We start from the raw sequence: 115,343 nt of genomic DNA, 5'->3' as shown, positions 1-115,343 counted from the left end.
GGTTGGCGGGCATCATGCGTAGTCTGCACCGCTATGCCTCGGATGCGGCGGTGATTTCGATTTTTCTCCACATGTTTCGGGAGTTTTTTCGGGATCATCACCGGGGGGTGCGGTGGTTTTCGTGGATCACCGGGGTGCCGACTCTGTGGCTGGTGGTGATTCTGGGGATTACGGGTTATTGGTTGGTGTGGGATCAGTTGGCCCAGTATGTAGCCCTGGCCACGGCGGAAATGGTGGACTGGATCCCCATGATTCCCAGTGCCATGGTGTTCAATTTCCTGGACAATCAGATCACCGACCGCTTTTTCACCCTGATGGCGTTTTTGCATCTGTTGGGATTGCCGGTCGCCTTGGTGTTTTTGTTGTGGACCCATGTGAGCCGTATCAGTCAGATCGATTTCAATCCCCCCCGGCCTCTGGCCACCGGAGCCTTCTTGACCTTGCTGGTTTTGTCGCTGCTCAAGCCGGCGGTCAGCCATGCCCCGGTGCAAGCGGGCCATTCGCCGATGGTGCTGAATCTGGACTGGTTTTATCTCAATATCTACCCTTTGATGGATGGGATGGGGCCGGGTTGGGCGTGGGGGATCTCCACCGGGGTCACGGCGCTGCTGCTGATGTTGCCCTGGTTGCCCTCCAAAAAAGAACAACCCGCCGCCGAGGTCAATCTCGAACACTGCAACGGTTGTGGTCAGTGCGCCCAGGATTGCCCCTATGGATCCATCTCCATGCGGCGGCGCACCGATGGCAAGAAGTCCGAATTCGAGCCTACGGTCAATCCCACCCTGTGTACGGCCTGCGGCATTTGCAGCGGTTCTTGTGTCTCGTCCAGTCCGTTCCGCATGGCCAATGCCACCTTGAAAACCGGCATCGAAATGCCCTGGTTCACGGTGGACGCCCTGCGTCAGGAGGTCAAAAGCAAACTGGGAGCGTTGTCCGGCGCGGGTCGGGTGATGGTGTTCGGGTGTGAGCATGGCATGGATGTGACCACTTTGAAGGATCCCGGGGTGGCGGTGGTCTCCTTGCCCTGTAGCGGCATGCTGCCCCCCTCGATGCTGGATTATGTGCTAAAAAATGGTGCGGAAGGGGTTTTGGTCACCGGTTGCCGGGATGGGGATTGTTACCATCGTTTCGGCAACACCTGGACCGAGCAACGGCTCTCCGGGGCGCGTGAACCCCAACTGTTGAAACGGGTCGATCGCACACGGGTGGTGGAGTTCCGGGTTTCCGACTCCTCCGGCGAGCGGAAGGCGTTGCAACAACGCCTGGAAGCGTTCCGTCGTTCGTTATCCCCTTCAGCGTGAAGACAAGGAGTGTCCAGATGCCCAGATCATTCCAGGAGTTCGGGATTCAACTCGCCGCGTATACCTTGTTTTTTGTGGTGATCTTTTTTCTTTCCAGCGCGCCGGCTTATCATTATCTCAAGCCGGATCAGGCGGAGGTGAAACTGGCCTTCAAGCACACCTCCCAGCGCGAGCAGGAGTGTCACAAGCGTACCGATGAAGAGTTGCTGAAACTGCCGCCCAACATGCGCAAGCCCCAGGATTGTCCCCGCAAACGGGCGTCGATCTACATCGAATTGTTGCTCGACGATCATTTCCTGGCTACCCGCACCTTCATTCCGCCGGGTTTGAGTAAGGATATGGCCACCCATATCTATGCCAAGTTTTCTCTGCCCGCCGGTCGACACAAACTCACGGTGCGCATGCGGGATCGGGTCCGTGCCGAGGGATTCGATTATGTCGAAGAGGTGATGCGGGATTGGATCCCGGGTCAGGGGATCCTGATCGGCTTCGATGAGAGCAAGGACAACTTTGTCATCAATTAGCGGGTTTGGAAGGTTGGGTTGGTGTCGCGTCCTGACCGCTCGCCGCGGGGGGTTCCTGCGGGGGGTTGGTCACGGCGCGCATCACCGAAAACGTGAACATGCTCAAGCTGAAAATGATCACAAAAAAGATCACGGACCGATAAGGCAGTCTCGCCCCCCGTCTCTCCTCGATGCGATTCAGAATCCGCTCCGACAGCAGATAGAGCGCTCCGCCGATGATCGTGAAATAGACCAGTTCCATTTTTCTGAACTCCTCCTGAATTTGTTTGGTAGCGCTTCTTGAATTTTGACGAGGATACCGCACCTGGTGGACGCGGATCAACCGTCATGCGCGCAAGACAACTGGAACATACAAGAGAATTGATCCAAATCAAGGCGCTTTCAAAATACCATATGGATATTGACGCAAGTCAATTGAATCGGGGAAATGCTGTTCATTGTTTGATTTGGGTCAAGGTGAACCGTGTTTGGATCCGTCATGATCCGATCCACAGGCTGTATTGACTGTTCACTGTTTTCTCTCAAAGATAGGAGTTGGCCCCATGCGAAAAGAAAGAGTTCTGAAACAGGCCTCCATAATGGCGGGTGTTCTATTGATGGCGGTGGGTATGCTGGGTACGGTCCAGGCCGCAGACGCCAAACCCGAACTGCCGCCGCTGAGCGATCAAGAGTTGGAGACTGCCAAGCAGATCTATTTTGAACGCTGCGCCGGCTGTCACGGTGTGTTGCGCAAGGGTGCCACCGGCAAGGCCCTGACTCCGGATCTGACCACCAATCTGGGCACGGATTATCTGGTGCAGTTCATCACCCACGGTTCTCCCGCGGGCATGCCGGCCTGGGGCGACAGCGGTGAACTCAAGCCCGAGCAGATCGACCTGATGGCCCGCTATCTCCAGCATCCCGCCCCGGTTCCTCCGGAATTCGGCATGAAGGACATGGAAGCCACCTGGAAAGAACTGGTTCCGGTCAAGAATCGTCCCACCAAGAAGATGAACAACATCAATCTGGAAAACCTCTTCTCCGTCACCTTGCGGGATACCGGACAGGTGGCCCTGATCGACGGCGACACCAAGAAGATCGTCTCCGTGATCAAGACCGGTTACGCGGTGCATATCTCCCGCATGTCCAACTCGGGTCGTTATCTGTATGTGATCGGTCGGGACGCCAGACTCAACCTGATCGACCTGTGGATGGAAAAACCGGATAACGTGGCGGTGATCAAGGTGGGCCTGGAAGCCCGTTCCGTGGAGACCTCCAAGTTCAAAGGCTGGGAAGACAAAATCGCCATCGCCGGTTCGTATTGGCCGCCCCAGTATGTGATCATGGAAGGCGATACCCTCAAGCCCCTGAAGATCGTCTCCACCCGTGGCAACGAAGTGGGCACCAACGAGTACCATCCCGAACCCCGTGTCGCGGCCATCGTCGCTTCCCACGAGCACCCGGATTTCATCATCAATGTCAAAGAGACCGGCAAGGTGTTGCTGGTGGATTATTCCGACCTGGCCAATCTGAAGTCGGTTTCCATCGACGCCGCTCCCTTCCTGCATGACGGCGGCTGGGATGCCAGCAAACGTTATTTCATGACCGCCGCCAACAAGTCCAACAAGGTCGCAGTGATCGATTCCAAGGAGCGCAAACTGGTCAAATTGGTGGAAGTGGGTGCCACGCCCCATCCGGGTCGCGGCGCCAACTTTGTCGATCCCAAGTTTGGTCCGGTCTGGGCCACCAGCCATTTGGGTGACGAATCCATCTCCCTGATCGGTACCGATCCCACCGGCCATCCCAAGGAAGCCTGGAATGTGGTGCGTACCCTTAAAGGTCAAGGTGGCGGATCTTTGTTCATCAAGACCCATCCCAAGTCCGGAAATCTTTGGGTTGATACGCCGCTGAATCCGGATACCAAAGCGTCTCAATCCATCGCTGTGTATGATATAAAGAATCTTGACAAAGGTTTTGAGACTCTGCCCATCTCCGAGTGGGCGGATTTGGGTCCGGGTGTCAAGCGGGTGGTGCAGCCGGAGTACAATAAAAATGGTGACGAGGTGTGGTTCTCGGTCTGGAACAGCAAGACCGAAAAATCCGCCCTGGTGGTGGTGGACGACAAAACCCGCAAGCTCAAAACGGTCATCAAGGATCCCGTTCTCGTGACCCCGACCGGCAAGTTCAACGTCTACAACACCATGCACGACGTGTATTGACCTGACCTGTCGCATTTCTTGTGGCAGTGGATCCAAGCGCCGGTGCCCTCCCGATTTTGGGGGGGCACCTCATTTTCTTAGTCATCACGCCGCACTCTTTAAAGAGACGGAAAAACGAGGGAATTGACATTCAATAACGCTCAATCGTTGAAACAAAGGAATGGAGTGACGGTTTGATGCCTGCTCAAGGTTCCACCTTTCAGATTGTTTTTATTTATTTTTCAGCCATTTTATTGCTGCTGTCCGGTGCCGGAGCGGTCTGTGCGGAAGTGACGCCGGAACGGCAACGTCAACTGGTCCATCTGTTGCGCCACGATTGTGGCTCCTGCCACGGCATGACCCTGAAAGGGGGACTGGGACCGCCCCTGCTGCCTGAAAACCTGATCGACAAATCCCCGGATGTGTTGGAAAATATGATCTATTTTGGATTGCCGGAACGGGCCATGCCCCCCTGGGAGGGGTTGTTGACCCGTGCGGAGATCCGTTGGCTGGTGGAGCGATTGCAGAAAGGAGATATCCCATGAAATCCGTGGCATGGTGGCGGAGTCCGTCCCGTTCGGGTCATCCGTGGTTGCTGGTGGCCTGTCTGTCCTGGCCGCTGCTGCAAGGGTGCGCCGCTCCCCGTGGCGTGGGGGACATGGGGGTGGTGATCGAACGGGCCACGGGCAGCGTCGAGGTGGTGGAAACCACGGGCAAGACGGTTTTGTCCCGGGTGGAGGGGTTGGGGGATCTCTCCCACGCTTCGGTGGTCTACTCCCGGGATGGACGTTTTGCCTTTGTCTTTGGCCGCGACGGGGGATTGAGCAAGGTGGATCTGCTCACCGGTCAACTGGCCGGGCGGGTGATGCAGGCCGGAAACAGCATCGGCGGCGCCATCTCCCAGGATGGACGTCTGGTGGCGGTGGCCAACTATCAACCCGGTGGGGTGCGGGTGTTCGATACCGAAACCCTGGTCCAGGTGGCGGATATCCCGGCTGTGGACGCCCAGGGTCGCACCTCCAAGGTGGTGGGGCTGGAAGACTCCACCGAGCAACGATTTGTCTTCAGCCTGTTCGATTCCGACGAAATCTGGATCGCGGACTTGAACGATCCGGCCAAGCCGAAAATCACCAAATTCACCGGCATCGGCAGCAAGCCCTACGACGCCTTGATCTCTCCGGATGGGCGTCACTACATCGCCGGACTGTTCGGGGATGACGGTTTCGCCTTGCTGGATCTGTGGCATCCGGAAGCCGGGGTCAAACGCATTCTCAAAGACTACGGCCACGGGGAAAAACGCACGGCTGTCTATAAAATGCCCCATCTGGAAGGGTGGGGCATGACCGAGGATCTGGTGTTTCTGCCGGCCATGGGGCGGCACGAGGTGTTGATCGTGGATCGGGCCGAGTGGCGCGAGGTGGGGCGTGTGCCGGTGGCGGGTCAGCCGGTATTCGTGATGGCCAAGCCCGACGGGCGACAGATCTGGGTCAATTTCGCTCATCCGGAGAATGGCAAGGTGCAGGTGATCGATGTGCCTACCCGTCAGGTGGTCCGGACGTTGACCCCGGGACCGGGGGTCATGCACATGGAGTTCACCCCCCGGGGCGAGCATATTTGGTTGTCGGTACGGGACTCGGATCGGGTGGATGTGTTCCATACCCATTCGTTCGAACGCATCGCCACTTTGCCCGCCACCAAGCCCAGCGGGATTTTCTTCACCTCCCGGGCCCACAAGATCGGACTGTGACCACAGCCATGGAACACGACCCGACCTCCCTGGATCACCGGTTGCTCGATGAGTTTCAGCGGGATTTTCCGCTGGAAGAGCGGCCCTATCTCGCCATGGCCAAACGCCTCGGCATTTCCGAAGAGGAGGTGCTGGAACGGTTGCGCCGCTTGCAAGAGTCGGGATCCATCAGTCGGGTGGGGGTGGTGTTGCGCGCCCGTCGGGTGGGGGTCAGTACCCTGGCGGCCATGCGTGTCCCGCCGGAACGGCTGGAAGAGGTGGCGGAGGTGGTGAACGGTTTCCAGGAGGTCAACCACAACTACGAACGGGAACACGCCTTTAATCTATGGTTTGTCCTCACGGCGCGGGATGCGGCCCATCTGGCCGGGGTGATCGACGCGATCGGCACGCGCACCGGCCTTGCGGTGTGCGCCATGCCCATGGAAGAGGAATTTCACATCGATCTGGGCTTTCGGATGCACGGGTGAACCATGTTGAACGAATCGGAACAACAACTGATCGCCGCTTTTCAAAACGGGTTTCCCCTGGTACCCCGTCCGTTTCAGACCATGGGGGAGACCATCGGCCTGGAGGAGTCGCAGGTGATCGACGGCCTGCGGGACTTGCAGAATCAGGGCATCATCAAGCGGGTGGGGGTGGTGGTGCATCATCACGAGTTGGGGTTTGCCGCCAACGCCATGGTGGTGTGGGATGTGCCCGATGCGGTGGTGTGCGAGATCGGCGCCCGGATTCGGGCCTGTGATCTGGTATCGTTGTGTTATCTGCGGCGGCGCTGTCTGCCGGAGTGGCCGTACAACCTGTATTGCATGATTCACGGACGGGAGCGGGAAGAAACCCTGCAACGGGCCGAACAACTCACCGCAAGCTGTGGCCTCACCCCCTATGCCCGGGAGGTGTTGTTCAGTCGGCGTCGATTCAAGCAATGCGGTGCCCGTTATTTCCAGGTTGCCTCTTGACGAAGAAGGGTCGAAAACGGTGATGGAACCCCAGGCGTTGCGGATCATCAATGGATTGCAGACCGGTTTTCCTTTGGTTGATCGTCCTTTTGCCCAGGCCGGGGCGCGTCTTGGCCTGAAGGAGGGGGCGTTGATCCAGGGGATCGACGCCTTGCTGGGCGCCGGGTATTTGACCCGGTTTGGACCGTTTTTCAACGCCGAGCGCATGGGGGGCGGATTGACCCTGGCGGCCATGCGGGTGCCGACGGAAGAGTACGACCGGGTGACCGAACTGGTGAACGCCCAACCCGAAGTGGCCCATAATTATGCCCGCGAGCATGCGTTGAACATGTGGTTCGTGGTGGCCACGGAACAAAAAGAGCAGGTGGGAACCGTGCTGGCGCGAATTTCCACCCTGACCGGGCTGGAGGTGTTTGATCTGCCCAAGATTGAGGAGTACCGTTTGGGATTTCAAGTGCGGCTCGGAGAGGATGGTTCCATCGATACTCGGCCCATTCATGACCGGAAGATCGATCCGGTTTGGGCGGAGACCTCCCCGGACAGCCTGGACCGGGCGGTGATCGCCGCCACCCAGGAAGGTTTGCCCCTGGTGCCCGAGCCCTATTCGGCGGTGGCGGAGAGCCTGGGGGTGGAGGTCGGGGTGTTGCTGGAACGGATGGAACGCATGCTGCGTCAGGGTTGGATCCGTCGGATCGGGGTGGCCACCCATCATTATCGTCTGGGACTCAAAGGCAACGGCATGTCGGTTTGGAACGTGCCGGATGAACGGGTCTCGTTGCTGGGGCGTCGCCTGGCGGTGCTGGATTGTGTCACCCACTGTTATCGTCGGCCCCGTCATCTGCCCGCGTGGCCCTATAATCTGTTCGTCATGGTGCATGGCGCGGATCGGGGGGCGGTGGAAGGCAAGATCCGGTTGTTGCAGGAGGTGTTGGGGGAGGACGATCACGGCCATCTGGTGTTGCACAGCACCCGAATTCTCAAGAAAACCGGTTTGCGCCTCAAAAACCAGGAGTGATGACGGATGTTCCGCTTGACCCATTTCATGCGTCGCCTGTTGGCCCCGACAGCGGGGGAGCGTCCGAAGATGCGGGTCGAAAACGGACCCGTGGTGGTCTGGAACGTGATCCGGCGCTGCAATCTCTCCTGCGCCCATTGTTATTCCGCCTCGTCGGATCGGGCGTTTCGCGGCGAGTTGACCCTGGAGAGCTGTTGCCGGGTTCTGGAGGATTTGAAACGCTCTGGGGTATCGGCCTTGATCCTGTCGGGCGGGGAACCGCTGTTGCGTCCGGACCTGTTCGAGATTGCCGCTCATGCCCGTGAGCTGGGGTTTTATCTGGGATTGTCCAGCAACGGCACGTTGATGGATCGGGCCATGGCCGGGCGCATCGCGGCGGCGGGGTTTGATTATGTCGGGGTGAGCCTGGATGGTCTGGAAGCAAACCACGACCGCATGCGGGGCCTGTCCGGGGCGTTTGTGCGTTCCGTGGCCGGGATCGGCCATTGCCGGGAACAGGGGGTCAAGGTGGGGATCCGTTTTACCCCCACCCGCGACAATGTGGGGGATCTGCCGGAGCTGTTCAAGCTGATGAGTCGGGAGGGCACGGACCGGTTTTATCTCTCTCATTGGAACCATGCGGGTCGGGGCAAGGTCAACCGGGAGGAGAATGCCGATCTGCTGGCCACCCGTCGTTTGGTGGAGTGGCTGTTCGAGGTGAGTCGGGCGGATGTGGAGCAGGGAAGTTCCCGGGAGATCGTCACCGGCAACAACGATGCCGACGGGGTGTTTTTTCTGTTCTGGGTACGGCGTCACTGGCCCCATCTGGCGGAGCAGGCCGAAGCGATGTTGACCCGCTGGGGTGGCAACGCCTCCGGGGTGGGCATTGCCAACATCGATGAGTTGGGAGAGGTCCATCCGGATATTTTCTGGCGTCATCATCGCCTGGGCAATGTGGGGCAGCGTTCTTTCGGGGAGATCTGGGGCAACCGGGAGGATCCGGTTTTGGCGGGATTGCGCTCCAGACCCAGACCCCTCAAGGGACGATGCGGGCGGTGTGATCATCTGGCCATCTGCGGAGGCAATACCCGTGTCCGGGCCTATCAGGCCACCGGGGATCATTGGGAAGAGGATCCGGGCTGTTATCTGACCGACGCGGAGATCCGGTCGCCGGAGAGTCAGGCATGACGCATTCAACAGTGTTTGTCCACGGGGAGGATCCATGAAACGCGCCGGTTTGTTTTTGACTTTGTTGCTGCTGCTCTCCGCCTCATCTGACGCCGCCGATCCTTCCCCCGTTCCCGCCCCTGAACTGTATCGTCATTTTTGTGCCCAGTGCCACCATCCCGACCGCCTTGGCGCCATGGGACCGGCCCTGTTGCCGGAAAATCTCGAACGCTTTCCCAAAAAAGAGGCCGCCGAGGTGATCGCCAAAGGTCGCCCCGCCACCCAGATGCCCGGCTTTGGCGAAAAAATCTCCCCGGAGGAGATTCAATCCCTGGTGGATTTCGTCTACTCCCCCCATGCCAACCTGCCCGTGTGGGACGCGGCGGCCATCCGGGAGAGTCGCGTCATCCATCATGCCAATGAGACCCTGCCAGCCAAGCCGGTCCACCATGCCGATATCATGAATCTGTTCATGGTGGTGGAGCTGGGGGATCATCACGTCACCGTGCTGGACGGCGACCGCCTGGAACCGATTCACCGTTTTCCCTCCCGTTTCGCCTTGCATGGGGGGATCAAGTACTCCCCGGATGGCCGTTTCGCCTACATGGCCTCCCGGGATGGCTGGATCAGCCGTTTTGACCTGTTTTCTTTGCAAATGACCGCCGAAATCCGGGTCGGGGTCAATACCCGCAATGTCGCCATCTCCGGAGACGGGCGTTTCGTCATGGCGGCCAATACCCTGCCTCGGAATCTGGTGATCCTCGACGCCGCCGATTTGTCTTTCGTCAAAGAGATTCCTGTGGTCAACGACAAGGGAGTCAGTGCCCGTCCCAGCGCGGTCTATACCGCGGCTCCCCGTGATTCGTTCATCGTCGCCCTCAAGGATCTGCCGGAGGTGTGGGAGATTCCGTACAACGACAAAGCCAAAGCCCTTCCGATCTATACCGCGACGGTACACGATTTCCAGCCCTCATCCGGAGAGGCGTTGCCGGTGGCCAAGGGACCGTTTCCGGTGCGGCGTATTCAGTTGGAGGCGAATCTCGACGACTTTTTCTTTGATCAGGAGTATCATCACCTGATCGGGGCCTCACGAACCGGAGCCTCCGGACAGGTGGTCAATCTGAATGTCGGACGAAAAATCGCCGAAATCGACATCGCGGGCATGCCCCATCTGGCATCCGGGATCATCTGGCCCTATAAAGAGACCCAGGTGATGGCCACGCCCAACATCAAAGAGGGCGAGGTCACGGTGGTGGACCTGAAAACCTGGAAAACCATCAAAAGGATTCCCACCCTGGGACCGGGATTTTTCATGCGCAGTCACGAAAACTCCCCCTATGCCTGGGTGGATGTCTTTACCGGTCCCAACAAGGATGCGGTGCATGTGATCGACAAGGAGACTCTGGAAATCGTCAAAACCTTGCGTCCCGCGCCCGGCAAGACTTCGGCCCATGTCGAGTTCACCAGGGATGGTCGTTATGCGTTGTTGAGCATCTGGGAGATGGATGGTGCCCTGGTGGTCTACGATGCCAAGAGCCTGGAGGAGGTCAAACGCCTCCCCATGAAGAAACCCTCGGGAAAATATAATGTCTCCAATAAAATCAATCGTTCGTCCGGAACCAGCCACTGACCTTCCTCTGGATCTGACCAGCCCCTATCCCCAGCCGGGCATGGTGTTGCTGGTGGGAGCGGGGCCGGGAGATCCGGATTTGTTGACCATCGCCGCCTTGAAAGCCCTCCGCAACGCCGATGTGGTGGTACACGACGCTTTGGTCTCTCCGGAAATTCTCGACTTGATCCCGGAATCCTGTGAACGGGTCCACGCCGGCAAACGCGGGGGCAGTCCCTCGTCCAGCCAGAAGGATATCAGCGAAACCCTGGTGCGCCTCGCCAAGGCCGGGCGTCGGGTGGTACGGCTGAAGGGGGGGGATCCGTTTGTGTTCGGGCGCGGCGGCGAAGAGGCGGAACGTCTGGTGGCGGAAGGCATTCCCTTCCGGGTGGTTCCGGGTTTGACCTCCGGCATCGCCGGTCCGGCCTATGCGGGCATTCCCATCACCCATCGGGATGTGAACGCCAATGTGGCGTTTCTCACCGGTCACGAGTCGGCGGAAAACCCGTCGTTTGTGGAAGGTTCCCCCTCGTCCCGCATCCATTGGGAGTCGGTGGCCCAGGCTTTTCCGGTGCTGGTGCTGTACATGGCGATTCAGAATCTGCCCGTGGTGGTGGGCCGCCTGATCGCCGCCGGTCGCTCACCGGAAACCCCGGTGGCCGTGGTCCGCTGGGCCACCACCCCCGCGCAACAGACCCTGGTTTCCACTTTGGGCCGCCTGGAGGCGGATGTGGCCGCGTTGGACCTGCAACCCCCGGCGGTGGTGGTGATCGGCGATGTGGTGCGTTATCGGGAAAGCCTGCAATGGTTCCCGGACGAAACGTTGCTGGTCCCGGACTCCGCGCGCTGATTGTTGCGCTCAAGAAGGTGGGGTTTGGGGGCCGGCTTTGTTGGTCTTGCGGACTCTCCGGGGTGTCGTCGGCTTCACGGCAGCGGCATCCCGGCAAAACAAAGGCAACTCCCGCGGATCCCCCGCCCCATCGGTGCGACCCTCCACAAAACTGCGATAGCGTTCGATCAATGCGGGCCGGGGGGTTGTTCTCAGGTGCCGGCGGGGCATCATGCTGAAATATCCTGATGGCTTTTGGGTGTGGCCATGTCTTATGCAAAGAGTGCTTTTCTTGAAAGGAGCGATTGGGCATGACGAACCGTTATTTTTATCTGTTCCTGCTGCTGTCTTGTCTGCCCGGTGTGGCGTCTGGTGCGAGTGATGAGTTGTTGGCCCGTTTGAAGAATGACAAGAAATGTCCCAAATGCGATCTGCAATACACCGACTGGCAAGGGGCCGATCTGGCCGGGGCGGAGGTGAGTGGCGCCTTTTTTTACAAGTGCAAAATGAATGGGGTGAAACTTTCCGGGGGGAAACTGGTGTGGTCCAATCTGGAATTGGCCGAGTTGGCCGAGGCGGATTTGAGCAAGGCGGATTTGACCGGGGCCGATATGCGTCAGACCGATCTGTCCCACGCCAATTTGAGCCAAGCCTATCTCTACGGGGCCAATCTGGCCGGCAGCAAAGCCGTGGGGGCGGACTTTTCCCAGGCGTTTCTCAAGGGGGTCAATCTGACTGCGGCGGATTTGCGTGACAGCAATCTCAAGGGAGCCAACCTGGAGCGGGCGGTCTTGACCCATGCCTTGCTGGGTGGCGCCATCTGGACCGATGGCCGTACCTGTGCCGCCGGGTCCAAGGGAAGCTGTCAATGAGGTTCTGGATGGTGTTTTGTATGGTGATGGTCAACGGGTTGCCGTTCTCCGCTTTGGCCGGGGAAGGTTCGGCCCAGGTGGTGGAGGGGCTACTCAAGAGTGGGCGTTGTGTGCGATGTGATCTGACCGGGGCGGATTTGCATGGCGCCTCCTTGAAATCCGCCATGTTGCAGGGCAGCACCCTGGACAACGCCAATCTGCGTGGAGCCGACCTGAGCGCGGCGCGACTTTTCAAGGCCCGCATGCGCAAAGCCGATGCCACGGGCGCCCATTTGCAACAAGCCCAGGTGCGTGCGGGGGATTTATCGGGTATTCTGTTGAAAGGCGCGGATCTGCGGGGGGCAGATTTGGTCCAGGTCAACCTGGAAGGGGCGGACCTGCGGGGGGCGGATTTGCGCAAGGCCACCCTGGAGGGGGCGTTTCTGAAAAATGCCCAACTGGCGGGGGCGGACCTGCGGGATACGGTCTTGTTCGGGGCCAGCCTGGAGGGGGTCGATTGGAGTCAGGCCCAATTATCCGGCGCCTACTGGTACTCCGGCAGACGATGCCGGGAGGGGTCCGTGGGACGCTGTGATCAGGGGCAATAGGGTCAAGAATGGCATTTTCTCGGGAGATGAAGGGATGACTCGTCAGGATCAGCGGCATGTTGGTCTGTGGCTTTTTGTCTGTTGCGCATTGGTATACGCCATGCTGGCGCTGGGGGGCATCACCCGGCTGACCGGTTCCGGCCTTTCCATGGTGGAGTGGCAACCGTTGATCGGTGTGCTGCCCCCCTCGGACCAGACCGCTTGGCAGGAGTTGTTCGCCAAATACCAGAGCACCCCGGAGTTCCGCCATGTCAATTACGATATGGATCTGGAAGGGTTCAAGGGAATTTTCTGGCTGGAATATTTTCATCGTCTGCTGGGTCGCCTGACCGGCGTGGTCTTTTTTGTGCCCTTCGCGTGGTTTTTGTGGCGACGCAAGGTGGACCGACCGGTGACGATCCGGCTGGGAATGATCTTTTTGTTGGGTGGCATGCAGGGGGTGATGGGCTGGCTGATGGTCAAGAGCGGCTTGATTTCCGATCCCCATGTCAGCCCCTACCGGTTGACCGCCCATCTGGCGTTGGCATTTCTGGTCTACGGCTGGATGTTGTGGACCGCCATGGAACTGTTCATCGGCGCGGAAGGTCGTCCCCGGGGAACGCCTCCCGATGTTCTCAAGCGTTTTTCTCTGGGCATTGTCACCCTGGTCTCCGTAACCGTGGTGAGTGGTGGTTTCGTGGCGGGAGCCAAGGCCGGATACGGCTATAACACCTTCCCCCTCATGCACGGCCAGTGGATTCCGGACGCCTATTGGGAGATGCAACCGGCGTGGCACAATTTCTTTGAAAACGTGGCCACTATCCAGTGGAATCATCGTCTGTTGGCCACCATCAGCTTTTTTTCGGTTGTCGCCTACTGGTTTTTGGGGCAGCGCATGACTCCCCCCTCCCGGATACGGGTCGGATTGCATCTTTTGTTGCTGGCTGTAAGCATTCAGGTATTGTTGGGGATTGCGACCTTGTTGTTGCATGTCCCCATCAATCTGGCCTGGGCCCATCAGGTGTGGTCCATGGCCCTGTTCACGGTGGCCATGTTCATCCATTTTCACATGCAAACAGGCGTATCGAGGGCGGCATGGAACTGATCCCGGTCTTACCCCATCTGCAAGCGGCGTTGAATCTCGCCTCCGCGTTGTTGCTGTTTTCCGGTTTGCAGGCGGTCCGTCGCCGTGATCTGGAAACCCATCGGAAAAGAATGGCCACCGCCGTGGCGGTTTCGGCGGTTTTTCTGGTGTCGTACCTGATCTATCATGGAGCGGTGGGCAACGTGAAATTCGCTGGATCGGGCTGGATCCGTCCGGTTTATTTCACCATCCTGATTGCCCATGTGGCCCTGGCGGCGGTCTCCTTGCCGATGATTTTCTTTACCCTGCGGCGGGCACCCTGGCAACTGTTGGATACCACCTGCGAACCCCATCGGCGGATCGCCCGCAAAACTTTTCCGGTCTGGATGTTTGTCTCCATCTCCGGTCTGGTGGTCTACGCCTTGGCGTTTCATCTCTATCCGCCCACGCCGTAACGCTTTCTTTGGGGCAGGAGGAGGATTGTTCCCCGCCTCCTGCCCCGCCTGCCACTCTTCTTTAATTCTAAAGGCTGAGACTTTCCGAGCTTATGCGGCGAAGTTCTGGGCCACGAATTCCCAGTTGACCAGATTCCAGAACGCCTCGACATACTTGGGACGGGCGTTGCGGAAATCCACATAATAGGCGTGTTCCCACACATCGCAGGTCAGCAGAGCGGTTTTGCCTTCGGTCATGGGGGTGCCGGCGTTGCTGGTGCTCACCAGATCCAGGGAGCCGTCTCCATTCTTGACCAGCCAAGCCCATCCGGAACCGAAGGTGCCGATCGCCGTGGCGGTGAACTTCTCCTTGAAAGCCTCGAAGGAGCCAAATTTGGCGTTGATGGCATCGGCCAGGGCGCCGGTCGGAGCGCCACCGCCGTTCGGCGAGAGGCAATTCCAGTAAAAGGTGTGGTTCCAGACCTGGGCGGCGTTGTTGAACAGTCCGCCGGATGACCCCTTGATGATCTCTTCCAGGGATTTGCTTTGATTATCCGTGCCTTCGATCAGCTTGTTCAAGTTGGTCACATAGGTTTGGTGATGCTTGCCATGGTGGAAATCCAGAGTCTCGGCGGAGATGTGGGGTTCCAGGGCGTTTTGGGCATAGGGCAAGGGGGGCAGTTGAAAACTCATGGTCACAATCCTTCTGTGTTGATGGGAATGAAGGGGGTATGGCTCAACCCGGTATCAGGGGTATTGATAATTATACCGCAAGATTCATGCGGATGCTATAGGGTAGAAAGTGACTGCGATGAATATTTTTGATCATAATTGCCGTTTATCATGATAATAAATTCCTGCTGAAATGTTGCTGCTTGTTGTTTTTAATCGATTAATGGATGCTTGTGCATGGGAACAAAAACAAACCACTGAAATCCATACAGGAGTGCCCCATGCTGAATCCAGACGATTTGCAAAGCCGCAAATTTGCCAGCGCGATGACCGGTCAGGATTTGCTGACCAGTCGTTCCAGCAGTATCACGGATGGAACCACCCAATACATCTATTTGGGTATGGCTTATCCCGGCAGTGAAGAAAGCGATCCGGTGTGGATGGTCAAACGGATCGCGGTTGATGCGAATGGTGACACGGCGACCCTGTTTGCCGGTGGGCAGGCGCAATTCAATCAGGCGTGGACCGATCGCGCCGCGTTGTCCTACGCGTAAGGGGAGCGGGGATGTATCAATACACGTTGAATCCCATTACCGGACAACTCAATCTGGTCAAGGATGCCCTGGATTTGGGGAACGCCTTTCAGGGGGTCCATGATGCCGGGACGACTTATACCGTCGGTCAGGTGGTATCGGAACAAGGAAGGTTGTTTGTATCTCTTCAGGCCGGCAGTGGTCATGATCCGTTGACCAGTCCGGATCACTGGGATGAGTTGGAGCTTCAGGGTCCACCCGGCATTCCAGGTCCGCAAGGCCCCCAGGGCGATACCGGCGCAACGGGACCGCAGGGAGCCGTCGGTCCGAACGGGGCGCAAGGGGAAAGGGGGATTCAAGGAGCGCCGGGATCCCAAGGACCTCAGGGTCCCCAGGGACTCCCCGGGGATCCCGGTCCGCAAGGGGTGCAGGGTGAACCGGGGATGCAGGGTGTTCCCGGCCCTCAGGGTCCCCAAGGCCCTGCCGGTCCGCAAGGGGTGCAGGGAGTGACCGGTGATACCGGTCCACAGGGACCTCAAGGTCAACAGGGCATTCAAGGCGTTCAGGGTTCACAGGGGCCTCAAGGCGCCACCGGTCCCCAGGGCGCTACCGGTCCCCAAGGGCCACAGGGGGCCACCAATCTGGACGCCCTGACCGATGCGATGGTCTCTTCCACCAGTGTTTATCTGGGTTCGTCCCCGGGAGCCCTGCTTGGCACGCCCACCAAAAACATCAGCATTGGCGTAGGATCGTTTCCGGTGCTGAGGGCGGGGTATAATAACGTCTCCCTGATTCACACCTCCTTGAGCGCTGTGCAGGACGGATACAACAATATCGCCATCGGTGACAACGCCGCCAAAACCATCACGACCGGATCCGCCGTGATCGCCATTGGTCCGGATGCGGCCAGATTTACCCCTGGCGACGCCATCGGCACGGTTGTGGTGGGTGGTCTCGCCGGAGACTATGCCGCCAGCCGCTGTGTGGTGATCGGGTATATCGCCGCCAATGGGGGGGCCATTGGAGCCGGGAGCGTTTTTGTTGGATCCCAGGCCGGATATGTCACCACCCACAACAGTTACAGCATCGGGATTGGATACAACGCGCTGCGAGGCGCGTCGGTCGGATCGGAGAATATCTCCATCGGTTCGGGGGCCAACTACGGAGGATTGACCGGGAGCCACAACATTGCCATCGGCACGGCTGCCGGTCAAACGATGACCGGCGCCAGTTATGACATCATGATCGGTTATGGGGCCAACCCCTCCAGCGCCAGTGCCGGCAATGAACTGAATATCGGCAATACCCTGTATGCCACCGGACTGCTTGGCACCACCTTGCGCAAGATAGGTGTGGGGGTTCAGGCACCCGCCGCCCAACTGGATGTGGATACCGGCGGGGACGTACTCGGAATCCGTGTGGACCGGGCTACGGCCACGGCCACGGACCATCTGGTCCGTTTTGTCTCCAACGTGGGGGGTACCAATACCACGGTCGCCTATATCGAGGCGGATGGGAGTTATGTGGAGGTTTCCGACCGACGATTGAAGACCAATATTGCCGATGCCACCCCGAAACTTGATGCGTTGCTGCAGGTCCGTGTCGTCAATTTCAACTGGACATCCGATCCCGAGGGCAAGAAATCCCTGGGGGTGATCGCTCAGGAGGTTCAGGAGATCTTTCCATCGATCGTGCGGGCCGCTCCGGCCCACTGTGTGATGGTCAAGGATCCGGAGTGGACTCCGGATGCGGCGTTGTGGTCGGCCCGGATGATCGCAAGCGAAGGTGTCGAGCGTCTGGAAACCGAACAGGAAATTTTGGATCGGGTGGAAGCCAGTCGCCCATTGCGTCAGGTCCAGGAGGGGGAAGAACGGTTGGCGGTCAGTTATGAGGCGTTTGTGCCCATGTTGATCAAAGGATTGCAAGAGATGCACGCCAGACACGCAGCCTTGCTGGCCCGGGTGGCGGCCCTGGAAAGCATGGGTTGAGAGGCTTTTGTCCAGGGGAGGAGGTCCGCTCCTCTTCCCCTGGCGTGGTGATCCGGGTGGCAGGGCGCCTGTCCGGTCGATACGCTGGGGTGGTGGATTTCGTCCGGGTGGATAATGTTTTCAATACCGGTCAAATTTTGTTAAGAATGAATCCCTCGGGGGTTGGAACATCGGGATCGAATCATCGGCAAAGAGCGGGGTGTGTCGTCGGGGCATGAAAAACGTTTGGAATGGTTTCAAGATGGCGTTCGCCTTGATCCTGGGTTGGCCGTTTATTGTCGTGCTGTTGCCGATGTGGCTGCTTTACAGTTGGAATGAACGGCGTCTGGGCCATCCGCTTCCCCACGCGCCCTGGTCGGGGGTGCGTCATGCCTTCGGAAGTCGTTCTCCTGGCGAGGTGGAATCGGTCAACCCGTTGTCCCGCATGGAATCGATGCTGGCAACGCGGGATGAAACGTTTCAACCCGCAGCGTCTGTCGGCCATTCCGGGCCGGTTTTTGCTTCGGATGTCAAATCCTCTGCCGACGCCATCCCGTGGCCCGTCACAACCGACCCGATCCCCGGTGGTGTGGCCTTGGTCACCGGCGGGGGAAAGCGATTGGGAGCGGCCTTGTGTCGGGATCTGGCCCGGATCGGTTTCAAGGTCGGGGTGGTGTATCATCGGGATCCGGACGCGGCGCGACAGATCGTGGAGGAGATCCTGGGGCAAGGTGGTGTGGCCCGATCGTTTCCTCTGAACCTGAATGATCCGGGAAGCGTGGATGTTTTGCTGGATGAGGCGAGTCAGGCCATGGGCGGGGTTCCGGGTCTGCTGGTAAACAACGCCGGTCGGTTTCATCCCACCCGGATCGATGGGGGCTCGTGGGAGGAGATGGATGAACTGTTCCGGGTGAATCTTCAGGGTCCGCTGTGGCTGGCGCTGCGTGCGGGAGCGCGCATGGCCGCTCACGGGGGAGGGCAGATTGTCAATATCTGCGATATCTGGGGGGAGCGTCCTTTGGCCGGGCATGCGGCCTATGGCGCTTCCAAGGCGGGCATGATCATGGCCACTCAGGTCTTGGCCCGTGATCTGGCCCCGCGGGTACGGGTGAACGCCATCGCGCCAGGGGCGATTCTGCCTCCGGAAGCACTTTCCGGCCCCGAGGCCGAAGCCTATCAAAGGCTGCTGACCAGGACCCCTTTGGCCGCTCAGGCCGGACCCGAAGCGGTCACGGGGGCCTTGCGTTATCTGTTGACCGCTCCTTATGTCACCGGGGAGATTCTGCGGGTGGATGGTGGGCGGCGGTTGGTGTGAGCGTCGTGGAGGCGGAGAAACGTGGAGCGTGTGGTATCGAAGGGGTTCCTGTTTTTTGGACAGGAACCCCTTTTTGATGGATCAGGGGTGGAAGGCCAGCAAAGAGTCTTGAATGCGGGCATAGAGTTCCCGGGTCCAGGGGATGTCCGCCAACGGTCTGATCTCCTTGTCGCGGCGCAGATCGTAAGGAGAGACGATCACCTGCACATTGTCCAATCCGGCCCAGGCCGTCAGCACGAACAACTCCTCGATGGCCTGATCACCCAGAGCGATGCAACCGATGGAGTAGTTATCGCCGTGAATGAAGATATCGCCTCCCAGACGATTCCGACGTTCCGGTTCCGCCATGGCGCGGTCGAATTCGTTCGGGTAATCCAGCTTCATGGAGAGATGGTAGGAGCTGTTGGGATTGAGGAAAGTGATGCGATACAGGCCTTCCGGAATCTGTCGATCCCCCTGGCGGCGTTTGGGTCCGAGTTCGCCGCTGAAGGCGGTAAAGGGATAGCTTTTGATGAGTTTCATCGGGCCATCCGCATCCCCACCCCACAGTTCCAGGCGGCGTTCCTGTTTGAAGCCGAGCAGGGCCAGTCGCGCCGAGGGGTAGGGGACTCCGGCCAGCTTGAAGTCGCGCATCAGACGGTTGCGCACCAGTTTGTCGTAGTACTGAACAACCTGTTTGACTTCGCCGGGACTTTTCGCCAGGGAGTGTTCCCGGTTCCGGACGGTCACGGTCTCGGACTCGTCATCCAGGGGCAGACTGGTGCGGTTGAGTACCTGCATATCGATCAAATGGGGGTTGGATGGTTTGGCAAACGGGTCCGTGATGCACCCCTGGATGCCCAGAGTGAGCGTCAGCAGGGTCAACAGCGGTGCTGTGCGGGTTCTGGACGCCTGATTGATGCGCATGTTCATCGTACTCCATTCATGAAGGCCAGGATACACCGTCAAGCGAGGCGTTCGTGGCAAGGTGAATGGAGCCGTTAAAGCAAGAATAATGCCGTATGGTAATAATGATCCGAATCAGTGAGCCAGTGGTTTCCAACCCGTATGGTCGAAGTGGCGGCCATACAAATCCAGGGCGTGGACGATCATCGCGGCACCGGAGGCCTGACCCCTGTGGGCTTCCATGGCCTCGGCGCCCTGGATCACCTCGGTGAGCACCTTGTGCAACTGGGTATCGGCTTCGGGAGCGAGTTTGCAGTTTTTGGTGATGAAATGGACGTGTTGATGCATTTTTTTGGCGAGAACGCCGTATTGGCGGGTGGAGAGGGAGCCGGAGCGGATACGGGGCAGCGCTTCTCTGATGTCGCGTTGGATGGATTCCATGGCTTTGCGCAATGGGGCGTCGGTGGGCCAGGGTTTTCCGTTGTTCAGGGTGAGTCCGGATTCACTGCGGGGGGTGCCATTGGCTTCATGGTGTTCGACTGCTGACCAGCCCAGTCGTGGGCCCGAGGCCAGAAGCGACAGGACCAGGAGGAGGCGCGGGAGCAGTGGGAATCGAGACATGATGGCGACTTGACCTCGTTGATTCAGGGGCCTCGGCCTTGCAGACCGATCCGATGGCCCGGATTGGGAATAACCTGAAGATTCACGCTGCAAAGTGTGCAACCGTTGATCATGAATTGTAATGGCATGCCTGGCCGATTTTTGTCAAGGGATTTGCCGAATGGCCCGGGGATGGTTATCATGGAACCGGGTCAATATTTTCCTACCAAAAACCAGGAGACAACGGTATGAAGACATGGAAAAACGGGCTGATGGCGGGTTTGTTCGGGATGCTGGTCGCGGGAGCGGGTATGGCCTGGGCGGGTTCACCCGAGCCTGACATCACCGGTGAAGGAACGTTGAACAGCATCGATCCGGGAAAACGAATCGTAAATATCCAGCATGGCCCCATTGCGGTCCTGAAGTGGCCTGCCATGACCATGGATTTTGCCGTGGCCCCCGGTGTGGATCTCAAGACCCTGAAGTCCGGCAAAAAGGTGCGTTTCATTTTGAAGAAGGATGTCCAGGCCGGCTATCAGATCACCGGGATCACCCCGACTCCTTAGCGCGCAGCCTTCGGACCTTCCGCCCGGACCGCGCATGGGATCCATGGAGCCGGGTGGAAGTCTCGTTCACGGGCCGTGAATGGAGAGGGGAGCGGTTTATTTTTTTGATTGTTCCATCGACTCAAAAATGGGGAGCGGAAAATGACGCACAGGAAATCTTGGAGTCTGGCCATGGCTGTGGGGGTTGTGCTGGGTGGCATGGTGGGGGCGGATTCCGGTCAGGCCGCGGAACAGGTCTCATCGATTGCCAGGGGCGGAAGGCTTTATGACAAATGGTTCGAGGTGACGGATTCCGCCGAACCGGCGACAACTCATCCCTCCTATCCCCCAGGCGGGGGGTATGCAGACAAGGCCAAGGATACCTGGCGATGCAAGGAGTGTCATGGATGGGATTATCTGGGTAAACAGGGAGCCTATGCCAAAGGCAAACACGCAACCGGCATTGTGGGAATGGGCCGATTCAAACAGGGGGAGGCCGCCAAGGTTGTCACCATGCTCAAGGATGACAAACACCGTTATGGCGACAAGCTGGCGGAACAGGATCTGAATGATCTGGCCCTTTTTGTCACCCAGGGACAGGTGGACATGGATCGCTGGATCGACAGCAATACCAAAGAGATTAAAGGGGACCGTCAGCGGGGTGAAGCGGTGTTCAATACCATTTGCGCCCATTGCCACGGCAAGGATGGTCGCAGCATGCAGAAAATGCCACCGGTGGGCAAAGTGGCCGCGGATAATCCTTGGGAGACCCTGCACAAAATACTCAACGGAGAACCGGGTTCCAAGATGCCGGCCTTGCGGGCGTTGGATGCGCAGATTGCCGTGGATGTTTTGAGTTACGCCGTCACGCTTCCGCAAGAAAAATCGGGGCAGTGATACAGCAGGGGATGGCTCTGGATGGTGGGGTAAGCCTGGGAGCGGGGCGACAAGAGCCAAGAGGGGTTCCGGGATTTCATCGGCATCAGGGTCGCCAGTGGTGTGGCCGGCCATGGGTGCCGGTGGAATCCGGGCCAGTCCGATCCCGTGTGCGCGGTGGTTTTTTGATCCTGGATCGTTTTAAAATTCCGAAGCGCTTTTTGGTCTCCAGACCCGGGCCATCTCCTGGGCGCGGGCGATTTCATCCGGTTTCATGATATTGGCCAACTGGTCCCGCTCTCTGAGGGCGTTTTCGTCGCCCTGGGCGGCGGCCAGATTGAGCCACATGTGGGCCTGAACGCTCTCCTGACCCACCCCCTGACCATTGCGAAAGAGCATGCCCAGATTGTATTGGGCCTGGGCGAATCCCTGGTCCGCCGCCTCCCGGAACCAGTGTTCCGCCTGCCTGTAGTCCTGAAGCACCCCCTGGCCTTTTTTGTAGAGCAGTCCCAGATTGTTTTTGGCCACCGGACTGCCGGCTTCCGCCGCCTTGAGATACCAGCGCATCGCCTCTTCCACCGATCGCGGCACCCCTTGCCCCAGTTCGTACATCAGACCCAGATTGCTTTGGGCCTCGGCGTCCCCCTGATCGGCAGCCTTGCGGTACCAGTAGGCCGCCTCCTGGAAATCCTGGGGCACCCCCTGGCCTTTTTTGTAGAGTACCGCCAGGGCGTGTTGTGATTTGACCAGTCCCTGTTGCGCCGCCTTGCGCAGCCACGGCTCGGCCCGACGCAGCTCCTGGGGGCTGCCATCGGCTTGCTGATACATCAGGCCCAGATTCTGCTGGGCGATGAGGTTGCCCTGGTCCGCGGCCTTGCGAAACCATTTTTCCGCCTCGGACAGATTGCGGGTCACCCCCTGGCCTTCGTAATACATCAATCCCAGATTGTTTTGCGCTTCCGCATCCCCGTGTTCGGCGGCTTGCAGGTATTGCTGACGCAACGTTGCGTAGGAATCCGGCTCGGCGACGGCCAAAGCCGGGGAGAGCAGGGCCAGCGCCAGGGTGAGCATGCAGGGTCGCAACGGAATGAAGGGTGTGTTCATGGGGGAGGCGTTGGAATCTCAAGGGTCATGCGGTCGGCGGCGAGTTCCAGAGGGCCGGAATAGTGCCTGCGGCACTGGTCGAAAAACTGGGAGTCCGGTCCATCGATGGGATAAAAATGGGTCAGGAGCAAACGCCGCACCCGGGCCTGAGCCGCCATTTGACCACACAGTCCGGCGGACAGATGCCCTTCCACTTTGGCTTCGTCCAGGGTGGAACACTCCAGGATGGCCAGATCCGCGTCGGCGAGGAAGTCCACCAGTCCCGGATCATGATCCGTATCCCCGGAAAAGACCACGCTTCCTCCCTGATGCTCGAAACGATAGGCGCGGCTGGCGAAACGGCTGGAGTGGGGGGTGGCATGGGTGCGGATTGTCAGGCCATCCAACTCCCAGACGCCCAGAGCTTCCCGCACCTCAAACCGGAACGTGGTGGGAGGAGCGGCCACCGGGGCGATGATCTGGTCGAAAAAGGCGGGAAATCCCGGGGGACCGTACAGGGTGAAAGGCCGGGTGCGGTCTATGCCCGGCAGGCGCAAGGCGTGGACCAGCGGGGTCAGGTCGCCGATGTGATCGGCATGTACATGGGTGATGAAGGCCCCGTCTAGATCCTGAAAGCTCAAGCCTACCCGTTCCAGTTGCAACAAGGTGCCGCTGCCGCAGTCGATGAGATAGCGCCGTTGCGCTACTTCCAGGCAATAGCCCGGAGAGTGCCTCCGAAGCGAGGGAACACCGGTGCCACTGCCCAGAATGGTGATTTTCATGGCGAGGCGTCAGTCCCTCAACAGATGTGACCATATGGGGTATGGATCATGGCCCGCACCACGGCGCACCATCCTTTGCCGATGTTGGTGGGGTTGTAGCCCCCTCCCCCCAGGGCGAGGAAACGGCCATGACCGAAATCCTCGGCCAGCCGGATCAGACGGGTGGTCACCTGTCCGTGGAGCATCGGCGAAAGACGCAGTTGCGCCAGGGGATCCCCGGCGATGGAGTCGGCCCCGCATTGGAGAATCACGAACTCCGGTCTGCTCTCTTCCAGAAAACGGACTCCCTGGGACCAACGTTGCATGAAATGGACATCTCCGGCTCCGGGGGGCATGGGGATGTTGAGTTTGGTATTTTCTGCCTCTCCGGTGCCGGTTTCGGTCGCATCCCCGGTGCCGGGGTAGAGATAACGTCCATCCTGATGAAAATCGAGAAAGCGTAATTCCGGATCCGACTCGAACGCATAAAAAACGCCGTCCCCGTGGTGGGCGTCGATGTCCACATAGGCGATGCGCCGGATGCCGAACTCCTGCCGCAAGGAGTGGATCACCACGCCGATGTCGTTGAAGACACAAAAACCTCCCGCCCTTTCGGGACGGGCGTGATGGAGTCCGGCAATGGGAACAAAGGCCCGTCCGCAGGCTCCGGCCATGATCTGACGCATGGCGTCGAGGGCCGAGCCGACCACATGGGAGGCGGCCTCGTATACCCCATGAAAAGCCGGAGTGTCGCCGTAATCCAGATATCCGGTTCCGGTCACGGACTGTTCCTGCACCTGTCGGACATATTCCGGGGTGTGGAAGCGGGTGAGTTCTTCCACCGTGGCCTGACTGGGCATGGCTTGTTCCACCTGTTCGGAGAGTCCCTGGAGCTGGGCTTCGTCCCAGAAGGCCTGCATCCGGTAGGGGCCGAAGGGGTGTTCGTCCGGAAAACCGTAACGGGCGATCTCGGGACCGAGGGTGACGCGGACGATCTGCCGGGGGGCGATGTCGGACATGACGGACAATCCTCAGATGGAGGGGTGAGAAAGGGTCCTTATCGGGTGATCACGACCTTTTGGTACAATCCGCCGAAAAAGGTCTCCTTGTGCAGTTTGGCCGGTTGGAAACCTTCGGGCAGCCAGGCGGAAATCTCTTTTTTCCAGGTATCCATGGCGAATGGCTCCAGGGTCGCGAGTACCGGAATCATTAGATAGCGCAAGGGATTGGTCCACGACGGGCGATGGTAATCGACAAAGATCAACCGACCTCCGGGACGAAGCACCCGCAACGCTTCGGCGATGGTCTGTTCCCGCACGCCCGCGGGCTGTTCATGAAGCAGGAAAAAGACCAATACCTGATCGAAAGCGCCATCCTGGAAGGTCAGACGGGTGGAGTCTTGGTGATGGAGACACACATTGTCCCGTCGGCCCAGTTTGCGTTGCAGATTGTTCAACTGCACCGGGGCCACGTCCACCACATGGAGGTTGGCGCCGGGAGCGAGCCGGTCGGCGATCTTCGGGGTGAGGTTGCCGTAAACGCAGGCCACCTGAAGGGTCTGGCCGGTGATGGGCATGCCCATTTCCGCCAGAGCCGCATCCCGCAGTCGGGCAAAGTTACCCCACAAAATGGCATTGACCAGCCATTGGCGTTCAAAGAAACGCACGCCGAAAGGATGAATATAGGCCCACCAGTAGGTCTGCTGAAGATAGTCCGGGAGTGCCAGATCAGGGGAGATCCTCAGCGGTGTGGATTGGCATTGGGTGGGGGTCTCCCTCAGGGGGATGGGGGCGCATGATGCCGCCATGGCCGAGGATTTTTTCATGGGTGTTCCGTTTGGTTAATGGATGGCTGTGAAGAGGCCTGTGCGCAGTGAGTTATACAGGAGTCGAAAGTTTTGTCAATGAAATGCTCCAGAAGCGTTATTTTGTGCGCTGCAACTAACAAAAACCAATAAAAACCGGGGTGGATATTGTCGCACTGCACCATTACGCTTTCGCAACCGGTTTTCTCTGGCAACCGAAGGGTGCGTTGCCGGAGAAAACCGGTTCCAGATGGATACCGTGGATCGTATCTCTTGTGCCAGGTTCGGTCATACAGTCGATTGACCCGGGTTTCAGATGTCCAATATCTGGGACTGGGGGTTGTACATGGGGTGTTTTTCGATGGGAACCGGGATGTGACTGTTCAAACGGGTGTCGGTAAAGATCGGAATGATGATCTTGTTGATGAAGTTCTGGTCATAAGCGGCCACGCAGGTTTCGGCCCCCTTGTTGAAAAGCGGAGTGCGCAACACCCGTTTGTGAATCTCCTCAAGCGTCATCTCCCAGACGTTTCCATAAGAAATCGGCATGAAGAAACAGGGAATGACATCCCCGTAGGCGGTGATGCCCAGATAAGCCCGTCCGGCGGGACAACCGTAACCGAAATAATTATTGGTCAAATGGGTGCTGATGGTGGTATTGCCCTCCACCAGTTTGTCCAGCTTCTCCTGGAATTCGGCATTCAGGGTGTGATCCAAATAGTTTTCAAAGGCCGCTCCGGTGGGAACCACCGGGTTGAACGAAATGTTGACCTTCAATTCATTGGCCAGATCGATGAATTTTTTGATCTCTCCGGAATCGAAATGTTTCTGGTTGACCACCACCTTCAATCCCATGCTGATGCCCATGGCCTTGCCGCGTCGGATGCCGCTCAGGGCTTTTTCCAGATAGCCATCGACATGCGTGATCGTGTCGTTGATTTGGCTGTCGGTGGAAGAGATGGAAACCATGATCTTGCTGACATGGCTGTTTTTTAATTTCCGGAGATTTTCGTCGGTCAACAGTTGTCCATTGGTATTGACCCGTCCCATCATGCCATTTTGATAGGTGTAGTCCAAATAGTGGAACAGGTTGGGATCCAGGAGCGGTTCACCCCCCAAAAAACTGACCGCCGGAATATCCATGGCCGCCGCTTCCCGAATCAACCCTTCGATGCGGGCGCGACTCAACAACTGTTTGCGTGGCCTTCTATCATAGAATTCGTTGGAACAGAAATCACATTTGGCGTTGCAGGCATGGGTGCTCATAATTTCGATGTATTGAATTTTGTGCTGATGTCGCACGCGCACATCAAAAAATCCTTTAAGAATTCTGAAGATCAAGGTGGGTTTGCTGTTGCGCAATCCGGAAAGCAGAAAATTGTTGGCGGTACTCCACATCATTGAGAAACTGCTGCGTTTTTTGGTCATGAATATCTTCCTTGAGGAAGTGAAGATTGTAATGTCGCCTGGATGGTCCCGGTGTGAATCCATTTTATCGGAAATATCATGTCTTTTCCGAACCAGAAGTCAACCCGGAATCGTCCCGGTCACGGGATGGGGGTGGTTTTGGGTCGCAGGCGGTACAGGGCGAAACGGTAATCTTTTTCCAGGTATTCGGCGATCAATTCCGTTTGGAATTGCTGGTGGGCTTGGTCGCAAAAGCTGTTCTGGAGCTTGTCCGGCACGTTGCACCAGAAATTGTGGTGCAGAAAGATCCCCCCCCGGTAGCGGGGAAACAGCACCCGGTTGACGTAATCGGGATCGGATTGGGCCAAGGAGAGCTGGGCCGCGTGATGTCCCCACAATTGAAACAGATTGGGATTGTGGGTCAGGACCAGGGAGTCGGGGGGCAGTCGGGTGGCCATGAGGCGGGCGTCGTGGAGGTCGGCGCGGGCGGCCCAGGCTTCGTCGGTGGTGGCCCGCACCAGGGGTAAAAAAGGCCAATGGGCGCACCACAGCAGTGCGACCACCAGAGCGGTGGCGATGGTGGGATTTGGGGTCGCGTGCCGGAGTACTCCCTTCCAGAGGGTTTCCGCCCCCAAACCCGCCAGGATGGACAGGGGCATGGCCGACAGCAGCGCGTAGCGGATGTCGGCTCCATAGTGGTAGCTGCCGGCGTAGAAAAATAGAAACACACCCCAAAAAAGCAGAAACCACAGCCCGATCATCCCCTGTTCCCGGAGTCGGGGGCCGGGCCGGAGGAGTCCGACTGCGGCCAGCAGGGTGAACAGCAGGGGAAAAGCCTGATTGTTCAGATAGTGCCAGCCGTTGACGGCGAGGTTGTCCGGGAGATACTCCAGGCTGAAAGGCTGACCGGAACTGCCCCAGGGGTGGTTGTGGAACAGGGCCATGTGCAGCCACAGGGGCAGGGTCAGAAACAAGAAAAGCACCAGATGGGCCAACAGTCGTCTGGGGTGTGTCAGGGCCGCGGGAAGGGCAATGAGTGCCACCAGGGGTATGAGCAGCAGGGATTCGGGGCGGAAATGCAGAGCAAAGGCGGTCAGGCCGGTGAGCAGGGTCAAGGCCGGAGTGGTCCGGGTGCGGCGAAAGTGAAACGCCGCCAGCATCGCCAGGGCCACAGTCAGGGCGGCGGCGGGTTCGGCGGCGGTGGTGTTGAACCAGTGGAGATTTTGTGGATTCAAGATCACCACCCAGGCGGCGAACACTCCGGCCTGCCATCCCCCCCCCACGGGAAACACAAGCAGCAAAGCGACCACCGCCGCGCAACCGAGCAGCAGATTGTTGAGATGAAAGGCCGCCTGTTCCGAGGTGCCGAAGAGTCGGAATATCAAACTGGTCAGGAAGGGATAACCATTGGGCTGTTTGTTGTACTCCCCCCGATCGCACACCATCCGGCCATGGGACTCCCCCCCGGAGTGGCAGGTCTGGGCGCGGTTGAGATGGGCGAGATTCTGTCCGATGCTCAGATAGATGGTTTCGTCGTAGAAGATGCGATGGGTTTGCGGGGCGAGCAGGGCGGTGAAGAGGGTGCCGCCGATCAGCAGCGCCGGCAGAATCCAGAGGCGGCGACCCGGCATCAGACGGCGCAGCAGCCCCAGGATGGTTTCGGATTCCAGGATACCGGTCAACAGGATCAAGGTGGCGTTCACCCCCAGAAAATCACCGCTCCAACGGGTCAGCCACTCCCGCCATTCGGACGGGGTCAGGGCGCGGGCGTCAAACACCAGGGCCACCAGACCCGCCACGCCCAAGGCCAGCAACAGATCAACCATCCGGAGTCGTCGCATCGGGATCACGGGCGCACCATACACAAAATATTTTACAGAAGGTTGCAGGGCATAATGGTCGAGTCTGGAACAATCTTGACCGGTCCGTGGATTCAATCCGCATGCCATTCGCATGCCGTGATTGAACCGTGAGCTTCCAGCATACGGATCTTCCGGGATTCAAATCAACCCGGGAGAGCGCGCGGAGGGCACAAAGAGGCATACCCGTGGCGCGGCTATCGAACTGGGGGTATTTTTAAGTTTCCTGAAGATCCGATCCGTGATCTTCGCCATGGGGCGCTTTGCTACCCATCCCGTTTGGGCGTATGATGGACAATCGACCCTTTCGGCTCCTCTCTTGAATGCTCATGTCTGCCACGGTTCCAGATTCCCCTTCGGATGATTCCGCCGCACCACCTGTTCCGCCTCCGTCCCGGAGGTGGGGAGTCGGGGGTGTGGTGCGGCGTCTGTGGCAGGGATGTGTGTTTGTATTGCTGATGGTGGTGGTGATCCTGGTCGGGGCGGGGGTGGTGGTGACTGTGTATCCGCCGGATCTGGCCCCCCATGTGGGAGAATTGACCCGTTTTCTGTCGGAGCGAACCGGTCTCAATGTGCGACTGGCGGGCATCGAACTGGAAACCGGTCTCTCCCTGGCGGTGGTGGGCACCGGAGTGGAAATCGGTGATCCGGAGTCGGAAAAGCCTCTGCTGACCGCTACCCGCGTCTTGTTGCGGGTGTCGCCGCTGTTGCTGGCGCGAGGCGGATTGCCCATGTCCATCACGTTGGATCAGGCCCGGGCCACGGTGCGTCGGGATGCGGCGGGGGGTATGTATCTCGGGGGGCGGCGCATCGATGGCTCCGCTGCTGCCGGGGTTTCCGGGCCGGGAGGGGTGGTACTGCTCAACGCCCTCACCGTAAGCCGGGGGGAATTGACCTGGGAGGACGAGCAGATCACCGACCACGGCCAGCCCACCCGGATTGTCGTGACCGGAATCCAGGCCAGTGGTTTTCTGGAACATTCGGGTGCGGCCCGTTTCACCGCCGAGGCGGTGTTGCCGACGGCTGGCCCCCAGACCCGCATCACCCTCGCGGGAGCGCGGGACGCCAAACAGCAATGGTCCATGAAGACGCATGTGGAACAAGGACTGGTCGCGCCGTTTCTGCCTTATTTGGCCCACGCCCAACCCCTCGACGGGCTGACCACGCCGGTGGATTGGTCCGCGGAGCTGACCGGAAGCGGTCTGGAGAAGCTTCAGGGGCAATGGAAGCTCCAATTGGGGGCGGGTCAACTGGGATGGCCCGCGTTGTTCCGCTGGCCGTTGCCCATCTCCCGTCTGGGAGCCGAAGGACGGCTGGAGCGTAGCGCCAAAGGCTGGGATTTGGATGTGCGGCAGTTCGAGCTGCACTCCTCCCATGGACAGGCCCAGGGCAAGGTGTTGATCACCGGCATGGCCGGTCCCGGATCCCCTTTCATGGATCTGACCGCCACCGCCTCCGGCACCCCCTCGGACAAGGCCAAATTCTACTATCCCACCCGCATCATGTTTCCCCCTTTGGTGCAGTGGCTGGACAATGGCCTGAAGGATGGTCACGTCAAGCAGGCCTCGGTCCACATCCGGGGCCATTTTGCCGACATGCCAGCGGGTCCCGCCGGTCCGGCGGAGGATGTTTTCCACATCGAAGGGGATGTGGTCGGGTTGTCGCTGCACTATTTTCCCCCGTTGCTGCCGCTCACCAACGTGACCACCCATGTGGTGTTCGACCGCTATTCCATGACCGCCCAGGTCTCCGAGGGCACTTATGGCGCCACCCGCCAGGTGAAGGGAACCGCCCGGATCGCCGACATGGTGCATCATCCGGTGGTGGAGATCAGCGCGGAGTCCCCCCAGGTGGACATGCCTTCGGTCTGGAAGGAGATCGTCAGCCATCCCCGTTTGCGTTGGGACCAGGCGATCGGCATGGCCGGGGCCGAGGTGCGAGGACAGGGAATCGCCAGTCTGAAGATCAATCTGCCCTTGAAGGAACTGGCCACCTTGACCTATTCCGGACGCCTGGAAATGAAACAGGCCGGCTTCCACCCGGATTTCCTGGAGTATCCGCTGGAGGAAATCGGGGGGGTGTTGAATCTGGATCAGGACAAGCTGGATATCCAGGTGAACCGGGGCCGGTTGGGCTCATGGCCGGTGGTGGGGGAGGTGACGGCGCGTCAGTACCGTACCCCGGGCAAGGCGTTATTTCAGGCCAGGATGGATACCCGGGTGGAACCGGCCCAGTTGGCCGAATGGGCCGCGCCTCTGTTGGGGGAGGAGGGGTGGATCCAGGGTCAGACTCCGGTGCGACTGGAGTTTTCCCGTCAGCCGGGAGAAGAGGGATTCGGGGTCAAGGGCCGAGGGGAATTGCAGGCGGTGGCCGCCCGGGGGCGCATGGGTTGGAACAAACCTTCGGAGGAGGCCGGGCAGATGGTCGGCTCGGGCAGGCTGGCTCCGGATGGTCGGCTGTCGATGACTGAGCTGCTGGTGGAGGCGGGCAATCTGCGCGCGGCGGGTCAGGGGGATTGGAATCTGGTCCGGAATCAGGGCAGTATCACCCTGAAAACCCTCAAGCTGGATCGCAGCACGGGAAAAATGGTCATCTCCCGGGGTAAGGCCAAGGGTGTGGGGGCCTGGACCATCGACGCCGACTGGAAACGATTGGATCTGGGGGGCTTGTGGCGCACGGTTCCGGCGGGTCCGGCCCGGGTGGCGGACTCCGGGGAGGTGGCCACCTCCACCCCGGAACGCAGTTGGCCCAGGGTGGGTTTGCGGCTGCGGGCCGATCGGCTGATGCTGGCCCAGGGGGAGCAGGCGGAAGAACTCGACACCAACCTGGAAATGGAACTGCGCTCCGTGAGCATCGACGCCTTGCGCATGAAACAAGGATCCAGCGCAATCCAGGCCAATGGATCGTTTTTGTGGTCGCGGCGCATCGGATCCGGGGGCTACGGGGGACGGTTGCGGGTGACCAGTCAGGATTTCGGACGCCTGTTGCGTTCCCTGGATCTGCACGAGGGGTTGGAGGCGGGATCCGGAGAGATGGATGTCTCTTTGGATGGCTTTCAGGCGCCGGATCAACGTTGGATCGACACCTTGTCGGGTACGGCCCGTTTTGATTTCCGGGAAGGAAAAATCCGGAGATTGGGATTTCTGTCCACGCTGTTGGGGTTGTTTTCGTTGAAGGATCTGCCGGATCTGGTGGTGGGGACGCGACCGGATCTGGATGTCACCGGATTGCATTACAAGGCGTTTCAGGGGGCGTTCGCCATTCACGACAGCGTTTGGACCATCGATCGCATGAAACTGCTCAGTCCGTCGATGAATCTGGTGGTGACCGGCAAGGTGGATTTTCCCCAGGATCGGGTGGATCTGCTGGTGGGAATGCGTCCCTTGCAGGCGCTGGACGATCTGGTGAACGGTGTGCCCCTGCTGGGGAAATGGGTCACCGGCGACCGCCGCAGCGTGGTGGAGACCCTGTTCGATGTGACCGGTTCCACCCATGCGCCGCAGGCGACCCTGCGACCGGTTTCGAGTCTGGCTCCGGGTCTGTTGCGGGATTTGTTGCATGTGCCCCTCGACTGGTTGCGTCGCACCTCGGAAAAGAGTGAATCCGGAGACAAAGAGGATCCAATCAACAAAAATCCATGATCATTTATTAAAATTGCGCCTGTTTTGTCCGTTTTTCCGTTGAATGGGGGCTTGGAGACGGATTCGGGATTGCGTAAGCGAGTTGTTTTGGATATTTTTTGATATTTGGCGACCAAATCGCGAGCCGTCGGAATCAAGGTCAAAAGCGCATGTTTGACGAAGCCAGCCAGCAAGCCCTCATGCAGGAGTTTTTCTCCGAGAACCGGGAAGCATTGGACCGGATCGAGCGCGGATTGTTGCAACTGGAGAGCACCCCGAACAACCGGGAGCTGCTCAATTCCATTTTTCGGGACATGCACACGGTCAAGGGCAACTGCCGCATGATGGGATTCGAGCGGCTGGAGGAGTTGACCCATGCCGCCGAATCCCTGTTGGACTTGATGCGGGATGACAAACTGGTGATCGATATCCTGATCGGCAACCAGTTGTTGAGTGTGCTGGACACGGTGCGGCGCACGTTGCAGACCATCGAGCAGACCGGATCCGAAGGGGAGGTGGATTTTTCCCCGTTGATTTTTCAGTTGGGTCGGATTCAGGGGCAGAGCGGCGCGGACAAGACTTCGGCAAACGCCGGGAATGGTGAATCCCATGCCGATCCGGGGGCGGAGCGGTCTTCCCTCAAAAGCGACGGAGAGAGCGGAGCGGGGCGGATCGACTCGATCCGTCTTTCCATTGAGCGTCTGGATGCCTTGATGAATCAGGTCGGAGAGTTGGGGGCGGTTTTCAATCAACTGAAATATGCCATCAGCCGCAATCCGTCCCAGATGGATCAATCCCTGGAAAGTCTGGGACAACAGATTCAACAGTTGCAAGGCGAGGTGTTGCAGTACCGTCTGCAACCCATCGGACGCATTCTGGATACCTACCATCGTCTGGTGCGGGATCTGGCGGTGGAGACCCAAAAAAAGGTGGTGCTGGATCTGGTGGGCGAAGAGACCGAGGTGGATCGGAATGTGCTGATTTCCATCAAGGAGGTGCTGGGACACCTGATTCGCAACGCCGTGGACCACGGCCTGGAGTCTCCGGAAGAACGGATTGCCCGGGGCAAGTCGCCGGTGGGTCGGGTCCGTTTGACCGCCGAGCAGAAGCAGGGTCAGATTTATCTGGAAATCGCCGACGATGGACGCGGCATCGATGTGGACCGGGTACGGGCCAAGGCCATCGACCGGGGGTTGATCACCCCGGAGCAGGCCGGGGAGATGCGGGAAGCCGATGTGATGAAACTCATCATGGCGCCGGGTTTTTCCACGGTCGAGCAGGTCAGCAAGATCTCCGGGCGGGGAACCGGCATGGATGTGGTGCAGGCCGCCATCGACAAGCTGGGAGGCTCGGTGACCATATCCAGTCGATTCGGCGGCGGTTCGAGTTTCCGGTTGCGCATTCCCCAGACCATGGCCATCGTTCCGGTGCTGCTGGTCACGGCCTGCGGCGAAACCTATGCCATCCCCCAAGTGAGCATTGTCGAGCTGGTCTCTTATCACGGCCCGGAAGTGGCCCGGAACGTTGAAGGCAAAATGCAATCCCCCATGGTGCGGGTGCGGGATCGGCTGTTTCCCCTGGTGGCATTGCGGCAGGTGGTCACCGCGCCGGAAGAGGCGGCTGCCGTGACCCGCAGCGTGGAGCGGATTCAGGCCGAATCCGCCCTGCATGTGGTGGTGGTGCAGTCCGAAGAGCGGGCTTTCGCCCTGGATGTGGATGGCATCAAGGAGCCGGCCAGTCTGGTGATCAAGCCGGTCAACCGCATTTTCGCCGATATTCCTATTTTGGCCGGAACCGCCGTGATGCCGGATGGTTCGGTGTCGTTTCTTTTGAACGTGCCGGAATTGATCAGGTTGTAGAGGTCATTCATCATTTTTTTGTGGAGCAAGGATTCATGGATAAAAAGACGGTCTTGATCGTAGACGACAGCAGTCTGGCACGGATGATGGTTCGTAAAATTTTTGCCACCAAATTTACGGAGTGGAATCTCATCGAAGCCAAGGATGGGGAGGAGGCGCTGAATCTGTCCGATACACCGTTGCATCTGGCCTTGCTTGACTTCAACATGCCCGGCATGAACGGCATTGAGCTGGCGGAAAAATTGATGGTGAAACATCCCAGGATGGCGGTCTATCTGGTGACGGCCAACATTCAGGACCGGATGCATCAGCGGGCGGAGAGCATGGGCATCGGATTCATCAAAAAGCCCATCGCCGATGGCAAAATCGCGGATATTCTGCAACAGATCGCCTGAATGGTCGATCCCGGAGGGGAAGAAGAGCGCAGTGTCATGTGAGGATGGTCATGATGGATCCCGGCCGAGGAGCGACGCGATGTTCTGCCTGAGTGAGATGGAAGAGGACGCCCTGAAGGAATTTTTCAACATGGGTCTGGGGATGGCTGCGGCTTCGTTGAGCCAGATGGTGAACAACGAGGTATTGCTCTCCCTGCCACAACTCAAGGTGGTTCCCTACGAAGAGGCCACCAAAATGCTGGTGGCCAACGAAGAGGAAAAACTGGTCGCCATCCGACAGAATTTCACCGGAGAACTGACCGGCACAGCCTTGTTGATTTTTCCGGGGGCCGAGAGTCTGGAACTGGTCCGGACCCTGCTCAACGAGCAGATGCCCCTGGAAGTGCTGATGGAGTTGGAACAAGAGACCCTTCAGGATGTGGGCAATGTGGTGCTGAACGCCTTTCTGGAGAGTTTCACCCAGATGATGTCGATTCAATTCGAGTTCGAGGCCGCCGAATTCCTGAAGGGAAGCAGCAATTTTCTGTTGGACATCTCTTCCCATCTGGCCGCGCAGAAACAGGCCCTCACCTCCAATCTTTCCGGGGACAGCGAGCGGGCCTTCGTGCTGATGATGGATTTCAAGACCCATGACGAAGAGGATACCCAACACACCCTGGGGGGATTTGTCGTGCTGTTGTTTTCCCAGTACTCGATGGAGATCCTGAAACGGGAGTTGAAGGTCATTCTCGCCACGCTATGAGACCGGCACACGCGGCATGAGCCAATTGGATATCAAACTGCTTGCCCGGGCGTTGGACGTGAACGCCGTGGGCACGATTCTGCTTGATCCGGAGCAGAGAATCGTCTTCTGGAACGACTGGATGGAGAAGGGTTCCCGTTTGTGTGCCGACGGAGTGATGAACCGTTCCTTGCTGGAGGTGTTCCCGGAACTCAAAAATTCACGGATTTCCCGGGCGGTGGAAAGCGCGTTGCATTCCGGTCTGCCCACCATGTTGTCCCATCGTCTCACCCCCACGCCGTTTCCCTTGTACACCGCCTCGGAAAAAAGCGATGGCAATCCCCGCATGAGTCAGATGGTGCTGATCAAGGCGATCCGGGATGCGGCGGAAACCCGTTATTGTCTGATTCAGATCCAGGATATCACCAACACCGTTTCCCGCGAATTGATGTTGCGCACCCAGGCCCAGGAGTTGCAGTCGGCCAAAGAGAGCGCCCAGGAGGCCAACAAGGCGAAAAGCGATTTCCTGGCCAACATGAGCCATGAAATCCGTACCCCGATGAACGCCATCATCGGCCTGTCCCACCTCGCCTTGAAAACCGATCTGACCCTCAAGCAGCGGGACTACATCTCCAAGATGCACGCCTCGGCCCAGTCCTTGTTGGGGATCATCAACGACATTCTCGATTTCTCCAAGATCGAGGCGGGCAAGCTCACCATGGAGATGATCCCCTTCTATCTGGAGGACGTGCTCAACAATGTGGCCAATCTGGTCTCGCTGAAGGCCGATGAACTGGGACTGGAGGTCAATTTCCACGTCGAGTCCGGGGTGCCGTTGAATCTGATCGGCGACGCCCTGCGGCTGGGTCAGATCCTGATCAACCTCACCAACAACGCGGTCAAGTTCACCAAAAAAGGCAACATCATCGTATCGGTTCATCTGGTGGAGGGGGGGGAGGTCCAGGAGCATCAGGTGGCGTTGTTGTTCAAGGTGCAAGACAGTGGCATCGGTCTCACCGAAGAGCAACGGGGACGACTGTTCACCGCCTTCACCCAGGCCGACTCCTCCACCACCCGCAAGTTCGGCGGTACGGGGCTGGGATTGACCATCTGCAAGCGGCTGGTGGAGATGATGCACGGTCGCATCTGGGTGGACAGCGCACCCGGAGTGGGCAGCACGTTTCAATTCACCGCCGTTTTCGGCAAAAAAGGTCGGGAACGGCGTCGTTTCCGTCTGCCCTCCCGGGAACTGGTGGGCCTGAGGGTGCTGGTGGCCGATGACAATCCGGTTTCCCGGGAAATTTTGCAAAAATCTTTCGAGTCCTTTTCATTCCGGGTCACCTGCGTGGCCTCGGGGGAGGAGGCAGTCATGGAAATGGAACAGGCCCTCACCCGTGGCAAGCCCTACAAGATGGTCTATCTCGATTGGCAGATGGGGGAAATGGATGGCATCCGTACCGCCAAAGAGATCGGCAGGCGTTTTCCCCACGCCAACATTCCCAAGATCGTCATGGTCACCGCCTATTCCCGGGAGGATGTGGTGCTGGCTGCGGAGGGGGCCGGGATCGATGCCTTTCTCACCAAGCCGATCAATCTTTCCGTGCTGTTCGAGACCGTGCTTTCGGTGTTGAATCCGGCGGCGTCCGGCGAGGAAGGCGTGTCGAGAGAGCCGTCGGTGGCGCGGGGGAGGGAAGGGATCCACTTCGACTGGCGGGGATTGCGGGCGTTGCTGGTCGAAGACAACGAGATCAATCAACAAGTCGCCTGCGAGCTGCTTGAAGAGGAAGGGGTCGTGGTCTCCATCGCGGACAATGGCCAGGAGGCGGTGGACGCGGTGCAACACGAAAGCTTCGATCTGGTGCTGATGGATGTGCAGATGCCGATCATGGATGGGTACGCGGCCTCCCGGGCCATTCGGGCCGATGGACGTTTTCGAGCCCTGCCCATCATCGCCATGACCGCCAACGCCATGGCCGGAGATCGGGAAAAATGCATGGCCGCCGGCATGAACGATCATATCAGCAAACCCATTCATCCCCCCACCATGTTTGCCACCATTGCCCGGCATGTGGCGCCACGGGCACCGCTGCTGGCGGCCGCGCCATCCCCGCCGGCGGCCACTCCCCCGAAACCGGTGGTCGAAGTCACCCCTCCTCTGGAAGAGGCCTGGGCCTTGCCGGAACAGGTGGATGGCATCAATGTGGCGGCCGGGTTGAGGAATCTCAACGGCAATCGGAAGCTGTATTGCAAAATTCTGGGGGATGTGCAGGGTCGTTTCGGGGATGTGGTCCCGAAACTGGAAAACGCATTGCAGCTTCAGACCTATCCGGAAGCGTTACGATTGATTCACACCTTCAAAGGGGTGTCGGGCACGCTGGGCGCCCACACCCTGCAACGGCTCTCCGGAGAGATCGAACGGGCATTGATGGAAGAGGCTCTGGATCGTCTGCCCGGGTTGTTGCCCCCCTGGCGTTTGGAGGTGGAACGGGTCATGGCCTCTTTGACGCGGCTGTTGCCCCCCGTCGCGTCGGAACCTTCGCCGGTGGTGGTCCGGACCAGCAGCGAGGCCCTGGACATGGATCGTTTGCGGGAGATCCTGGGTCAGCTCTCCGGTTTGATCGACGAAGGGGATTCGGACGCCCTGGAGTTGGCCCATCAGGCCAGGGGGTTGCTCGAAGGCTCGGAGTTCATCGGAAGCATGGAGCGGATGATCGGGCAGATTGATGATTATGAATTTGAAATGGCACGGGAAACATTGAAAGAGCTGATTCAGGCTCTCGACCTTTAGAATCTGGGAACCTTAAATAGATGATGGATGCAGGCATGCGCGCGGTCATGAGTGAAGATCAAGCCAAAATCTTGATCGTCGATGACGAGACCACCAATATCGATGTGCTCGTGGGACTGTTGGAGCATGCCTGCAAGACCGTGGTGGCCAAAAACGGGGAACAGGCGATCAAACGGGCCAAGGTCATCCCCCGACCCGATTTGATCCTGCTGGACATCGTGATGCCGGATATCGATGGTTTCGAGGTGTGTCGTCGCCTGAAGGCCGACCCGGAGACCTCCGGCATTCCGATCATTTTCATCACCGGCAAGGAGTCGGAAGAGGATGAAACCCAAGGTCTGGCGGTGGGGGCGGTGGATTTCATCCGTAAGCCGTTCCGACCGGCGGTTGCCCTGGCCCGCATTCAGACCCAGCTTGCCTTGCAGCGTCAGCGGTTGCATCTGATCGAACTCAACGAGATCAAGAATCGTTTTCTGGGCATGGCGGCCCATGATCTGCGCAATCCGCTCAACTCCATCAGCGGGTTGAGCGAGATCCTGTTGACCATGGAACTGGATGAGACCGAGGAACGCAGCTTCATTCAGACCATTCACGATGTGTCGGGTCAGATGCTGAAACTGATCCATGACCTGCTGGATGTCACCACCCTCGAAAGTGGCCATTTCGTGCTGGACAAACAACGGTGCGATCTGTCGGGTCTGGTGGCCGAGCGCGTCGAAATCCTGAAGTTCGCCGCACGTCAAAAGGGGGTGACGATCCGGACCGAACTGACAGAAACCCCCGGAACCCCTCTGGATCCGGATCGTCTGGCCCAGGTGATCGACAACCTGCTCAGCAACGCCATCAAGTTCACCCCGTCGGACTCCGAGGTGCAGGTGCGGGTCGGCACCGGCAACAATCAGGTATACTTTCAGGTGGTGGATCAGGGGCCGGGCATTCCCGACACGGAGCGTCATCGCCTCTTCGAGGCCTTCCAGAAATTGAGTACCCGGCCAACGGCCCGGGAAAAAAGTACCGGGCTGGGACTTTCCATTGTCAAAAGGATTGTCGATGCCCATCATGGAGAAATCGTGGTCGCCAACAATGTGGATCGCGGCGCGATCTTTACCTGTTTTTTCCCCGGAGACTGGCAGGAGACCCCGGGAGTCAAACTGTTCACGTCGCCCCTCATCAGAAAGCCTCTGCGGCTGCTGTTGATCGACGATGATTATGCGTTGCGGCTTATGTATGGCAAGGCTTTTGCCGAAGAAGGATTCGAGTGGGTGGGTGAGGCGGAAAACGGACGGGAAGGGGTGGAACTGTATCAATCCCTGAAACCCGATCTGGTGATCTGCGACATCACCATGCCGGTGATGGATGGCATGGAAACCTTGCAAGCCATTTTTGCCAAGGATCCCAATGCCTGCGTGATCATGTTGACCTCGTGCCTGGATCAGGAAAAATGGACACTTTGTCTGGCCAAGGGCGCCAGATACACCCTGCGCAAGGATACCCCGTTTCCCGAGATCCGCCGCAAAGTGCTGGAAATCTGGAAGGAATATCAGAGCAGATTCGCAAAAAACGGCAGTTAGGCCACGAGAGTTTGGACCATGCAAGACAGACAAGTCAGGATTCTGATCGTTGACGACGAAAAGTCCAATCTGGACGTGATGACCGGATTGTTGCGGGATCAGTACAAAATCGTGGTGGCCAAGAATGGAGAACAGGCGCTGCAACGGGCCGGCAGCGATCCCCAGCCCGACTTGATCCTGCTGGATGTGATGATGCCGGGAATGGATGGTTTCGAGGTGTGTCGTCGCCTTAAGGAAAATCCCGTCACCCGTCATATTCCTGTAGTTTTCGTCACCGCCCTCGATCAGATCGGCGACGAGGCGGCGGGATTTTCCATGGGCGCGGTGGATTATGTTTTCAAGCCCATCAATCCGGCGATTCTGCGGGTGCGCTTGCGGACCCATCTGGCTTTGGCGGATCAAAGTCGTCTGTTGGAGCAGCAGGTCCAGGAACGGACCCTGGAACTGGAAAAGGCCCAGGAGGCCCTGCGGGCCAGCATGGGCAATCTGCTGACCATCCAGGTGGGGCCGGGGGTCTTCTGGTTGCAAATCCCGGAAGCCGGACTCTACATCCTGTGCGGATGTCCCAGCGAAGTGGTCAAGCTGTTGATGCTCAAGGGGTTGAACGCGCCGGCCATCAAAAACGGGGTCAACTTTGAAACCGGGCCGAATGTCATTCTGCTCTCTGATCTGTTGGTGCAAAACGGCGGCTTTGCCAACATGGCGGAGTTCCCGGTACTCCAGATGCTGTATCGTCAGGGGATGATCATTCCCGGCCATCCCAACAATACCGGCATCAAACCCATGCTCATCGGCGCGGAGGATCAGGTCAAGGCGCAACTGGCCTATATCCATCGGGGCAATTACGGGTTGTCCCGGGAGGAGTTGATCCAGGCGGGTCTGGATGACGAGACCGCCGACATGATGATGCGCATCAAATTGCAGTTCGCCTTTGGCAAGATCCGTGAGCCTTCGGAGTTTCTCGATACCCTGATGGTCAGCGACAAGCCCCAGGAAATCCGCAACGGGGTGGGAATCCAACGGGTCGGCTGCAACCGTTTTCGTTTCACGTTCCGGCATCAAAGCGCGGAAATCGATTTGAACCTTTCCAAGGATGCGGTCTACAAATCCCCGTATCCCCTGGGATATCATCGGGTTCATCGCCACTATTTCGCGGTGTTGCACACCGGCGAAGGGGATGGATGGGACTCGGAACGTCCCAGCATGAGCAGTGTGTTGATGTTTCAGGGGCGGTTTTATCTCATCGACGCCATTCCCGGGGTGCTGAATGTTTTGAGCGCCTTGGGTATCGACATCAGCGAGGTGGAAGGGATCTTCCACACCCATGCCCACGACGATCACTTCGCCGGCCTGCCCGCCCTGATCCAGACCGACCGCCGCTTGAAATACTACGCCACCCCCATGGTGCGCTCCTCGGTGGCCAAGAAGTTCGCGGCCCTCATGTCCTTCGAGGAGGATAAATTTCATCAATTCTTCGAGATTCACGACCTGGAGTTCGATGTCTGGAATCAGGTGGGTGGGTTGGAGGTGCGACCCATCTACTCCCCCCATCCGGTGGAAACCTCGCTGCTGGTTTTTCGCGCCTTGGCCGATGACGGGTATCGCACCTATGCCCATTGGACCGACCTGACCTCCTTTGCGGTCTTGGACCGGATGGCGGTTCCGGGGCCTTTTGCGGTCTCTCCCGAGCAGATCCAGACCATCAAGAACAACTACCATTTCAAAGCCGATCTGAAAAAACTCGACATCGGTGGCGGCATGATTCATGGCATGGCGCAGGATTTCCGCGGCGACCCCTCCAAACGGTTGCTTTTGGCCCATCTGTCCCGGGATCTGACCACCGAAGAGATGGAAATCGGTTCGGAGGCCATGTTCGGATCGTTGGATATCCTGATCCCCGGCGAACAGGATTACCGGCGGCAACGGAGCTTTTATTATCTGCGGGAGCTGTTCCCGGAAATCTCCGACGACGACATCCGCATGTTGATCAATGGTCCCATCGTGCAATACAACGCCGGCTCTTTCATTCGCTGGGAGGGGGACCGGAACGAATATGTGGAAATGACCGTCTCCGGGGATGTGGTTTATCTGGATTCGGATTTCGGGATTCGCTATCACTTGGGATTCGGGGCGTTCATGGGGTTGCAGTTGATCTTTCCGGAAACCTTGAAGGATGAAGGAAGTTACCGCGCCCTCTCCCACAGTGCGGCGTTGCGTTTTCCGGTCCGGCAGTTCCAGATTTTTCTGGAAAACAGCGGCCTGTATGGCAAACTGATGAAAGTCTTGGAAAAAGTCAGATTTTTGCGCCACACTTGGCTTTTCGGGGAACAGACTTCGTTTGTTTTTCTGGCCCGCATCGCCCAATCCCTGGTCACCCTCCCCATGAAGGAAGGAGAAGAGATTGATCTGGCCGCGGAAACCCCCACACTCTGGATGGTGGTCAAGGGACGGGTGGCCATGGAGAGTGTCTCGGGAGAGCATCTGGAGATGATCGAGCCGGGTGGATTCTTTGGCGAATGGGGATATTTGCAGCGTTTGCCCTGCCCCAGTCGGTTTCGGGCGCAGGAGGCCGGAGAACTGGTGCGGCTGAGCTGGGCCGATCTGCTGGAATCTCCGATCATCCATTGGAAAATGTTGGAAATTTTCCAAAAGCGGACCCGGCTTTCCCACTCCTCCTGATACGTGCAAGCGGGAACTGGCATGTCACCTCTCCTCCTGGACGAAGTGGAAGAAGACGCCTTCAAGGAGCTGTTCAACATCAGCTTTGGCATGACCGCTGCCACGTTGAGTGAAATGGTGGATGCGGAAATCGAATTGTCCGTGCCCTGTTTTTCCATGCTGACCGAAAAATCCATTTCGGATTATATCCGGCATATGTACGGCATGGCTGTGGGGCTGGTGGGCATGCGTTACCGACTGGTTTTTTCCGAGGGGCACGCCATACCGGGCATGGCCGTGTTGCTGGTGCGGGCCGCGGATCTGGGTCATTTTCTCGATGCCTTGCACGGGGGACCGCTCCCGGAATCCATGGCGGCGCTGGTGGAAGCCGAATCCATGCAATTGACCGGCGAAATTTTATTGTATACCTGTGCCAGTTCCTTGAGCCTGCTGTTCGGATCGGAAATCGTCGGGGAGAAACCGATTTTTTTTCGTGGGGATCCGGAGGCGTTGCCCGCCTATCTGGCGTTGGAGGACGCCAACGGTGAGGAGGATCGGCCCCTGTTGATGCTGCGTGTGGATTTCGCTTTGACCGGCAAGGAGGTGACCGGTTCTCTGCTGACCTGGATGGATGGAAACGGTCTGCCGTTGCTGAAAACGGAAATCGACCACTTCATCGCCATGCACATGGCCTGAGGCCGGAAACCTTATGAAAATCATCCGGCTCGATCCAGGAGAACTGTTCATCGGTACCGCACCGGCGGAGGTGCATACGGTCCTCGGTTCTTGTGTGTCGATCACGTTTTACCATTCCCGTCTCCGGCAGGGCGCGATTTGCCATGCGCGCAAACCGGTCCATTATTGCCCGCGCTCCGATTCGGGATTGAAGATCTGTCGGGAACTGGGGGATCATGTTCAGTGTTCCTTGGAGTTCATGCTGGCCTGGTTCGATCACAAGGGGGTTTCCCGTCAAGAGTTGGAGGTGAAACTGTTCGGTGGCGGCATGATGTTCACCAATCTCCCGGCGGCTCGGGACAATCCCATGTTGAGCATGGGAAAACGCAACGTCGATACGGCCATGGAGTTCATCCGGGTCAGTCGGCTCCATCTGACCGCGTCGGATGTGAGCGGTCCCTGGGCGCGGCAGATCGTCTTTTATACCGACAGCGGCGAGATCAAACTCAAGCGCATCCGCAAGTCGATCCAGGAGCTGGAACGCCTGGAAAATCTGTGAAGGGAGCAGGGAAGATGTTGAAACTCGGGGTCAATGTGGATCACATCGCCACGGTGCGGCAGGCGCGGCAGGGGCGTTATCCGGATCCGGTGGCGGCGGCGCTGGTGGCCGAACGGGCCGGGGCCGACGGGATCACGGTCCATCTGCGGGAGGATCGTCGTCACATCCAGGAACGGGATGTGGTCTTGTTGCTGGAGACCACCCAGACCAAAGTCAATCTGGAAATGGCCGTTACCCCTTCCATGATCGAACTGGCCTGCCGCTGGCGTCCCACCGATTGTTGTCTGGTTCCGGAAAAGCGGGCGGAGTTGACCACCGAAGGGGGATTGGACCTCCTGGGCAATCTGGAAACCGTGGGCGCAGCGACCCAACGGCTTGCCGCCGCCGGGGTACGGGTCTCTTTGTTCATCGATCCGGAACCCGAACAGATCCGTGCCGCCGTGGCCGTGGGCGCGCCTGTGGTGGAATTGCATACCGGAGCCTACGCCGAATGTGTGAATCCGGTCCGCCAGCAGCACGAGTTGGACCGGATTCGTCACGGAGTGGAGCTGGCACGTTCCCTGGGATTGATGGTCAACGCGGGTCATGGTCTCCATTACCACAATGTCCAGGAGATCGCCGCCATCGACGGATTGACGGAACTCAACATCGGTCACGCCATCATCGCCCGCGCCCTGTTCGACGGCATGGCCGCTGCCGTGAGCGAAATGAAACGCTTGATGCGCGCAGCCGTGGGCGGGCATTCGTGATTCTGGGTATTGGCACGGATCTGGTTTCCATCGAGCGGATCGAACACATCCTCAGTCGTCATGCCGATCGTTTCATCCAGCGGGTCTTCACTCCGGCGGAACAGCAACTCTGCGGTACACGCAAAGCGGTCTCTTCCGCCTGTTGGGCCAAGCGGTTCGCGGCCAAGGAGGCCCTGGTCAAGGCCCTGGGCACCGGAATGCGTGACGGAATCTGGTTTACCGATGTGGAAATCCTCAACGATCCTTTGGGCAGACCGGTGATGACCGTGACCGGGGAAGGGGCCAGGCGGTTGCAGGCACTCGGCTCCACCCATGGGGTCGGGACGACGCGGATTCATCTTTCCTTGGCCGATGAAAGCGGATTCGCCCTGGCCTACGTCATTCTTGAAGGCCATTAACCGCTTATTATTTCAGGTTGATCCATGTCCGAACTTCTGTTCCCGACCGACGAACTTCCCCAACTGCCCGCCATCAAGCAGACCCTGTTCGACGAGATCAAGGGACGCATCGAAGCGGCCCATACCTTTTCGGAGGTGCTGCCGGAACTCGAAGAGCACATTCTCAAATTTCTCCAGGCCCAGCGGCTGACCATCTATCAAAACGCCCGGGATGGACAGGAGATCATCGCGAAGTTCAAAAGCGGCACCGAACTGCTCGAAATCCGGGTGCCCCTGACGGCCAACTCCGTGGCCGGTTATGTGGCGGTGAGCGGCAATGCCGTGAACATTGCCGATGTCTATGACACCCAGTCTCTGATCAATATTCACAAGTCCTTGCGGTTCGACGCCCGCTTCGATCAACGCTCCGGATTTCGCACCCGGGCGGTGATGGCCATTCCGATTCGGATCGGTCCCCCTTTGTTGGGGGTGTTGCAGGTGATCAACAAGGTGGGTGGGGGGAGTTTTTCCGATTCCGACCTGATCTTCGCCCGTCATCTGGCGGCCATCCTGGGCAAAAAATTTCATCAGGAGTTCGAGGGCACTGCCGCGCCTTATGAATACCTGATCCGGCTCAATCTGTTGACCCAAGAAAAATTGGAGGAGTTGAGCAAACGGACCAAAAAAGAGGGGGTGACCATGCCCTTTCTGCTGGTCAACGAGCTGAAAATCTCCCCCGATCTGGTGGCCGCCTCCCTGGAGAGCTATTATCTTTTGCCCTTCATGCGGTTTGACCCCAATATCATCCCGCCCAAAAAGCTGTTGAAAACCCTCAACATGTCCTATTTACGGCGACAGCTTTGGGTGCCTTTGGCCGGTGAACTCAACGAAGAGATCCTGATTCTGATCGACGATCCCACGGATATGAGTCGGCAGATGGAGATCCAACGGGCGCTGCCGGCGAAAAAATACATCTTTCGGGTCGGTTTCGCCGAGGATGTGTTGCAGTATCTGGGCGGCGGCGGGGTTTCGTCCTATCTGCACGGTCTGGCGGGCAAACTGGAGGAAGAGGATGTCGTGGACGGTGGCGGCATCGACGAGGGAACCGAGGCCGGGGAGATCAATGAAAACGAAAATACCGTGATCCAACTGGTCAACCGTCTGATCATCGATGCCCATCGGGCGGGAGCGTCCGACATCCACGTGGAACCGGGTGCCGGGCGGAACGCCTCGATGGTGCGGTTGCGCATTGACGGTTTGTGTCGTCCGGCTCTGGAGATTCCCGCCACCCACATGCGGGCCGTGATGTCGCGCATCAAGATCATGGCCCGCCTGGACATCTCGGAACGGCGCAAACCCCAGGATGGCAAAATCGTGGTCAAGGTCAAGGGCCAACCCCTGGAGTTGCGGGTGGCCACCATTCCCACGGTTTACGGTGAGGCGGCGGTGCTGCGGGTGCTGGCCACAGGGGGTGGACTGCCGTTCGACAAATTGAGCCTTTCCGAGCGCAATCATCGGGAGTTGGATCGTCTGGTCACGATTCCCCAGGGAATTTTGCTGGTGGTGGGCCCCACCGGATCGGGAAAAACCACCACCTTGCACGCGGTGATCGGTCGCATCAACACCCCGGACCGGAAAATCTGGACCGCCGAGGATCCGGTGGAAATCACCCAGCAGGGGTTGCAACAGGTGCAAATCGATCACAAGATCGGTTTCACCTTTGCCATGGCTTTGCGATCCTTTTTGCGCGCGGATCCGGATGTGATCCTGATCGGTGAAATGCGGGACAAGGAGACAGCTCACAGCGGCATCGAGGCCTCCCTGACCGGGCATCTGGTTTTTTCCACGCTGCACACGAATTCGGCGGCGGAGACCATCATCCGTTTGCTGGATTTGGGATTGGATCCCCTCAACTTCGCCGACGCCTTGTTGGGCATTCTGGCGCAACGGCTGGTGCGGACCTTGTGCGGGGAGTGCAAACAACAGTACAAACCGGACGAAGAGGAGTGGAAACGCCTGATGCGTCTGTACGGCGAGGCGTATTTCCCGGAAATGGGCCTGACCCGTGAAACAACGGTGCTGTATCGTCCCGGCGGCTGCGGCAAATGCGGCAAAACCGGTTACAAGGGACGGGTGGGGGTACACGAGTTGCTGGTGGCCAGCAAAAACATGAAATCCTTGATCGTCAATGGGGCCAAGGCGGAGGAGTTGCGGGCGCTGGCGGTTCAGGAGGGCATGCGTACCCTGATCCAGGATGGCGTGGCCAAGGTCTTGAAGGGCATGATCGATCTTTCCCAGCTCTTCCGCGTGGCCACAGAGTAAGGAAAGATTTGACATCTTCTGAAAATGCGCTAGCTTATACTCTTGCTGTATTCCACAGGTCTGTTGATTGACATCGTTTCAACGGCAGACAATCTGTCATCACTTCCTGATCGACCGGGTCATCTTGAAAATGAACGTATTGATCGTTGAAGATATTGAAGAAAACCGCATCATCCTGGCGCGTTTTCTCACATCCTATGCCCAATGCGACATGGCGAAAAATGGCCAGGAGGCGGTCCATCTCTTCGAGACGGCGTTGCGCAACGGATCGCCCTACGATCTGGTTTTGCTGGATATCGTGATGCCGGTCATGGATGGACAGGCAGCCCTCAAGCAAATGCGGGCTATGGAACAGGAGTTCCGGAATCCTCATGATCCGGAAACCGTCATCCTCATGACCACCTCCGTGGATGCCCAGTCGGAGATCGTCGAGGCGTTGGAACAAGGTCACTGTACGGATTATCTCAACAAACCCATCAGCCGCGCCAAACTGCTGGTGAAGCTGAGCGAACTCAAGCTCATTCCTCAGGATTGGTGGAAACAGGATCTGAAGAAATAGGGCGGTTGGCCTCCCCCTCATCCGCCGGTCGGGTTGGAAAAGCTTGGATCCTCCCTCCCCTTGGCCTTGCCCTTCCCCGTTGCGTCGTCTCTTGTCCCCGGACCTGAAAACGGCTGCTGCTCACGATTGTGTCGTGTTCATCCAGAAGTTCCAGGTGGTGCGGTCCGGAGGTCAGCGTCCATCCTTCCCGGGAGACATCCAGGGGTTGGCCATCCATGCGCCAGTGGTGGCGCGGATGGAGCGGTTCCATGCGCGGAAAAAGCCGTTGATGGCCTGGAGGAATATCCGGGTCCAGGGCCAGAATGCTCCCATCGGCGGGTTCCGTGATGCGGGGAGGGCGGGAGGCGATGTCATTGAGGTGGATGTCGCCCATCTCGGTGCCGGTCAGGTACCACTCCTGTCGGGGCGGCTCCAACGGGGGATGAAAGGTGGTCGTCACCTGTGTGACCCCTGCCGGTGGCGTCAGGGGGAGGGGTGGATTCTGGTTGTCGTCTGGCGGGTGCAGGTGGAGCATCAATCCCTGCCATATCTGGGCGGATCCGGATACTCCGGAGACATCCCGCATGGGTTGACCCTCGAAATTGCCCATCCAGACCCCGACCGTGTAACGGTGGCTGAAACCGATGCACCAGTTGTCCCGCATCTGTTTGCTGGTGCCGGTTTTGACCGAACTCCAAAACGGGGTGCCCAGGGGGTTGTGGAGGCCGAAGGTGATGCTGCGGGCCACGGGATCGGCGAGCATGTCCGCCACTAAAAAGGCAGAGGCCGCCGAAGAGACTGGTTTTTCCGCCGGGATCGGTTGATCCGCACGCAACCGCAACGGGATGTATTTCCCGCCCATGGCCAGGGTGCGGTAGGCCGCCACCTGTTGCCACAGGGAGACCTCCACCGATCCCAGGGCCAGCGCGTAACCATAATATTCCCCTTCCCGCTGGAGCTGGTCATAACCCAGTTGTCGCAATCGTTGGATGAAGGGGGGCAGACCGGTCAGCAGCAGCGTGCGCACGGCGGGCACATTGAGGGATGAGGCCAGCGCGGTTCGGGCGCTGACCCATCCCTTGAAGGTGTGGTCATAGTTTTTGGGCACATAGACGCCCGTGGGCGTGGTCAGTTCCACCGGGGAGTCGTCCAGCAGGGAGGCCGGGGTGATCAGGCGTTGCTCGATGGCCAGTTGATACAAAAACGGCTTGAGGGTCGATCCCGCCTGACGCACGGCCCGAACCCCATCCACATAACGGGTGGAGGGATGATTGTCTCCGCCCCCCACATAAGCCAGAATCTCTCCACTGGCATTGTCGGCCACCAGCACGGCGCCGTTTTTGACCTGATGATTGGCCAGATCCTGCAATTGAGCGTTCAACAGATCGCCGGCCAGCCGTTGCAGGGGGGCGTCCAGGGTGGAACGAATGGGCGCGATTGCGGTGATATCCGACTCTTTCAGGGGTTCCAGGAGCAGTCGGGCGGCATGGGGGGCCCAGTTGTCCGGATGGCGGATCGCCGGCAGACGACCCCGCAGCAGACGATGCGCCATCTCGTCCAGGGTAGCGCAGGGGATCTCCGGATCGTGATGGCGGGCGAGGGTGCAGGCCCGTTTGGCGATTCTGGGGGCGGACCCGTTGGGCGCCGGGATCAGGGCCGTGAGCAGCAGGGCTTCGGAGGTCGACAATCCACCCGGGTGCTTGCCGAACAGGCTGCGACTGGCCGCCCCGATTCCCTGCAACTCCCCCCGGAAGGTGACCAGATTCAGGTAGGCTTCCAGGATCTGGTTCTTGCTCCAGGCGGATTCCAGCCCCCAGGCGGCCTGCATCTGTGACCATTTCTGGGGCCAGTCCCGGCGTCCCCGGAGCGGACGCAATACAGGATTCAGCAATCCCGCCAGTTGCATGGTCACGGTGCTGGCTCCACGGCGAATGTCCGACAGCACACGATCCCGCAGGGATCCCAGCACAGCGGACCACGCCACGCCGTTGTGGTCAAAAAAACGGCGATCCTCGGCCAACAGCACCATGCGGATCATGGCCGGAGAGATTTGTTCCAACGGAACCCACTCCAGCCGGCGACCCTGGGCATTCACCCGCAACAGGTGCAAAGGCGCGCCATGACGATCCAACAGCCAGGCGTCGCTGCTGGCAAACTGCTCCCGGACCTGGGTGAAGGTCAACGGGGCGGCGTCGGTTGCTGCGGGTCCGGGCCGCCACCAACGGGTATAACCACCGGCCATCACCCCGAACGAGACCAGAGTCACGAGTACCAGCGGAATCACGACCCGGACAATCCGCTGCCGGTGTTTCCAGGTCATGGTTGGACGACGACCGGTTCCAGCGGGGTGGCTCCGAACCATTCCGGGGCATACATCGCCTCCACCCGGGCCGGTGGCAGGTTGAAGGTGCCCGGATTGTTCAGACGCACCGTGTACTCCACACGCCACCGACCCTTGGGAATCCATTCATAATAGGCCAGGAAGCCATCGAAACGGCGTTCTTCAAAGGTGGCGCGTCTGGATTCCGATTCGTTTTTGCCCTGATCGAGAATGACGGAATCCCGACCCAGACCCGAACCCAGAATCGCGCTGCCCGCCGGAATCGGATCGTTCACCACCACCCAGCCCATATCGTTCTGGGCTTCGCACTCCAGCCGTACCCGCATCACATCCCCCTGGCTCCAGACCCCTTCGGTTTTGCGGACGACCGGGGTGATGGTGCGCTGAATGGTGTAGCCGTTGGCCATGGGTTTTTGCAGCGGAATGGCGGCCCGGCTTTGGAGGGTCACCCAGGGTTTGCCGGTGCCCTGATGGCTGAACAGCAGGGTTTGAGGGTCGGAGGGGGCGGGCCAGGGGAGGTCCAGAGTGGTGCCATGGGGGTTGGTCTGCCATGTGAAGTCGAGTCGATGACCTGCCAGTTCCGCCTGACTGGTGCCGGTGATGGTGTCGGACTCCAGACGTTTGGCCACCTGTTGCATGGCCACCACGCCCCAGGCGTTGGCGGGAGAGGAGGCCCAATGGCCTTTGACCTGTCGGGTCAAGGTGCCCCGCACCAGTCTGGGCAGATCCTCCTTCCAGGCCGGGTCGTTGAGCACACCGAGCAGCAAGCGGTTGAGATTGGTTTCCGCGGAGACCAGCAGCCACCACAGGGAGTCGTTGGGTTCGTTGGCCATACTGACCGTTGTGCCCTGCCACAAGAGACGGTTGCGCAGGTTCTGGGAGGCGTCCTGGAGTCGTTGGGTACGGTTGGGCAGCGTGGGGGTGCGGTTGAGCAGATTCAGCCAGTCGATCACCCCGGAGGTGGGCAAATGGCGCGGCTCGATGGAAAGAGAGCTTAACGCTTCGTTGGCGACCGTCTGGAACCGTGAAATGGCCTCCAGGGCAGCCAGTTTGCGCAGATTGAGATCAGCCGCAGGCAAAGGGGAGCGACGGGAAATTTTGCCCTGGACGAACTTTTGCAGCCCCTCGATCATTTTCTTGCGGGTTTCTTCCGGAATGGTCCAGCCGGTTTCGTGACTGATGGCCAACAGATAGCTGGTCAGGGCGTCGCTGCCGTGTTCGAGACGGGGAAAGAATTTGGCCAGTCCATCCGCATCCAGGTAGGTGGGCAGGGCGGAGGCCAATTGTTGCCAGAGGTTGGTGTCTTGCAGGGAGACCGCCTTGGAGACCCGTTGCTCCAGACAGGTGTAGGGATAGGCCGCCATGTATTCCCGCACCCCGGAAAGATCCTGGGTGAGACGGTCTTGCACCTGAAGTCGCACCCCGCCCCGATTGGGCAGGGCGTCGGCGGGTGGACGCACGGGGATTTCCAGTTTGGCTTCAGCCGAATGCACGACAGCCTGCATCACGTTGACCGGATGAACCGGAATCACCTCCTGGGAGACGCTGAGATGATCTTCCGCCCCTTCGGCGTTGGCGGCAAGACGCCAGTTGAGCTGCCGTATATCGAGAGGCACCGTCACTTCCCAACTGGCCATCTGGCTGGCTCCGGGTTCCAGGGTCATGGGAATGACGGGCAGGGAGGGCAATTGCGGGGGAGTGGCGACACCGGCAATCGGCGGAGAGGACAAGGTGGCTTGCACCTGGATCGTCAGGGGGCGCGCACTGCTGTTGCGCACGGTGAATCCGGCCTGGAAGCGATCCTGTTCCCGCACCAGCGGAGGCAGGGCGGAATGGAGGATCAGATCCTGCGTGGTGCGAAACGAGGTGGCACCGGTCCCGAAAAGATCGGTGCCGGCATGGGCCACGGCCACCACCCGGAACGAGGTGAGCTGATCGTTGACCGGGATGGTGACCTGGGCGCGACCATGGGGATCGAGTTTGACCCGGCCTTTCCAGAGCAGCAGGGTATCCAGCAGTTGACGTTCCATCGTGAGACGTCCGCCGCTGCCGCCGGGGCGGAAAGATTTGCGTCCGAAGTGGCGTCGTCCGATCACGTGTTCCAAGGCGGTGCTGGTTTCCACCTGGATCGGTCGTTTTTGCATCATGGCGGACAGCAGGTTCCAGGAATCGTTGGGTTTGAGTTCCAGCAAGCCCTCATCCACCACCGCCACCGCCAACTCCGCATCCGCCGGTAACGGACGGTCGGCGGGAGGCGTCACCTGGATGGTTGCGGTGACCGTATCACGGATTTTGCACACCGACTGATCGGTGGACACTTTGACGGTCAGTTCATGGGCTTTCCAGCCCACCTTGAGTTTGGCATAACCCAACCGGAAGGCGGGTTTTCCCAGATCAATCACCGCAGTCGGTTCGACCCCGGTGACCCGACCCCGAACCGCCAGCGCCGAAATGAACACATTGGGCGCGAAATGGCCCCGGATCGGCACCCGCACCGTGGGATTTTCCCCGGTGACGGTACGGGTGAAACTCTCCAGGATGCCTTCCCGTTCCACCGTGATCAGCACCGTGGCCTCCCGGAAAGGCATGCGCAATTGCAGTACCGCCTCTTCTCCCGGATCGTATTCCAATTTTTCCGGCAGCACATCCATGCGGTTGTGGTGATCCACATCGAACCAGACCTGTTCGTTCTTGTAGACCCACAGGGATGTATTGGCATAACCGGGTTGATTTTTCGCATCCACGGCTTTGGCTTGCAGAATCACATTGCCATCCACCTGGACCGGTCCTTCACAAAAGATCAGCCCCAAGGCGTTGGTGATGCCGGAACAGAATTCGGCAACCCGTTTGACCTCCTGGTGATGCACATAATCATAATAGCCGCCGAGCAACCGTTTGCGATGGGAGAAGTTCAGGCGTTGCAGAAGATCCACCGAAACCGGCACCCTGGCCATGGGTTTCCCCTGGGGATTCAGGGCCACCACCTGGACTTTCAAACGGTTTTCACCTTCGTGCAGGTTGTCGGTCTTGATGCCCAGCACGATTCCGGATGGCAGGCGGGTCATTTGGGTGGACGCCGTCACCCGTTCGCCGTTGGCGTCCTGGAACTCCATTTCCGCCAGCAGGGTTTGAGGCGTGGTGGTGGGGGCCAGTCCGGAGAAACTGGCACGGGCACTGCCGGCGTTGTCCAGGATCAGGGATTGCACCGGCAGGATTTTGTTTTTCCCTTTTTCCGGTTCGCCATCGGCTGCGGCGTTTCCTTCGGGTTTTTCGATACCTTCCCGAACCGGGCCATTGGCGAACTGGAATTCTTCGTAGTCGTCGAAGGCGATGGTTTTCGGTTGCAGCATGCCCCGCAGTTGCACGGGCAACTGCCGGGCTGCGCCGCCGGAAAGATGGTGCGCCTGAAGATCGAACGAAACCCGGCCCGAATCGGTTGGATCGTTGGGAGCGGGTGCGATGGTGGCCTTCATGGTGGGAACCCGGAACGCGTCCACCCGGAACGAGCCGGAGATGGGGATCATGGCCTCCGGGATCGTGGGGGAGATCAATTCGACGACGTAATGGCCGGATTTGGCCTCCTTGGGGATCGACCAGCTTTGCACCGCAACTCCGTGGTCGTCCCATTCCAGGGGCAGCAGGGCATAGATCTGTTCACTGCCCTGATGGCGAATACGCGCCTGTTTGGGTCCGTCGCGCAGATTCGGCTGAGCAAATCCCTTGGCCACCAACTGGCGGGCGATATGTTTCATGGAGACGGTTTCGCCAGCCCGCAGCAAGGTACGATCAAAAATGGTGGTGAAATGGGTACTCGTCTGGAGCGGATCCGTCGTGAGCAGGTTGAATTGATGGAGTTCAATGCCCTTGTCCCACGACGAAAGGGTGAAGGTGGAGTCTTCACCCGACTTGGCGACAATGACGAATGCGTTGTTTTCGCACTGGGGCGGGTTTTTGTTGAGGGGCACGGGATTCGGCAGAATCATCACCCCTTCGGCGTTGGTGGATGCCTCGTGGATCGGCGTGCCGGCGCAATCGGTGATGGATACCTGGGCACCCGCCACCGGTTTGCCCTCATCCAGGGTGGTCACCCAGACCAGGGAAGAGGACTCCCCCCGTTTGTAGTGGGCCACCAGATTGGTAACCAGCACCGCGGTCGGCACGTAATAGGGTTTGTTTTCCCCATGGAGCGAGGCGCCGAGCCGATCACTCGCCAACTCCACCACATAATAGCCGGGACCGGGCAGGGGAATGCCCATCACCTCGAATGGTTTACCGCCTCCGGGTCTGGGAACCGAAAAGGTCTCCAGTTTGGCTTGTGGATCCGATTTCAGGGACTCGAAGACCGAAATTTCTCCAGGCCGATGGGGAGGGGTGTCATCCGCGGCGTTTTGGGCGGCTTCGCCTTCCCCGTCGTTGTCGTCGGGTTCTTTTTTGTGACTGCGGGCCTTGTCCACCCGTGACATCCAGGAGACAAACTCCCAGGGATTGTCCACACGCAGCCAATGACCCCGCACTTCCGAGGGTTCTGGCCCGGAATCCGTGACCGATGGAGTCGGCGTGCTTCCCGGACTGACCGGGGATGTCGCGTCGGGTTCCCGGGCTTCGGAACCTGGATGTTCCGGGTCCAGGGGCAACAGGGACTCCAGGTTGCGCAGGGTGACGGGGAGCATGGCCCCTCCTTTGGCCTCGATGATGCCAAAGGGAGCGGAAAATTTGGCCAGGGGGGGCGTCGGATCGGTTTGGACCTTCAGGGGAAAGCGGTCCTGATTGAGCAAAGCGCGCCCCGCGTCATCCCGGAGGGTGGGGGGGATCTCCAGCGTGAAGGTCTCTTCCACCGGAAAAGGACCGGGCAGCGTGATTTGATTTTCCCAGGACTGGGTGTCTGTGGTGTTTTTCTTGTCGTTCAGATCCCGTTGCAGCGTCGAAGGATAGAGGGTGCCGTTTCTGCCTTTGAGCCGAATCCGCAGGGCATCTTCGCGGGAGATGGGGGCGGAAAAATGGAGCGTCATGGGCAGAATCGGCATGCATTGGGCGTTCTTGTTGGCACGACTGCATTCAAAGGTCGCGCTGAACGGGGAACGTACCTTGAATGACAGCCGTTGCGGTTTGCTGGATTCGATCTCCCCTTTGGAACGGATCCCCTTGTCCCACACCAGATCGAAGCCGGTATCGTTGGGAAGACGCCGTTGACACTGGGCGGCTACGATCGGGGAGTCGTCCCAGGTGGCCATGGCGAGCCATTGGTCCATCGGGGTGGCATTTTTCGGCAAACGACTGGCGTAGAGGGGGCCACGGCCACCGGACATCAGTTTGTCCAGATGGGAGTTGGCAAAATAGCCCTGGACTTTTAAGAGGGTCTGGAGTTCATCCCCACTGAGCAACCGGACTCCGATCCGTTCCCCAATGCCGGGAATGTCGCAATACAGATGGGCCTGAACCGATTTCCTGTCCAGCAGCGTGTTGGCGGCGAGAATGAAAACCTGATCCTCGGTGACGGTCTGATACGGAATATAAGACAGAATGGCGGGTTCGCCGGTGATGAAACGGTAAGATGGTTCTCCTTTCACCGGCTGCTGGTCGAGGCCGCGCAGCTCGGATCGGGGGGTGAAAATACACCGGACGCCCGCGGGCAGATCGTGATCGAATTCATACAGCCAGTTGCGACTGTCGAGCCAGCGGCCCTGTCCGGCCACGGGACAATTCACCGCAAAAGGGGGTGTGGTCTGTCTGGAGACGCCAAAAGGCACCATCGGCTGACTGTAGCGTACCGTTACTTGCCGGGTGTTGGTTTTAAGCAGACCTTGCGGGGTGAAGTTTTCGATCTGGACCGGGGGGGGATTGTCTGGTTTATGGTCCTGGGCCTGGGCAACCCCTGTGACCAGACACCAGATCAGCACGGCAATGGCCAGAAGAGACAGAGGCTTGCCTTTCCGGATGTCACGAAAGGCGGAGTGGACAAAGGGGAAAAGCGGGTTTGTATTGGGCATGGATCCGGATCCATAAAGGTTGCGCGTTACGTCCAGCAAGCTTCACTTTGCTTTTATATCATCCTCGCAACCTTCAAGGCCAGGGAGTCTTTCCCCCTGCTGGCCTGCCACCGGAAAAACAATCCATCCTGTTAAAACTGTTTCTAAATCGGCGTGCCACTGCCACTGGAAAGGTGCTGAATGCGCTCTTCCGTGGGAGGGTGAGATGCCAGGAAGTTCGTTTCGGAGGCTCCTGATTTCCTGGTCTCCTTGAGCCGCTTGAGCAAATTGACAAAATGGGACACGGGAATGCCGTTTTTCTGGAGATGGTGCAAGGCGTGGTCATCCGCCTGCCGTTCAAACTGGCGGGAGTAGTTGGCATTCAAGGCCAGATTCATCATGATGCCCGCGGCTCCGGCAATCGAGGTCATGTCGCCGGTCACCCAGGCCGTGATCGCCAGCATGGTGGAGTTTTGCACAAAGGTTTGCACCCCGTGGCGGTACTGCAAATGGCCCAGTTCATGGGCCATGATCGCGATCAGTTCCTGATCGTTTTGGGTCAATTTCACCAGTTCGTCCGTCAATACCACCTGTCCCCGGGGAAAGGCGAAGGCATTGGCCCCCAGTTTGTTTCCTTTGCGCAGAAAAAGAAAATATTTGGCGTGTTTCTTTTCGTTTGGAGGAATGGCGCGAAACAAGGTCCGCAGTCGTTCCTGCTCGCGGGGGGGCAGTTCGGAGGCCGTGAAGGCTTTCATCTGGTCGAGGGCTTCGGCGGCTTCTGGTTCGGTGGAGACCAGAATGGTGTTTTCCGGCAGGGCCGTGGCGACCCATTCGGACAGGATCGGAATAAAAATAAAATAAAACAAACCGATGATCCCGGCAAACAGGGATGTCCCCGCCGCCAGGAAAATCCCCAGTTTTCGGTCGGTCTGGGTGATGGCCCGATTCTCGGCGGAAGGCAGCAGTTCCCGGGGCTGATTTTTCTCCAGGGGATGACCGTTGTGGTTGAGCCAAGTCAGTCCAAGCATGATGTTGTGTTTCTGGACGATTCTTTGGGAGAGGGCCAGACTGTAGATGGTGTCGAACAAGTTCACGGCGACCGCGATCGCGAACAGCAACGCGGCATAGGTCCATTCACCATTGAGCATCCAGAAGATGAGGATGCCCACCCCACAGGCTCCGGCAATCAGATCCCGGAGAAAGGAGAGCCATCGTCCCAGGTAAACATGATGCAACCCCAACAGGCCCAAGGACCAGCAGAGCACCACGAAGGTATCCGGATCCCGCAGTCGTGGATTGACCGCGTTGTAGTACTCCCGGCGTTGGGCGTCGGGCAACTCCCGGAGATGGGCGCGCAACCGGTCTTCCAGTTGATCCAGATCCTTTTGAGGCAATTCAAAATCAAAGAGGCTCATGGCAGGGGATCATCCAGGGGTTGGATACGGTTGGGATCGCGGCAGCGATGGATCCGGTTGGCGGCCAACCGGATCCCTTGCCACAATCCATACTTTTCGAGTGCCTGAATGGCATACTCGGAACAACTGGGCGTAAAATTGCAATCCACCAGAAGCGCACGCCCACCGCCTCTGGCCTGATAGCCGCGGATCAAACGGATCAAAAAACCCCGCATCCGTCAACGGCCCATGGTGATGATCACTGCTTCACGGGTCCAGAACAGAGCGAACCGCTTTTTTTCGATGACCTGAAACACCAATTGCCAACCTTCGGCGGCAAGACGATTGAGTTCGGCTTCCATTTTTTGCAGGGGAAGGCCAGATGCACCGAGAAAGATGGTGCCACAACCACCTTCGACCACATGCAATACTTTGTATTCCTTGAATTGTGCCGTCATCCTGAAGACTCCCTGTCGTTAAGATTGACTATTAATGCAATCAATTAATAATATCATTTCAAGTGCATTCAGGTCAAGTTCATCTTCAATATCGCATTTGATTTTTCTGGATACGGAATCCAGATCGATATTCCAATGGACCGGGTGCTGTTTGGTGAATCCAAATGGGTAAAGGAGGGGCGTGTGATGCCTGATCCTGGACACAGGCTGATTTTGCTGCCGTCGCCGCATGCGATCTCCCGCCGGGGACTTTCGGCGACTTGCAAAATAAAGCTCCAGGACTTGCATGGCAATTTATTGTCATTCCTGTCATCCTGTCAATTTATTTTAAGTTTGTTGTATTTGCTTTAAATTATGTTTTTCGGCTCGTCAAACAGTTGAAATTGTTTTATGTGGTCAATACGTAAGTCAACACAAAGATTACGTCCTGGCCAATGTGTGTGAGTGTCTGTATAATGAATACCCTGATCATGTTAATATTCACAAACTTACCTAAAACAGACGATCGGCCTTGACCCATGCCCGATTTCTACGCAAAAAAAGGGTTCTTGAAACGCGAATCGATCCTTTATCGCATTGCCGATACGCATGACGAAGGGTCCGGACGCACTCATAAAGGCGGATTCAGCCCTTGCGGAGAGATCATGCACGAACCTTTGATCGTGAACACACAAACGCTGCTCGATCAATTCCGGGATGCCCTTGAATCCTTTGACCGCTCCCGTGCCGAAGCATTGTTTCAACAGGCCTTGGCCATGGATCCCCCCCTCGACATGGTGGAAAGTCTCATCGTGCCCACCTTGGAACGTATCGGGAGTGATTGGGAATCGGGTTGCATCGCCTTGTCCCAGGTCTACATGAGTGGTCGCATGTGCGAGGATCTGGTGAGTCGGGCTTTTGATGCCGAACATACGGAGATGCCTGAAGGACAACCCAGGCGGGCTATTGTGGTGCTGCATGATTATCACATGTTGGGCAAACGGATCGTCTATTCCATTCTGCGCGCCAGCGGCTTTCCATTGCTGGATTACGGACGCCTGAGCGTGGAAGAGTTGGTGGAACGGGTAATCGTCGATCGGGTGGAGGAACTGCTCATCTCCGTTTTGATGCTTCCTTCCGCGCTCAAGGTGCGAGAGGTTCGGAACGCCCTGCGGACCAAAGGGGTGGCGGTGCGCATTCTGGTGGGTGGGGCGCCGTTTTTGTTCGATCCGGATCTGTGGCGGGAGGTGGGAGCGGACGCCATGGGACGCAACGCCGCGGAGGGGATTCGCATTCTGCGCCAATGGGAAGGGCAAAATCGATGATGACCGCCATGCAACGGGTCTTGACCACTCTTTCCCATCGGGAACCGGACCGGGTGCCCCTGATCCTGCTGACCACCATGCATGGCGCCAAGGAACTCGGACTGACCATCCAGGACTATTTTTCCCGTGCGGATCATGTGATCGAAGGACAGATGCGCCTGCGGCGCAAATATGGGGGGGATTGCTTTTTTCCGTTTTTTTACGCTTCGCTGGAAATCGAAGCCTTTGGCGGTTCGACCCTGTTCGTGGAGGATGGTCCGCCCAATTCCGGCGCTCCGGTGATTCGAGACTTCAGCGACATCGATACCCTGGAACCGCCCCGGGTGGCCAGCACGCCTTGTCTGTTCCGGGTGTTGGAGGCCATTCAGGGACTGAAACGGCAGGCCAAAGAGGAAATTCCCATCATTGGTGTGGCCGTCTCCCCGTTTTCCCTGCCGGTGATGCAGATGGGATTCGACCGTTACATTGAATTGATCTACGAACACCCGGCGCGTTTCGCCCGGTTGATGGCGGTCAACGAGGCCTTTTGCGTGGATTGGGCCAACGCCCAATTGGCCGCCGGGGCCACGACCATCTGTTATTTCGACCCGATCTCCTCCACGACCAACATTCCCCGTGAGCTATATCGGCAAACCGGTTATCCCATTGCCTGTCGCACCCTGGCCCGCATCCAGGGTCCCACCGCCACGCATCTGGCCTCAGGACGGGGCTTGACGATTGTTGACGAGATTGCGGCCACCGGTTCCGCTGTCGTGGGCATCAGCACCCTGGAAGACATCTCCGCCTGGAAAATTGCGGCACACGGAAAAATCACCCTGCTGGGGAATTTGAACGGTATCGCCATGCGTCGCTGGAGCGCGGAGGAGGCCGAACGGGAAGTGAAAGAGGTGATCCGGGTGGCTGGACCGGGGGGAGGATTCCTGCTGTCCGACAACCATGGCGAAATCCCCTTCCAGACACCCGACGACGTGTTGCTGGCCATCGGCGAGGCCACCCGCCACTGGGGCCGGTATCCTCTGGAATGGGTGGATGCGTGAGGCATGAGTGATACCTTGATTTGCGTGTTGTGCTGTCACAACTTCCATCCGGATCTGCTTGCCGCGGCGCAAGAGGAAGGCTGGAGCGATGTCCAGGTGATGGCCTATCCGGTACGATGCGGGCGTCCGGCCATGCGTTGGGAGGAGTTGGAACCCCTGCTGCTGCCGGGCACCTCCGGGGTGGTGATTCTGGGGCGGGCCTGCCTCACCGGTCTGGATGCGCCTCCGGACCACTGGCCCATGACCCGGATCGATCGTCAGGCGGAATGTTTCCATCTGGTGGCGGGCAAGACCCTGGTGGCTGAGGCCATCAGCCGGGGAGCCTATCTGATCACCCCCACTTGGCTGGCCACCTGGCCGGATCATCTGGCCTCCATGGGATTCCAAAGCGATCAGGCCGGCGAGTTTTTTCACGATTTCGCCCGGGAACTGTTGTTGCTGGATACCGCTATTCTGCCGGACGCCGACGACAGGTTGCGGGAGTTTGGCGCAGCGGTCAGGCTTCCGGTGCGGCGTCTGGCCGTGGGCCTGGACTACACACGCCTGCTGTTGCAACGGGCGGTCAACGGGTTGCGTTGGGAAACGGAACGACAACGCGCCAGACAAAAGGAACTCCGTCAGACCCGGGATATGGCCGATCTTTCGGCGGCCATGGATTTCTTGGGCCGTCTGGTTTTGCTCAAGGACGAACCGGAAGCCATTGCCGCCATCGAAGAGATGTTCCGCATGCTGTTCGCTCCCACCGAATTTCATTTCGCGGGTTGGGTGGATGGGGCCTGGCAATCCATGGACCGGATCCCGCCGGCGTTGCAGGAGCAGATTCGGCAGTTGCATCGGGAGTGGGCCTGGACCCGCTCGGGTGAGGGATTTCTGCTGCGCCTGGATCGGGCGGGACACACGGTGGGGACCATCGCGATCGATCATCTGGCGTTTCCCCATTTCCGGGAGCGTTATCTGGATACCGCCCGTTCCCTGCTGGGCATCTGCACTCTGGTGATCGAAAACGCCCGGACGCTCCAGCGTATCAAATGGACCGAGGCCGCTTTGCGTCAGGCCACCAATACCTTGCTGCAAGAAAGCGAAATACGCTTCGAGGCCACTTTTGAACAGGCCGCCGTGGGTATCGCGTTGGTATCTCCCGAGGGGCGCTGGTTGCGGGTCAATCGCAAGCTGTGCCAAATCGTGGGTTACGACCATGACGCATTGCTGAACCTGACCTTTCAGGAAATCACCCATCCGGAGGATCTGGATACCGATCTGGATTATGTGCAGCGCATGCTGGCCCGCCAGATCGAGAACTATGCCATGGAAAAACGGTATTTCCGCAGGGATGGCAGCGTGGTGTGGATCAATCTGACCGTCTCGCTGGTCTGGAAGGCCGATACCACTCCGGATTATTTCATCGCCGTCATCGAGGAGATTCAGGCGCGCAAAGAGGCCGAGGCGGCCTTGCGGGAGAGTGGAGAAAATCTGCGGGAGGCGCGGCGTCTGGCCGGATTGGGCGACTGGAAATGGGATCTGCGCACCGACACGCATACCTGGTCGGAGGAAATCTACCGTCTTTATGGACGGGATCCCGCTTTGCCACCCGCCAGTTATCCGGAGGTTCGGAGTTATTTCACCCCGGAAAGCTGGACGTCCATGGCCGCGGCCATCGAGCAAAGCATGGCAACAGGCAAGCCCTACGTGTGTGACGCCGAGGTGATTCCAGGAGACGGTGGACCCCATCGTTGGATCACCACCCGGGGTGAGTCTCTGTACGATGCCGATGGTCGGATTCTCATGTTGCGTGGCACGGTGCAAGACATCACGGAACGCAAACACGCAGAAGAGGAGATTCGCCTCCTCAACGCCGAACTGGAGCAGCGGGTTCAACAACGCACCGCCGAACTCGAAGCGGTCAACCAGGAGTTAAAAGAGTTCGTTTATGTGGCCAGTCATGATCTTCAGGAACCGCTGCGCACCATGAACAGCTACGCGGAATTTTTGCGGGAGGATGTGGGCGAAGCGACTCTCAACGAATCGGCTCAGGAGGATTTGCGTTTTATCACCGATGCGGCGAAACGCATGCAGACCCTGGTATGGGATCTGTTGGCCTATTCCCGTTCCGGGCGGCTGGAAGTCAGACATCGCCCCGTTGCGCTCAACGATTGTCTGGCAGCCGTGCAGGAGAATCTGCAAACCAGCATGGTCGAGAGCCACGCCTCGGTCACCTGGGAAGATCTGCCCACGGTGCGGGGAGAGGCCACATCCTTGATCAGCGTTTTTCAGAATCTGATCGGCAACGGCATCAAGTTTCGTCGCCCGGGTGTGGATCCCATCCTGCGGGTGGAGGCGGAAGCGAACGGAGCACTCTGGGTGATCCGGGTGCGCGACAACGGGATCGGCATGGAGGGAAAATACTTAGAACAGATTTTCCAGCCCTTCAAGAGGCTGCACAGCAAAAAAGAGTACCCGGGCACCGGTTTGGGATTGGCCATTGTCAGAAAGATCGTCGAACGGCACGGTGGCGTGATCCAGGTCGAGTCCACTCCCGGACACGGCAGCCTGTTCACCCTGACCCTGCCTGCCTGGATCGGACAAAACCAAAACCCACCGGATCGGGAGGCGGTTCCATGAAGCACAATCGGGTCGGCATTTCATGGCTGCTGATCGGATTGCTGCTCATCCCTGCCGGTTTTGTCCTGTTTGCTTTTTCCCGCGACAAGCTGGAAAAACTGACCATCGCTTCTGTGGAACTGCCGACGGTTGGCCTGCTTTTTCTGGCTGAGGCCGAGGGATTCTTCGCCAAGGAAGGGTTGGAGGTGACGTTCAAGGACTTTTCCGTCGGTCGGGATGCCCTGACGGCAACCCTGAAGGGCGAAGCGGATATTGCGACGGTCTACGAAACGGTGGCAGTCCTCAACATCCTCAAGGGCGAACCGATTGCCATGGTTTCCACCCTGCATCAATCCTCCCGCAACACGGCGCTGGTGGCGCGCAAGGATCGGAAAATCGACGCCCTGGTTGACCTGATCGGCAAACGCATCGGTGTAACCTTCAATACGAGCGGTATTTTTTTTCTCCGCTCTTCCCTGAACAGTCAGGGCATCGCCACGTCTCAAGTGACGCTGGTGGATACTCCGCCGGATCGCATGGTGGCCTCCTTGCAATCGGGAGCGGTGGACGCCGTGGCCACCTGGGCGCCCTTTACCCACCGGGCGGTTCAGGCCATCGGAGAAGACAACGCCACCTTGTATCACTCCGATGTCTACACCGAGATTTCGTTGCTCGTCGGACGCCGGGAGGCGCTCGTCGCCAAACAGGAAGCGCTGACTCGTCTGCTGCGCGCCTTGCTGCGGGCGGAAGCGTTCCTGGTCGGCAGAACCGATGAGGCCTACGCCGCGATCGCCAGACGATTGAACATCAACGATGAGGAAATGCGCAAAATCCGAGGGGATTTCACCCCCATTCTCACGTTGGACAATATCCTGTTGACCATCTTGCGCCAGGAGGCGACCTGGTTCGTGGAAGCGGGTGGATTGCCCGGTCCCGTTCCCGACTTTCGTTCTTTCCTGTTTCCCGCCCCCCTGGAAGGCGTCAAACCGGAATACATCACCATTTTGTGAATTCAAGGAACGCAGTCGTGCAGTTATTATTCTTCAAATCTCATGAGGAAACGCCCCGGTGAAGCTCGGCGTGCGGATCACTCTGCCCGTGGTATTGTTGGCCGTACTGTTTTTCGGCGTCATGGGTTGGCTGTTGATCGCCTTTCGTGACCTGGAAGCCAACATGTCCCTGGCCAATGACCGGATTGCCCGGGTGACCAACCTGACCTTTCGTCTGAATACCCTGGACAGCCATATAAAAAATATTCTAATCGCGCATCGCCACAAACCCGACAAAAAACATCTGGAGGAAATCAGTAGCCATTTTAGAGAGTTCCGAGAAACCATCCAGAAATTGGCGGAACGATTGGATACCGATCAAGAGCGTCGTCTTCTGACTCTGTTCGCCGATGCCTGGAGCGGGCAGGAGGCCATTATCCAGGCGTTCATCACGGCGATCGAGGCAGGAGACGAAACCCATATCACCCTTTTGTATGCGCAATGGCGTGCCAAGGGGGAGATGCTGGACGCCTTGCATGAGGACATCATGGGGCATGTCAGTCGTCTGGCGGGCAGGACATTGGAATCTTTGCGCCATTCCCGTTCCCTGTTCGTAATTCAGTTGGCCGTATTGGTGATTTTCGCCGCCCTGCTCATCGGCGCGACCCTCGATTACCAACGCCGCAAGATCATCAAGCCGTTGCAGGCATTGACCCAGGCCGCCGACGAAACCTCCCTGGGACGACGCGAACGTGTCGTCTGCGTGGAAAGCGACGATGAAATTGGACAATTATCCACCTCTTTCAACCGAATGACCGATTTGCTCCTGGGCGCCAACGCCGGTCTTCAGGAAAAAGTCCGGGAGCGGACAATGGAGATGGAACAGGCGATGCTCGAAACACGCCGCTATGCGGAAGAACTTCAGGCGGCCAACCGGGAACTGGAGAATTTCAATTTCGCCGCCAGCCACGATTTGCAGGAACCTTTGAGAATCATCCTGAATTACACCTCCGCCCTGCCGGGAGACCTGGGCCACGACATCAGCGCGGAGGTTCGGGAGGATCTGCGTTTCATTCAGGAGTCCGCCATTCGGATGCGTCGTTTGATTCAGGATCTGACGGCCTATGCCCACACCCGGGGAACACAGCTTTCCTGGCGGTTGGTGGATCTGGACAGTTGTTTGCGCGAAGTGATGAGGCGGTTGCAACAACCCGTGGCAGAGGCCGGGGCGCGGGTTGTCTGGGATGGATTGCCCAGAATTCGAGGAGATGTGACCCTGTTGACCCATGTCTTTCAACATCTGGTGGATAATGCTATCAAGTTTTACCGACCTGAATCCCCCCCCAAGGTGAACATTTCCGCCACGGAAACGGCGACCGGTTGGGAGATCCGCATCGCCGACCAGGGAATCGGCATTGAACCCCGTCACCGGGAGCTGATTTTTCAGCCTTTCAAGCGGTTGAACCGGCGGGCGGATTATGCGGGCTCCGGCATTGGCCTGGCCATCGTCCGGGAGGCGGTCAGACGCCATGGCGGGGAGATCCGGGTGGCGGATCACCCCGCCCAGGGTACTGTTTTTGTGCTGTTCCTTCCCCATGAAAACGACGGGGCCGCATGCGATGCGGTTGTGCAACGTGGATGATTTGTGGTGATCCTTGCCCGCAAGGCAGGATGACTTGATATGGCACCAGAGACGAGAGAGGATGGCATGAATTTTATGACCAAAACCGGAAGACCGGCCAACGTGTTGTTGGCTGAAGACAACGAACCGGACCAACGCACCGTGCAACGCGGGTTCGCCAAAGCCATGCTGGCGGTGCGGCTTTTCATCGTCGATGACGGCGAAGCCTGTCTGGAGTTTCTAAGAAACCAGGGCCGGTATGCGGACACTCAGGCTTATCCGCGTCCGGACCTGTTGTTGCTGGATATCAACATGCCCAAAATGGATGGACTGGAGGTGTTGAGGCAGATTCGTGCCACTCCCAGTCTGCGCACTCTGCCGGTGGTCATTCTGACCACCTCCGATCAGGAACGGGATGTGATGGCCTCTTATGGCCATGGAGCCAATGCGTTCATCAGCAAACCGGTGGAACCGAGCCGATTCATGGAAACGATACAGAAGCTGGAAGAGTTCTGGTTTGAATTGGTGATCATTCCCTCTGGTCACTGATAGCGAAGGAGCAAGAGCCATGAGCCATTCCATCAAGATTCTGGTGGTCGATGACAATCCGGCGGACAGTCGGCGTCTCGTCCGACTGTTGAAACAGCTTTCCGGATGGCATATCACCTGTCGGGAGTGTTCGACCGCCCAGGAAGCCACGGAAGCACTGTCCTCCTTCGCACCGGACGTGGCGTTTACGGACTTTTTGTTGGATGTCGGCACCGGACTCGACCTGGTGCGCGGACTTTCCGACGAGATGCGTCGGGATTGCGCCTTTATTCTGCTGACCGGTCATGGGGACGAGGAGGTGGCAGTCCAGTCGTTGCGTGCCGGAGTGCTCGATTACATGACCAAAAGCACCCTGTCGGCGGAAGGACTCGAACATGTCCTCCGGTTCGTGGTGCAGCGCATTCAGGACCGACGCGCACTGCGTCACCGGGACGCCATTCTCAACGCCTTGACCCTGTCCACGGAAACCTTGCTCAAGTCTTCGGATTGGCGCGACGGCATGAGTCGCCTGCTGACCGCCTTTGGACGCGCATCGGTCGCATGCCGGGTCGGTTTGCTGCAAAACAGGATGTCCCCGCAGGGAAGACTCGGTGCCCAACCCCTGTTCGAGTGGGTCGAGGAGGCGTTGCGGTCCGCCGTCCGCCATTCCGATCATCCGGATTTCCATTACGGAGAGGCCGAGAATCAGAACTGGACGGGAATACTGGCCAATGGCAAACCTTTCTTTTGTCGCGCCACGGAATTTCCGGAACCGGAAGCGGTATGGTTGCAGTCCATGGGAATCCACGCTTCGGTGCTGATTCCGGTATTCGTCGATGGCGCCTGGTGGGGCGTGTTGCGGTTCGATGAACGCAGCGCGGACCGGGAGTGGTCATCCATGGAACTGGATGCCCTGCGCACCGCCGCCAGTACTCTGGGCGCCGCTTTGCAACGGGAAAAAATCGAAGAATTGATGCGCCTCCAGGCCACCGCCCTGGAAACCGCCGCCAATGCCATTTTCATCACCGATTCCCAGGGAATTTTTCTCTGGGCCAATCCTGCGTTTACCCGCATCACCGGTTACACCCGGGAGAACATTCGGGACGCCACCCCGCGTATTCTCAAATCAGGGCATCATGACAATGCATTCTACCAGGATCTTTGGAACACCATTCTGGATGGCCATGTCTGGCGCGGCGAAATGGTGGATCGCCGCAAGGATGGCTCCCGGTATATTCAGGAAACCACCATCTCACCGGTTCGTGATCGTTTTGGTGGTGTGACCCGCTTCGTCTCGGTGCAGCAGGACATCACCTTGCGCAAAGAGCTGGAGGAGAGATTGCGCACTCAAGCCGAATACGACACACTGACCGGGCTTCCCAACCGTCGTCTGTTTGATGATCGTTTGAGTCAGGCCGTGGCTCTGGCAGGACGGAACGAAGCCCACATGGTGTTGATGTTTGTGGATCTGGACCGTTTCAAAGAGGTCAACGACACCCTGGGCCACGATGCGGGCGATGCGCTGCTGCGGGAGGCGGCCCGGCGCATCGCATTGTGCGTGCGTCGTTCCGACACCGTGGCACGTCTGGGAGGAGACGAGTTTACCGTCATTCTTCACGATGTGGCCCATCCGGAATTGGCGCAACCGATCGCGACCAAAATCCTTGAACAATTGACGCGTCCGTTTTTCCCGCATGGTCGGGAGGCGCATATTTCCGGCAGTATCGGCATCGCCGTGTTCCCGGAAGACGGCAACACGGTGGAATCGCTCCTGAAATGTGCGGATGAGGCGATGTATCGTTCCAAGAATGCGGGACGAGCGACTTTTCACTTTTTCAATCCTGCCCTGATGCAGTCAGCCGTCGAGAACTGAAAATCATGCTGGCCTCTCAACACACTTTATCGAAAGACAACAACATGCCCGCCGTGACGATCCGCTTGCTGCTTGTCGAAGACGAGGAGACCGACGCCACGGTTTTTCGTCGTCACCTGATGCGGGGGATGACCGACCGTCCCCATCATCTGACGTGTGCCCCCACCTATTCGATCGCACTGGAATGTTTGCGCAGTCAATCGTTCGATCTCTGTTTCTTCGACTACCGGTTGGGTGCCAACACAGGATTGGAGTTGTTGCAGGAAATGCGCGGGTCCGGGATCGAAACCCCTATCGTTTTTCTGACCGGATGCGGTGACGAGGAGATCGCCGTCACCTTGATGAAATTCGGTGCGGCGGACTATCTGGTCAAGGAGCATCTTTCCCCGGAGGTTTTATCCCGCTCTCTCCATTACGCCCTGGAACTGGCGCAATCCGAAAGGCGTCGCCGTGCGGCGGAAGCCGCGCTGGTCGAAAAAAGTCTCCATATGGACAATGTGTTGCGCTCTGCCACGGATCTGGCCATCATCACCGCCGATCTCGACTTGATCGTGCAATACTTCAATCCCATGGCCGCCACACTGCTGGGCATCACGCAGGAAGAGACGCTGGGACATGATGTGCGTGAGTTTCATAAACGGTTTGCGGTGGATGAGCAGCATTGGATGCAAGCCATTCAGAATGTGCGGGCCCAGGCGGAACATCGGTTTGAAATGCAGGTCGAAAAAAGGGATGGCATCCATTTTCTGGAGGGTCGGGTTTCCGGTGTGTTGGATCAGCGTCACCAACTGGCGGGTTACTGCCTGACCGTGCGGGATGTGACCGAACGCAGACGGTTGCTGTTGGAATTGGAACAGGCGGTACAGAAAGCCGATTCGGCCAATCACGCCAAAAGTGCCTTTCTGGCCGCCATGAGTCATGAAATTCGCACGCCCATGAACACCATCATCGGTGTGACCGATTTGCTTGGCACCTCCACACTCGATGCGGAGACGATGCACCATGTCCAATTGTTGAAACGGGCCGGGGATTCACTGCTTGCGCTCATCAATGATATTCTGGACATCTCCAAAATCGAAGCAGGCCAGTTGCACCTTGAAAACGCGACGTTCGACTTTCCGGATCTGGTGCAAGGAACCCTGGAAATCCTCGGTTTGCGCGCCAAGACCAAAGGGATTGACTGGAGTGTGACCATGGACGAAACCATCCCCCGTTTCGTGCGCGGAGACCCGGACCGTCTGAGACAAATCCTGCTGAACCTGCTGGGCAATGCGCTTAAATTCACGGAAAAAGGGGCAGTCCGCCTGGAGATTTCGAGAGGAGAAGGAGAATGGACCAGGTTGACCGTGACGGATACCGGTGTGGGTATCCCGGAGGACAAGCTGGACGATATTTTTCAACCTTTTGTCCAGTCCGATGCCAGCACCACCCGACGATTCGGGGGCACGGGTCTTGGATTGAGCATCTGTCGTCATTTGAGCGAGAAAATGGGTGGGCGCATCCAGGTGGAAAGCATTCTCGGCAAGGGCAGTTCCTTTTCTGTTTTCATTCCCCTCCCGGAAATGGAAGAGCCGTCGATTCCAAAACCGTCTTATTGGGATGTGACGACGGAGATCGTCCAGCCTGAGAGGTCGCTTTCCATTTTATGCGCCGACGACGCGCAGGAAAACCTTATCCTGATCGATGCGTTTCTCGACCAAACGGAACATCGGCTGAGCCTTGCCACCAATGGTCTGGAATGTCTCGAAAAATTCAAGAAAGGTGGATGCGATCTGGTTTTGATGGATATCCAGATGCCGGTCATGGACGGTCTGGAGGCCACTCGGAGTATTCGCGCCTGGGAACAAGAAATGGGATGGAAACCCACCATCATTGTCGCGCTGACCGGTCACGCGACCCGGTGTATGGTCGAGAAGGCACAGGAGGTCGGTTGTGATCTCCACGTCAGCAAACCCGTGCGTCGCAACCGGTTGCTGGAGGTGATCAGCCATGTTGCCGCAAAACGGAGTTTGTTGTCATCGTGAGGGGAGGGGCCCAACACAAGGATCAAAAAAACGGGATGGACCACAGGCGGATCCGTTTGTGTCTCCAATGGGGGGGCATCATGAGGGCATGAATCCCCCCCTTCAGCGTTCAGGTGACCACGGACGGCCCGGTCAATAGACACCCTTTTTGTTCAGGAAGCCGGCATAATGTTTGTCGGACTTCAAGATGTGTTTGGTCAACCATTGTTTCAGGAATCCCAACAATTCAAAAGCCACAGCCCGATCCCCCCCCTGCACGCGAGGCACGAACGCCAAAGCCTGTTCGACCAACTTGACGTGAAGACGGGCGTGATCCGCCGCCTGAGGATAGCCGTATTGGGCAAACAATTGTTCCTCGAAACCAAAATGGAACTTGGTATATTCCAGCAGTTCCGGCAAAACTTTGGTCAACGCCTCCTCGAACGCCCCGTTTTTGATCAACCGATAGACCTGATTCACCATTTCCACCAGGCGTTGATGTTGGGCATCGACTTCACGCACATTGATGCGCATCCGATCGCTCCAGGGGAAGATCTCATCGGCTTTTCCCGAGGCGTCATCCAGACGGAAGAAGGTAAACACCCCTTGCAGCTTGTTTGCCTGTTCGGCCAGGCTATCGGCTCCCTGGGCGAATCGTTCAGCCGCTCCGGCGTTGTCCTGGATGACATCGTTCAATTCCTGCAAGGCGTGATTGACCTGGGAGATCCCTTGGCTTTGTTCCTGGGAGGCATGGGCAATCGCACGGACCAAAGCGGCGGTCTCCTCGATATCCGGTGCCAGTCGTTCCAGCAACAATGACGCCTCTTCCGCCACGGCCATGCTGGAAGAGGAGATCTGGTTGATCTCACCGGCGGCCTGCTGGCTGCGTTCGGCGAGTTTGCGCACTTCGGCGGCCACTACGGCAAAGCCTTTTCCATGCTCTCCCGCCCGGGCCGCCTCGATGGCGGCGTTCAGAGCCAGCAGATTGGTCTGACGGGCGATCTCTTCAATAATGGTGATGCGCGAGGCGATGTTTCGCATCGCTTCCACCGCTTGCACCACCACCGCGCCACTGCGTCGGGCACCGGTGGCGGCCTGCACCGCCATGGTTTCGGTGCGGGTCGCATTGTCGGCGTTGTTGCGCACCGCCGCGGTCATCTGTTCCATGGCGGCAGATGTCTGTTCAATGGCCGCCGCCTGACGGCTGGACCCCTGGGAAACCTGAGCCGAACTGTCGCTGATGGTTTCGCTTTCCTGAACCACCTGATCTCCAATATTGGCAATGGTGGCAATGGTGCCGCGCAGATTGTTCACCATGGTGCCGATGGAACCCAGAATGCCTTGCGCCTGAGGATCCACCCGTTCCGACAGATCACCATTGGCCACCCGTTCAACCAGATTGCGAACCATTTCCGGCTCCCCGCCCAGTTGTCCCTGGATGGCCCGCACAATCACAACCGACAAGAAGGCAACCACCAACAGAATGCTTCCCACGGCAACGGAAACCATCCACAAGACACGACGCGCCTCCTGACTCAAACGGCGGGCGCGGGTCTCAAGCTCCTGTGACAAGCTGTCTTCGACCTCTTTGTAGCGTTCGATTTTCCGTGTCATGACGGAGAACCAGCGGGAAGAATCGATCCCGAATCCACCCTGATCCCCCTTTTCCATGGCGATTTGTCGCATACGGATGGCTTCGGCCACATCGGGATCCTGGGATTTCGTTTCCAGCAGGGCGCGTTGGGCAGGGGTGGCCAGTCCAACGAAAACACGCTGATAGGCCTCCTGCTCCCCCACCAGTTGAGCGAAGTGGGCAAAAGTCCCCGGCGCGAACCGATCCGAGGAGAAAACGGCATTGAGCATGGCCCGTTCCAGACCGATGCGCTCTTTGGTCAACAGAAAATTGATGTACGCGGAGGCCTGGGTGGACAATTCGCTGTTGACGGTCAGGGTCGGAAAGCGTCCTGCCAGATCCAGGGTGTATCCATTGAGCGTCGTGTAAAAGCTCATGGCCTGGGGAGGGGTCAGGGTCAGCCCGTCCACCTGTCCACGCAGGTCGGACAATTTTTCCAGTTCCGCTTCGGTCCGTTGCAGATCCTGTTTCAATCCGGAGCCGAAAGCCTGTGCCGGAAATTCTTTCAGAAAGATGCCGAGAAGTTTTTTCCGGTCGTCGGTTTCCTGTCGCTGTTTGCCCAATTCATCCCGGAATTTGCCCCCCTTGCTGGCCAGGAAACCGGAGGAGAGGCCACGTTCCTTTTGCAGTTCATGGACCAGGGCACTCAAGCGGATGCCCAATCCCACCAGTTGTTCCATGTCCGTGGCCTGCCTTGCCAACGCCTGTCTGTCCTGCACCTGCCAAAGACCAAACCACAACAATCCGCAGACAGGAAAAATCAACAGCAATACGAATTTGTCTCGCAGTCGAATCCGGCTTGACAGTTTCATGATGTTCTATCCGCCCCCCCTTTTTTTTCTGTAAGACGTGTGTTCGTTACGGATGAGCCGTGCGCATACCTCTATTGACGGCTTGATGAGGCGATCACGTTTTGGCTGGAATCCAGGCTGTCCGGTTACGCATGGGACAGGGCGTCGCGCAGGAGGCCGGGGCGGGATCGAACAGACGAAAATGATTGCGGCCCGCCTGTTTGACGGCATATATATGCCAGCAGGTCATGCGACCATCTGGACCGAAAATCACTACAGCATCCCGCATCACCCTGGCCAAGGCGTGCAATGCCGTGGACTCCCTTTCGATTCCTCGAATTGGTTTCAATGCAGACGTGTCCCCCCCCTTTTTTTTCTTCATCCAATCTGGTGATATCCGGTATTTGAAAAAAGGCCGATATCGACCGTTCAGGTTGAAGCGGTGTATTATCTCTTCCATCTCCATCAAGTCAACAGGAAAAAATAAGTGAGTATTCGGGAGTATGATCCAGCATCAGGATTTTTGAGCCATAACGTGTGACCTGATCATTTTAAAGACAATATCTGGCAAGCAGAGCAAACCATGTCTTCAAAGTGATATCCTGCCACATAAGCAGAGGATGCAGTATCGTCTATTGATAAGATTGAGGAATATCATGGAGAATACAGTCGGATGCGAAAAGGTGATCGATTATCCCCGGAACCGTCGATACGTTCAGCGGTTGTTTTTCGGATTTTCCGACTGGATTTCGCGCAAGGCTTTGCCTACCTCTTGTCCTTGACGATATACCTTCGGGTCAAGGCTCTTGATGGTCGGAACTCCGGTTTGTTCAAACGGGTTGGGTGGGGGAGTCGCCCCTTCAACCCCTGCCGGGCGCACAAAAAAAAGACCTGATCGGTTGGATCAGGTCTTTGAGTAGTCAAAATGGTGCCGAGGGTCGGAGTCGAACCGACACGGACTCACATCCGCCAGATTTTGAGTCTGGTGCGTCTACCAGTTCCGCCATCTCGGCAATTTTCAGGATTCTAGCAACAGTCCTTTCAAAAGTCAACCGCTATTTTGCGTGCCTCGCATCATTCTCCGGGACGTTTGCGGAGTGGGGCGTGGAAATGGACGCATTGACCGGAAAAGATCTCCGCAGCCTCCATCAAGGTTTCGGAGAGGGTCGGATGGGGATGGACGCAGTGGGCAACCGCGTCGATGGTCAAGGCCTGCTCCATGGCCAGTACTCCTTCGGCGATCAACTCTCCGGCCCCGACCCCGGTGATGCCCACGCCGAGAATCGTGCCGGTGGTGGGTTCCAGGATCCATTTGGTGACGCCTTCGGGCCGTTCCAGGGTCTGGGCGCGGCCCGAAGCGGCCCAGGGAAAACGAAGCGCTCGCACCGGGATGCCCTGCTCCCGGGCCATGGTTTCGGTCAGTCCGGCCCAGGCGATTTCGGGATCGGTGTAGGTGACCGCAGGCAGAATGGGAGGACGGGCCGGTGGCGACGCTCCGGTCAGGGTGGCCACGGCCTGATGGGCCTGGGCCGAGGCCTTGTGAGCCAGCATGACGCCCCCGGTGACATCGCCGATGGCCAAAATGGCGGGATCATCCGTGCGCATGGCCGCATCCACCCGGATGGCCCCCCGGGGATCCAACGTCACCCGGGTCTGTTCCAAACCCGGAATGTCGCTGGCGGGAGTCCGGCCTGTGGCGATCAGAACCCGCTCCACCTCGTGAAAGACAACCGGTCCCGAGGCTTCCTGGATTCCCACCCGCAAACCCGGGGTCGCGGATTCGATGGAGACCACACGGGCGTTGAGGGTCACGGACTCCATCACCTTGCCGAGACGGGAGGCCAACGGTCGCACTAGGTCCCGATCCGCGCCGGGCAGGATTCCGGATGCCGCCTCGACGACCCGAACCCGGGATCCCAACTCCGCGTAGACCGTACCCAATTCCAAACCGATATTCCCCGCCCCCACCACCAGAAGCGAAGCGGGTATGGTTTCCAGTTGCAAGGCGCTGGTGGAGTCCATCACGCCTGCCGGCATCGGACCGGGCAGGCCGGGCAGGGGAGCCGGACGGGAACCGGTGGCCAGAATGAGATGATCCGCCTGGAGTTCGACGCTCTCTTCTCCGGGCCGTTCCACCACCACACGATTGGAAGAGAGCAGCCGCGCTGCTCCCTGGAGTCGGGTCACGCCGCGCAACTGGCACTGTTGGGCCAGTCCGCCGGTCAGACGGGTGACGATTTCATCTTTCCAGGCGCGGAGTCGATCCAGATCCACCCGCAATCCGCTGAAATGCAGGCCAAAGGTGGCGGCCTGTCTGCTTTCGGCGATGAGGCGGGCGGCATGCAGCAAGGCTTTGCTGGGAATGCACCCCCGATACAGACACACTCCCCCCGGCGCCTGTTCCGGATCCACAAGCACGGTCTTGAAACCCCGTCCTGCGGCCAGAAAGGCCGCCGTGTAACCTCCGGGGCCAGCGCCGATCACCACCACCTGGGCGTCTATTTTCATGAATGTCAACCATACGGGCAAAATGAGGCGTCCCCCCTTTCCACCGGAACAACCGGCAAAAAAAGGGGGGACGAACAGGCGAAAGAATCAGAAACGGTCCAGCATGGGTTGGTTGATGCGGATGTTGGACTGGTTCCAAAGACCATTCAGATAGGCGATCAGTTGCTCCTGGCCGAGACTCTCTTCGAGTTTGGCGGAGAACTCCTTTTCCGCCGCCTTGATCTCTTCGGCGGAGGGTTCGATGATCTTGATCAGACGCACGGCCAACAGGCGCCCCTCTTCTTCGATGAGTTCCGGGTGGTTGGGCTTGTCGGATTGCAGTTTGAAACTGACATCGCGCACCTTGGGACCGGGTTCCTTTTCGGCCCCCTCACGCAAGAACGGGGATGGCGTGGCGGAACGGATCTTGGCATGGATGGCGGTGATTTCTTCCGCGGATTTGCCTTCTCCCAAAGCCTTGAGCGCCGTGGTCATGAGGGTATGGGTCTCTTCCTTGGCTTTTTCCGCGGTGAGCGCCTTGACCACCTCATCCTTGGATTGTTCCAGGGTTTTGGGAGCGGGTTCCTGGCGGTCCACCACTTCCAGGGCCACAAATTGATTGTTGGATACCTCGATCAGCGAGGAGACGGATCCTTTGGCCGTGGCGAAAGCGGCTTCCAGGAATTTGGGTTCCAGTTCCACGCCGGAGCGGCCCGCATCGTCTTGAGCCAGGAAATCCGTCTCCTTGTAACGCAAATTCAGATCGTTGGAGATGGTTTTCAGACTGCCCGAGGCGGCCAGTTGATCCTCGAAGGTGCCGGAACGCTCATAGACCAGATCCTTGGCCTTGTTTTCGACGATGCGACCCCGGACTTCGGCGGAGACCTTTTCCAAAGGTTTGGTTTCGGCGGGATGGATCTGGTCCACACGAATCAGATGGACCCCGAAAGCCGTGGTCACGGGTTCGGAGACCTTGCCGGCTTCCAGCGAGAAGGCGACCTTCTCGAACGCAGGCACCATGACCCCGGGTCCGAATTCACCCAGATCTCCGCCCTGGGCCGCGGAAGAGTCGTCGGACAGCTCTTTGGCCACGGTTTCAAACGCTTCTCCGGCCTTGAGCCGTTCAGCGGCCTTGCGGATTTTCTCGTTGGCCGCGGCGGCGTCGGTTTTGTCGTCGATGCGGGCCAGGATGTGACGCGCCTTGCGGGTCTCTCCCTTGCTGTAATCCTTGAGGTGTTCGGTATAAAACTCCTTGATCTCTTCTTCGGAGACCTGGACCGCATCCCGCACGCTGTCGTTGTTGAGGACAGCATAACGGAGTTTGACTTTGGCTTTGGTCATGAACTGGCCCTGATTTTTTTTCAGGAAGGCTTCGAGATCGTCGTTGGTGGATTTGATGCCCGCTTCCAAATCCTTGGGATCCAGGGAAAGGATCAGCACGGAACGTTTTTCGTTTTCCATGCGCACCAGATTGCTCACCAGAGCCTTGGGCAGCGCGGTGGGGGTGCTGACGGCGCGACGGATCTGGTCGGAAACGATATCGGAGGTCAATTGACGCTCGAACTCCCGGGCACTCAAGCGATTGTTGCGCAGGACCAGATCATAGCGTTCCTTGTTGAACGCGCCATCGACCTGGAAAGCCGGAGTGGATTCGATGCGCTGCCGCAACACGTTGGGAGAGACGGTCAGGCGCAGATCACGGCTGGCGGACAGGATCAGGTAACGGTTGATGAGGGAGTGGAGGGTACGCTGTTTCAGACCGAGCATTTCAGCGGTTTTCTTGTCCACCGACCCGCCGAACCGTTCACGCAGGCGTTGGAACTCCTGTTCATAGGCTTCGGAGAATTCATGGGGTCCGATGTTCCACCCTTTCGCCTCCACCACCGGCGACTGGGAACGGCTGTTGACATAGCTTTCCACGCCCCAGACCATGAAGCTCAAGGCGAGAAAAACAAGCAGCAGTTTGATAAGAACAGATTTGGCGCTGCGGCGCATGACATTCAACATCGTGCGAAGGCTCCGATACGGCGAGGCGATCAGTTTGGCCGGCAAGGGCGGAATCAGGAATTGTTTTTTTAAAGGTTTCCGGATTGGGTCCCGGGCACCAAGCGACCATCATCTCATATTTTTTGCTTACGGAAAAGGGGAGGCGGTTTTTTGATGGCGCGGATTGTGGATCCAATGAGGAATGCAATTGAGGAATGGGTTTTGCAAAGGATCGTAGTTCCCGGAGAGTGATCGGTGCGCACGGGGCGGATCGATGACGGACTTTCTGGCATCAAGAACAGTGCGTTGGGCATGTATATCATTCGAGGACTCAGAAATCTGCCCCCCCGGTTCCGGAATGCGGTGGTCGCCATCGGCAATTTTGACGGTGTACACCGGGGCCATCAGACCCTGTTTGCCCATTTGCGGGCGTTGACCGCCATGCATGGCGGAGCGGCGATCATGGCGGTGACCTTCGAGCCTCATCCGTTGCGCCTGCTCAACCCGGAACGGACCCCTCCCCGCATCACCGGTTTGCGGGGCAAGGCCCGCTGGATGGAAGAGGCGGGGGTGGAGGCGCTGTTTGTGCTGCATTTCAACCGCGCTTTGGCCGCCATGCCCCCCGAAACCTTCGTGCGGGAGATTCTGGTCCATGGCGTGGGGGCCCGGGAGGTGGTGGTGGGGGAGAACTTCCGCTTCGGGGCCAAAGGGGTGGGCACGTTCGAGGATCTGGCCCGCATGGGGGAGATCCATGGATTCGGGGTGCATGCCCATCCGTTGGTGATCCTGGATGGTCAGCCGGTTTCGTCCACCTGGGTCAGACGGGAGGTCTCCGCCGGTTCCTTCGCCATGGCGGCCCGACTGCTGGACCGTCCCTTCGAGGTGGAAGGACGGGTGGTGATCGGTTTTCAGCGGGGGCGCAAGCTGGGTTTTCCCACGGCCAACATCGCCCTGGGAGGCATGTTGCATCCTCCCATCGGGGTCTATGTGGCCAAGGCGTGCGTGGGGGGATGCTGGCTGCCCGCGGTGGTGAATGTGGGACGCAATCCCACCTTCGGCGACGCCGACTTGCGGCTGGAGGCCCACCTGTTGGCCCCGGTGCCCATGGATCTTTATCGAAAAATTCTGCGTGTACAATTCTTGCGCCATCTGCGTTCGGAGATGCGTTTTCCGGATGTGCAGGCGTTGCAGGCCCAGATCCGCCGGGACGTGGAACAGGCCCAGGCCCATTTCGCATCCGAAAACAGCACCCTCTCTCCCACCTGAAATCCCTCCCTGGCATCCCCCTTCCATGCGCTTTGTCCCCCCGGTCGTGACGGCCAAGATGGACAAGGAACATTCGATATTTTATCATCTGCGCCGAGACGATCAACGGAGTGGTCGCAATCTGCGGATGATCGAAGGATGATGGATCGAAAGCGTGGCAAGGAGTTCAAGGACGTGGATTACAAAAATACCGTGCGTTTGCCAGTCACCCCGTTTCCCATGCGTGCCGACCTGCCCGCCAGCGAACCGGCCATTCTGGCCCGCTGGGAGAGCATGGATCTGCATGCCCGCATGCGCGAAACGGCGGCGGGACGGCCTTTGTTCGTGCTGCACGATGGCCCGCCCTACGCCAACGGCAATTTGCACATGGGTCACGCGATCAACAAGGTGCTCAAGGATGTGATCCTAAAATTCCGGCGCATGGAAGGGTTTGATGTCCCCTATGTGCCCGGCTGGGACTGTCACGGCCTGCCCATCGAAACCAAGGTGGAGGTGGAACTCAAACAGCAGGGATTGGACAAGGAGACCATGGATCCGGTGGTCTTCCGGGGCCATTGCCGGGATTATGCCCAACGCTGGGTGGATATCCAGCGGGAGGAGTTCAAGCGCCTCGGGGTGATCGGCGACTGGCAGCATCCCTATCTGACCATGGATTACCGCTTCGAGGCCGACATCCTGCGAGAGTTGGGACAGTTCCTGGTCAACGGCGGACTGTTCAAAGGCTCCAAGCCGGTCTACTGGTGTGTCAACGATGTCACCGCCCTGGCCGAGGCCGAGGTGGAGTACGCGGATCATCAATCCACCGCCATTTTCGTCAAGTTCCCCCTGTCCGCCGATGAAACCCTCCCCGGCCTCGAAGGGGCGGTCTCGGTGGTCATCTGGACCACCACCCCCTGGACCATTCCCGCCAATCTGGCGGTCTGTCTCCATCCGGAACTGGTCTATGTGGCGGCGCGGATCACCGATCCGGGCCGCTGCGCCAATCTGACGGTGGGTGAAACCGTCATTCTGGCGGAAGGTCTGTGGGAGTCGTGCGTGGATGCCTGGGGCGTGCCCCGGGAAGGGGTCGAAATCCTGAGCCGTTTTGCCGGCGCCACCCTGGAAGGCAAACGGTTCCGTCATCCCCTGGTGGAACGGGACGCGCCGATTCTTTTGGGGCGTCACGTCACCCTGGAGGCGGGTACCGGCTGCGTCCACACCGCCCCCGGCCATGGTCACGAAGACTATGACGTGGGACGGCGCTATGGTCTGCCGGTGTATAATCCCGTGGACGACCGAGGGGTGTTCGAGGCGGGAACCCCCCATTTCGCCGGTCAGCATATTTTCAAGGCCAACGAGGCGGTGGTGGCCCTGTTGAACGAACAGGGCCGACTGTTGGCCCAGAGTCGCCTCACCCACAGCTATCCCCACTGCTGGCGTTGTCACAAACCGGTGATCATCCGTGCCACTCCCCAGTGGTTCATCTCCATGGAAACCAATACACTGCGGGAAAAAGCCCTGGAGGAGATCAACCAGACCCGCTGGATTCCGGCCTGGGGGCGAGAGCGGATTTACAACATGGTCGCGGTGCGTCCGGACTGGTGCGTCTCCCGGCAACGCTCCTGGGGCGTGCCCATCGCGGTGATCACCTGTCAGGGCTGCGGTCGGGTGGTCACCGATGGACAGGTGGTCGAATCCATCGCCCTCCAGGTGGAACAACACAGCGCCGATGTCTGGTTCGCCAAGGAAGCGGCGGCCTTTCTGCCCGCCGGATTCCGCTGTCCCGGGTGCGGAGGCGAAACCTTCGCCAAGGAAAAGGATATCCTGGATGTCTGGTTTGATTCCGGGGTGACCCAGGCGGCGGTTTTGCGGCGCCAGGATCCGGCGGGGTGGGGATTGACCTGGCCGGCGGACCTCTACCTGGAAGGGTCGGACCAGCACCGGGGATGGTTTCATTCCAGCCTCTTGGCCTCGGTCGGCGTGCGGGGCAAGGCACCCTACAAGGCGGTGTTGACCCACGGTTTCGTGGTGGATGGCAAGGGCCGCAAGATGTCCAAATCCCTGGGCAACGTCATCGCCCCGGCCAAGGTGATCCAGCAGTACGGCGCGGACATCCTGCGCATGTGGGTGACCGCCGAAGACTATGCCGGGGATATACGCATCTCCGACGAAATCCTCAAGGGACTTTCCGACGCCTACCGGCGCATCCGCAATACCTTGCGGTTTTTGCTGGGTAATCTGGCCCAATTCGATCCGGAACGAGATGGCGTCTCCCTGGACCAGATGCCCGAACTCGACCGGTGGGCCTTGCATCAACTGCACGGATTGATCACCGACGTGCGGGTGGCCTACGACGAATACGCCTTCCATCGGGTCTATCAGGATATTCATTATTTCTGCGCCGTGGACATGGGGGCTTTTTACCTGGACGTGCTCAAGGATCGCCTTTATTGTGAAGGCGAGCGTTCTGTCGAACGGCGTTCCGCCCAGACGGTGCTGGCCCATATCCTGGAGGCCGTGACCCGCCTGATGGCGCCGATCCTCTCCTTCACCGCCGAAGAGGTGTGGGCCCAGATGGGGGGATCCCGTCCGGAATCGGTCCATCTGGCGTTGTTGCCCGAAGCGGACTCCTTGTGGCAGGACGAGGCGTTGGCCGCCCGCTGGAAAACGGTTCGCAAGGTGCGGGCGGCGGCATACCGAGTTTTGGAGATCGAACGGCGGGAAAAACGGTTGGGCACCTTCCTGGAATCGGTCGTCACGCTGTACGCCGATGCCGGACTGGGGGATGTGTTGCGTCAGATGCGGGATTTGCATCGGATCTTCATCGTTTCCGCCGTGCATGTCCGTCCCCTGGAAGAGGCCCCGGAAGGATTGGAGGTCGATGCCGAAGTGGAAGGATTGAAAGTGTCCATTGCCCTGGCCAAGGGTGGCAAGTGTCAACGCTGCTGGAACTGGGATTCCGGAGTGGGGGTGGGGGATGAGGTGCTGTGTCCCCGGTGTCATGAGGTGCTCGCCGCGGATGGTTCCTCCCGATGACGGGTGGCGGAGGCTGGTGGAATGCCCGCCTGGGCGTGGGACTGGTATTGGCGGTGCTGGTATTCGTTTTGGACCAGTGGGCCAAATGGTTGTCCACCCGGGAGTTGGCCGAACAGGGCATCACCTTGATTCCGGGATTTTTCGATCTGGTGCTGGTGCATAATGTCGGGGCGGCTTTTGGTTTGTTCACCGGTATGGCCGCGGAGTATCGGGTGCTGTTTTTGTGCAGCGTGGCCGCCGTGGCCTCGCTGCTGATCATCTGGATGCTGCGTACCGCCGAAACCCGGATTCTGGTCGTGGGACTGGGCATGCTGCTGGGTGGTGCCCTGGGCAATCTGCTGGATCGTGTCCGTTTTGGATGGGTGGTGGACTTTTTGTATGTTCACTGGCATGATCTGTCGTTTCCGGTGTTCAATCTGGCGGATTGCGCCATCAGCGCCGGAGTTGGCCTTTTGTTGTTGGATCATCTGCTTACGTCGAACACTTCCGATCCTTGAGGCGATCCATGAAAAAAATGAACAGGTTCGTGATGCCGGTTTTGGCCCTTGCGGCAGTGTTGCCCCTGGCTGGTTGTTCGAGCAATTTCACCCTGCCGTGGGAAGACAACATGCTGGATCCCGGTCGCGTCGCCACGCGAGAACCTTTGGAAATTCCGCCGGATCTGAATGTGCTTCCGGGCAAGGAAACCCAGGAAGACGATGACAATCGGATCGCCGCATCCCCCCGCAACGATTCTTCCGCACCCACATCGGCCCGTTCGATTCTGTTCAAAACCCCCGAAGCCAGACAAGAGAGCAAACCCCTGACCCGGGATCAACAGGAACGCCTGCCGGGTTGGCTCGGCACCCCCACCGGTGGCAAGTGACATGCGACCGGTATCGGTCGGGCGGACTCTGGGATGGGTGGGAATCGGCCTGATGGTGCTGGCCGGGACCGTCCGTCCCGCGTTGGCCCTGGATGCCCGGGAGTTCAAACTGGATAATGGTCTCAAGGTGGTGGTGGCCCGGGAGTCCAAAGCCCCGGTGGTGATCACCCAGATGTGGTATCGGGTCGGCTCCGCCAACGAAATACCAGGCAAGACCGGTTTGTCCCACATGCTGGAACATATGATGTTCCAGGGCACCGAGACCCTCTCCCCCGAGGCGTTCAGCAAACTCGTCGCCCAGGAAGGCGGGGAGGACAACGCCTCCACCACCACCGATTACACCATGTATTACATCAAGTTGGCCTCGGATCGGGTGGAACTGGCCCTAAAACTGGAAGCCGACCGGATGCGGGGATTGAAGCTTCAGGAAGGGGAGTTCAAATCGGAAAATCTCGTGGTGCGCGAAGAGCGGCGCATGCGTACCGATTCGGATCCCAATCAACGCATGCTGGAGCGCTATCGGGCCTTGGCCTATGGGGATCATCCCTATGGTCGTCCGGTCATCGGCGCCATGAATGAAATCGCCGAACTGAAGCTGGAGGATCTCAAGGGGTGGTATCAGACCTTTTACGCTCCCAACAACGCCATTTTGGTGGTGGTGGGGGATGTGGATCCGGAAAAGGTGGAGGGTCTGGTGCGGAAATATTTTTCCCCCCTCACGGCCCAGCCCACCGCCCCCCCTCTTCCGTTTCCCGAACCCCCCCGACGGGAAAAACCCGATCGCCTGGAAGTGCGGGATTCCGCCGCCAAACTGCCCATCTGGATGGCCGGATACGCGGTCCCCTCCCTGGCCATGCCCGACGGTCCGGAAGACGCCCTGGCGCTGGACGTGCTGGCGGTGGTGCTGGGAAGCGGCAGTACTAGCCGTTTGAATCAACGTTTGATTCGTGACATGGGTTTGGCGGTTTCGGCGTCGGCGGCCTACAGTGGCTTTTCCGCCAGTTGGGAGCTGTTTTCCCTGTCCGCCATGCCCAAGCCCGGCGCCGATCTCCAGGAGATGGAAAAGGCGATTTTCGCCGAGGTGGACCGTCTGGTCCGGGAACCGGTTCCGGTCCGGGAGTTGGAAAAAGCCCGCAATGGCCTGATCGCCGAACATGTCTATGCCCAGGACTCCATCGACCGGATCGCCTGGATCATTGGCCGCATGGAGGTCAACGATCTGGATTGGCACGGGATGGTGGATGACTATCCCAAACGGGTGCGGGCGGTGACCAGCGAGGCGTTGCAACGTGTGGCGGCCAAATATCTGCGCCCGGAACGCCTGACCGTGGGGATCTTGAAACCATGAGTGTCCGTTTTTCTGCTTTTCCGTGGCGGTATGGCCTGCTGGTATTGTGGCTTTCCTGGACGGCTCCGGCCCTGGCCGCGGAAAATGCCAAGGTGGTGCCTTTTGTCACTTCCAATGGCATCCAGGTCTTTTTGGTGGAAAACCACGTCAATCCCATGGTGGAAACCAGAATCCTGGCCCGGGGTGGCGGTGTCTACGATCCGGCGGGTCGGGAAGGGGTGGCGGCCATGACCGCCTGGATGTTCAACGAAGGGGCCGGGGAACTGGACTCGGTGGCGTTTCAGGAACGGTTGCACTATTACGGGATCTCCCTCGGTGCCAGCGCCGGGCAGGACACCCTGGATGTGAGCATGACCACCTTGAGCGACCACCTGGACGAAGCCTGGACCCGTCTCGGGGAGGCGATGATCCGTCCCCGTTTTGTGGAGCAGGATTTCCAACGCGGCGTGCGGGAGCGGGTCGCGGAGTTGATCAAAAGCGAAGAGGAACCGACCTTCCGGGCCACCCGGGCGATTTTTCCCATGATCTTCGGAGAGCGTCACCCCTACGCCAGCCCGGTGAACGGTACGGTGGAGAGTGTCAAACGCATCGAACTGGCGGACATCCGGCGTCATCACGCCGCTGTGTTCCGGGGTCCGGGCATGGTGATCGCCGTGGCCGGGGATGTGGGACTGGAACGGCTCAAGGGACTGGTGGAAAAACACCTCTCCGGCCTGGAATCCCAGCCCGGTCCTCTGGGTCCCCCCCCGGAAGCCGTTCCGGTAGAAAAAGGCACGGAGCAGCATGTGGAAATGGATCTGCCCCAAACCACCGTGCGGATCGGCGTGGTGGGCATCCATCGGGATGATCCGGATTTTTATGCCCTGATGGTCATGAACCAGATCCTGGGAGGCGGAGGACTCACCAGCCGTTTGAACCGGGTGATCCGCGAGGAGCGGGGTCTGGCCTATGGGGTGTTTTCCTATTTTTCCCCCCTGGCGGGACGTGGTCCGTTCATGGTGGGCACCGAGACCAAAAACGCCTCCGTCGAGGAGGCCCTTTCCCTGATCCGCCGCGAATTGACCCGTCTGGTGGAAGAGGACGTGGGGGAGACGGAACTGGCGGATGTGAAACGCTATCTGACCGGCTCCTTCCCCTTGCAACTGGATGGCCTGGACAAACTGGCCGATACCTGGAGTCGGATCGGTTATTATCAGCGGGGCATGGATTATCTGGACAAGTGGCCCGAAAGGATCCGCGCCGTCACCCGCGAGGATGTGCGGCGCGTCGCCAAACGGATTCTGCCCCTCAAACGGCTTTGTACCGTGACGGTTGGCAAGCGGATGCCGGCAGGACCCGCACCGGTCGCCGATACTCGGTCAAAAACTGAAGCATCTCCTCCGAGTCGCTGACGAGCAGACGGTAGGTGCCTTCCCCGCAATGGCGGCAAAGGGTTCCTCCCCGTGCCCAGCGTTTATATTGCGTGCCTTTGCTGCCAATGCATTGATCGCTGCCACACCGGACTTCTCCGCAGCAGGTGCAGCGATAGATGTGCATCGGATGACTGCCGCACACCGGGCACTCCTTCAAGGTGTGCTTGAAGTGTGAATCGAAATGGACATTGAGCGTTTTCATGGCTGGTTTCCCGTGATGTTCCCGATCCCTGCAACGAAGGGTTTAAGGGAGGCGTGTGTCAGCAAACCTACACGCCTCCCTTGTCGGAACGTCCTTAGGGAAAAACGTGCCAGATGTTCACCCCTGCCACTCTTTCACCCACATGGCGGTGGCACCGGCCACGGCAGCGGGCATGGCCAGGAAATTAACGAACGGGATCAGGCTCATCACCAGCGTGGCCGCGCCAAATCCCAGGGAAAGCAGTCGTTTTTGTCGTAAGTGAGCGAGGATTTCCTTGTCGTACAGATTGTGGTTGCCCATGGGAATGTCCGCGTATTGAAAGGCGTTCATCCAACTGGAGAAGATCATCCAGATAAACGGGGCCACAATCTGAACCACGGGCACCACAAAAAGAATCAATAATGGTAGCGCTCTGGCCAGATAATAGAAGATTTTCTGGATTTCGCTGCGGATGGGTGGGAAGATGTTCTCCAGCAGGCCAAGGGGTTGCTGGTTATCCCGGGTGGCGAATCGGCCGGTGAGCTGGATTTCCACCTGTTGGGCCAAGAGCGCGTTGAACGGTGCGCCGATCAGATTGGCGATGGTGCCCAGGGTGGTAAACAGCAAAATGCCCACCGAACCGAACAGCAAAGGGATCAGAATCCACTGCATCCATTGCAGCCAGCCGGGCAGGTAACCATTGAGCCAGTCCGCCCAGGCCAGCACATGGGTCAGGGCGACCCAACTGCCTGCGGCAAACAGCAAAGAACCGATCACCAGCGGCGCGAACACAAAACGTCGCAATCCTGGTGCGGTCAGGAGTTTCAAACCGGTCAGGAGATAACCGGCGCCTCGGAGAAAAGAGGGGTATGGCATGGTTGGATACTCCGTGTCTCTGGGGTGAGGATGGAATGGCTAAAGAGGGAGCTTTCTCATGGATGGATCGCATACGCAAGGATCGTGTCAAAACGTGAAAGTCGAATGGATGGAAAATCCGGTCTGGTCCTTGCCGGGTCGGTTGCAAGGGGAGGCGGGACGACAAAATCGCGTGCTTGATGATGTCGTGTTCGTCTGGAGGAAGTGTCACTTTTGGGAGATGCCTTAGATGACGGTTGGAAAAACGTCGCACTGTTGGAGTTGCGGAGCCATGCTGCCGTCCAACGGATTTGGCCGGTCGGAGGTTTGCGCCGGGTGCATGAAGGAGACGCGGGTCTGTTTGAACTGCCGCTTCCACGATACGGGCAGCTACAACGAGTGCCGGGAGACCGTGGCCGAACGGATTGTGGACAAGGACCGGTCCAATTTCTGTGATTTTTTCAAGCCCAAGGGATCCTTGCCACGCAACGAAACCCTGCGCGCATCCGGTCGCAACACCGGCAATGGCAGCGGCAATGGCAACAGCGCCAACAATAGCAACAAGTCGCGCAACGCCGGGGGCAGCACAGCCGCCTGGGCCGCGGCTGAGGCTCTGTTCAAACGGAATTGAAAGCCCGTCAGCGTCGGATCGTCATGGCGATCAGGATCAAGATTCCCCCGACCAAAACCAGTCCCATGTTGATCAGGGTCAGATCCATGGCGTTCTGAACCAGTTCCGGGAGTTGTTGCACATCCTCGATTGGCTGGGGCGGATGGAACAGACGGTGGAATCCCGCAGCCATGGAAATGGCACCTGAAATCGTCATCAGCCGTTTGAGGATCATGGGTTTTATGGACTCCCTTGAGACGGAAACAAGGCGAGGAGAGGTGTCATGCCGGTCAAGGAGAGCATGAACGGTGCGCGTGTGCCGGTCAAGATTTTCACCGACGAGGTGGATGATCTGTCCCGCAGACAGCTTGCGAACGTGGCCAATCTGCCGTTCGTGTTTCACCATGTGGCGGCCATGCCCGACGTGCATGCCGGCATGGGGGCCACCATCGGTTCGGTGATTCCCACCATCGGCGCCGTGATGCCGGCGGCGGTCGGGGTGGATATCGGTTGCGGCATGTGCGCCGCCCCACTGAACCTCAACGCCGCGGATCTGGCGGACCACGGGGAGTCCCTGCGAGGGGCCATCGAAAAAGCCATCCCCCATGGCCGCACCGACGACGGCGGACCGAACGATCAAGGCGCCTGGTCATCCCTGCCCGCTCCCATCGCGGCTTGGTGGGAGCGACACGGGGTGCAACGCCTGTTGCCGGACCTGTTGACCCGCCATCCCAAACTTCTCAATGCCCGCACCAATACCGTGCGTCATTTAGGCACTCTGGGCACCGGCAACCACTTCATCGAACTGCGGATCGATGAACAGGATCGGGTGTGGGTGCTGATCCATTCGGGTTCCCGGGGGGTGGGCAATCGCATCGGCACCTATTTCATTCAACGGGCCAAAGAGAGCCTGGGTCGGGAACTGCGGACCCTGCCGGACGGGGATTTGGCTTTTTTCCGCGAAGGCAGCCAGGAGTTCACCGATTACCTGCGCGCCGCCGATTGGGCGCAGGCGTTCGCCAAGGCCAATCGGGCTTTCCTGCTGGAAGCGACCCTCGCAGTCCTTCGCGCCACCCTGTCCCGTCCGGTGGCCTGTCGCGACGCGGTAATCGACTGTCATCACAACTACGTGACCCGGGAACGCCATTTCGGCACCGACACCTGGGTGACCCGCAAAGGGGCGATCCGGGCCCGATCCGGGGATTGGGGGGTGATTCCCGGCTCCATGGGCAGCCTTTCTTACATCGTGCGGGGCAAGGGGAGTCGGGAGGCGTTTCACTCCTGCGCCCACGGGGCGGGTCGCCGCATGGGCCGACAGGAGGCGTTGCGCCGCTTTGGGGTGGAGGATCTGGTCCAACAGACAAAAGGGGTGGCCTGTCCCAAGGATCGCTCGGTTCTGGACGAAATCCCCGCAGCCTACAAGGATATCGAGGTGGTCATGGCCCATCAGCAGGATCTGGCGGAACCGGTACATGCCCTGCGACAGGCGGTATGCATCAAGGGATGAAAGAAACGGGCACGGGGGAAATCCGTCCCCGGGCGGATCTGGCCGGTTTGACGGCATATCGGGTCGGCGGATGCGTGCGGGATGGCCTGTTGGGTCTGCCCATCGGGGAACGGGATTGGGTGGTGCTGGGAGAGTCCCCGGACAGCATGGTGGCGCGGGGATTCCGACCGGTCGGGGCCTCGTTTCCGGTGTTTTTGCATCCAGAAAGCGGTGAAGAGTACGCCCTGGCCCGCAGGGAACGCAAATCTGGTCGGGGATACAAAGGGTTCGCGGTGGATTTTTCCCCGGGGATCCCCCTGGAAGAGGATCTTTACCGCCGAGACCTGACCATCAACGCCATGGCCATGGATCCGGACGGTGGGATCATCGATCCCTGCGGCGGTCGGAACGATCTGGAACAACGTCGTTTGCGGCATGTTTCCGACGCGTTTGCCGAAGATCCGTTGCGGGTGTTGCGGGTGGCCCGTTTTCGCGCCCGTTTCGCCGGCCTGGGATTTCGGGTGGAACCGGCCACCCTGGAACGGATGACCCGGATCACCCAATCCGGGGAGTTGTCGGATCTGGCTGTGGAACGGGTCTGGCAAGAGACCCTCAAGGCGTTGGAGAGCAACGCCCCGGCGGATTACTTTCGGGCCTTGGACGCCTGCGGCGCCCTGGAGGTGCTGTTTCCGGAGTTGACCGCCCTGAAGGGCCAGAGCCATTCCCCTGAATATCATCCCGAAGGGGATGCCTTCGCTCATGTGTTGTGGGTATTGGAGCGGGCTGCCCGGTTGACTCCGGATCCGGTGATCCGTTTTGCCGCCCTGACCCACGATCTGGGCAAGGGATTGACCCCGATGGAGCAACTGCCGCGCCATCACGGTCATGACCAACGGGGTGAGGGGGTGGTGACCGGGTTGTGCGCCCGTCTCAAGGTGTCGAAACCCTTCGGGCGACTGGCGGTGCTGGTGGCGGGACAACACATGCGCTGTCACCGGGTGGAGGAGATGCGCCCCGGCAAGGTGGTGGGACTGCTGGAAATCCTGGACGCTTTGCGCCGTCCGGAACAGCTGGATCCGTTTCTGCTCGCCTGTACCGCCGACGCCCGGGATGGACCCTTGGGAGAGTATCCGGCGGGAGAGGCGTTGCGAACCGCGTTGCGGGCCTGCCTGTCGGTGGATGCCAAGGCCTTGGCGGAAACCGGCTTGCAGGGAGCTGCGTTGGGGCAGGCGTTACGCCAGGAACGTATCCGGCGAGTCAAGCAGATGCGCTCCGGACTGAACACGCTGCCAAAACGACGACCGGATGATCCCCTGAGATGAGCGGCGTTGCTCTCCCGCGGTTGCCTCCGGTCGCCAATTTCGTTATCTTTATGGTTTGGTCAATCGGGTCCACCCCAGGTTCAAGGACATCGTCGTCATGGAGAGCATCGAAGTCGAAAAAATCAAACCAGGGCAAACGGTTACCCTGGAGTTTGGCGGCAAGTCGCCGATTCTCACCCGTCTGGATGCCCCAGGCCATTTCAGCATGGAAGACTGGTATCCCGAGGCGTGCGACATCTATCTTCTGGACGATGTGATCGCCGAAGACGAACCTTTGCACTACAGCCTTGATCCCTCGGTGACCCTTGGGGATCTCGAAGCCGATGAAAAACGTTTCGGAGAACAGCGTCAGATCCACGATTTTCTGGGACGGGTTGTCGGCAGCATCGAAATGGAAGAAGACGAAGAAGACGAGGAAGAGTCGGAAGAGGAAGACGCGTAATCCGGCCTCACAACTCTTTCTGACGCGCAGCAAGGAAACGGATGGCATGATACCCAGGGTCAAGATCTGTGGAATCACCAGGGTCGAAGATGCCCTGGCCGCCGTGGCGGCGGGAGCCGATGCCCTGGGATTTGTCTTTTATCCCCCTTCAAAGCGCCATATCACCCCGGAAGCGACGGCTCGAATCCTGAAACGCCTGCCCCCCTTCATCACCATCACCGGTCTGTTCGTCAACGCGTCCCGGGAAGAGATCCATACCACCGCCGCGGTCTGTCGGCTGGATGTGATCCAGTTGCATGGAGACGAATCCCCGGAAGCGTGTCGCGGTCTGCCCGGTCGGGTGATCAAGGCAGTGCGGGTGGGGGAGGCGGCAGATCTGACGGGACTGGAACGGTTTCCGGTCCAGGGTCTGCTGTTGGATGCCAAGGTGGCGGACCACTATGGCGGGTCAGGATGCGTGTTCGACTGGTCCTTGATCGCTGGATACCGTTCCCCGGTGCCGCTGATTCTGGCGGGAGGACTCAACCCGGAGAATGTCTTTCAAGCGGTTCGTCAGGTAGCTCCCTATGCCGTCGATGTCTCCAGCGGCGTGGAATCGGCACCGGGAATCAAGAATCACGACGCAATGGCGCAATTCATTCGGCAGGTCCATCGGGCCGCCGCGTAAACGCAAGCTTTTCTTTCTCTTGGCCAAGGGGAGGAAACAATGGGGAGCATGGATAACATGACGGCAAATACGCCCATGAACTGGTTCAACCGCATCATCAAGCCCAAGATCAAAGTGGCGGGCAACCGGGCCCAACACCCGCCGGAAGGGCTGTGGATCAAATGCGAACCTTGTGGACAAACCCTGTTTCACAAGGAGCTGGAACGTAATCTCCATGTCTGTCCCCATTGCAAACACCATTTTCGCATTTCGGGATTTTCCCGCATCGACATCACCCTGGATCCCGAAGGCCGCAAGGAGCTGTTCGCCAATTTGCAATCCGCGGATCCCCTGAAATTCAAGGATCTGAAACGTTACCGGGACCGGGTCCGGGATGCCCAGAAGGAGACCGGTCTGCAAGACGCGGTGCGGGTTTTCAAGGGCACCATCAAGGAGGTGCCGGCTGTGGTGACCGCCTTTGATTTTTCCTTTCTGGGGGGATCCATGGGTTCTGTGGCGGGGGCCAAAGTGGCTCAGGGCGCCCTGGCCGCGGTCGAGGAAAAATGCGGCTATGTGGTGTTTTCCGCCTCCGGAGGCGCGCGCATGCAAGAAGGCATTCTGTCCCTGATGCAAATGGCCCGCACCTCCACCGCCCTCACCCGGCTGGATGAGGCGGGATTGCCCTTCATTTCGGTTCTGACCGATCCCACCACCGGTGGCGTGACCGCCTCCTTCGCCATGCTGGGGGATATCATCCTGGCGGAACCCCATGCCCTGATCTGCTTCGCCGGCCCGAGGGTCATCGAACAGACCATGCGCGAAACCCTGCCCGAAGGATTCCAGCGCAGCGAATATCTTCTGGAACATGGCTTTATCGATCGCATCTGCCCCAGGGACGAAATGCGGGATCAGTTGTCCGATCTGCTTGCCCGTCTGACCCGCTCCAAAGGAACCCGGGAAGAGACCGGCAGGAGCAATGGCCCGTATCGTCTGGAACCCGGCCATCGTCCCGAGGAGTCCAAGGCGCTGGCCGGCTCCGAATGAGCGCCAGGGTTCCGGCCCTGGGTGTGCTGCTGGCCAGACGCCATCCGGAGACCATTCGCCTCGGATTGACTCCGGTTCGTCGTCTTTTGTCCCGACTGGGCAACCCCCAGAAGGGATTGAAGGTGGTCCACGTGGCGGGGACCAACGGTAAAGGTTCGGTGATCGCCTTTTTGGAAGCGATCTGTCTGGCCGCCGGGATTCCGGTGGCGGTATTCACCTCTCCCCACTTGGTGCGCTTCAACGAACGGATCCGGGTCAACCGGGTGGAGATCGACGATGACGACCTGGATGCGGTTTTGAGTGAAACCCTGGCCCATGACCCGAACAAGGAGACCACCTTCTTTGAATGGACCACGGCTGCGGCTCTGCTGTATTTCGCACGTCTGGAGCCTTTTGGTCGTCGGTCGGGTCGTCCGCCGGGGATCGTGCTGCTGGAAACCGGACTGGGGGGGCGTCTGGACGCCACCAACGTGGTGACCCCCCTGTTGAGCGTCATCACCGCGTTGGGATTGGATCATACCGACCATCTGGGGCCCTCCCTGGCGGGAATCGCCCGGGAGAAGGCTGGAATCCTTAAAAAAGGAGTGCCCGCCCTGGTCGCGACCGGCGGTCGGGAAACCGAACGGGTGGTGACGGGTGTGGCGGCTCGCTTGGGCACACCTGTGGCGCGGGAAGGTCGGGAGTTCGGATTCGCGCCGCCTTCCGGTCCGAATGCCATCCAAGGGTTGTGGCGGTTTCGCGACCAGGAGGGATCCCTCTTTTTGCCCGCTCCCTCCCTGCCGGGATTGCACCAGTATGCCAACGCCGCCCTGTCCGTGGCCGCTGCCAAAGAACTGGGGCGTCAGGGGTATCCGGTGACCCGGGGAGCGTTGCGGGCGGGGGTGGCCGGAGCGGTCTGGCCCGGTCGCCTGGAGTGTTTTCCGGGCCATCCCCCCGTCTGGCTGGATGGCGCCCACAATCCGGACGCGGTTCAGGCCTTGGTACGGTTTCTGCGTGATACGTCCAGGAATGGAGCCCAGCATCCAACGGTCCTGGTGTTTTCGGTGCTGAACAACAAAGATGGCGCCGCCATGGTGGCACAGTTGGCCACGGTGGCCCACACGGTTTTCACCGTGCCCTGCGGCGGCAACCGGGGACGCAACCCCCAGGAACTGATCCATCTGTGGAACGGGCTGGTTCCCAAGGTGATCCCCTGTGCCGATACCCGCCAAGCTCTGGACGCGGCCCGTCAGGCTGCCACACCACAGGGTCGGGTGGTAGTGACCGGTTCATTGTTTCTGGTGGGAGAGGCCCGTTCTCTGTTATGTTGAACGGATGGTTGTTGACGAACATCCGAAACGTTGCATCATTCTCTCAAAGAGGCCCCGCATGAAGCGAGATCGAGGTCATCTCCCGTTCCAGATCGCAAGCCGCATTCGTCGTCCGCTCCGGATCGGGGCGTTGACCGCCTCGTGTCTGTTGCTGCTGGCTTCCGGATTCGGCGTGCAAGAGCTGTGGGCCGAGGAGAAACACCGGGCCGAAGAGAATCCCATCGATCTGAATGCCGATCACCTGGACATGGACCAGGAAAATCGCACCATCACGGCCCGGGGCAAGGTGCTGATCAACCAGCCGGGAATGGTGGATCTCCAGGCGGACGAAGCCTCCTATTCCCTGGATAAACGCGAAATCCAGGCCACTGGCAACATTCGTCTCATCCGCAACGGTGACCTGTTCACCAGCGAAAAAATTCAACTCGACGTGGAAAAACGCCAAGGCTCCATGGAGCGAGCCGTCGCGGACCTCAAAGGCCCCGGCGGTCGCATCCAGGCGGAAAAGGTACAGTTCCACTCTGAGGACAGCTATACCCTGGAAAAAGCCTCCTACACCAATTGCGACTGCGTTCCCGGCGAAAAACCGGCCTGGGAGTTGACCGCCAACTCCATCGACATGGACCGGGTGAACAACACCCTGACCGCACGGGATGTCAATTTGCGCCTGGGAGACGTGCCGGTGCTGTGGGTGCCCTGGTGGCAACATCCGTTCATGCCCAAACGGCAAAGCGGACTGTTGTATCCGGTCATGCGGGCCGGGGGGGGCAACGGTTTTGAAATGGACCTGCCCTACTACTGGAATATCGCTCCGGAACGGGATGCCACCGTCACCTTGCATCCCACCAGCCGACGGGGCATGCTCACCAAGGTCCAATATCGCTACATGGGTGAAAACTACAAAGGCACCCTGGATACCCAAAACATCTACGATACCGTGGAAGATCGCCACCGGGGTTTGACACTGCTGTCCCATCAGCACGAACTGGGAAGCTGGGAGATCGATGCCCGGTTGGCTGCCAGTCAGACCCGGGATTTTCTCAACGATTTCCAGCAAAAAAAACTGGTGGATTCCCGGGAACGGCGTCTGGAATCCCGCCTGATCACCGATCGTCTGTGGTTGCGTGAGAGCGGTTACAGCAATTTTCAGGGCGGGGCGCTGTGGTATCAAAATCTGGACGCTCCCAACGACCGCTATACGGTTCAACGACTCCCTTTTCTGATCTTCAGCGATGACCGTCCGTTGCACGCCCTGGAACGGGCGGTGGAAGGGGAAAGAGGAAGCAATAATGGCCGCTTCCTGCTGCACAGCGATGCCAAATTCGACAGTTTCTATCAACAGTCCGGGGATGCGGCGGAACGGCTGGACATGGCTCCGGAGATTCAATATTGGCGTTCTTTGCCCATTGGGCATTTCAGCGGCGCCATCGGGGTGCGGGAAACCGCCTACTGGATCCAGGGGGATCCCAACCAGACTGGTACCCAATACGATTCCACCACCAGTCGGGAATCCTCCTCCCTGCGGGCCCGTCTGGACCTGGATCTGGCCCGCACCTATGGCAACGGCGCCTGGAAGCATACCCTGGAACCGGCGGTGCAATACGCCATGGTCTCGTCCACCGATCAAAGCCATTTGCCCAATTTCGACTCCACCTTGCGCAATTTCAGCGTCAGCAACCTGTTCGCGGGCAATCTGTATTCCGGTGACGACCGGGTGAGCTCCGGACAATGGGTGGCTTACGGCCTGACCTCGCGACTGTTCGGTCGTCAGGGGGATGGGGCAGTGCGCAATCTGCTGACCGGAACCATCGGTCAACGTTGGGCGCCGGAAAACGGTCGCGCCTATCAGGGCGGAAACGAATTTTCCGATCTGGTGGCGGGGCTGGAGTGGTATCCAAGCGATCATTGGACCCTGTCCGTGGGAGGACGGTATGATCCTTACGCGGATCTGCTGGAGGCCTCCGAGACCTATTTGGGATATGTGGACGCCCGCACCGCCGTGACGGTCGGCTATCATCGCAACACCACCGATCCCAAAACCGGAGCGATGATCACCGAAGGCACCCGGGAACCCCTGGAGGATATCTCCTTGCAGGCCAAACTGCGGTTGGATGAAAATTGGATTCTGAAACAGCAATCGGATTACTCCCTGGAGACCGATGGCCTGAAAAGCTGGCGTACCGGGGTGACCTACGAACACTCGTGTTGGAGCCTGGAGTTGTCGGGAGGACGGGATCTGTCGTCACAAACCAGCGAGCATGGTGGTGGATTCATTGGATTCTTCTTTACTTTGCGGGGATTGGGCGGATATGGAGTCTCTTCCTGAAGCGGGTGGTTCGGCCTTGACAGGGCGTGGATGGCGTGACCGGATGAGCCTGCCGGTAATCGTCCTCGGGTGTGCGTTGCTGCTGACGCCTTTGAGTGAAGCGCGGGGAGGGGTGTCGGACCGCATCGTGGCCGTGGTGGAAGCGGGCATTGTCTCCGACAAACCGGTCAAGCCCAAGGTAATCACCGCGTCGGATGTGGAAGAGATGGCCCGTCCCATGCTGGCCCGCATCCGCAAGGAAGGGGGCGACGTGGATCCGGAGAAAGTCCGCAAACGGGTGCTGGAAGAGTTGATCCAGCGGGTGTTGCGGGAACAAAAAGCCGAACAGATGGGGGTCGTGGTCGAAGACAAGGATATCGACGCGGTCATGAAACAGGTGGAACAAAACAACAATCTGCCCCCTGGCGCCCTTCCCGGCGCTTTGGCCAAACAGGGAATCGACCTGGAAGGGTATCGCCAAGGCTTGCGGGATCAACTGATGAAAAGCCGGTTGATCAACAAGGTGATCCGTCCCCTGGTTTCCGTCTCCCCGGAGGAGATCCAGGCGGTGCATCGCGCCTCCCAGGGCGCGGAAGGACCACGGGAGGTACGGTTGGGTCAGATCCTGTTGGCCGTGGACAATACCGCTTCCGCCGCCCGGGTCGAGGAAAAAGCCAAACTCGCCCAACAATTGGCCGCCCAGTTGCGGGAAGGGGCCTCCCTGGCCACCCTGGCCGGACAGCATTCCGACGATCCGAGCGGTATCGAAGGCGGGGAGATCGGCTGGTTCAAGCAGGGGGAACTGATGCCGGAAATGGAGGCGGTGGTTTTCGCCTTGAAACCCGGAGAAGTGGCGGATCCGATTCGCACACCCCAGGGTTTTCACATTCTGGTCATGATGGAAAAACGTCAAGCCAAACCCAAAGGCCCGACGGATGCGGAGTTGACCAAAGTCAAGGCTCGGCATATCCTGATCAAGGTGCCGCCCGGATCCGGGGCCGCCGAGGAGAAACGGGGACTGGAGGCCATCCAGAAAATTCGTCAGGAACTGGTGGGCGGCGCGGATTTCGCGGCCATGGCCCGTCAGCACTCCCAGGACGAAACCGCCGCCGAAGGCGGAGACCTGAAATGGTTCGGACACGGCATGATGGTGGCTCCGTTCGAAGAGGCCGCGTTCCAACTGCGACCCAAGGAACTGTCCCAACCGGTGCGCACCCCCTTTGGATGGCATCTGATTGTGGTGGAAGATAAAAAGAGTCTGGCTCCCGACTCCCTGGAGGCCCGGGGCAAGGAACTGGAAGAACGGGTCATGGAAGCCAAATTGCAGGCACGTTACAATCAATGGTTGCGGGATGTGCGCCTTCGGGCCTTTGTGGAGTATCGATGAATCGTTTGCCCTTGGCCGTGACCATGGGGGATCCGGTTGGCGTTGGCCCCGAGATCGTTTTGAAAGCGTTCCGGGAATCGCCGATGCAGACGGGTCAAGCTTTTGGCCTGCTGCATGTCGGGGATCCGGAGGTCTACGTGCGCACGGCCCGTCATTTGGGATGGGAGATTCCCTTTCGGGTGTTTGACGCCCCCACCCCTGAAATGGGCACCTCGCCGGACCATTTCGACATTCTGGCCACCCGGGCCAAGGCCAATCACGAGGTATTCGCCTTCGGCCAACCCCATGCGGATCACGCCGCCGCCACGGTGGAAAGCATCGAGACCGCCTGCCGGATGGCGCTGGAGGGGCGGGTGGTGGCCATGGTGACACCGCCGATTCACAAAGGCTCCATTCATGCGGCGGGGTTTGATTTTCCGGGCCATACCGAACTGTTGGCCCGTCTGCTGGGGGTGGATTGTCCGGTGATGATGTTGGCGGGTAACGGATTGCGGGTGGTGCTGGCCACCATTCATCAATCCCTGGCCTCGGTGCCGGCTTCGTTGACCCGTGACGGTTTGCGTCGGGTGATCCGGATCACCCTGGAATCCCTGCGCACCGATTTTGCCATGCCACAACCCCGGGTGGTGGTGACCGGATTGAATCCCCACGCTGGAGAAGAAGGGGCCTTTGGCGACGAAGAGTTGACCTTGATCGGACCGGTCTGTCGGGAACTGGCGCTGGAGTATCCTTTGTTGCGGGGACCACTGCCCGCCGACACCCTGTTTCATCCCCGCGCCCGCGCCGGGTATGACGCCGTGGTCTGCATGTATCACGACCAGGCTTTGATTCCGCTGAAAATGCTGGCTTTCGGTAATGCAATTAACGTTACTCTGAATCTGCCTATTGTGCGCACCAGCGTGGATCACGGAACCGCACATGACATCGCCGGACAAGGGACCGCCGATCCTGGATCGTATCTGGCCGCCTTGTCGGCTGCCGGAGAAATGGCCATAAACCGGAAAAAAGGTAGAGGATAGAATCAAAATCATGTCCAAGACCCATGACAAGGATCATGATGCCTCCAAAGAGCCGCGTTTCGCGGTGGTGCTGTCGGATACGGACAACGATCTGCGGGCGGTTCAGTATGCGTTGCAGATTGTCGGGGTGTGCGACAAGGATGGCGAATGGCGCAAGGGAGTCCGGGGCATCCGGGTGATTCATACCGGCGACTGGCTCAACAAATGGGATCCGGCTCTGGAGATGATTGATTACTTCATTCATCTTGAACGCACCGCGCCCAAGGGATGCGGCCTGACCATTCTCAACGGCAACCATGAACTGGATATTCTCCATCGGGTGGAACAGGGCATCTACACCCATCTGGGGGAAAAGCGGGTCAAGTTCATCCGCGGACGGGATCTGTTGCATGTGTTTGGCAAGACCCTCTTTTTGCACGGTTATCCCACCTTGCACCTGCTGCGCTTCTTGTTGCAGATCCGCGAAGAGAAAAAAGAGCTGAACGGTTTCAACGACCGGGTGCGCAAGGCTTTTTACGAAGGGGATCACGCCCTGTTCCGCAAGGAGGAGGGCAAGGTGTTGATGGGCAACATCAAGCGGGCCAAAATGTATTATCAAGAGCGCAGCCACGACGGTGAAAAACGCGGGGTAAAGCTCGGCAAGTTACTGAAAGAACTCGATATCCATACTGTGGTACACGGTCATCGTCCCAATATTCTGGTGCAAAAGGACGAAACCATCGAGATGGAAACCCCCGGCATCCGGATCGTCAACAACGACAACCAGCCGAAAAAAAGCCTGCTGGGCGCCGCCCTGGTGGACCGCAAGGGTGAAGTCTATTTTGTGAACACCCGTGAAATGTACTGGCAGGGCGGGGAGGCAAAATTCAAGAAGATGATCCGCGAAATCCTCAAGATCCAGCCCTAGAACCATCATGCCGGATGATCCGGGTGGACAGAAAAAAAGCTGGATGCGGGACGAGGGCGCAGGGGACTCGTCCCGCATCCGGGCTTAAAAATAGATCGCCGTAATGATCCGATGCAGTTTTTGCAGTTCCTGTTGCAGCTCATCCATGAACAATCCCGGACCGGTCTCGATCAAGGTCGCCACATCCTGTGTGTCCGCCCGGCGCTCCATGCGCTTGAGCAACTGAATGCTCAAGGCGTTGTGATCCAGCGTATTCAGGCACCGCTCCACTTCGTGCAGACAGAAATTGAACGCCCTGGGAAAACGCCGGTCCCGCAATAAAAACGAGACCACATCCACCGCGTTGACCCGAGGATTGACATGCCGCCGGTACATGGGTTCCCCGGAAACCGACCGGAGCAGATTGAGCCACAACAGATCCATGCCGCCCATGGTGGGATGTCCGGTGGCCACATCCACATCAAGGATGCGGGTACACATGTCCGCCCGTTCCATGTGCTGGCCCATGCTGAAAAAATCAAAGGCCGGACCTCTGGAAAGCGTTCCCACCAGAATGCCTACCAGGGTCTGACAGCGCCCGATCACCTCACACAAAAAGGCGTGACGATAGGCCGCCTCCAGTCCTTTTTCCCCCTGATCCTTGAGAAACAGGGAAAGGTCGTTCAGCCCCTCCCACAACTCGCCGGGAAAGCTGTCGCGCATGGTGCGCAAATTTTCCCGCGCATAGGCCACCGAGGAGAACAACGACGAAACATTGTCCGGCTCGCTCAACAGGAAACGGGTCACCGCCTCTTCCCCGGCCCTTTGTTCGGTCTGGGCAAAGCCTGCGTCGCACCCGGTGATGATCACCAGCCGACGCCATCCCTGTTCCGGTCCCACCCCGGGTTGATCGAGCAGCAACGTGCCCGTGACACTCACCAAACGGGCGATATTCTCGGCCCGCTCCAGATAACGTCCCATCCAATAGATATTTTCCGCCACGCGGGAAAGCATGATCAATCCTCCGTCGCCACGATCCAGGTGTCTTTGCTGCCCCCGCCCTGGGAGGAATTGACCACCAGGGAACCTTTGCGCAACGCCACGCGGGTCAACCCTCCGGCGGTCACCGAACTCTCCTTGCCCTGGAGAATGAAAGGACGCAAATCCACATGTCGCGGCTCCAATACGCCGTTTTCGGTCAGGGTCGGCACCGTGGAAAGGGAAATCATCGGTTGGGCGATGTAATTGCGCGGATCGGCCTTGATTCGCGTCGCCATCTCTTCCCGTTCGGCCCTGGAGGCCATGGGACCGATCAGCATGCCATACCCCCCGGACTCGTTGGCCGGTTTGACCACCAGTTGATCCAAATGTGTCAGCACATGGTCACGATCCGCGTCCAGCAGACATTTCCAGGTGGGCACATTGGATAAAATGGGCTCTTCGCCCAGATAAAAGCGGATCATCTCCGGCACATGGGCATAGACCACCTTGTCGTCCGCCACGCCGGCCCCCGGCGCGTTGACCATGGCCACCCGACCCAGTCGCCAGGAGCGCATCAGGCCCGGCACACCCAACATGGAGTCGGAAACGAACACTTCCGGATCCAAGAACAGATCGTCGACCCGGCGATAAATCACATCCACCGGCTGGAGACCGGAGATGGTCTTCATATAGACCCGATCATCCTCTCCCACCACCAGGTCACGCCCCTCCACCAGTTCCAGCCCCATGCGCTGGGCCAGATAGACATGCTCGAAATAAGCGGAGTTGTAAATGCCCGGCGTCAACACCACCACCCGGGGCGGATCCCGTCCAGCCGGAGCCAGGGCCGCCAGGGTGTCGTACAGACGCGCCGGATAGTCATCCACCGGCAGGATCGACTGGGTTCCGAACAGCTCCGGAAAGACCCGCTTGGTGATCAAACGGTTTTCCAGCATGTACGAAACCCCGGAAGGCACCCGCAGGTTGTCCTCCAGCACCAGAATGCGACCATCCCGATCGCGGATCAAGTCACTGCCGCACACATGGGCCCACACCCCGAAAGCCGGCTGGATTCCCACGCATTGGGGACGAAAATTGCGGGACATGGCCAGCACTTCCGCCGGGAACACCCCTTCCTTGATGATCCGCTGGGCGCCATAGACATCCCCGATGAACAGATTCAAGGCGGTCAGCCGCTGAATCAAGCCCCGTTCAATCTGCTCCCACTCCTTGAGAGGGATCAGACGGGGAATGATGTCGAAGGGCCAGGCCCGATCGATATTGTCCCCCTGGGAATAGACCGTGAAGGTGATGCCCAGGTTGAGAATCGTATCCTCGGCGGCCCGCTGTCGCGCCTGCAACTCCTCCAGGCCCAGATTGGTCAAATAGCGGTGCAAACCTTCCGCACCCGCCCGTGGCAGATACTCCGGGGTCAACAGTTCATCGTGACCCGAGGTGAAGGGATATTCATTCCAGGCTATGGTCATGGTTCGACAAAGCTCCTTGGGTCCGGCGACTTCCCAGCCGTACAGAACTAAAAACGGAATATCAAAGAATATCGCAACCTCCGGGCCAGTCACGGTTCTTTGTGGTGCATATCCCACAGATTCAAGGAATCTGAACGGTTTTTGTCGTTTCTTCACGGCATCGGGAGACGATGAACCGTTCCGGTTTGGCTGTTCTTGAGCAAGTCGTATACAGGTGATGCTCATTTTATGCATGATTGATTAATAAATAAACACCCAAATCCGTTGGCCCGCTCCCCGATGGAGCCTGCCGCCTCATCTGCGTCTTTGGCGTGAATCTTGAAGAACAGTTCGTTTGTGTATCTGAAATTCAGCAACCCCTTGACCACAACCGACTCAACATGACCATTCGCGTCGCCATTCATCACCGTACCCGGTATCAGTATGACCGGGCCATCACCCTCTCTCCCCAGATCTTCCGGTTGCGCCCGGCGGTGCATTGTCGCACCCCGATTCGCGCCTACGGCATGAAGATCCTGCCCGAGAATCATTTCATCAACTGGCAGCAGGATCCATTCGGCAATTATCTAGCGCGGGTGGTCTTTCCGGAGAAATGTACCGCGCTGGAAATCTCGGTGGAAGTGATCGCGGAAATGTCGGTGATCAATCCCTTCGATTTTTTTGTCGAAGAGTACGCCGAACGGTTTCCCTTCCAATACGAGCCGCTGCTGGCCCAGGAACTCGGTCCCTATCTGGAGGCCGCCAAGGCCGGTCCCCTCCTGAAAAAATGGCTGGCGCAGGTTCCCCGGGAAGCCCCCAATACCGTGTTGTTTCTGGTGGCTCTGAATCAACGGCTCTGGCAGGAGGTGGGCTATACCATCCGCATGGAACCGGGGGTGCAAAGCTGCGAGCAGACTTTGACCCGTAAAACCGGCTCCTGTCGCGACAGCGCTTGGTTGCTGGTGGAGATTTTGCGTCATCTGGGACTGGCGGCCCGTTTTGTCTCCGGTTATCTGGTGCAACTCACGCCGGATCAGCCGGCTTTGGATGGTCCGTCGGGTCCGAAACAGGATTTCACCGATCTGCACGCCTGGGCCGAGGTCTATCTGCCCGGCGCCGGATGGGTGGGACTGGATCCCACCTCGGGACTGTTTGCCGGAGAGGGTCACATTCCTTTGGCCTGCACCCCCCAACCGGCGAGCGCGGCTCCGGTTTCCGGCCTGATGGAAGCCTGTGAGACCAGCTTTGAATACGACAACTCCGTCACCCGCATTCTTGAACACCCCCGGGTGACCAAACCCTACTCCGACGCGAGCTGGAACGCCATCCAGGAGCTGGGACAAAAAGTGGACCAACGCCTGTTGGAAGACGACGTGCGTTTGACCATGGGGGGTGAACCCACCTTCATCGCCATGGAGCAGACCGAAGAACCGGAATGGAATTTCGCCGCCGACGGCCCCCACAAACAACGTCTGGCCACGGAGTTGACCCAACGTCTGTTCGAGCGTTTCGCGCCGGGTGGGGTATTGCAACACGGCCAGGGCAAATGGTATCCGGGGGAGCCTTTGCCCCGCTGGCGTTTTTCCTGTTTCTGGCGGACAGACGGCCATCCGGTCTGGCGGGATCCGTCGCTGATCGCCTGGGGCAAGGGGGATCTGGGCCATGGCATCATTCAAGGGGAGATCTTCTTAAAAGAACTGGCCCGGGAACTGGGCCTCGCCCCGGAAGCGGTGATTCCGGCCCTCGAAGATCCGTTTTATCACCTGTGGCAGGAGATGCGCGCCCCCATGGATCGGGATGTGGGCAAGGTGGATCCCAAGGCCAAACCCAAACCCTCGATGGAACAAAAACGTCTGGCCGCTCTGTTGCAACGTGGCGTGGAAAAACCCACCGGTCACCTGCTGCCGGTGATGCGGGATGAGCAGCGTTGGCATACGGGAGTATGGCCGTTGCGGCGGGGGGAGCTGTTCTTGGCGCCGGGTGACTCTCCCATGGGATTGCGTCTGCCCCTCGACTCGTTGCCGGACTCCTGGGCCGGCGAAGAGGAGTTCCTGGAAGAGCGTTCCCTGTTTGCCCCCATCGTGCCTCTGCCCCCCCATCCGGTTGGGGAGACTCCCATTCTGCCTGCCGGGGCCGTGGAAAAGAAACTGGTCTACGAGCCTGCCCTGGTGATCCGTTCCGCCTTGTGTGTGGAGCCACGTCAGGGGACGCTGCGAGTCTTTCTGCCGCCCCTGGGGTTGCTGGAACACTATCTGGAGCTGGTGGCGGCGGTGGAACGGGTCGCGGCCCGGCTGAAGCTGCCGGTGTTGCTGGAAGGGTACGAACCTCCGGCGGATAACCGCCTGTCCCGACTGTTGATCACTCCGGACCCCGGGGTGATCGAGGTCAACATCCATCCCGCCGCTTCCTGGCAGGAACTGGAGGAGAATACCTTCATCCTCTACGAAGAGGCCCGCGCCACCCGTCTGGCCACGGAAAAATTCATGCTCGACGGTCGCCACACCGGAACCGGTGGCGGCAATCATGTGGTACTCGGGGGCGCCACCCCCGGCGACAGCCCGATGTTGCGCCGACCCGATCTGTTGCGCAGTCTGATCACTTGTTGGCAGCATCATCCGGGACTCTCCTATCTGTTTTCCGGACTGTTCATCGGTCCCACCAGTCAGGCGCCCCGGGTGGACGAGGCCCGTCCGGAGTCGTTGTACGAACTGGAGATCGCCTTCCAACAGATGCCTCCGGGAGAGGTGACCGCCCCCTGGCTGGTGGATCGGCTGTTGCGTCATCTGCTGGTGGACCTCACCGGCAACACCCACCGGTCGGAATTTTGCATCGACAAGCTCTACTCTCCCGACGGGGCCGCCGGGCGACTGGGGTTGTTGGAGCTGCGGGCCTTCGAGATGCCTCCCCATGCCCGCATGAGTCTGGTGCAGATGTTGCTGCTGCGGGGGTTGATCGCCCAATTCTGGCGGGAACCCTATCAGGGTCGTCTGGTGCGCTGGGGCACGGAACTGCATGACCGGTTCATGCTGCCCCATCATGTGCGCCGGGATGTGCTGGAGGTGACGGAAGGCTTGCGTCGCGCCGGGATTCCGTTCCAGGATGACTGGATCGAACCTTTTGTCGAATTCCGTTTTCCCCGCTTGGGCGCGGTCACCCTGGGCGATATCCAGTTGGAATTGCGCACGGCGATCGAGCCGTGGCATGTGCTGGGAGAGGAGTTGACCCGCATGGGCACGGCCCGTTTCGTGGATTCCTCTTTGGAGCGGGTCCAGGCCAAGGTGACCGGATTGACCGAAGATCGTCATATCCTGACCTGCAACGGGCGACGGGTTCCCCTGCGGTCCACCGGCGTGCATGGAGAACAGGTGGCCGGAGTGCGTTTCCGGGCCTGGCAACCCCCGTCCGCGCTGCATCCCACCATCGGGGTTCATACTCCGCTGACCTTCGATCTGGTGGATACCTGGAATGGTCGTTCCCTGGGGGGATGCGTCTATCACGCCGCCCATCCCGGTGGACGCAATCACGAACAGTTCCCGGTCAACAGCTTCGAGGCCGAAGCCCGACGCGGGACCCGCTTCCAGGAGTTTGGACACTCTCCGGGAGCCACCCGCGCCATTCCCCCCGAGGAAGCGCCGGGCGAGTATCCCCATACCCTTGACATGAGGCGTCAATCCGGGTTTTGATAGCGGATCATGGACTACACGCCGAACCCATTCGCCCCCGCGACTTCGTTGTTACGGGCCTATTCACCTCCGCCCGGTTTCGACGAGGCCGTTGGAGTCTATGGCGAACTGCGCCCCGGATGGATCCCTCTTCTGGCGCATCTGGAAGAGCTGGGAATTCCACGGGTCGAAGCCCTGCGCCAACAGGCCAGACAGCTCCTGCTGGAAAACGGCATCACCTACAATCTGTTCCAGAACGAAACCGATGGCGTCCGCACCTGGGATCTGGACCTGATTCCCCTGATCCTGGTGGAAGAAGAGTGGCAACAGCTGGAACGGGGCCTGAAACAGCGCCATCGGGTGCTGGAAATGCTGCTGGAGGATCTTTACGGCAATCAGGAGGTGTTGCGGGCCGGGATCATTCCGGCGGCGTTGGTTTACGCCTCGCCGGGATTTCACCGGGCCTGTCACGGTCTGCCCAAGGTTCAGGGCAAACTGCTGCCGTGGTGGGCGGCGGATCTGGTGCGGGCCGGGCCGGGATCGTTCCAGGTGGTGGGGGATCACCTGCAAGCCCCCACAGGTTCGGGTTACGCCCTGGAAAATCGTCAGATTCTCTTCCGCCTGTTGCGGCAACCCCTGAACGAAAACCATGTGCGCCTGTTGTTGCCCTTTTTTTCGGCCCTGCGCAATCATCTCCACGAAGCCAGTCCCTTGCCCAAGGAAGACCCGCGCATCGTGCTGCTCACCCCGGGACCGGAAGACAAACTCTATTTTGAGCATGCCTTTCTGGCCAATTTTCTGGGATTGACCCTGGTTCAGGGGGAAGATCTCACCGTGCGCAACGGACGGGTTCATCTCAAGACCCTGGACGGACTCCACCCGGTGGATGTGGTGCTGCGCATGCTGCAAGACGGTCTGTGCGATCCTTTGGAACTGGACGAAAGCTCCTTTCTGGGAGTGGCCGGACTGGTGCAGGCCATCGCCGGGCACAAGGTGGCGGTACTCAACCATCCGGGGGCGGCGGTGCTGGAAAATCCGGCGCTGTTGGCCTATTTTCCGGCGGTCTGTCGTTATTTTCTGGGGGAAGCCCCTCTGTTGTCGGTGATTCCCACCTGGTGGTGCGGCGATCCCAACGCTTTGGAACAGGTGCTCAACCATCCCGCTCCCCTGGTGATCCGCGAACTGGCCTATCCCAACCGGCCCGGACGGGAACTTTCCGGCCCGGATGCCGCCGCCATGCGTCAGACCCTGCAATCCAAACCGCAGGAGTTCATCGCCCAGGCTCCGGTGGTGCCTTCCACTTTGCCGGTCATGACCCCGGAAGGATTGCGGCCCGGTCATGTGGTGCTGCGCACCTTCTCCACGGCGGGCAAAGACGAGGTGGAGGTGATGCCCGGTGGTTTGGCCCGGGTGTTGATGGACGCGACCCATCTGTCGTCTCTCACGGGACAATCCGGCATCACCAAGGATGTGTGGATTCTCTCTCCGGATCCGGTATCCCGCGCCAATCGTCTTCCGCTGGAACGAATTTCGGAGCCTTCGTTCTTCACCGGCGAAATTTCCAGCCGCATGGCGGAAAATCTTTACTGGATGGGACGTTACGCCGAACGGGCCGAAAATGTGCTGCGTTTGCTGCGGGTTTTGCTGCTGCTGCCCCGTCCCGAAGGGGGAGAGGTCCGGGAGGAAGAGGAACGGGAAGCGTTGCGCATTTTGTACCGCGCCCTGACCGAAGTCACCGCCACACCGCCGGGTTTTGTCGGAGAAGGGGCGGAAGAGCTGTTTCAGGATCCGGAGCCGGAACTGCTCGCCCTGGTGGGTTCATCGGAGCGGATGGGGAGTGTCTGTTCGTCGATCCAGGCTTTGATCATGGCGGCTCACCGGGTGCGGGAGCGGCTTTCCAACGACACTTGGCGGGTGATCATCCAGATCCGGGAACTGCGTCAGCGGCTGTGTTCCCAGAAAAGCACCGCCGACATGGTGGGTGAAATGGAACGGTTGATCAGCACCTGCGCGGCCTTGGCCGGACTGGCCCAGGAAAACATGACCCGCGGATTGGGCTGGCGTTTTCTCGATCTGGGACGCAGGCTGGAACGGGCCATTTTCGTGGTGGATCTGCTGCGCGCCACCCTGGTGCGTTCCTTGAAACCGGAAGGGGAACGGGTGCTGCTGGATGCGCTGCTCAATGTCAGCGACAGCAGCATCACCTATCGCCGACGCTACCGGACCCATCTGGCCATCAAGCCGTTTCTGGAACTGATTCTGCTGGATGGTACCAATCCCCGGGGGTTGTCCAGCCAACTCGCCTTGATCCAGGAGCATGTGGCCGCGCTTCCCGGTCGTGCCTCTGTCGCTTCCCACCGCACGCCGCGTGGTCGCATCGTGCTGGAATCGTTGAGCGCCTTGCATCTTTCCGAAACCGATCTGCTCGCCATGGTGAGCGAGGAGGGGGAACGGACCAATCTGTCCGCCTTGCTGGAACGCTTGCAAACGCTTCTCCCTCTGTTGTCCATGGAGTTGGCCAACGGCTTTTTTCAACACTCCTCTTCCCGCGTTCTGCGAGGAGAGACGAGGTGAGCCATGGCCTATCGCGTTCGCCACATTACCTGTTACCAGTTCAGCGAACCGGTCTCTTTGAGCCACAATCTCGCCTGGTTGCAACCCCGTCACACGCCGTCCCAGAATCCGCTGAGTTTCGAGTGGACGATTGAACCCACGCCGGCCATCGTCTTTCCCAGACTCGATATCCATGGCAACCGGGTGCGCTATTTCGAGGTGCTGGAGTCCCATCGCACCCTCACCATCGAATGCGTCAGTCAGGTGGCGGTAACGCCGCCATTGCCCCTGTGTCCCGGTGTCTCCCCCCCCTGGGAAGAGGCCCGCGACCTGTTGAACGCCTCCCAGGATCCCCGGTATCTATTGGAACGCCAGTTTCTGCTGGATTCCCCCCTGGTGCGCCGCACCTCGGAGTTGGCCCGATACGCCGCGCCTTCCTTCCCCCCGCGCCGCCCCCTCATCGATGGGGTGATCGACCTGATGCATCGCATCCATGTGGATTTCGCCTATCGGCCCCGGGCCACCACCATCGCCACACCCTTGAGCGAAATTCTCGCACATCGACACGGGGTCTGTCAGGACTTCGCCCATGTGGCCATCGGCGCGTTGCGTTCCATGGGATTGGCGGCCCGCTATGTCAGCGGTTATCTGGAGACCCTTCCACCCATTGGTCGGCCACGTCTGGTGGGGGCGGACGCCTCCCATGCCTGGTTTGCCACCCTTTGTCCCTATCTGGGTTGGATCGATCTGGATCCCACCAACGATCTGCTCCCTTCGGACCGCCACATCACCTTGGCCTGGGGACGGGATTACAGCGATGTGCCACCGTTAAAAGGAGTGGTGCTGGGAGGAGGGCGCAATCCGATCCTGGATGTCAGCGTGGATGTGCAGCGCGACACGCCGTTCCCGGAATCCGACTTCAGATAAAATCCAACAATTCAACAGGTTGATCGGGAAAGATCGTCGAGGCGGGGAGACCCCAGGCCTTTTGAAAGGTTTGCGCCATGCCATGCGCTGGTCGCAAACCCTTCAAAAGGCCTGGGAAAAACAAAGAAAAAACTCAGGCGATTACCTGAAAAGCGCGCATCGCCCCTTCCTGGGTCTTGACGTAACCCATGGGTTGGGTTTTGACCAGCGTTTGCACCAACGCGAAGGTGGTTTCGGAAAGAATGATGTCTCCGGGCGGGGCCACCTCCTGGACACGTCGGGCCAGATCCACACTTTCGCCGATCAGCATGATGGTCTTTTCCCGGGTGGTAAGGGCCTCCATGGCCCCAAGCACCAAACGCCCGGAATGGATGCCGGTTTGCAGTTGGACCTCGGGATTGCCGGAGCGACGCTGCAACTCGGGCAGGGCCTTGTGCATGGCGCGGGCGCATTCGATGGCCTGCATGGCCCCTTTGTCCTGGTTGCCGAACGAAAGGAAAAGATGATCTTCCTGAATCCGGTCCACCAACACCTCACAACGCTCCAACACCTCCCCCAGGGTGGCGAAGTAGTGATTCAGGAGCGTAATCAAAGCCTTGGGATCCAATCGCTTGGACAGGGCGCGAAACTCGGAAATCCCCACACACAACACACTGCGGAATTGATCGCTGGCCAGTACTTCGGCGGTTTTGGAGGCCTGTTCCGCGAAATAATAACCCAGCATCCGGCCTTGTCGTTGCAGATGGAGTTCGGACAACACCCGTTCGGTTTCCGCCAGAAAGCGGTCGGCGTTGAACGGTTTGGTGATGAAAGCCTGCACCCCCAGGGATTTGACCCGCACCTCATCGGCCTTGGCATCCCGGGCGGTCACGAAGATGATCGGCATCTGTTGCCAGGGAGAGGGTTCCTGACGCACCTTCATGCACAGTTCCAGACCGTTCATGTGGGGCATGTCGTAATCGGAGATCATTAGATCGTAACGCCGCTCCTGCAATTTGGCCATGGCGGCCATGCCGTGCTCCACGGTTTCGGCCTGAAAGCCGTGGGAACGCAAGGCGGTCAACATCATGCCCCGGATCACCGGAGAGTCGTCCACGATCAAGATCCGTTCGGGCCGGGCAGCCTCTTGTCGTCCGGTTTTGAGCAGACGCTTGATCCGGGAGATCATTTCGTGAATCAAAACCGGCTTGGTGAGATAGTCGTCGGCGCCGGCGTTGAATCCCCGTTCCACGGCTTCGGCGGTATCCAGGGAGGTCAACAGGACAAAGGGAATGTCCTCGGTGCGGCTGGAACGGAGATTCTTGCACAAGGCGATGCCATCCATGACCGGCATCTCCACATCGGAAAGAATCAGATCGATGTGCCCATCCCGTTCGTCGATCACTTCCATGGCCTCGCGGCCATCCCAGGCCTCGATCACCTCGTAGCCTTCCTCCTTCAAAGGAGCGACCACCGTGCGATGCATCAGATCGCTGTCGTCCACATACAAGATCACCGGCTTGTCGATGGACAACACCGACGCGGTTTCGATCACGTCGGCGGGAGAGAAGGGCATGGTCAAAAACCGGTCGGCCCGATGTTCGATGGCCTGTTCCCGCACCTTGGGATTCGATGAAAGAAACACCACCCGGGTTTTGATCAGCGTCGGTTCTTTTTTGATGCGGTCGCACACCTCCAGGCCGTTGGCGTGATTCAACTCGGTGCGCAAAAAAATGATGTTCGGCTGGGAAGAGACGATGGTCTGGAAAAACTCGGCATTGCCGGATTGAATCATGGTGACGGCGTAACCCTGGGCCTGAAGGGTGCCTTTCAACATCTGGTTGATCGTGCCCGAATCGGTCAGAAGCAATACTTTTTTCGGCTGAATTTCCATGTCGGTTGCTTGCCTTCTCGTTGAACTAGCGAATGCGCATGCCGGGTGTGGCCCCAGGATCGGGTGACAATAAAAAAAGTTGATCCCCCCCCGGTCCAGCCGCCAGGACCATGCCTTCGGAGATTCCGAAACGCATTTTGCGCGGCTTGAGATTGGCGACCAGAACCGTCAACCGTCCAGGGAGGGTTTCGGGGGCATAGGCGGCCCGGATCCCGGCGAAGACGGTCCGCTGACCCAGTTCGCCCACGTCCAGGGTCAGACGCAACAGTTTGTCCGCGCCATCCACCGGTTCGGCGGCGAGGATTTTCGCCACCCGCAAATCGACCTGGGCAAAGGTTTCGATATCCAAAGGTTCGCCGGGGGGTGGGGCAGGGGAGGGGGTCGCCACCACCGGCGCCGGGAGAGACGCAGGTTTGACGGCAGGCTTGGCGGCAAAGGCGGGAGGCACCACCGGGGCGACGTTTTCCACCAGGGATTCGACCTTTTTGGGATCCACCCGGGCCAGCATGTGGGCAAATTCCCGAATGGTCTGGCCGCACAGAGGCTGGAGGCGGGACTCCCATTCAAACGGCGGCAATTGGAGGAAATCACGACATTTTTCCGCCAGTTGCGGCAGCACCGGCTGCAGATAGATCATCAGGATCCGAAACAGGTTGATGGCCACCGTGCAGGTATCGCGCAATTCGTCGCTTTTGGCCGGATCCTTGGCCAGATTCCACGGGGCTTTGGCCTCCACGAAACGGTTGGCCAGATCCGCCAGATTCATGATGGCCCGCATGGCCTTGGAAAACTCCCGGGCCTCGTAAAAAGCGGCGATCTCGTCACCGGCCTCCACGAACTGTCGATGCAGCCCCTCATCCTCGGGATAACGCTCCGCCAACCGACCCGCGAACCGTTTGTGAATGAATCCGGCGCTGCGGGAGGCGATGTTCACCACCTTGCCCACCAGATCGCTGTTGACCCTCAAGATGAAATCATCCAGGTTCAAATCCAGGTCATCGACCCGGGCGGTGAGCTTGGCCGCATAATAATAACGCAGATATTCGGGATCCAGGAGTTCCAGATAACGGCGGGCCGTGATGAAGGTGCCTCTGGATTTGGACATTTTCTGACCGTTGACGGTCAAAAAGCCATGGGTATAGACCGCCGTGGGGGTGCGGAATCCGGCGCCACGCAGGGTGGCGGGCCAGAAGAGCGTATGAAAGTAGAGAATGTCCTTGCCGATGAAGTGATAGACCTCCATCTGATCGTCCCGGCGCCAGATGGCGTCGAAATCCCGCCCGTGACGCTTGCACCACTCCCAGCAGGAGGCCATGTAGCCAATGGGCGCATCCAGCCAGACATAAAAATATTTGCCCGGGGCGTCGGGAATTTCAAAGCCGAAATAAGGACCGTCGCGGGAGATGTCCCAGTCCTGCAGCCCGGCATCGAACCATTCATCCAGCTTGTTGGCCATTTCCGGTTGCAAGGCACCGGACCGGATCCACTCTTTGAGAAAGGTCTCGAAGGCGGTCAAACGAAAAAAATAGTGTTCCGAATCCCGTTCCACCGGCGCATCGCCGCACAAGGAACAGCGGGGATTTTTCAAATCCAGGGGGGCGTGACTGCCGGAGCAGACCTCGCAGGAATCGCCATACTGATCCTCGGCCCCGCAGGTGGGACAGTTTCCCCGGATGAAACGGTCCGGCAAAAACATCTGATCCCGTTCGCAGTAGGCCTGTCGCACCGTGCTGACCCGGATGTTGCCCGCCTGACGATTGTTGAGATAGACCTCTTCGGACAACAGGCGGTTTTCCGGACTGTTGGTGGTGTAATAGTTGTCGAACCCGATGTGAAAGCCTTGAAAGTCGCTCAGATGTTCGGCGTGGATCCGTTCCACCAGGGTTTCGGGAGAGATGCCTTCCTGACGGGCCCGGATCATCACCGGCGTGCCATGGGTGTCGTCGGCGCAAAAATAAAGACACTCGTGGCCCTTGAGCTTTTGAAACCGGACCCAGATGTCGGTTTGAATGGTTTCGACGAGATGCCCCAGATGGATTTGTCCATTGGCGTAAGGCAAAGCGCTGGTGACGAGAATGCGACGCATAAGTGGAAATTGACCCGTGTGGCTGAATTGTGACTCAATCTGGAGATATTCTAACAGTTTCGCGCCATCCGGCAAGCCTTCCTGGTCGCCGCATTCAAATAATTTTCATTGCTTTTGGTTCAAAAAATGGCCTATTTTTACGCAAACAGAGTGCAGGAAGTGCATGAAGTACAGGATTTGCATAAACATACATTCGTTTACGTTTTCTTGCACTCACCGTTTCTCATTGTTTCTCATTTAACATAATATTCATTATGCGACTTTTCTCCATACCAAGGAGATCTTTTGCGCCATGAAACGAGCCATCACCGCGGAAAGCTTTTTACGCGACATCGCGCAAGGCAACCGCTTTCGCGTCGTCGATTTGCGGGGTGACTACCAACACGCCATTCCCAGCGCCATTCCCACCCGGTTTCATGCGGATGTGTTTTATGAGGAAGCCGGATGGGTACAGGATATGTTGGGAGTCGAGTTCCAGGCCGGCCAAACGATCCTGCTGGTCTGCAACAGCGGCAACTCCAGCCTGGAGGCGGTACAACTCTTTCAAAGCAAGAACCGCCGCACCGCCTACACCCTGGTCAGCCTCGACGGCGGCATGATGGCCTATGAGGAGCGCATCCGTCGTTGGACCGCTGGATATCGGCGTCAGGAGCAATTCCTGGCCGAATTGACCCAGATCACCACCCCCACCAACCGTTTCCAGTTCCTGGTGGACAGTCTTTGGCAGCGGCGCAAGCCCAAAGGATGGCAACGGATGTTTCATCCTTCCTGCTGGTTCTGATTGCAACGATCCCCTTCCCGCCCGCCCTTCTTCTTTTAAGTTTAGGCGATTCAAACGCAAAAGAATGCAATTCAGGCAATTTGCTGCAAAAATATGCAGATAAGTCCAGCTTTGTCATGCTTTTCGTGACCACAAACTGGATTGTTCCTTGCCGGTTTTGTATCAGAAAACATATGCAAATTTCCCAGACTGGTATATACTTCGCATGAATCATCAAAGATGGGTTCACGCTTCACTCGGTCTATTTTCTTGAGGAGTCACCATGGATCAACAGCCATCTCAAGTGGCCAAGGATGACGCGGGCACAGATATTCTCCGACGCATCGAGCGACTGAACGACATCGGAATCGCCCTGTCCGCCGAACGGAACGTCAACCGATTGCTGGAGATCATTCTGCTTGGCGCCAAGGAGTTGACCAACGCCGACGCCGGCACCATGTACAGCGTCACCGAACGCCATACCCTCAAGTTTGAAATCCTGCGCACCGACTCGCTCGGCATCGCCATGGGAGGCACCACCGGAGTCCCGATCAATTTTCCGGAACTGCCCCTCTACAAAGACGGCGTGCCCAATCTGCAAATGATCGCGGCCTTTTCGGCCCTCAAGCAAACCACGGTCAACATTCCCGATGCCTACGAGGCCGAAGGATTTGACTTTTCCGGCACCCGGGCCTTCGACCAACGGACCCATTACCGTTCCAAGTCCTTCCTGACCGTGCCGCTGAAGAATCACGAAAACGAAATCATCGGCGTGTTGCAACTCATCAACGCCAAGGACGCCCACACCCAGGAGATCGTCTCCTTTTCCGAGCAATACCAGAAACTGGCGGAATCCCTGGCCTCTCAGGCAGCCATCGCCCTGACCAACCAGAAACTGATTTCCGACCTCAAGGCCCTGTTTGAATCCTTCATCCAGGCCATCGCCTCCGCCATCGACGACAAATCCCCCTATACCGGCGGTCACTGCCATCGGGTGCCGGTGCTGGCCGAAATGCTCGGCAAGGCGGTGAGCGATTGCGACGCGGGGCCCATGAAGGATTTTCATCTCTCCGACGAGGAGATGTATGAACTCAAGATCGCGGCCTGGCTGCACGACTGCGGCAAGGTGGTCACCCCCACCGAAGTGGTGGACAAGGGCACCAAGCTCGAAACCATCTTCGATCGCGTCCATCTCATCGACACCCGTTTCGAGGTGCTCAAACGGGATATGGAAATCACCTTCCTGAAACAGAAAATGGCCGCCCTGGAAGGTGGAGCCCCGCCAGCGGACCTCGCCACCCTGGAAGCGGAATTTCTCCAGGAACTGACCCGCATCGACGCGGATCGGGAATTTGTGCAGGAAACCAACATCGGTGGCGAATTCATGTCCCCGCAACGCCAGGATCGCATTCGCGCCATTGCCAAACGGCGCTGGATCGACACCCATGGCGTGGAAAGGCCCTTCCTGACGGACAACGAAGTCTACAATCTCAACATTCCCAAAGGGACCATCACCCCGGAAGAGCGGGAAATCATCAACAATCACGTTTCCGCCACCATCAAGATGCTGGATGCCATTCCTTTCCCCAAGCATCTCAAACGGGTGCCGGAAATTGCCGGCGGTCATCACGAACAGATGAACGGCAAGGGCTATCCCAAAGGACTCACCGGCGACCAGATGTCGTTGCAGGCCCGCATGGTGGCCATCGCCGACGTGTTCGAGGCCCTCACCGCCCGGGATCGCCCCTACAAAAAAGGCAAACCTCTCTCCGCGTCGTTGCAGATCCTCGGCTTCATGATGAAGGATGGCCACATCGATCCGGATATTTTCAAACTGTTCATCGACAAAAAAATCTATCTGGACTACGCCCAGGAGTATCTTGCCCCGGAACAGATCGACCAGGTGAATCTGGAAAAGATCCCCGGTTATGTTCCATGATGTCACGATGCGGTTGAAAAATGGAGGACGCCTGGTGCCGCGTCTCTCCGCGATGCGCCTGGGAACCGGACTCGGGGTATTGCTGGTTTTCGTGCTGCACGCCTTCAACGTGCTTCAGATTCCCCTGCTGGAAAAATTTGAACACATCGCCTATGACACCCGTCTGAAAATCGCCATGCCCGGCACCCGGGATACCCGGATCGTGATCGTGGACATCGACGAGCAAAGTCTCGCCCGCCTTGGACGCTGGCCCTGGGGGCGTCACCACTTGGCCCAGTTGACCGAAACCCTGTTCGATCATTATCGCATCCTGGCCCTGGGTTTCGACGTGGTGTTCGCCGAACGGGATGAAAGCTCCGGCCTGCCGGTTCTGGAAAGACTGGCGACGGGGGCCTTGCAAAACCAACCGGGCTTCCTGCTGGAGTTCAACCGGATGCGACCGGTTCTGGAGCGGGACGAACGGTTCGCCGGCACCCTGAAAGGGCGTCCGGTGATGATGGGGTATTATTTCCGTTCCGATGGCAACGCCGCCCAATCCTCCCGATCCGGCGCCCTGCCCGATCCGGTGATCAGCCTGGAGGAATTGGGACGCGCCAATGTGCCGTTCATCTCCGCGACCGGTTATGGCGCCAATCTGCCCATTTTGCAAAGCGCCGCCCAGAACGGCGGATTTCTTGACAATCCCCTGGTGGATACGGATGGCGTGCATCGTTCCCTGCCCCTGCTGCGGGAGTTTCAGGGCAAGATCTATCAATCCCTTTCATTAAGTCTGGTGCGTGCCATTCTGGGGGATCCTCCCGTCACTCTGGGCATCACCCCGGTAGCCAAAAATCCACGGGAGGTGGAAACCGGTCTGGAATGGGTCGGACTGGGACCCCATCACATTCCGGTGGATGAACGGGCCGCCATCCTGATTCCCTATCGGGGGCCACCGGGAACCTTCCCTTATGTCTCCGTGGTGGACATCCTCGACAAAAAAGCCAATCCGACGGTTCTCAACGATGCCATCGTGCTGGTGGGTTCCTCGGCGCCGGGACTGATGGATCTGCGGGTCACTCCGATTCATCCCGCCTTTCCCGGGGTGGAAATTCATGCCAATGTGATCAGCGGCATCCTGGACGGCGCGGTCAAGCGCCATGCCCAGCATCAATTGATCATCGAATTGGTCTATTTTGCGCTGATTGGCATCACCCTGCTCATCCTGGCACCCAGACTGGCCCCGGCGTGGGGATTTTATCTGACGATCCTGTTGTGGATCCTGATCGTCTGGAGCAACGCCCTGTTCTGGC

General features: G+C 58.9%; 88 protein-coding genes, 1 tRNA gene and 1 pseudogene (1 of these 90 running past the window's edge). 63 read left to right on the top strand and 27 right to left on the bottom strand.

Going from position 1 to position 115,343, the window contains the following annotated elements; all coding sequences use genetic code 11:
• A protein-coding gene (locus HQL98_10670) for a cytochrome b N-terminal domain-containing protein (protein ID MBF0272514.1) crosses the window boundary here: on the top strand, positions 1–1,301 show its 3' portion. Its footprint begins 223 nt before the window's first position; 1,301 of the gene's 1,524 nt are visible here — the last part of the coding sequence; the start codon falls outside the window, past its left edge; the stop codon is at positions 1,299–1,301.
• 17 nt (positions 1,302–1,318) lie between these two features.
• The gene (locus HQL98_10665) at positions 1,319–1,825 is read left to right on the top strand and encodes a hypothetical protein (protein MBF0272513.1); all 507 of its coding nucleotides are present in this window, start codon (positions 1,319–1,321) and stop codon (positions 1,823–1,825) included.
• Here HQL98_10665 and HQL98_10660 read toward each other — a convergent pair.
• Positions 1,818–2,066, bottom strand: coding sequence for a hypothetical protein (locus HQL98_10660; GenBank protein ID MBF0272512.1), 249 nt, complete (start codon positions 2,064–2,066; stop codon positions 1,818–1,820). The two genes, HQL98_10665 and HQL98_10660, sit on opposite strands and share 8 nt — an antisense overlap.
• Before the next feature lie 301 nt (positions 2,067–2,367).
• Between HQL98_10660 and HQL98_10655 the strand changes: the two genes are divergently transcribed.
• The 8 genes and pseudogenes from HQL98_10655 (at position 2,368) to cobA (ending at position 11,325) form a co-directional block, all read left to right on the top strand.
• Positions 2,368–4,023, top strand: coding sequence for a c-type cytochrome (locus tag HQL98_10655; GenBank protein ID MBF0272511.1), 1,656 nt, complete (start codon positions 2,368–2,370; stop codon positions 4,021–4,023).
• Between the two features lie 176 nt (positions 4,024–4,199).
• Positions 4,200–4,547: a cytochrome c gene (locus HQL98_10650; protein MBF0272510.1), complete on the top strand. Its 348-nt coding sequence runs from the start codon at positions 4,200–4,202 to the stop codon at positions 4,545–4,547.
• Positions 4,544–5,749: a protein nirF gene (locus HQL98_10645; GenBank protein MBF0272509.1), complete on the top strand. Its 1,206-nt coding sequence runs from the start codon at positions 4,544–4,546 to the stop codon at positions 5,747–5,749. Before HQL98_10650 ends, HQL98_10645 begins: the two co-directional genes overlap by 4 nt.
• Before the next feature lie 8 nt (positions 5,750–5,757).
• Positions 5,758–6,705: pseudogene (locus HQL98_10640) on the top strand (AsnC family transcriptional regulator).
• Positions 6,706–6,727: 22 nt separating this feature from the next.
• Positions 6,728–7,720: an Lrp/AsnC family transcriptional regulator gene (locus tag HQL98_10635; protein MBF0272508.1), complete on the top strand. Its 993-nt coding sequence runs from the start codon at positions 6,728–6,730 to the stop codon at positions 7,718–7,720.
• A gap of 6 nt (positions 7,721–7,726) precedes the next feature.
• Positions 7,727–8,887, top strand: a complete 1,161-nt coding sequence (nirJ, locus tag HQL98_10630) for a heme d1 biosynthesis radical SAM protein NirJ (protein MBF0272507.1) — start codon at positions 7,727–7,729, stop codon at positions 8,885–8,887.
• Between the two features lie 34 nt (positions 8,888–8,921).
• Positions 8,922–10,496 carry a c-type cytochrome gene (locus tag HQL98_10625; protein ID MBF0272506.1) on the top strand — a complete coding sequence of 525 codons (1,575 nt, stop codon included), beginning with the start codon at positions 8,922–8,924 and terminating at the stop codon, positions 10,494–10,496.
• Complete coding sequence (gene cobA / locus HQL98_10620; protein MBF0272505.1) at positions 10,453–11,325, top strand: uroporphyrinogen-III C-methyltransferase; 873 nt, start codon at positions 10,453–10,455, stop codon at positions 11,323–11,325. Before HQL98_10625 ends, cobA begins: the two co-directional genes overlap by 44 nt.
• A gap of 9 nt (positions 11,326–11,334) precedes the next feature.
• Here the strand turns inward: cobA and HQL98_10615 are convergent, their stop codons facing one another.
• The gene (locus tag HQL98_10615) at positions 11,335–11,538 is read right to left on the bottom strand and encodes a hypothetical protein (protein ID MBF0272504.1); all 204 of its coding nucleotides are present in this window, start codon (positions 11,536–11,538) and stop codon (positions 11,335–11,337) included.
• Positions 11,539–11,615: 77 nt separating this feature from the next.
• On the opposite strand from HQL98_10615, the gene HQL98_10610 reads away from it, so the two are divergent.
• From HQL98_10610 to HQL98_10595, 4 genes are read left to right on the top strand one after another with little or no spacing between them, the layout of a single operon-like run.
• Complete coding sequence (locus HQL98_10610; GenBank protein MBF0272503.1) at positions 11,616–12,176, top strand: pentapeptide repeat-containing protein; 561 nt, start codon at positions 11,616–11,618, stop codon at positions 12,174–12,176.
• Positions 12,173–12,763 (top strand): pentapeptide repeat-containing protein, encoded by a 591-nt coding sequence (locus HQL98_10605; protein MBF0272502.1) that lies wholly within the window; start codon positions 12,173–12,175, stop codon positions 12,761–12,763. Before HQL98_10610 ends, HQL98_10605 begins: the two co-directional genes overlap by 4 nt.
• A gap of 34 nt (positions 12,764–12,797) precedes the next feature.
• On the top strand, positions 12,798–13,847 hold the full coding sequence (locus HQL98_10600) for a COX15/CtaA family protein (GenBank protein MBF0272501.1): 1,050 nt from the start codon (positions 12,798–12,800) through the stop codon (positions 13,845–13,847).
• Entirely contained in the window at positions 13,838–14,281 is a 444-nt protein-coding gene (locus HQL98_10595) for a DUF420 domain-containing protein (GenBank protein ID MBF0272500.1), read from the top strand. The genes HQL98_10600 and HQL98_10595 overlap by 10 nt, the downstream gene beginning before the upstream one ends.
• A 90-nt stretch (positions 14,282–14,371) precedes the next feature.
• Here the strand turns inward: HQL98_10595 and HQL98_10590 are convergent, their stop codons facing one another.
• Positions 14,372–14,953 carry a superoxide dismutase [Fe] gene (locus HQL98_10590; GenBank protein MBF0272499.1) on the bottom strand — a complete coding sequence of 194 codons (582 nt, stop codon included), beginning with the start codon at positions 14,951–14,953 and terminating at the stop codon, positions 14,372–14,374.
• Between the two features lie 260 nt (positions 14,954–15,213).
• Here HQL98_10590 and HQL98_10585 point away from each other — a divergent pair, with 260 nt between their 5' ends.
• The 3 genes from HQL98_10585 (at position 15,214) to HQL98_10575 (ending at position 18,747) form a co-directional block, all read left to right on the top strand.
• Positions 15,214–15,486, top strand: coding sequence for a hypothetical protein (locus HQL98_10585; protein ID MBF0272498.1), 273 nt, complete (start codon positions 15,214–15,216; stop codon positions 15,484–15,486).
• A gap of 11 nt (positions 15,487–15,497) precedes the next feature.
• On the top strand, positions 15,498–17,453 hold the full coding sequence (locus HQL98_10580) for a tail fiber domain-containing protein (GenBank protein ID MBF0272497.1): 1,956 nt from the start codon (positions 15,498–15,500) through the stop codon (positions 17,451–17,453).
• 214 nt (positions 17,454–17,667) lie between these two features.
• Positions 17,668–18,747 (top strand): SDR family NAD(P)-dependent oxidoreductase, encoded by a 1,080-nt coding sequence (locus HQL98_10575; protein MBF0272496.1) that lies wholly within the window; start codon positions 17,668–17,670, stop codon positions 18,745–18,747.
• An 81-nt stretch (positions 18,748–18,828) separates the two neighbouring features.
• Here HQL98_10575 and HQL98_10570 read toward each other — a convergent pair whose 3' ends face one another.
• Positions 18,829–19,659 (bottom strand): L,D-transpeptidase family protein, encoded by an 831-nt coding sequence (locus tag HQL98_10570; protein ID MBF0272495.1) that lies wholly within the window; start codon positions 19,657–19,659, stop codon positions 18,829–18,831.
• Positions 19,660–19,767: 108 nt separating this feature from the next.
• Positions 19,768–20,253 carry a hypothetical protein gene (locus HQL98_10565; GenBank protein MBF0272494.1) on the bottom strand — a complete coding sequence of 162 codons (486 nt, stop codon included), beginning with the start codon at positions 20,251–20,253 and terminating at the stop codon, positions 19,768–19,770.
• A 227-nt stretch (positions 20,254–20,480) separates the two neighbouring features.
• Between HQL98_10565 and HQL98_10560 the strand changes: the two genes are divergently transcribed.
• Both HQL98_10560 and HQL98_10555 read left to right on the top strand, forming a co-directional pair.
• Complete coding sequence (locus tag HQL98_10560; GenBank protein MBF0272493.1) at positions 20,481–20,798, top strand: copper-binding protein; 318 nt, start codon at positions 20,481–20,483, stop codon at positions 20,796–20,798.
• Positions 20,799–20,939: 141 nt separating this feature from the next.
• A complete protein-coding gene (locus HQL98_10555) occupies positions 20,940–21,674 on the top strand; it encodes a c-type cytochrome (GenBank protein MBF0272492.1) in 735 nt (244 codons plus the stop codon).
• A gap of 180 nt (positions 21,675–21,854) precedes the next feature.
• Here the strand turns inward: HQL98_10555 and HQL98_10550 are convergent, their stop codons facing one another.
• The 6 genes from HQL98_10550 to HQL98_10525 all read right to left on the bottom strand — a co-directional run bounded on the left by HQL98_10550 (position 21,855) and on the right by HQL98_10525 (position 28,534).
• Positions 21,855–22,757, bottom strand: coding sequence for a sel1 repeat family protein (locus HQL98_10550; protein ID MBF0272491.1), 903 nt, complete (start codon positions 22,755–22,757; stop codon positions 21,855–21,857).
• A complete protein-coding gene (locus HQL98_10545; GenBank protein ID MBF0272490.1) occupies positions 22,754–23,518 on the bottom strand; it encodes a ribonuclease Z in 765 nt (254 codons plus the stop codon). Before HQL98_10545 ends, HQL98_10550 begins: the two co-directional genes overlap by 4 nt.
• A 17-nt stretch (positions 23,519–23,535) precedes the next feature.
• Complete coding sequence (locus tag HQL98_10540; protein ID MBF0272489.1) at positions 23,536–24,516, bottom strand: acetoin utilization protein AcuC; 981 nt, start codon at positions 24,514–24,516, stop codon at positions 23,536–23,538.
• A gap of 38 nt (positions 24,517–24,554) precedes the next feature.
• Positions 24,555–25,304, bottom strand: a complete 750-nt coding sequence (locus tag HQL98_10535; protein ID MBF0272488.1) for a class I SAM-dependent methyltransferase — start codon at positions 25,302–25,304, stop codon at positions 24,555–24,557.
• Between the two features lie 309 nt (positions 25,305–25,613).
• The gene (locus HQL98_10530; protein ID MBF0272487.1) at positions 25,614–26,729 is read right to left on the bottom strand and encodes a radical SAM protein; all 1,116 of its coding nucleotides are present in this window, start codon (positions 26,727–26,729) and stop codon (positions 25,614–25,616) included.
• A gap of 119 nt (positions 26,730–26,848) precedes the next feature.
• On the bottom strand, positions 26,849–28,534 hold the full coding sequence (locus HQL98_10525; GenBank protein ID MBF0272486.1) for a hypothetical protein: 1,686 nt from the start codon (positions 28,532–28,534) through the stop codon (positions 26,849–26,851).
• Between the two features lie 449 nt (positions 28,535–28,983).
• On the opposite strand from HQL98_10525, the gene HQL98_10520 reads away from it, so the two are divergent.
• The 13 genes from HQL98_10520 (at position 28,984) to HQL98_10460 (ending at position 47,420) form a co-directional block, all read left to right on the top strand.
• Positions 28,984–32,208, top strand: coding sequence for an AsmA-like C-terminal domain-containing protein (locus HQL98_10520; GenBank protein MBF0272485.1), 3,225 nt, complete (start codon positions 28,984–28,986; stop codon positions 32,206–32,208).
• 149 nt (positions 32,209–32,357) lie between these two features.
• Positions 32,358–34,046, top strand: coding sequence for a chemotaxis protein CheA (locus tag HQL98_10515; protein ID MBF0272484.1), 1,689 nt, complete (start codon positions 32,358–32,360; stop codon positions 34,044–34,046).
• Between the two features lie 35 nt (positions 34,047–34,081).
• Complete coding sequence (locus HQL98_10510) at positions 34,082–34,441, top strand: response regulator (protein MBF0272483.1); 360 nt, start codon at positions 34,082–34,084, stop codon at positions 34,439–34,441.
• A gap of 79 nt (positions 34,442–34,520) precedes the next feature.
• On the top strand, positions 34,521–35,183 hold the full coding sequence (locus HQL98_10505; protein ID MBF0272482.1) for a hypothetical protein: 663 nt from the start codon (positions 34,521–34,523) through the stop codon (positions 35,181–35,183).
• A 16-nt stretch (positions 35,184–35,199) separates the two neighbouring features.
• Entirely contained in the window at positions 35,200–37,950 is a 2,751-nt protein-coding gene (locus HQL98_10500; protein MBF0272481.1) for a response regulator, read from the top strand.
• Between the two features lie 47 nt (positions 37,951–37,997).
• On the top strand, positions 37,998–39,521 hold the full coding sequence (locus HQL98_10495) for a response regulator (GenBank protein MBF0272480.1): 1,524 nt from the start codon (positions 37,998–38,000) through the stop codon (positions 39,519–39,521).
• A gap of 18 nt (positions 39,522–39,539) precedes the next feature.
• Positions 39,540–42,200 (top strand): response regulator, encoded by a 2,661-nt coding sequence (locus HQL98_10490; protein ID MBF0272479.1) that lies wholly within the window; start codon positions 39,540–39,542, stop codon positions 42,198–42,200.
• Between the two features lie 21 nt (positions 42,201–42,221).
• Positions 42,222–42,875, top strand: a complete 654-nt coding sequence (locus HQL98_10485; protein ID MBF0272478.1) for a hypothetical protein — start codon at positions 42,222–42,224, stop codon at positions 42,873–42,875.
• 13 nt (positions 42,876–42,888) lie between these two features.
• Positions 42,889–43,413 (top strand): chemotaxis protein CheD, encoded by a 525-nt coding sequence (locus HQL98_10480; GenBank protein MBF0272477.1) that lies wholly within the window; start codon positions 42,889–42,891, stop codon positions 43,411–43,413.
• 14 nt (positions 43,414–43,427) lie between these two features.
• The gene (gene pdxJ / locus HQL98_10475; protein ID MBF0272476.1) at positions 43,428–44,162 is read left to right on the top strand and encodes a pyridoxine 5'-phosphate synthase; all 735 of its coding nucleotides are present in this window, start codon (positions 43,428–43,430) and stop codon (positions 44,160–44,162) included.
• Positions 44,159–44,560 (top strand): holo-ACP synthase, encoded by a 402-nt coding sequence (locus tag HQL98_10470; protein MBF0272475.1) that lies wholly within the window; start codon positions 44,159–44,161, stop codon positions 44,558–44,560. The genes pdxJ and HQL98_10470 overlap by 4 nt, the downstream gene beginning before the upstream one ends.
• A gap of 24 nt (positions 44,561–44,584) precedes the next feature.
• Positions 44,585–46,861 (top strand): GspE/PulE family protein, encoded by a 2,277-nt coding sequence (locus tag HQL98_10465; protein MBF0272474.1) that lies wholly within the window; start codon positions 44,585–44,587, stop codon positions 46,859–46,861.
• A 130-nt stretch (positions 46,862–46,991) separates the two neighbouring features.
• A complete protein-coding gene (locus tag HQL98_10460; GenBank protein ID MBF0272473.1) occupies positions 46,992–47,420 on the top strand; it encodes a response regulator in 429 nt (142 codons plus the stop codon).
• On the opposite strand, the gene pbpC is transcribed toward HQL98_10460, so the two are convergent.
• The 5 genes from pbpC to HQL98_10435 form a co-directional block, all read right to left on the bottom strand.
• Positions 47,380–49,641, bottom strand: coding sequence for a penicillin-binding protein 1C (gene pbpC / locus HQL98_10455; protein MBF0272472.1), 2,262 nt, complete (start codon positions 49,639–49,641; stop codon positions 47,380–47,382). The two genes, HQL98_10460 and pbpC, sit on opposite strands and share 41 nt — an antisense overlap.
• Positions 49,642–49,715: 74 nt before the next feature.
• Positions 49,716–55,727 (bottom strand): alpha-2-macroglobulin, encoded by a 6,012-nt coding sequence (locus HQL98_10450; protein ID MBF0272471.1) that lies wholly within the window; start codon positions 55,725–55,727, stop codon positions 49,716–49,718.
• A gap of 143 nt (positions 55,728–55,870) precedes the next feature.
• Positions 55,871–57,121 carry a M48 family metalloprotease gene (locus tag HQL98_10445; GenBank protein MBF0272470.1) on the bottom strand — a complete coding sequence of 417 codons (1,251 nt, stop codon included), beginning with the start codon at positions 57,119–57,121 and terminating at the stop codon, positions 55,871–55,873.
• Positions 57,118–57,336, bottom strand: a complete 219-nt coding sequence (locus tag HQL98_10440) for a membrane protein insertion efficiency factor YidD (GenBank protein MBF0272469.1) — start codon at positions 57,334–57,336, stop codon at positions 57,118–57,120. Before HQL98_10440 ends, HQL98_10445 begins: the two co-directional genes overlap by 4 nt.
• 3 nt (positions 57,337–57,339) lie before the next feature.
• Positions 57,340–57,558 (bottom strand): DUF4177 domain-containing protein, encoded by a 219-nt coding sequence (locus HQL98_10435; GenBank protein MBF0272468.1) that lies wholly within the window; start codon positions 57,556–57,558, stop codon positions 57,340–57,342.
• Positions 57,559–58,202: 644 nt separating this feature from the next.
• On the opposite strand from HQL98_10435, the gene HQL98_10430 reads away from it, so the two are divergent.
• The 8 genes from HQL98_10430 to HQL98_10395 all read left to right on the top strand — a co-directional run bounded on the left by HQL98_10430 (position 58,203) and on the right by HQL98_10395 (position 69,532).
• Positions 58,203–58,862: a cobalamin-dependent protein gene (locus HQL98_10430; protein ID MBF0272467.1), complete on the top strand. Its 660-nt coding sequence runs from the start codon at positions 58,203–58,205 to the stop codon at positions 58,860–58,862.
• Positions 58,862–59,899: a uroporphyrinogen decarboxylase family protein gene (locus HQL98_10425; GenBank protein ID MBF0272466.1), complete on the top strand. Its 1,038-nt coding sequence runs from the start codon at positions 58,862–58,864 to the stop codon at positions 59,897–59,899. The genes HQL98_10430 and HQL98_10425 overlap by 1 nt, the downstream gene beginning before the upstream one ends.
• A gap of 3 nt (positions 59,900–59,902) precedes the next feature.
• The gene (locus tag HQL98_10420) at positions 59,903–62,518 is read left to right on the top strand and encodes a PAS domain S-box protein (GenBank protein ID MBF0272465.1); all 2,616 of its coding nucleotides are present in this window, start codon (positions 59,903–59,905) and stop codon (positions 62,516–62,518) included.
• Complete coding sequence (locus HQL98_10415) at positions 62,515–63,507, top strand: NrtA/SsuA/CpmA family ABC transporter substrate-binding protein (protein ID MBF0272464.1); 993 nt, start codon at positions 62,515–62,517, stop codon at positions 63,505–63,507. Before HQL98_10420 ends, HQL98_10415 begins: the two co-directional genes overlap by 4 nt.
• Before the next feature lie 58 nt (positions 63,508–63,565).
• A complete protein-coding gene (locus HQL98_10410) occupies positions 63,566–65,128 on the top strand; it encodes a HAMP domain-containing protein (GenBank protein MBF0272463.1) in 1,563 nt (520 codons plus the stop codon).
• Positions 65,129–65,203: 75 nt separating this feature from the next.
• Positions 65,204–65,656 carry a response regulator gene (locus HQL98_10405; GenBank protein MBF0272462.1) on the top strand — a complete coding sequence of 151 codons (453 nt, stop codon included), beginning with the start codon at positions 65,204–65,206 and terminating at the stop codon, positions 65,654–65,656.
• Positions 65,657–65,675: 19 nt separating this feature from the next.
• Entirely contained in the window at positions 65,676–67,508 is a 1,833-nt protein-coding gene (locus tag HQL98_10400; GenBank protein ID MBF0272461.1) for a diguanylate cyclase, read from the top strand.
• 44 nt (positions 67,509–67,552) lie between these two features.
• Positions 67,553–69,532: a response regulator gene (locus tag HQL98_10395; GenBank protein ID MBF0272460.1), complete on the top strand. Its 1,980-nt coding sequence runs from the start codon at positions 67,553–67,555 to the stop codon at positions 69,530–69,532.
• Positions 69,533–69,664: 132 nt separating this feature from the next.
• Here the strand turns inward: HQL98_10395 and HQL98_10390 are convergent, their stop codons facing one another.
• From HQL98_10390 to HQL98_10370, 5 genes are all read right to left on the bottom strand, one after another.
• Complete coding sequence (locus tag HQL98_10390) at positions 69,665–71,956, bottom strand: bacteriohemerythrin (protein ID MBF0272459.1); 2,292 nt, start codon at positions 71,954–71,956, stop codon at positions 69,665–69,667.
• A 94-nt stretch (positions 71,957–72,050) separates the two neighbouring features.
• Positions 72,051–72,284 carry a hypothetical protein gene (locus tag HQL98_10385; GenBank protein MBF0272458.1) on the bottom strand — a complete coding sequence of 78 codons (234 nt, stop codon included), beginning with the start codon at positions 72,282–72,284 and terminating at the stop codon, positions 72,051–72,053.
• 577 nt (positions 72,285–72,861) lie between these two features.
• A tRNA-Leu gene (locus HQL98_10380) sits at positions 72,862–72,948 on the bottom strand.
• Between the two features lie 61 nt (positions 72,949–73,009).
• A complete protein-coding gene (gene lpdA / locus HQL98_10375) occupies positions 73,010–74,443 on the bottom strand; it encodes a dihydrolipoyl dehydrogenase (protein MBF0272457.1) in 1,434 nt (477 codons plus the stop codon).
• A gap of 87 nt (positions 74,444–74,530) precedes the next feature.
• Positions 74,531–76,429, bottom strand: a complete 1,899-nt coding sequence (locus HQL98_10370) for a SurA N-terminal domain-containing protein (protein MBF0272456.1) — start codon at positions 76,427–76,429, stop codon at positions 74,531–74,533.
• 234 nt (positions 76,430–76,663) lie between these two features.
• Here HQL98_10370 and ribF point away from each other — a divergent pair, with 234 nt between their 5' ends.
• The 6 genes from ribF (at position 76,664) to HQL98_10340 (ending at position 84,293) form a co-directional block, all read left to right on the top strand.
• The gene (gene ribF / locus HQL98_10365) at positions 76,664–77,674 is read left to right on the top strand and encodes a riboflavin biosynthesis protein RibF (GenBank protein MBF0272455.1); all 1,011 of its coding nucleotides are present in this window, start codon (positions 76,664–76,666) and stop codon (positions 77,672–77,674) included.
• Positions 77,675–77,848: 174 nt separating this feature from the next.
• Positions 77,849–80,689 carry an isoleucine--tRNA ligase gene (ileS, locus tag HQL98_10360; protein MBF0272454.1) on the top strand — a complete coding sequence of 947 codons (2,841 nt, stop codon included), beginning with the start codon at positions 77,849–77,851 and terminating at the stop codon, positions 80,687–80,689.
• Positions 80,686–81,186, top strand: a complete 501-nt coding sequence (gene lspA, locus HQL98_10355; protein ID MBF0272453.1) for a signal peptidase II — start codon at positions 80,686–80,688, stop codon at positions 81,184–81,186. The genes ileS and lspA overlap by 4 nt, the downstream gene beginning before the upstream one ends.
• 17 nt (positions 81,187–81,203) lie before the next feature.
• Positions 81,204–81,554 (top strand): hypothetical protein, encoded by a 351-nt coding sequence (locus tag HQL98_10350; protein ID MBF0272452.1) that lies wholly within the window; start codon positions 81,204–81,206, stop codon positions 81,552–81,554.
• 1 nt (position 81,555) lies between these two features.
• Positions 81,556–82,902, top strand: a complete 1,347-nt coding sequence (locus tag HQL98_10345) for an insulinase family protein (GenBank protein MBF0272451.1) — start codon at positions 81,556–81,558, stop codon at positions 82,900–82,902.
• Positions 82,899–84,293, top strand: coding sequence for an insulinase family protein (locus tag HQL98_10340; protein MBF0272450.1), 1,395 nt, complete (start codon positions 82,899–82,901; stop codon positions 84,291–84,293). The genes HQL98_10345 and HQL98_10340 overlap by 4 nt, the downstream gene beginning before the upstream one ends.
• A 340-nt stretch (positions 84,294–84,633) precedes the next feature.
• Here the strand turns inward: HQL98_10340 and cysZ are convergent, their stop codons facing one another.
• Entirely contained in the window at positions 84,634–85,371 is a 738-nt protein-coding gene (cysZ, locus tag HQL98_10335) for a sulfate transporter CysZ (GenBank protein MBF0272449.1), read from the bottom strand.
• 271 nt (positions 85,372–85,642) lie between these two features.
• Between cysZ and HQL98_10330 the strand changes: the two genes are divergently transcribed.
• Positions 85,643–85,981, top strand: a complete 339-nt coding sequence (locus HQL98_10330; protein MBF0272448.1) for a hypothetical protein — start codon at positions 85,643–85,645, stop codon at positions 85,979–85,981.
• A gap of 7 nt (positions 85,982–85,988) precedes the next feature.
• Here the strand turns inward: HQL98_10330 and HQL98_10325 are convergent, their stop codons facing one another.
• Positions 85,989–86,195 (bottom strand): hypothetical protein, encoded by a 207-nt coding sequence (locus HQL98_10325; GenBank protein MBF0272447.1) that lies wholly within the window; start codon positions 86,193–86,195, stop codon positions 85,989–85,991.
• Positions 86,196–86,261: 66 nt separating this feature from the next.
• Here HQL98_10325 and HQL98_10320 point away from each other — a divergent pair, with 66 nt between their 5' ends.
• From HQL98_10320 to HQL98_10275, 10 genes are all read left to right on the top strand, one after another.
• Positions 86,262–87,467, top strand: coding sequence for an RtcB family protein (locus HQL98_10320; GenBank protein MBF0272446.1), 1,206 nt, complete (start codon positions 86,262–86,264; stop codon positions 87,465–87,467).
• A 47-nt stretch (positions 87,468–87,514) separates the two neighbouring features.
• Complete coding sequence (locus HQL98_10315; GenBank protein ID MBF0272445.1) at positions 87,515–88,768, top strand: multifunctional CCA addition/repair protein; 1,254 nt, start codon at positions 87,515–87,517, stop codon at positions 88,766–88,768.
• A 97-nt stretch (positions 88,769–88,865) separates the two neighbouring features.
• A complete protein-coding gene (locus HQL98_10310; protein ID MBF0272444.1) occupies positions 88,866–89,210 on the top strand; it encodes a hypothetical protein in 345 nt (114 codons plus the stop codon).
• Between the two features lie 49 nt (positions 89,211–89,259).
• Positions 89,260–89,877, top strand: a complete 618-nt coding sequence (locus HQL98_10305; GenBank protein MBF0272443.1) for a phosphoribosylanthranilate isomerase — start codon at positions 89,260–89,262, stop codon at positions 89,875–89,877.
• Between the two features lie 75 nt (positions 89,878–89,952).
• Positions 89,953–90,900, top strand: coding sequence for an acetyl-CoA carboxylase carboxyltransferase subunit beta (locus HQL98_10300; GenBank protein ID MBF0272442.1), 948 nt, complete (start codon positions 89,953–89,955; stop codon positions 90,898–90,900).
• On the top strand, positions 90,897–92,210 hold the full coding sequence (locus HQL98_10295; protein ID MBF0272441.1) for a bifunctional folylpolyglutamate synthase/dihydrofolate synthase: 1,314 nt from the start codon (positions 90,897–90,899) through the stop codon (positions 92,208–92,210). Before HQL98_10300 ends, HQL98_10295 begins: the two co-directional genes overlap by 4 nt.
• 58 nt (positions 92,211–92,268) lie before the next feature.
• Positions 92,269–94,536, top strand: coding sequence for an LPS-assembly protein LptD (locus tag HQL98_10290; protein MBF0272440.1), 2,268 nt, complete (start codon positions 92,269–92,271; stop codon positions 94,534–94,536).
• The gene (locus HQL98_10285; protein MBF0272439.1) at positions 94,520–95,902 is read left to right on the top strand and encodes a peptidylprolyl isomerase; all 1,383 of its coding nucleotides are present in this window, start codon (positions 94,520–94,522) and stop codon (positions 95,900–95,902) included. Before HQL98_10290 ends, HQL98_10285 begins: the two co-directional genes overlap by 17 nt.
• Positions 95,899–96,921 carry a 4-hydroxythreonine-4-phosphate dehydrogenase PdxA gene (gene pdxA / locus HQL98_10280; GenBank protein MBF0272438.1) on the top strand — a complete coding sequence of 341 codons (1,023 nt, stop codon included), beginning with the start codon at positions 95,899–95,901 and terminating at the stop codon, positions 96,919–96,921. Before HQL98_10285 ends, pdxA begins: the two co-directional genes overlap by 4 nt.
• A gap of 10 nt (positions 96,922–96,931) precedes the next feature.
• Entirely contained in the window at positions 96,932–97,828 is an 897-nt protein-coding gene (locus HQL98_10275; GenBank protein MBF0272437.1) for a metallophosphoesterase, read from the top strand.
• A gap of 84 nt (positions 97,829–97,912) precedes the next feature.
• Here HQL98_10275 and HQL98_10270 read toward each other — a convergent pair whose 3' ends face one another.
• Together HQL98_10270 and HQL98_10265 are read right to left on the bottom strand one after the other, a co-directional pair.
• A complete protein-coding gene (locus tag HQL98_10270; GenBank protein ID MBF0272436.1) occupies positions 97,913–98,821 on the bottom strand; it encodes an alpha-E domain-containing protein in 909 nt (302 codons plus the stop codon).
• 2 nt (positions 98,822–98,823) lie between these two features.
• Entirely contained in the window at positions 98,824–100,275 is a 1,452-nt protein-coding gene (locus tag HQL98_10265; protein ID MBF0272435.1) for a circularly permuted type 2 ATP-grasp protein, read from the bottom strand.
• A gap of 380 nt (positions 100,276–100,655) precedes the next feature.
• Here HQL98_10265 and HQL98_10260 point away from each other — a divergent pair, with 380 nt between their 5' ends.
• From HQL98_10260 to HQL98_10250, 3 genes are read left to right on the top strand one after another with little or no spacing between them, the layout of a single operon-like run.
• On the top strand, positions 100,656–103,937 hold the full coding sequence (locus HQL98_10260) for a transglutaminase family protein (GenBank protein MBF0272434.1): 3,282 nt from the start codon (positions 100,656–100,658) through the stop codon (positions 103,935–103,937).
• A 9-nt stretch (positions 103,938–103,946) separates the two neighbouring features.
• Entirely contained in the window at positions 103,947–106,490 is a 2,544-nt protein-coding gene (locus HQL98_10255) for a circularly permuted type 2 ATP-grasp protein (protein ID MBF0272433.1), read from the top strand.
• A 3-nt stretch (positions 106,491–106,493) separates the two neighbouring features.
• Positions 106,494–107,396, top strand: coding sequence for a transglutaminase family protein (locus tag HQL98_10250; protein ID MBF0272432.1), 903 nt, complete (start codon positions 106,494–106,496; stop codon positions 107,394–107,396).
• A 133-nt stretch (positions 107,397–107,529) separates the two neighbouring features.
• On the opposite strand, the gene HQL98_10245 is transcribed toward HQL98_10250, so the two are convergent.
• Positions 107,530–109,269, bottom strand: coding sequence for a response regulator (locus HQL98_10245; protein MBF0272431.1), 1,740 nt, complete (start codon positions 109,267–109,269; stop codon positions 107,530–107,532).
• Between the two features lie 25 nt (positions 109,270–109,294).
• On the bottom strand, positions 109,295–111,355 hold the full coding sequence (gene metG / locus HQL98_10240) for a methionine--tRNA ligase (protein ID MBF0272430.1): 2,061 nt from the start codon (positions 111,353–111,355) through the stop codon (positions 109,295–109,297).
• A 292-nt stretch (positions 111,356–111,647) separates the two neighbouring features.
• Between metG and HQL98_10235 the strand changes: the two genes are divergently transcribed.
• The 3 genes from HQL98_10235 to HQL98_10225 form a co-directional block, all read left to right on the top strand.
• Positions 111,648–112,136, top strand: coding sequence for a rhodanese-like domain-containing protein (locus HQL98_10235; protein ID MBF0272429.1), 489 nt, complete (start codon positions 111,648–111,650; stop codon positions 112,134–112,136).
• Between the two features lie 262 nt (positions 112,137–112,398).
• Positions 112,399–114,054: a GAF domain-containing protein gene (locus HQL98_10230; protein ID MBF0272428.1), complete on the top strand. Its 1,656-nt coding sequence runs from the start codon at positions 112,399–112,401 to the stop codon at positions 114,052–114,054.
• Between the two features lie 34 nt (positions 114,055–114,088).
• Positions 114,089–115,343, top strand: a 1,255-nt coding sequence (locus HQL98_10225) for a CHASE2 domain-containing protein (GenBank protein MBF0272427.1), incomplete at its 3' end; no start/stop codon positions are given.

The organism is Magnetococcales bacterium, assembly GCA_015231755.1.
Classification (GTDB): Bacteria; Pseudomonadota; Magnetococcia; order Magnetococcales; family Magnetaquicoccaceae; genus Magnetaquiglobus.
The sequence above is the reverse complement of the archived record's forward strand: the minus strand, read 5'-3'. Positions and strand labels throughout refer to the sequence as shown.

What these genes read in the sequence shown, in the direction of transcription:
- HQL98_10665 (MBF0272513.1), top strand. Translation starts at nt 1,319, where the DNA reads ATGCCCAGATCATTCCAGGAGTTCGGGATTCAACTCGCCGCGTATACC.
- HQL98_10660 (MBF0272512.1), bottom strand. Translation starts at nt 2,066, where the DNA reads ATGGAACTGGTCTATTTCACGATCATCGGCGGAGCGCTCTATCTGCTG.
- HQL98_10655 (MBF0272511.1), top strand. Translation starts at nt 2,368, where the DNA reads ATGCGAAAAGAAAGAGTTCTGAAACAGGCCTCCATAATGGCGGGTGTT.
- HQL98_10650 (MBF0272510.1), top strand. Translation starts at nt 4,200, where the DNA reads ATGCCTGCTCAAGGTTCCACCTTTCAGATTGTTTTTATTTATTTTTCA.
- HQL98_10645 (MBF0272509.1), top strand. Translation starts at nt 4,544, where the DNA reads ATGAAATCCGTGGCATGGTGGCGGAGTCCGTCCCGTTCGGGTCATCCG.
- HQL98_10635 (MBF0272508.1), top strand. Translation starts at nt 6,728, where the DNA reads ATGGAACCCCAGGCGTTGCGGATCATCAATGGATTGCAGACCGGTTTT.
- nirJ (MBF0272507.1), top strand. Translation starts at nt 7,727, where the DNA reads ATGTTCCGCTTGACCCATTTCATGCGTCGCCTGTTGGCCCCGACAGCG.
- HQL98_10625 (MBF0272506.1), top strand. Translation starts at nt 8,922, where the DNA reads ATGAAACGCGCCGGTTTGTTTTTGACTTTGTTGCTGCTGCTCTCCGCC.
- cobA (MBF0272505.1), top strand. Translation starts at nt 10,453, where the DNA reads ATGTCTCCAATAAAATCAATCGTTCGTCCGGAACCAGCCACTGACCTT.
- HQL98_10615 (MBF0272504.1), bottom strand. Translation starts at nt 11,538, where the DNA reads ATGATGCCCCGCCGGCACCTGAGAACAACCCCCCGGCCCGCATTGATC.
- HQL98_10610 (MBF0272503.1), top strand. Translation starts at nt 11,616, where the DNA reads ATGACGAACCGTTATTTTTATCTGTTCCTGCTGCTGTCTTGTCTGCCC.
- HQL98_10605 (MBF0272502.1), top strand. Translation starts at nt 12,173, where the DNA reads ATGAGGTTCTGGATGGTGTTTTGTATGGTGATGGTCAACGGGTTGCCG.
- HQL98_10600 (MBF0272501.1), top strand. Translation starts at nt 12,798, where the DNA reads ATGACTCGTCAGGATCAGCGGCATGTTGGTCTGTGGCTTTTTGTCTGT.
- HQL98_10595 (MBF0272500.1), top strand. Translation starts at nt 13,838, where the DNA reads ATGGAACTGATCCCGGTCTTACCCCATCTGCAAGCGGCGTTGAATCTC.
- HQL98_10590 (MBF0272499.1), bottom strand. Translation starts at nt 14,953, where the DNA reads ATGAGTTTTCAACTGCCCCCCTTGCCCTATGCCCAAAACGCCCTGGAA.
- HQL98_10585 (MBF0272498.1), top strand. Translation starts at nt 15,214, where the DNA reads ATGCTGAATCCAGACGATTTGCAAAGCCGCAAATTTGCCAGCGCGATG.
- HQL98_10580 (MBF0272497.1), top strand. Translation starts at nt 15,498, where the DNA reads ATGTATCAATACACGTTGAATCCCATTACCGGACAACTCAATCTGGTC.
- HQL98_10575 (MBF0272496.1), top strand. Translation starts at nt 17,668, where the DNA reads ATGAAAAACGTTTGGAATGGTTTCAAGATGGCGTTCGCCTTGATCCTG.
- HQL98_10570 (MBF0272495.1), bottom strand. Translation starts at nt 19,659, where the DNA reads ATGAACATGCGCATCAATCAGGCGTCCAGAACCCGCACAGCACCGCTG.
- HQL98_10565 (MBF0272494.1), bottom strand. Translation starts at nt 20,253, where the DNA reads ATGTCTCGATTCCCACTGCTCCCGCGCCTCCTCCTGGTCCTGTCGCTT.
- HQL98_10560 (MBF0272493.1), top strand. Translation starts at nt 20,481, where the DNA reads ATGAAGACATGGAAAAACGGGCTGATGGCGGGTTTGTTCGGGATGCTG.
- HQL98_10555 (MBF0272492.1), top strand. Translation starts at nt 20,940, where the DNA reads ATGACGCACAGGAAATCTTGGAGTCTGGCCATGGCTGTGGGGGTTGTG.
- HQL98_10550 (MBF0272491.1), bottom strand. Translation starts at nt 22,757, where the DNA reads ATGAACACACCCTTCATTCCGTTGCGACCCTGCATGCTCACCCTGGCG.
- HQL98_10545 (MBF0272490.1), bottom strand. Translation starts at nt 23,518, where the DNA reads ATGAAAATCACCATTCTGGGCAGTGGCACCGGTGTTCCCTCGCTTCGG.
- HQL98_10540 (MBF0272489.1), bottom strand. Translation starts at nt 24,516, where the DNA reads ATGTCCGACATCGCCCCCCGGCAGATCGTCCGCGTCACCCTCGGTCCC.
- HQL98_10535 (MBF0272488.1), bottom strand. Translation starts at nt 25,304, where the DNA reads ATGGCGGCATCATGCGCCCCCATCCCCCTGAGGGAGACCCCCACCCAA.
- HQL98_10530 (MBF0272487.1), bottom strand. Translation starts at nt 26,729, where the DNA reads ATGACCAAAAAACGCAGCAGTTTCTCAATGATGTGGAGTACCGCCAAC.
- HQL98_10525 (MBF0272486.1), bottom strand. Translation starts at nt 28,534, where the DNA reads ATGGTTGATCTGTTGCTGGCCTTGGGCGTGGCGGGTCTGGTGGCCCTG.
- HQL98_10515 (MBF0272484.1), top strand. Translation starts at nt 32,358, where the DNA reads ATGTTTGACGAAGCCAGCCAGCAAGCCCTCATGCAGGAGTTTTTCTCC.
- HQL98_10510 (MBF0272483.1), top strand. Translation starts at nt 34,082, where the DNA reads ATGGATAAAAAGACGGTCTTGATCGTAGACGACAGCAGTCTGGCACGG.
- HQL98_10505 (MBF0272482.1), top strand. Translation starts at nt 34,521, where the DNA reads ATGTTCTGCCTGAGTGAGATGGAAGAGGACGCCCTGAAGGAATTTTTC.
- HQL98_10500 (MBF0272481.1), top strand. Translation starts at nt 35,200, where the DNA reads ATGAGCCAATTGGATATCAAACTGCTTGCCCGGGCGTTGGACGTGAAC.
- HQL98_10495 (MBF0272480.1), top strand. Translation starts at nt 37,998, where the DNA reads ATGAGTGAAGATCAAGCCAAAATCTTGATCGTCGATGACGAGACCACC.
- HQL98_10490 (MBF0272479.1), top strand. Translation starts at nt 39,540, where the DNA reads ATGCAAGACAGACAAGTCAGGATTCTGATCGTTGACGACGAAAAGTCC.
- HQL98_10485 (MBF0272478.1), top strand. Translation starts at nt 42,222, where the DNA reads ATGTCACCTCTCCTCCTGGACGAAGTGGAAGAAGACGCCTTCAAGGAG.
- HQL98_10480 (MBF0272477.1), top strand. Translation starts at nt 42,889, where the DNA reads ATGAAAATCATCCGGCTCGATCCAGGAGAACTGTTCATCGGTACCGCA.
- pdxJ (MBF0272476.1), top strand. Translation starts at nt 43,428, where the DNA reads ATGTTGAAACTCGGGGTCAATGTGGATCACATCGCCACGGTGCGGCAG.
- HQL98_10465 (MBF0272474.1), top strand. Translation starts at nt 44,585, where the DNA reads ATGTCCGAACTTCTGTTCCCGACCGACGAACTTCCCCAACTGCCCGCC.
- HQL98_10460 (MBF0272473.1), top strand. Translation starts at nt 46,992, where the DNA reads ATGAACGTATTGATCGTTGAAGATATTGAAGAAAACCGCATCATCCTG.
- pbpC (MBF0272472.1), bottom strand. Translation starts at nt 49,641, where the DNA reads ATGGCCGGTGGTTATACCCGTTGGTGGCGGCCCGGACCCGCAGCAACC.
- HQL98_10450 (MBF0272471.1), bottom strand. Translation starts at nt 55,727, where the DNA reads ATGCCCAATACAAACCCGCTTTTCCCCTTTGTCCACTCCGCCTTTCGT.
- HQL98_10445 (MBF0272470.1), bottom strand. Translation starts at nt 57,121, where the DNA reads ATGAGCCTCTTTGATTTTGAATTGCCTCAAAAGGATCTGGATCAACTG.
- HQL98_10440 (MBF0272469.1), bottom strand. Translation starts at nt 57,336, where the DNA reads ATGCGGGGTTTTTTGATCCGTTTGATCCGCGGCTATCAGGCCAGAGGC.
- HQL98_10435 (MBF0272468.1), bottom strand. Translation starts at nt 57,558, where the DNA reads ATGACGGCACAATTCAAGGAATACAAAGTATTGCATGTGGTCGAAGGT.
- HQL98_10430 (MBF0272467.1), top strand. Translation starts at nt 58,203, where the DNA reads ATGCACGAACCTTTGATCGTGAACACACAAACGCTGCTCGATCAATTC.
- HQL98_10425 (MBF0272466.1), top strand. Translation starts at nt 58,862, where the DNA reads ATGACCGCCATGCAACGGGTCTTGACCACTCTTTCCCATCGGGAACCG.
- HQL98_10420 (MBF0272465.1), top strand. Translation starts at nt 59,903, where the DNA reads ATGAGTGATACCTTGATTTGCGTGTTGTGCTGTCACAACTTCCATCCG.
- HQL98_10415 (MBF0272464.1), top strand. Translation starts at nt 62,515, where the DNA reads ATGAAGCACAATCGGGTCGGCATTTCATGGCTGCTGATCGGATTGCTG.
- HQL98_10405 (MBF0272462.1), top strand. Translation starts at nt 65,204, where the DNA reads ATGACCAAAACCGGAAGACCGGCCAACGTGTTGTTGGCTGAAGACAAC.
- HQL98_10400 (MBF0272461.1), top strand. Translation starts at nt 65,676, where the DNA reads ATGAGCCATTCCATCAAGATTCTGGTGGTCGATGACAATCCGGCGGAC.
- HQL98_10395 (MBF0272460.1), top strand. Translation starts at nt 67,553, where the DNA reads ATGCCCGCCGTGACGATCCGCTTGCTGCTTGTCGAAGACGAGGAGACC.
- HQL98_10390 (MBF0272459.1), bottom strand. Translation starts at nt 71,956, where the DNA reads ATGAAACTGTCAAGCCGGATTCGACTGCGAGACAAATTCGTATTGCTG.
- lpdA (MBF0272457.1), bottom strand. Translation starts at nt 74,443, where the DNA reads ATGAAAATAGACGCCCAGGTGGTGGTGATCGGCGCTGGCCCCGGAGGT.
- HQL98_10370 (MBF0272456.1), bottom strand. Translation starts at nt 76,429, where the DNA reads ATGTTGAATGTCATGCGCCGCAGCGCCAAATCTGTTCTTATCAAACTG.
- lspA (MBF0272453.1), top strand. Translation starts at nt 80,686, where the DNA reads ATGACGGGTGGCGGAGGCTGGTGGAATGCCCGCCTGGGCGTGGGACTG.
- HQL98_10350 (MBF0272452.1), top strand. Translation starts at nt 81,204, where the DNA reads ATGAACAGGTTCGTGATGCCGGTTTTGGCCCTTGCGGCAGTGTTGCCC.
- HQL98_10345 (MBF0272451.1), top strand. Translation starts at nt 81,556, where the DNA reads ATGCGACCGGTATCGGTCGGGCGGACTCTGGGATGGGTGGGAATCGGC.
- HQL98_10340 (MBF0272450.1), top strand. Translation starts at nt 82,899, where the DNA reads ATGAGTGTCCGTTTTTCTGCTTTTCCGTGGCGGTATGGCCTGCTGGTA.
- cysZ (MBF0272449.1), bottom strand. Translation starts at nt 85,371, where the DNA reads ATGCCATACCCCTCTTTTCTCCGAGGCGCCGGTTATCTCCTGACCGGT.
- HQL98_10330 (MBF0272448.1), top strand. Translation starts at nt 85,643, where the DNA reads ATGCTGCCGTCCAACGGATTTGGCCGGTCGGAGGTTTGCGCCGGGTGC.
- HQL98_10325 (MBF0272447.1), bottom strand. Translation starts at nt 86,195, where the DNA reads ATGATCCTCAAACGGCTGATGACGATTTCAGGTGCCATTTCCATGGCT.
- HQL98_10320 (MBF0272446.1), top strand. Translation starts at nt 86,262, where the DNA reads ATGAACGGTGCGCGTGTGCCGGTCAAGATTTTCACCGACGAGGTGGAT.
- HQL98_10310 (MBF0272444.1), top strand. Translation starts at nt 88,866, where the DNA reads ATGGAGAGCATCGAAGTCGAAAAAATCAAACCAGGGCAAACGGTTACC.
- HQL98_10300 (MBF0272442.1), top strand. Translation starts at nt 89,953, where the DNA reads ATGAACTGGTTCAACCGCATCATCAAGCCCAAGATCAAAGTGGCGGGC.
- HQL98_10295 (MBF0272441.1), top strand. Translation starts at nt 90,897, where the DNA reads ATGAGCGCCAGGGTTCCGGCCCTGGGTGTGCTGCTGGCCAGACGCCAT.
- HQL98_10290 (MBF0272440.1), top strand. Translation starts at nt 92,269, where the DNA reads ATGAAGCGAGATCGAGGTCATCTCCCGTTCCAGATCGCAAGCCGCATT.
- HQL98_10285 (MBF0272439.1), top strand. Translation starts at nt 94,520, where the DNA reads ATGGAGTCTCTTCCTGAAGCGGGTGGTTCGGCCTTGACAGGGCGTGGA.
- pdxA (MBF0272438.1), top strand. Translation starts at nt 95,899, where the DNA reads ATGAATCGTTTGCCCTTGGCCGTGACCATGGGGGATCCGGTTGGCGTT.
- HQL98_10275 (MBF0272437.1), top strand. Translation starts at nt 96,932, where the DNA reads ATGTCCAAGACCCATGACAAGGATCATGATGCCTCCAAAGAGCCGCGT.
- HQL98_10270 (MBF0272436.1), bottom strand. Translation starts at nt 98,821, where the DNA reads ATGCTTTCCCGCGTGGCGGAAAATATCTATTGGATGGGACGTTATCTG.
- HQL98_10265 (MBF0272435.1), bottom strand. Translation starts at nt 100,275, where the DNA reads ATGACCATAGCCTGGAATGAATATCCCTTCACCTCGGGTCACGATGAA.
- HQL98_10260 (MBF0272434.1), top strand. Translation starts at nt 100,656, where the DNA reads ATGACCATTCGCGTCGCCATTCATCACCGTACCCGGTATCAGTATGAC.
- HQL98_10255 (MBF0272433.1), top strand. Translation starts at nt 103,947, where the DNA reads ATGGACTACACGCCGAACCCATTCGCCCCCGCGACTTCGTTGTTACGG.
- HQL98_10250 (MBF0272432.1), top strand. Translation starts at nt 106,494, where the DNA reads ATGGCCTATCGCGTTCGCCACATTACCTGTTACCAGTTCAGCGAACCG.
- HQL98_10245 (MBF0272431.1), bottom strand. Translation starts at nt 109,269, where the DNA reads ATGGAAATTCAGCCGAAAAAAGTATTGCTTCTGACCGATTCGGGCACG.
- metG (MBF0272430.1), bottom strand. Translation starts at nt 111,355, where the DNA reads ATGCGTCGCATTCTCGTCACCAGCGCTTTGCCTTACGCCAATGGACAA.
- HQL98_10235 (MBF0272429.1), top strand. Translation starts at nt 111,648, where the DNA reads ATGAAACGAGCCATCACCGCGGAAAGCTTTTTACGCGACATCGCGCAA.
- HQL98_10230 (MBF0272428.1), top strand. Translation starts at nt 112,399, where the DNA reads ATGGATCAACAGCCATCTCAAGTGGCCAAGGATGACGCGGGCACAGAT.